The following is a 115,343-nucleotide window of genomic DNA, read 5'->3' on the forward strand; positions in this document are numbered from 1 at the left end:
AACCCCAAACCCAGCCACCCGCATTGATCAAGGCTGCGATAACAAACAGAAAATCAAACAACGTTGGCAGTTGATTTTCGAGGGTCACAAACAGAAACGAAGCAGCCAGGAAGCAGGCGAGTGTAAATGAACCCACCCAGTTCCGGTGATACAATTCAACGGCGATCGCGATCGCGAGTAAAAACTGTCCAACCCAAGCGGCGATTCTATACCCTCGCCAATTGCTACTCAGCATTGCTTTTTCCTCATAAATGGGTCATGGGTAAAGAGAGTTTGCAGTATTGAGTTTTGAGTTAGAAGAAAGTTTTTTAATTCAAGACTTAAAACTTTTTCCCAATTAGTCATTACTAACAAACTATAAACGAAGCAATTAATTCAATTTCATATCATGCTTCTGGTTTCTGACGGGAAAGCGCCTGAATCTCAGCCCGCAATGCAACGATTTCTTCATGCAACGCGGCGATAGATTTAGCACCTGCTACTTCTGCTTGTTCGTCTTCCGCATCGCGTCCGACAAAGAAGGTGGCGAGGGTTGCCGTTACATAGCCAAACACTGCAAAAGCATATAACGATAGGATCAAGCAGAGTACCCGACCTTCTGGAGTCTGAGGCCAGTATTCCGATCCCATCGTTGTCATAATCATTGCTGTCCACCACAGTGCAGCACCGTAGTCATTCAGTCCGCGCCCATCAGGGGTATTGCTTTCAAAAGCATACATCCCTGCGGCTCCCACCAGCGTTACCACCAGCGTCAGCGCGATGATGTAGCCAAAACCACGACGACTCATGCTGGCTCGGAGCGATCGCATACCGCGATTCAGAGAACTGATGACACGTACCAGTCGCAGTCCCCGGCTGGCTCTCAGTAAGCGAAACACGCGGGTAATTCGGAAGACGCGCAACGCTGGCAACAGCAAGGAGAGGGCTGTGAGCCAGTTTTGCTTGAGATAGATAAATTTGTAAGGAGCCAGAACCAATCGTAAGGCGAAGTCTAGGATAAAAACGATCCAGATAAAGTTGCTGATGATTTCCAGCAGGGGATTTAAGCCCCAAATTAGTTCGACGACCAACAACGCCAGCCACCCAAAGCCGAGCAATAGCATGGGTGTTTCTAGCCAGTCTTCCAACTGTTGCAGAACCTCGCCTTGTTCTTTTTTGAGTTCCCGTTTTTCAGTTGGACTCAGATTGCTCATAAGATTTTTAATGACTCCTACAGCAGTTTTGAAAGCGCTTGCCGTAAAGCTGAGCCAAGGGTACAGCGGTCAGACTGTGGGCAAATATCCAGGTGCATAGAAAACCCCAGCAGAGATTAGTAGAAAAGTAGTGAAATATTCCTCTAGCTAGAGAGCGAACTTCCATACTGTGCGAGATGGTACAAGGGACGCAGACTTAATATAGCCAGCCGCAATGCGCCAACTACTTGTACAGGTTCCCCGTGGGTGTGGGAAAACAGTTCTGGATATTGCCCAAGCTTGTGATGGAGCAAATCTTTCCCTGTTTGAAGCGACTGGAGCTGATGAATCGTTAGACGTGGTCATCGTTCACGTCTCGAATGGGAAGGTTGAGGAACTACTCGAAAAGTTGCAAGCGGTACCAAAATTGCAGGTCACGCTGCTTCCGCGTGGAGTCATCGCCTTGCAGCCACCGCCTTTTAAAGCAGCGCAGCAGGTGACAGATGTGCAGGCACGCAGTCCCATCGAAATTTTCCTCTCAGGGCTGCAAAGCGTTGGCTCGTGGAAAGGGTTTCTGGGATATGCCGCGGCGGCGGGTGTGGTGGTCTGGATCGGCTTGTTCACCAATACTAGCTATCTTCTCGTCGCTGCCATGCTGATTGCACCGTTTGCAGGGCCAGCGATGAATACAGCGATCGCTACGGCACGCGGCGATGGAGAACTTCTCGGACGGAGCATTTTACGATACTTTTCAGCCCTGGCGGTAACAATCCTAGTCACTGGGGCACTCACCTTGATTCTGCGACAGGAAGTGGTGACATCCTCCATGAACACAACCAGTACGGTTTCGGCAGTAGCCGTGCTGCTGCCACTGGTCGCAGGTGCGGCAGGCGCTCTGAATCTTGTCCAATCGGAAAGAAGTAGCCTCGTCTCTGGGGCGGCGGTGGGAATGCTGGTTGCGGCTTCGCTGGCACCGCCTGCCGGAATGGTGGGGATGGCAAGCGCAATGGGTCGCTGGGATATGGCTGTAAACGGCGTCTTTGTGCTGTTGCTACAACTGGTTGGGATTAATCTATCCGCCTCCCTGATGTTCCGCGCCTATGGTCTGTCTGCTCAAGGTGCCCGCTATAACCGTGGCAAGCGCTGGATATTTCCGTCTGCCTTTACAGCCACTGCCGTAGCGCTTTTTGGCTTGCTGACTTGGCAGTTTTCCAGCTCTCCGGAGCTTCAGCGCGGCAGCCGCGAACAGCGTGCCGTTGCCCAAATCCAGAAGGTGGTGAATGATAGCGGTTTGGCGAAACTGGTGGAAGCCAATGTTCGGTTCACCCCCTCGAATATCAAAGGTCAGAATACGTTGTTGGGTACCATTTATGTTCAGCGTCAGGCGGGTGTTACTGAGTCTTCGGAAGAGATTCGCTCTCGCATGACTCGCGCAATTCAAAGGCAATTACTTGGCAAAGGGTTTAACGTCACACCTTTAATTGATGTCAGCGTTCTGGAAGCGCCGCAATCGGAAAGTTAAGTTATTTTCAAGCTAAATTTCAAGCTAAATATGAGCAGCGTCATTTAAAACTCCTTTAGCGCTTTCACCGCTGCCAAATATCGCTCCTCAATATCCTTTCGGTCTAATTCCTCCGATACTTCCTCACAGCTACTGCGCTCGATCATTTGGGCATGACGTAGCAGCGCCGCCCGGTCTTTCTGGTTGCGGGTGTGGGTGGCGATGAGAGCGATCGCTTTGAGTAATCGAATTTTCACTGCTACATCCGATTTGCTGTATTGTCGAATCTGGTTAAAGGCGGCGTCAATTAACTCTGCAAACGTCACCGGATTCGCGATCGCTCGCAGGTTGTTGTCTTTGTCGTAGCGGTAGGGCGAGGGAAAATCTCTCTCCGCCAGACGGCAAAGTGCAGCGGTCATCTGGTTAATACACTGGATCGCCGTAAACGGATCGTTGATGCCAGGAGAAAGGGCGCGAGCGGCAATTTCAACTAACTGATCGATGGGAAATTCTACATCCTGTTGTTCGGTGCGTTGTTCGCCAAAAATAAATGCTTGGTTGAACTGCTGGGTGAGTTTTTTATTCACCCGTTCCCCAGGCCAAATCATCACCAGTTCGCTTCCTTCCACAATAAACTTGCCGGGGCGATATTTCAGACGCAGGAGGAGGTTTTTTGAGGTGGCGATCTTCATTAACAGCTCGTCATCAATTGCCTGAAGATAACCGCTCTCTTTCGCCAAGATAGGAGTCGCTTCCTCCTCAAACCCGGCGGGGATTCCCGCCACCGACCGCTGCTCTGGTGCTGATTTACCCTGCCCGATCTTCTGCGGAAATAAGCGATCGATGACATTGTCCAACTCTCTGCCAACCTCTCTGATGATATGGGATGCCTGCATTGAGGTTGAGACATGATGGATAAAGTAGATCAGGACGCCAATACTGGCGATCGCTAGCACCATGCCCATCGTGACGGAGATTTGCGGTACGAACACATCGTAATCTTCTCCTCGCACGGTTCGCAGTACCAGCAAGCAATAGATGAACGTACCGATAAACGTGCCCAAGACGACTTGATTGCTCGTATCCTGCATGAAGTTACGCATCAGTCGCGGGCCGAATTGGGAGGAAGCGAGGGTGAGGGCAACAATTGTAATCGAGAAGGCAGTACCCGCAACGGTAATCATCGAACTAGCAACGGCTGAAAGCAGCGTTCTCACCCCATCTGGCCCGCCGGTGTAGATCCAGCCCAACGACTCTATCGGATCAGATTTGGCTGCTCGATCGAGGCTTAACATTCCGAATGCCAAGGCGATCGCGCTGAGCGCCATCAGCGTTGGTACGAACCAGTAGCTGGAGTGGAGCGAGTCCCAAAGTTTGCCCAGCTTGATGTTTTTCATCAGTTATTTTTCATTAATTATCGTCGGCAGTGTGAGGGCGATCGGGGTTCTCGTCTCTATGGCTGCCATTTCCATCTCTTTGGGCACGCATTTCTGCTAGCTTCCGGAGGGAACCGCCGATACTGCGGGGTTTTGGCACTTCTTGTTTCCCAGCGGGCCATCCTTCACGCTGACGAGCGCGATCGCCATCTGTCTCTTCGGTTTGGTCGTGGAACAGGATTTGCTGAGTCGGGAAGGGCATATCAATGCCGTTAGCCGTGAGCTTATTCTTAATGGCAGCGAGAACTTGATCCTGCTTATCGAGAATATCTGCACGTCGCGGCGGCTGTACCCACCAACGGGCGCGGATATTCACCGTACTGTCAGCTAGATCCACTACAAGGGCGTCGGGAGCTGGATCTTCCAAAACACCATCGACGCTAGCGATCGCTTCTAGAATCAGTTGTTTCGCCTGGTCAATGTCGTCGCCGTAACCAACACCCACGTCGTACTGAAGGCGGCGATTCTCGAAAGCAGTGTTCACCGTTACCGAGTTTGTAAACAGCTCAGAATTCGGAATCACGATGCGACGACCATCATAGGTTCTAATGGTCGTGGCTCGCGTCTGGATGTTTTCAACCGTTCCCTCGAAGTCTTTAAATACGATTTGGTCATCGATCTGGAATGGCTCGGTCAACAGAATTAAAATACCAGCCAGAAAATTCTGGAGAATATCGCGGAACGCGAAACCAATTGCGACCCCACTAATCCCTAGCAGTTGAATTAAATCTCCGGCTTGAAATGTCGGGATAACGATGGATAATGCTACAAATAGACCAATTAAAATAATAATTCCCTGCGACAAACGACCTAACACCAGACCCAGATTCCGAGCTTGTCGATGCCTTCTGGTAAGCCGTCTGACCGTCGCCTTAATCGCTCTTGCTGCAAAAAAAAATAGTGTGAAGACGATTAGTGCTAATACAATATTGGGCAGCATGACAATCAGGCCATCGATCATTGCCTGAATTTTCCCCCATGCTGTTGATACCGATGTTTGAAAATTCATTCCTATTTTCCGCTTACAAAATGTTGTTGATTTTAATTAAAAATTCATAATTTTGACTCTGTCTATGGTCAGTATCTAGATAACACAGCTTCTATTATAAAAATAAATATATTCATAATTTATTTCTAAAGTTATAGCAATTCTCTATTGGATGTAGTACGGTTTAACCTCACCCCTGCCGCACCCCGTTCACAGGGAGGGGTTCAATATTCCTCAATATTCCCCCCTCTCCGTTCACGGAGAGGGGCTGGGGGTGAGGTTCCGAGTCTATACTGCACTCAAGTGAGAACTGCTATAGTTGATTTAGCGCTAAACCATGAATAATGATTTAACTTTTGAATAATTATCTAAATAGAGACAGATAAACTATAAAAAAATTATTTATATCTAGGAAAATATCGATAAAATACTGTTAACAAGTTCCTATAGTGCTAGATTGTAGCGCGATCGCACAAAGGAAGCCGATAAACATCTAATAGCCGCCCCCGCCAACACCCCCGTGAGTTATCGGGCATCTGCGACCGGCACCTGCCAAATTTTGATAGTACTGTCACCACTGCCAGTAGCAATCGTCTGCCCATCCGGGCTAATCACAATACATTTAACCCAGCTAGAATGCCCGGTAAGCGTGCGAATTTCTTCACCCGTTGAAAGATTCCAAATTTTAATTGTTTTGTCCGCACTGCCACTGACTAAAGTTTGTCCATCTGAGCTAATCGCAACCGAATTCACATAGTTAGAATGCCGGGTGAGGGTGTGAATTTGTTTCCCAGTGTTTAAATCCCAAATCTTAATCGTTTTGTCAGCACTAGCACTGGCTAAAATCTGCCCATCCGGGCTAATCGCAACGGAATTAACAGGTTGAGAATGACCCTGAAGTGTGCGGATTGCTTTGCCAGTAGAAATATCCCAGATTTTAATTGTTTTATCGGCACTAGCACTGGCTAAAGTCTGCCCATCTGGGCTAATTGCAACGGAATTAACAGGTTGGGAATGACCCTGAAGCGTGTGGATTGCTTTACCCGTAGAAATATCCCAAATTTTAATTGTTTTATCGGCGCTGCCACTGGCTAGAGTCTGCCAATCAAAGCTAATCGCAACAGAATTAATAGGGTTAGAATGTCCCTTTAATCTACGGATTTCTTGACCAGTGGAGACATTTAAAACTTTAATTGTTTTATCGGCGCTGCCACTTATTAATGTATTTCCATCTGGGCTAATCGCTAGAGAATTTATGTAGCTATCATGCCCTTTTATGATGCGATTCTCTTTGGCTGTAGACTTGTTCCAAATTCTAATTGTTTTATCGGCACTGCTACTGGCTAAAATTTGTCCATCCGGGCTAATCGCCAGAGAATTTACCTGGCTTTCATGCCCATGAAGCGTTTTAACTCCCGAAAGATTTTCATAAGCGATAACTTTGGGCGCGTCTTGGTAAGATAGTTGCCAAATTCCATATCCTCCTAATCCGACCAAGCAAGCAACGGCTCCCCCCACCAACCATTTATTTTTATTTTTCTTACTAACAATGATCGTTGGGGCTAATGAAGGCTGCCAAGGTGGAAGTATCCCAACAATTGCCCCGATACCAATCAGACTAAAATTAGGAGAAGGTTTATGTCTAGATAAAGACTGTGAAATTTTAGCGAGTTCATCTAAAATTTCTTGAGTATTTTTGTGCCGCGCTCCTGCGGTAGGAGCCATCAGTTTATCAATAAAATCTGCCAGTAAGGGTGAAATACCCGGTGCATGATTGCGCCAATTAAATTTATCCGTTAAAGGTTCATAAATTGCGCGATCTGTTGCTAGTTTGCCAGTCAGCAGATAAACAAAAGTTCTGCCCAAGGCATAGAAATCTGACTGGGGTACAGCATGACCTTTTTCTTGCTCTGGAGGTGTATAGCCAGCAGAACTAATCCTCGTGACACTGCCTGCGCCGCCGACTTCCGCAAGGTAAGTATAGGTCATCTCTCTGGCGGTGCCAAAGTCAATTAATACCAGATGCCCTGTAGAGCGCATCATGATATTTGCGGGTTTAATATCACGATGGAAATAGTTTTTTTGGTGGACAAGATGTAAAATCTCAGCGAGCTGTTTTAACCAGTCAAGAGCTAGCCGCTGATCGAGAGGGCGATCGCCCTGTTGTTGCATCCACTCTTTTAAGTTGGGACCATCAATTTTCTCCATGATGATGCCATACACTGGCTCTCGGCTGTTTCTGGGATAAAACTGGAAGTATCCATCAGGCTCAACTTTGGGGATGCCGGGATGATTCAGCTGGCTTAATACAATGGCTTCTTGCTGAAATAGCTCGACGACTCTGGCATTCGTGTTGTGATCTTTTTTGAGGATCTTCAGGATTTTGGGGGTTGCGCCCTCGTAGGCTTCATAAATATTGCCGAAGCCACTGTTGTCACTCAGTAGGCGCATGACCTGATAGCGCCCTTGTACCAGCAACTCTGAGCCACAATTGCGGCAAATACGGTTGTTGGCGTTGGCTGGATCGTTAGGTTTGGGGCAGCAGGGATTGATGCAGTAGCTCATAGATAGCTACAGAATTGTCATATCCCTAATATATGTTGAGAATTTTCAATCATCCACCCATTGCTGGAGGATGCAAGCCCAATAGTTGTTATCTATTAAGGCTTTTAGCTGACGACAAAAAAAGAAGGGCTGGTTTTTCTATCCTAAAAATTTAGTTTGAATTTATAGCATTTTCCGTTTGATATGCACCTCTTTGAAAAAATATCCTTGGCGAAGAGAACTTAAGAGGGATGCAAAGGAAGTCGGCTCTTGTCGCTCTCAAGGTATTTAAAAGCCTCAAAATATCATATTGAATGTCAAAGAGGAGTAATTAGTGCAATCCTAGTTCATGAATGAATAAGGATTGCTATCAACTAAACAAACTCGTTGATGCATAGCGGCTGAAATTACGTCTCGTTTAAGTTTACCTGGAACGAGGGAAGCGATCGCAAGCAAGACGCTGTAATGACTAGAGAAGAAAGTCAAGCTGACATTTAAAAAAATATTTCATTGAGGCTTAACCCTACTCTATTACCCAGCCAACTTAAAGGGAATTGAAGCGATTGAAAAAGTATTGCCAGGTGTCCCTCAAGTGGTACTTTTTTATCGGGATATCTGCCCTAGATTCAGAGTGCCGTTGCAAAAGGCAACTAACGCGCTCAATTGGCGTTAGATGTCTATATCCATTCGCTTCTCAGGCACATTGGGGCGATGCTGACCTCACTCGGCAGTTTTGGGTTTAAAACTCGACTCGAAAAAAATGAGCGATCGCCGATAGATGAAGACATTGCTAGCGACGAGTCAGCCATGCGCGTCTTAGTTGTGCAGGCGCAAGAAGATTGGGCGATCGCTTACTACAAGTGCGGGCTAGAACCTGTCAAAAACAACCCTTGAAATACGCCAGTAGAGAAATTCAACAACTAAGTCAGGCAATTTAAATTGATAAAAATAACTTATCTCTACCTGTAAGAGCAGTAACGCCGCCTATTCCCATTAAAATCAAAGCAACTATAGCGTTCAATTGCCTGGAAGATACAAAGCCTCTGGGTTAAGCGTGGCATTGAGCCAATTGGGATTATCGCCGCACAACACCGTAGGCGTTGGCGATGCCGAAAACGATAGCGCCTTGCTGAACCTGTGCGAGTGTGGCGTCGCCGTCGTCAACGCCCTGCCCATGCTCAAAGAGATTGCCGATTTTGTCACGAAGGGCGATCGCGGTGCTGGGGTAATTGAATTGATTGACCATCTGGTGGCTTCTGATTTATCCGCACTTCAAGCCTAGCGGCAATGACACAACATTCTGCTAGATAGCTCAGAAGCGGTCAACGTTTGTCTACCTGTCGTAGTCGATGGAGTCATTCCGCCTACCTTCTAGCTGCGGGGGCAGAAACTCAGAACGCCGTCTGTGAGATAAGGTTGGCGGGGGGGGTTGGATGGGGTGAATCACTTGTACTGTCCGGGGAGGACGCTGCTGTTGCGACAGCAAAGCAAAGGCTGCTGCCAGCACAACCCCACTAATGACAGTGAGAACCATGCCTCCTACTGCCCAGAGGATGCCTGTCAGCATGGGATTTAACGGCTGTTGCTCTTGAACAGGAGGCAAGGCTTGGGTTGGGTTGACCGGCGGAGGATAGACATTTGCTTTTGCCTGCGTAGTCAGAGCCTCAATCACCATTTGCTGATTCCGCAGCTGGGCTTTCACCTGCTCGGTTTCACTTTGTTGCTGTTCGAGCCGATCTTTTAGCCTTTGAGTTTCGCTCTGCTGCTGTAAGCAATAGGGAGTCGTATCCGGCGAGACACCAGCCGCAGTTGGAGGCGGAGGCGGCAGCTGCTGCATCGTGCCATAGGGTTGTCCTGGCTGCGGTGGCGAGGGTAGGTAAGTCGGCAGGTTAGCTTGACTGGGATTCCCGCCAGTTCTAAGCAAGACGAAAGCTGCAATTCCGGCGAAGGCAGCCCCGGCCAGAAATGCTGTACTCTTTTCACTCATCGCTCTTGCTTTTCAACGGTAACTGAACCACAAATAGTCGCAACTGATGCACTCCGAGAATCATAACTTAACACCCTACTCAAATCGGGTTAACTTAGCAACTAAATTAGCAACTGAAGTAGATGGGATAGGGAGGCGTTTGTTACGACCTCGTATATGCTCTTACATTCAAAACCACATCATGTCAGTTGTCCAGCTAAAAAAAAATTGTAGAGATTTAAGAAGCGACAAATTGACATCCGTACTTGATAGCGGTTCTCACTGTGGCGTGCAATACACTTGGAACTTCGCCCTCAACCCCTCACTATTCACCCAGCGGGGATATTGAACCCCTTTCTGCGGACGGGATATTAATCCGTATTGCATCCAAACCAGAATCGCTAGATTTGCCACACCGCAGGGATGAGATGCCTTCGTGTTTCCCTTGGGGTTGGGGAAGGCGTTGGGGAAAGTTAACTATAAGCAAAATTAATCGGTAGCTCTATGATAAAGCCGGTTTGACCCGATCCACTCTCAACCCAGATTTCGCCTCCTAAATGCTCTGTCAGTTTCTTCACCAGTGCCAGTCCCAAGCCAGTTCCGCCTTGCTTCCAGGGATCGGCATTGGGAACTCGGTAAAATTTATCAAAAATCCGGGTTAGCTCGCTCTGAGGAATTTCAGCCCCAGAATTTTTGACACTCAATTGAAGAGTTCCCGATTTCGCTTCGGCGGTAAGGACAATTTTTTCTCCTGGGGGAGTGTATTTACAAGCATTGTTGAGCAACTCTGCGAGGATGCGTTCCAAACTAGATGAATCGGAAACTAAACGAGGTAATTGAGAGGGGATGTCAACCTGCAAGATTTGTTGGCGGTTTTGGGCACGCTCTTGAAAAGGTTTTACAATTTGGGGCAACCAGAGATGAAGTTCGATGACGTCTAAATCCAAGGGTCGCGTCCCGGCCTCTAGGCGTTGTAAATCAAGCAAATCGTTGATTAAATCGGTTTCCCGTTTGCATTCCTTCTGCAATATCTGCAAGTAGAGACTGACTTTGCTGACCTCTGTAGGGGGTTTTGCTATTTTGGCATCCAAGACACCCTCGCGCTTGAGGGTGATTTCCAACATCTGAGCCGCCATTTTCATGTTGGATACAGGCGAACGTAATTCGTGGGAAACGGTGCTGAGGAATTCATCTTTGAGCCGATTGAGTTTTTCGAGTTCCTCCACTTGTGCCAGGGATGCTTGATAAAATCTGGCTTGACGGATTGCGATCGCGCATTGATTCGCTACTTGCTGCACTAGCCGGATCTCTAGTTTTTTGAAGGTATAGTCTGGGCGATGGAATAACCACAAATCCCCCAGCACTCCTTGATCGTCCAATATCGGGCAAGCCAACATCGCCACCTTACTCCGGACAAAGTCGGGACTGATTGAACAAGATTGGAAACATTTACCTTGTCGTAGAGGAGCGTAAATTTCCGGGAAGTCTGCCATTTGCATCACCTGTCCCTGCGAGGAAGGCATTGAGGTGGCGTACTCGTAGCAAATTGTGGCAGTTTCTTGCTCCAGGTTGTAGAGCGAAGCATGACAGCTGCCCATATTAAATGAAAGCGCTAACTCTCGAACGGCTACCTGTAAAATCTGGCTTTCGTCGAGACTATCGCGGACTTTGTCGGTGATGCGTTTTAGCACGGCTTCAAAGCCAAGCGCTTTTTGCAGTTGGGTTGTGCGTTGTTGCACTTGGCGTTCTAGATTGGCGTTCAGCTGCTGCACCTGCTTAAACAGGGTGGATTGCCCAATCGCGATCGCCAGTTGAGCCGCGAAGGCACAAACCAGGTCTACCTCTGAGTCTTGCCAGTAGCGAGGACGACCTTCCATCGATAGTGTTAAGATTCCCCAGAGGTTTCCTTGAAAGTGTATCGGTACCAACAACCAAGCACCCGGATAAGCCTCTGCTAGAGGCTTATTCCCCTCATCCTCGATAGTCTGAGTATCGTGAATGGAAACCACTTGTAACTGCTTGAGTTGCCTTCCCAACAAATTGTCTACATCTGGAAATTCCATACCCAGCCTGCTCGACAAACTGGAACCTTGATAGTAAAGTGCCACATTCAGCCAAACCTGCCGCTGCGGAAGATATTGCAGGATGGAAACGTGGTCGATGTGCAAAAGCTGACCAATTTCCGTTGTGGCTGTGGCAAAAATTACTTCTAATTCTAGAGAGCTACGAATTGCAGAAATAGACCGATTCAGTGCTTGCTCGCGCTGAGCTTGCTGTTGCATTTGGTTGTAGAGTTCGGCTTGCTGAATTGCGATCGCTACCTGGGTTGCCAATGAACAAAGCAAATCAATTTCCAACTGTTGCCACTGTCGGGGTTGCGAACAATCATGAGCAATTAGCAGTCCCCACAATTCCTCTCCTTGGAGAATCGGGACGATCAAGCTGGCTCTAACTTGAAGCCGATGTAGTAAATCGATGTGACATTGACTCAACTCGGCTGTATAAATATCTTCTATAGTTTTAGTGCGACCCTGTTGGTACTGGACATAGACTTGTTCAAAGCAAGGATCGTGGATTGTTGTTCCCAGGATCGGAGTCCAACCGTTGGCGACAGACTCCACTACCACGACTCCACTCCAGTCCGGCTGAAAGCGGAAAACGATCACTCGATCGGAGGCGAGAAATTGCCGGACTTCAGACACCGTCGTGTTGAGAATCTCTTCTAAATTTAAAGACTGACGGATGCGTTCTAGCATCGCCCTCAGCAGTTGTTCCCGCTCGGTTTGCTGTCTCAGTGACTCTTCAGCGGCTTTGCGATCGCTAATGTCGCGCACAATGACTAAAACTTCATCTTCCCCACTGACAACAAGCCGCGCCTCGTAATCGTGCAAATTGCCATTTTTGGGAAGCTGATACTCGAAGATTTGGATTTCGTTCGTAGAAAGTGCTTGCTCCACATGGTATTTGGCTTTCTCAGCGACTTCTGTGGGCAAAACCTCGTCTAACTTTTTACCTAAGAATTCCTGAGCAGGTAAGAACGTATCAAAGTCTCTAGCCGTTTTGACGTCCAAATAAGTGCTATCTTTGCTAATTCGGAAGATTAAATCTGGAATGGCACTTAAAAGAGCGCGATTTTTTGCTTCGCTTTTGCTTAGTGCCTCTTCTGCCTGTTTGCGCTCGGTAATGTCAGTCTGAATCCCCACAAAACCGATTAGATTCCCTTGTGGACTCCCGATTGGGGAAAGATAGAGTTCGTTCCAGAAAAGGGTGCCATCTTTGCGATAGTTGCGTAAGGTGACATGGCATTCTCTAGCTTCCCTAATCGCCATTCGTAGCTCGTCGAGTGCTGGCTGAGCAGTGTCAGCGCCCTGCAAGAAGCGGCAGTTGTACCCTATGATTTCCTCAGCAGAATAGCCTGTTAAACGCTCAAAACTTGGATTGATATAAATAATTGGATTATCTGGTTGATTGGAGTCGGTAAGGACAATGCCATTGCAGCAATCACGGAGAACCTGCTCCAGTAAATGTAGACGTTCCTGTGCTTGTTTGCGCTCAGTTATGTCATCGCAAACCAGGAGGACAACTCTATCCGTATTCGTTCTTTGTACAATGCTAGCGGTAACATTTACCCAGAAAATGCTGCCGTCTTTGCAACAGGCGCGCAATTCCCAACTAGTAACCAAAGCGTTTGACTCGATCCCTGAACTCAACTCAAATGCTTCTTGAATTGCTTGTTGCAAAAACTGAGCAAACTCAGCTTTTAACTTTTCTCGCTCGTCAGGAGCAAAAGTGCTGAAAATTGTTTTTCCAACCAACTCTTGGACGCTATAACCAAGACGAGCCGCTCCAAACTGATTAACCCCAACAACGACTCCTTCTAAATCCAAAGTAAAGTGAATACAGGGAGTCTTGTTGTACAGTGTTCGGTATGCTTCTAGTTCAGCTCTCGTGTTCCGCAGTTCTTCCTCAAGTTGGGGACGTTCTACATCTGCACCTGCAATAGTTTGTTGTAACTCTCCAGAAGCACCTTCACCTTGTAAATAGTCATGCCCAATTGGCTGGTGATTTGCGTCCATTTTGTAATCTCTTACCCCTTTTTTTTCATAGAGATAGAGGGACTAAATTTTTTATCTTTGTTTATCAAAAAACTAATTTAATGGACTAAATAGCAGGTTGTTTGATGGGTTTGAATGCCTCAGTTATGGCTATGTAATGTTAAATGCTATACCAACTCAATCGTTCGTTTTCTAAAAAGGCTATGTCTATCATAGATATTTGAGCCAGCAATTATAATAACTCATTGCAGCTCGATAAAAAACATTACCTCCTGAGAAAACCTAAGTAATGGCTCTTTTACGTTAGAATTTCCTAACTGATTTTAAAATTGGTTTTTGTTTATACTAAACAATATTTACTTTTTATCTCATAAAGAAATATATATTTATGTTTAATTTATTATAGTTGTAGAGCGGTCATAAAAGTAGCGAACCACGCTTTTCTCTACACTTTAACCATTATTTGCGAGAGAAGTGCTAGAAAATAGCCATTAACAATAGACTAGGAACTGGAAATCAACCAAACTCTGCTAACCGTGAATGACTAATATGAGCGCACAAACAGAAGAACCAATTACCTACGAAGGCGGCTGTCACTGTGGCGCAGTCCGCTTTCGGGTAATCGTTGACGAACATAAGGCAGATGACTGCAACTGTTCCATCTGTAGGAAGAAGGGATTTTTACATCTAATTGTGCCGTCCGAACGTTTTACCTTGCTAAGCGGTGCAGACTTATTGACAACCTACACCTTCAACACGGGTGTTGCTAAGCACACCTTCTGCCGTATTTGTGGGATTCACCCTTTTTATCGTCCCCGTTCCCATCCCGAATCTATTGATGTCAACGTGCGTTGTCTGGATGAGGATGTGGTGTCTCGCTTTCGCATTGTGCCTTTTGATGGGGTTAATTGGGAACAAAACGTACACCTAATTCGCTCTGAAGCATCGGACACGGATTAATAAATCCTCTCACCCAGCTTATCTATCATTGTAGGTTGGTTTGAGGTCATGTAGACGGAGTCTTCAAGAGAGAGTGACCCAACAAAAACTAAGGGAGGTGTTGGGTTTCGTCTTTGTGCGAAACCCAACCGGAAAGTCTGAAGTGAGTGCGAATCAATTTAAGTAGCTGGAACCTGCGAAAATTAACATTTTGCCCGATTGACTACCATTTATCGCAGTCCTCTCCAAACTATTGGGGAGAAAGCCAGCTTGGCGCTGAAATCAAGAGAATTGAGGAGCGTGAATCTTATCTGCCTGCATGAGGACAAAATAGGTAGGATTATTTTTATAAAATACGCTTATAGCTCCAAGGAAATTATTTTTAATTGTTAATTTTGTTTCAATATTGGCTGAATTATTAAATTGAAACTGTAAAAAGCTTAGCCGTCAACAAAGCCAGAAGAGAGTATAGATTAACGTCTAATAAAAAATCCGAATTCAGGAGCAGACAAAAATTCTCATTATTCCTAGCAATGCGACCGATTTTAGCTTAAAAATCCTTCTTTTAGAGGAAAAACTAGAAGCAATGAGTCTATTTTTCTACTGTCTACTACCAACTTTGCCGTCTCTCCCCTCGCACGCTCAATTGCTAAAGAATCTGCCAACACCGAAACTAGCGATGAATGTACCTCAAGCGAAAGAACACGCAAAATAACCACTTAAGAAAGTTACCACCAAGACTTAAGTATGGTAAAGAAGGACTAGAGTGACAAAAGACTAAAGGAAAATAACCGATCGATCGAAACGGCAGAGCGATACTCACAGTCAGTTACGAACACTAGAATGCAAATAGGGACAGGAGGCATTTATTTCTAAAAGCCATGCAGGCTTGAAGTGGCAAAAGCAGGCTGTTATCGGACAGCAGGGCTAGGGTAACGCAAGCAAATGTTTACGCGGTAAGTATTCCCATACGTCGTAGCGATCGCTTGTTAAGATCGGTAAGTTTTAACCATTCCAACCTTTTAATTAAGCTTTTTACTTTCTAACCTGACAACGTTCCTGTGATAGATCGGCTTTCAAAGGGGAATTTCCATACAGTGCGATCGCACCTAAGACGCACTGCTGCCTTAATCTTGGGACAACCAGCACTTGTGGTCAGTGTGGTGGTCTCCCTCTTAGTGCTGGGAGTCCGGCAACAAGGTCTGCTGGAGCCGCTGGAACTGAGTGCTTATGACCAGATGATGCGGTTACGACCAGCCGAAGAGCCAGATCCCCGGATCTTGGTAGTCGCTGTCACCGAAGCAGACATCCAAACTTACAAGCAATACCCTCTGTCTGACGAACGAATGCATCAGATGCTAGCAAAATTGCTGGCAAACGAACCGCGTGTCATTGGGTTAGATATCTTTCGCGATTTGCCCGTACAGCCTGGTCATGCGGAATTTGCGGCTCTGATGCAAAAGGAGAGCCGCATCGTTCCCGTGTGTAGAGTTAAAGACTCGGAAAGTCCCGGTAATGCTGCACCACCAAGCGTTTCAGAGAGTCGGGTTGGCTTCAGCGACGTTAAGGTTGATCGTGATGGCGTTCTGCGGCGGGCTTTGTTATTTGTTTCTCCCTCTCCCTCTGAACACGAACCCTGTCCTAACCCCAACTCCTTGGGGTTCCAGCTCGTACAACGTTACTTAGAAAAAGAAGGAATCGTTGCTCCAGAAACCGCAGATTATCTCAGTTGGAAAAACACGGTCTTCAAACCTCTAGAGGCTAATGATGGCGGATATCAAGGCATAGATGCGCGGGGATACCAAATTCTCCTCAATTACCGCTCTGCCAACCGCCCTTTCAACCAGGTAAAGATGAGTCAAGTCCTGAACGGTCAGTTTGACCCTAGCTGGGTAAAAGACCGCATCGTTCTCATCGGGGTTACTGCTTCCAGCATTGATGACGCTTTCTATACTCCCTACAGCGGCTCACAGAAGGGAAATCGGAAAATGCCTGGGGTTGTCACTCATTCCCATCTGGTAAGTCAACTGCTCAGTGCTGTCCTGGATGGGCGTCGTTTATTTTGGTTCTGGTCGGATTGGGGAGAAGCTTTGTGGGTCTTGGGTTGGTCTGTAACTGGCGGCGTTATGGCTTTGCGACTGCGGCATCCAGGGCATTTGTTACTGGGACAGGGAGCCGCGCTGGGTGTCCTGTTTGGGACGTGTTGGGTGTTATTTACCCAAGCGGGATGGGTGCCAGTGGTTCCCTCTGCGATCGCGTTGGTGGGAACGGCTGCTGGTGTCGTGGCTTATAGCGCTCACCAAGCCGAACAAAATCAGAAAAAAATCGCGCTTCTGGTTCAGGAACAGCAATTCAACCTGGCACAGATGCAAGCACTTCTCCAACAGAAGAATCAGGAACCACAGACTGAGGAAGAAGCAGAGGTAGCAACTGCGATCGCCCCTGCTCCACTATCAGGTCTGCCCAATCGCGATGATTATGATGATGATGATGAGACTCAGCCGTGGCAGCCTAGCCTAGATGTGATTACAGAACCTGAGCGACTGGAGCGCCAGCGATTATTAGATTCCTCTCCCGTAAAGTACGGCGACTCCCTGCGACCGTCTCTATTGATGGGACGCTACAAGATTCTTCGACCTCTGGCTTCGGGCGGGTTTGGTCATACGTATTTAGCCGAAGATACCATGCGACCGGGTAAGCCCCAGTGTGCGGTTAAGCATTTAATGCCTGCGCTTCGGGATGAAAAATTCTTGAAATTGGCAAAACGGCTATTTTTTACAGAAGCCGCCATTCTGGAGAGCTTGGGGCACCATTCTCAGATTCCGCAGTTACTCGCCTATTTTGAAGAAAACGAAGAATTCTATTTAATTGAAGAATTTATTAAAGGTCATCCGCTCACCGATGAACTATTGATAGATAAGCGCCTACCGGAAGCGCAAGTGGTGGAAATCCTGTGCGGGGTTCTGGAAATTCTGGTATTTATCCATGAAAACCAAGTCATCCACCGGGATATTAAGCCGAGTAATATTATTCGCCGAGAAAAAGACGGTCGCTTAGTTTTAATTGACTTTGGTGCCGTGAAACAGATTCAGCCCCAAGAAGAAAGCGAACAGGAAAACCGCACCATTGCTATCGGCACCCGTGGTTATACTCCGGCTGAGCAATACGACGGACACCCTAGGTTCAGCAGTGATATCTACGCCTTGGGCATGATTGGGGTGGAGGCAGTGACGGGGATACCGCCTAGTAAGCTGGAAACTGACCGGAACACCGGCAACATTAATTGGCGCGAATTTGCCTCAGTGCGAGACGAATTTGCCGAGATTTTGGATAAGATGGTGCACTTCCACTTTGTGACTCGTTACCAGTCAGCTACAGAGGTGCTACAGGAGTTGAAACGGCTTCCTAGCGCTCCCGCGTAAACATCATCCGGTAGTCAGGCGGTAGTCAGGATGTGGGTGCTACAGGTGAGGGGGGATTGACATCGTTTGAAAAATGTTTTAGACGAAGATTTGCCTAAAAAATGCGATCGCTTCAGAAAAATTGAACCCATGCCGTTTGGCAAAATTCTGAATTCACTCATCTTCAATGGATTCGGAATTTTCGGTTCGGATGAAGCGAAAAGTGGCACAATGAAAGGCGGTGAATAATAAGATGGGTAACAATTCTGTGAGTCCGACAGCCTCAGCGTCCCCTACGGCACGCCGTGTCGTTTTTCCTTTCACTGCTATCGTGGGTCAGGAAGAGATGAAACTGGCCTTGCTGCTGAATGTGATTGACCCCTACATTGGCGGCGTGATGATTATGGGCGATCGCGGAACGGGCAAATCCACCACGATCCGGGCTTTGGCTGACCTGTTGCCAGAAATCGAAGTCGTTGCCGATGACCCGTTTAATAGTCATCCAAGAGACCCCGATTTGATGAGCGACAGCGTGCGCGATCGCTTGGCGAAACAGGAAGAAATTCCCGTCGCCCACAAAAAAGTGACGATGGTTGACCTGCCGCTCGGTGCGACAGAAGACCGCGTCTGCGGCACTATTGACATTGAAAAAGCTTTATCCCAAGGAGTCAGAGCTTTTGAACCCGGACTCCTCGCGAAAGCCAACCGGGGCATTCTCTATGTGGATGAAGTCAACCTACTTGACGACCACCTAGTCGATGTGCTGCTCGACTCAGCGGCAAGCGGCTGGAACACCGTCGAACGGGAAGGAATTTCCATCCGTCACCCGGCGAGATTTGTTCTAGTCGGTTCCGGCAACCCGGAAGAAGGCGAACTGCGACCTCAACTGCTCGACCGCTTTGGAATGCACGCAGAAATTCGCACGGTGAAGGAACCAGCGCTGCGAGTGGAAATTGTAGAGCAACGGGCTGAGTTTGACCAAAATCCCCCGAAGTTTCTGGAAAAATATCTTCCGCAGCAACAAGCATTGCAACAAAAGCTCGTCAGCGCTCAAGAACGCCTGTCCTCGGTGACGATGGACTATGACTTGCGGGTGAAAATCTCCGAAGTTTGTTCGGAGTTGGATGTAGACGGCTTACGGGGCGATATGGTTACGAACCGAGCCGCTCGCGCGATCGCTGCCCTAGAAGGACGCACTGAAGTCACCGTAGACGATATCCACCGCGTCATCACCCTGTGTCTGCGTCACCGGCTCCGCAAAGACCCCTTGGAGTCCATTGATTCCGGCTACAAGGTGGAAAAAGTGTTTGGTCGCGTCTTTGGACTGGAAGCGTCCTCAGCAGAAACCAACACAGCTACAGCGAATGGAGTTCGTCAGGGTGTTCGGTAATCAGGACTGAGAGTGTGTTGAGTGTTGAGTGATTAGAGAGTTTTTCGATTCAACGCCCATAAATTAAAATTAAAAGTTTTAATTTATGAGCGTTGAATTTTGAGTTATAAAAGAGTTCTTTAATTCAAAACTCAAAACTCAAAACTTTTTACCAATCCCCAATCTTTCTATGGCAGAGCCACTCATCGAACTAAAGGGAATTTCTAAATCCTTTGGCAACAATGTCATCTTAGATGGGGTCGATCTGACAATTTATCGGGACGATGCGCTGGCAATTATTGGCCCCTCCGGGACTGGTAAATCGACGATTTTGCGGATTATTGCGGGACTTCTGGCTCCTGATTCTGGTGAAGTTTATATCCTGGGAAAGCGACGTCGCGGCTTAATTGAAGATGCCGAAGATCCCCTTGGAATTGGGATGGTGTTCCAACAAGCGGCTTTATTCGATTCGCTGACGGTGGAAGAAAATGTCGGCTTTCTGCTGTTTCAGCGTTCTAAACTGTCGCGTCGGCGGATACGAGAATTGGTGGAGGAAAAGCTAGAGATGGTTGGGTTGCCAGGGGTTAGCGATCGCTACCCCTCGCAATTATCGGGTGGAATGCGAAAGCGGGTGAGTTTCGCCCGTGCGATTATGTCCAATCCAGACCATCCCCAAGACAACCCAGAAGTTTTACTCTATGATGAGCCTACTGCTGGTCTTGACCCCATTGCTTCCACAGTGATTGAAGATTTAGTTCGTCAGTTGCAGCAAATACCAGACAGTTGTAGCAGTTATGTCATGGTGACGCACCAAGAAAGCACCATTCGCCGCACTGCTGACCGAGTGATATTTCTCTATCAGGGACAGGTACAGTGGGAAGGTGCCGTCAGCGAGATTGATACCACCCAAAATCCTATCGTTCAACAATTTTTTAGTGGAAGTGTAACCGGCCCAATTCACGTCATCGGCTAAAATCAATTAAAAATTAAAAATTAAAAAAGGCAGAATTTTTAATGTAAGCATTTTTAATTCTTAATTGTTAATGGTATGAGGAGAACAGATGCGATCGCGAACGGTTCGAGAAGGCTCCGTCGGTTTGTTAATCCTGCTGTCCCTTTTCTTGTTTGGGGGTCTGATTTTGTGGATACGCGGGATGAACCCCGGTAGCCGTAGCTACACAGTCGTGGCAGAATTTGTCAATGCTGGCGGGATGCAAGCTGGCGCACCCGTCCGCTATCGCGGCGTCAATGTTGGGAAAATTACTGCCATCAACCCAGGCTCGAATGGCGTCGATGTGGTGATGGAAATTGCACCGGCTGACTTACTGATTCCGCGTGATGTCGTCGTTGAAGCCAATCAATCCGGTCTGCTCAGCGAAACTTCGATTGACATTACTCCCCTGAAGCCCTTCCAGCCAGACGCGAAGGTCGCCAATCCGCTCGATCCGCAATGCCAGTCTAGCCTGATTGTTTGTGACGAGGATCGTGTGCAAGGTCAAATTGGGGTCAGTTTTGATGAACTGCTTCGCAGCACCACCCGCATCGCCAATCTCTACAGCGACCCCGCATTCTTTGCCAACCTCAACTCAGTTGCTAAAAATACCAGCGTCGCCGCCGTTGGGGTATCTCAACTTACCCGCGAACTCACGGGTTTGAGTCGCTCAGTGCAACAAGAAATTAAAAACTTCTCAGTCGCAGCCAATTCAGTGACGAGTGCTGCCAATCAAACCAGCAATCAAGTTGCTTTGGCAGCCAATCAGATTTCTAAGACCGCGAATCAATATAGCGGGACTGCCACCCAGGTAAATCGGCTCGTCGATAATATGAATAGTCTGGTCGTAGGCAACCGCTCGACTCTCGTCAGTACCTTGAACAACTTTAGCCAAGCCAGCGAACAGCTGCGCCTGAGTGCAAGTAACCTAACAGGGCAAGTCAACCAGTTTGGAGGTGGACAACTACGGCGTAACTTAGAACTCGTGTCTGCAAATGCGGCGCAGGCGTCCATCAATGCAGCGCAAGCATCTGCTAACTTTCGCGATCTTTCCACCGCTCTTAACAGTCCAACGAATTTGGTTGTATTGCAACAAACTTTAGACTCAGCGCGGATGACGTTTGAAAATGCTCAGAAAATTACATCTGACCTGGATGATTTGACAGGGGATGAAGCTTTCCGTAACAATTTGCGAAATTTGGTGAATGGACTCAGCAATTTGGTGTCTTCGACAGAAGACCTACAGCAGCAAGTTCAAGTGGCTGAGGTTCTAGAACCCGGAGTGCCAGCAGTCAATCCGGGAACCGGGATCGGAACGCAGCAGAATAATTCTTTGCTCCCTCTTGCATCGCCTTCTTTGACACCCATCGCCCAAAAGAAGCAGTTAAAGTCTGTACAGCGCGAACCAATCGGAAAGGCGTTACCTTCCGCTTACTGGGAGGAAGAATCTATTCAGCCACTAGCTGACTCTGAAAATAAGAATTAGCAAGCCTCAGTTCCATGCTCTTTGCTAGAAGAAGAGAAGCTTTCAATGATTCCCCCGTCCTTACAAGGCAATGCATCACCTACACCTGTTGGAATTATGTAGGGGTGAAGCATTCGCGCAAAAACATTTGGGTTTTAAAGATACTGTATCCAAACGAGATTTGCTCTAGCACGCTAATTCCAATCTTCTTCATCTTGCCGCTTGCTGCGACTTTTATAGACAATACTTGTGGCATGAATCTGACGAGTTTTTTCAAAGAGTGCATCTTCTGTCAAGTTCCACTGGCGGAGAATCATATCCAGGTCTTGTTGAATCTCCCTCGCCCCTGGAAAGCCACGATAGCGAATGCGTAGACGGGCGAGTTCCGCCAGATTGAAATCATTCATTTCCCCGGTTAAGAGACTGTTAACGAGTTGGCGATCGCGTCCTTGGAGAGGATGCTGTTGATCTTTGTTTCCTGTCTCTGCCATATAATCTCTAATTTTTAATTTTTAAGTGTTTGAATTTCCACTTCGTCTCCCACCTGTAAAATATTACCGGCTTCCGATTCAGGGATGCGCGTGTTTACCGAGAGTCGGTAAAAGTGATTGAATCGAGATGAGTCTACCCAACTGGGCAAAGTTTCTTTCCGCGCTTGCACAAATAATTTTTGAAAATTAGGGTAAACCTTGCCCATTAGAGAGTCTCGTGTCGGCACCACACAACGCTGACAGGGATTGACCCCATTTATCTGCACATCTCGCACCAGAAACGGCACCACATCCTCTTCCGCCCCAAACAGCCGATCTTCCCAAAATGCCGGGACGCCTCCAATTTCCAGATTTGCCCGCAGGCGTCGCCGCAATTCATCCCCCGTCAGGGTAGGAAACCAGGAGGCGACTGTCTCCAGCGTGGCGGTACTGATGACTGTTGGCCCGGAGGCATTGGTATCATCTGGAAAGCCAGAGACTAAGTTCTGGCAGAGTTTTACGGGAAAGTCGAAATAGTTGCTCAACCAAGCTTCTAATTCAGTCCGTTCCCGATCGATGTGAAAAATGTGGGTTTGTTCTGTTCCTTGGACTTCTAAGCAAACACGAGTAATCTTCTCAGTATCCGTATCAATGTCAAAAGAAGTCCGCAGTAAGTGAACTTTCGGATTGCGCTTGGCATTCACGAATCGACCTTGAGCGTCACAAATAGAAAACTCTCGGTCATACTGTAATGCACCACTTTTAAGGATGGTTGCTTTGGTAACGGAAACACCATCTAGAGATTTGATTGGATAAACCAGAATGCGGGCAAGGTAAGACACGGTAATCAATTAGAAATTAAAAATGCTTGTATTAAAAATAGACAACTCTTTTTCAATAGAATTTTTGCTTTCATTAGACATTCCGAAAGCTTACCCTATCTTTCGGGAAACGGGAAGCCGCTTCGCTTCTACATCTGAGTTCATCTGTGTTTGAAAATTAAAAGTTCGGTATTTTTGTAAGAAGCCTATTGTTCATTTTTAATCTTTCTTGAAATTAGGCAATACTCTAATCAAACGCCCGCTACATACAAAAACGGTAGAGAAACTATTGCTTCTCTACCGTATAACACTAAAAATTAAAAATGAATCATGACAAATTCATTTTTAATTTTTAATCTTTAACTTTCAGCCGCTTGGGGAAGCAATTCTCGCTTCTGACCTTGCAGCACTTTCACTTCCTTCGTGGTTTCATCGACATCCACAATTGCCGTGTCTCCATCTGAGACGCGACCGCTGAGGATTTCTTCAGCCAAGCTATCTTCTAACAGGCGCATGATGGCGCGACGCAGCGGACGGGCACCATAGCTGGGGTTGTATCCTTCTTCCACCAGACGATCCTTGAAGCGTTCCGTGACTTCTAAGATAATTCCCTGTTCGCTCAACCGTCCGATCACCTCTTTGAGCATGATGTCGGCGATTTCCTTCACCTCGTCCTTCGTCAATTGGCGGAAGACGATGATCTCGTCGAGACGGTTCAAGAACTCTGGGCGGAAGTATTGCTTCAGTTCTTCGTTCACCAGCGACCGAATGCGGGTGTATTGTGCCTCTGCTTCGTTCTCTTGGGTATCGAAGAAGCCAAGCCCTGTTCCACCTTTCTCAATCACCTTAGAACCGATGTTGGAGGTAAGAATCAACAGCGTGTTCTTGAAGTCTACCGTGCGTCCCTTGGCATCGGTCAGGCGACCGTCTTCCAAGATTTGCAGCAGCATATTGAATACATCCGGGTGGGCTTTTTCGATTTCGTCGAATAGCACCACGGTGTAAGGACGACGACGCACTGCTTCGGTGAGCTGACCGCCTTCGTTGTAACCGACATACCCTGGAGGCGAACCAATCAGTTTGGAAACCGTGTGGCGCTCCATGTATTCGGACATATCTAAGCGAATCATCGCTTCTTCCGAACCGAAGAAGTATGTAGCCAAAGACTTTGCGAGTTCCGTCTTACCTACACCCGTTGGCCCTGAGAAGACAAAGCTGGCAATTGGTCGGTTGGGGTTCTTTAAGCCGACCCGTGCCCGACGAATGGCTCTGGAAACTGCTTTGACGGCTTCTTCTTGACCGATCAGCCGATTATGCAGCGTGTCTTCCATGTGCAGCAGCTTCTCGGATTCGGATTCGGTGAGCTTGTTCACCGGCACTCCAGTCCAAGAGGCGACAATGTGGGCAATGTCTTCCTCGGTAACGACGGGGGAAACATCATCGCGTTTGTCGGATTCGGTCTTTTTGCTTTGAGCGATCGCGCGAATTTCGGCTTTGATTTCCATTTCGCGATCGCGCAGTTCTCCTGCCCGGTCGAAGTCTTGACTCCGGACTGCATCATCCTTATCCTTGAGAACCTGACGCAGTTCTTTATCCAATTCCTTCGCTGCGGGGGGCAACTGAGAGTTGAGCAGGCGCACGCGGCTTCCGGCTTCATCAATCAGGTCAATCGCTTTATCCGGCAAGTAGCGGTCGGAAATATAACGATCTGAAAGCTTGGCAGCAGCTTCTACGGCTGTATCGGAGATTTTCAGTTTGTGGTGTTGCTCGTAGCGTTCGCGCAACCCGTACAAAATCTCAATGGTTTCGGCAACCGTCGGCTCACCGACCATCACCGGCTGGAATCTACGCTCTAGGGCGGCATCCCGTTCGATGTGCTTGCGGTACTCATCTAGCGTGGTTGCGCCGATGCACTGCAATTCCCCTCTCGCCAAGGCGGGTTTCAGGATGTTTGCCGCGTCGATGGCACCTTCTGCGGCACCTGCACCAATCAGGGTGTGAACTTCGTCGATTACTAGGATGACATTCCCCGCTGAGCGGATTTCATCCATAATTTTTTTCAAGCGCTCTTCAAATTCACCCCGGTATTTGGTGCCCGCTACCAGCAAGCCAATATCTAGTGTGACTACGCGCTTTTCTTCCAGGATGTCGGGTACATCGTTGTTTGCGATGCGACTCGCCAACCCTTCCGCGATCGCGGTCTTACCAACTCCGGGTTCCCCAATCAGCACTGGGTTGTTCTTCGTGCGGCGTCCCAGGATTTGAATGACCCGTTCGATTTCTTTCGCCCGACCGACTACTGGATCGAGTTTGCCTTCTGATGCCATCTGGGTCAGGTTAGAGCCAAACTCATCTAATGTCGGGGTCTTGGTGCGCCCGCTACTTTGCCCCGCAGAGACTTCTGCCGTCTCTCCCAGCATTCTAATCACTTGCGTCCGCACTTTTGTGAGGTCAACCCCTAGGTTTTCCAACACTCTGGCGGCAACCCCTTCTCCTTCCCGGATCAGACCCAGTAGCAGGTGTTCCGTCCCAATATAGTTATGCCCTAGTTGGCGAGCTTCTTCTAGAGATAACTCCAGGACGCGCTTGGCTCTGGGGGTGAACGGAATTTCTACCGCCACAAAGCCAGAACCGCGACCGATTATTTTTTCCACCTCAATCCGAGCATCCTTGAGGTTGACGCCCATAGATTTCAGGACTTTGGCGGCGACGCCGGTTCCTTCTCCAATTAGACCCAGGAGGATCTGCTCCGTACCGACGAAGTTGTGTCCCAGGCGACGAGCTTCTTCCTGGGCCAGCATGATTACCTTAATGGCTTTTTCTGTGAAGCGTTCAAACATGGCGGATTTAGTTTTCCCCTGCTGCGTGCCTGTAATGGTGATTCTAGCATAGGGTTTTTATCCGGCTGTCACATTGAAGATAGATGAAATCTATCCCGCAAGATTTTTCTGACTTTGTTAGTAGACCCTAGCGATCGCTAGTCTCTCGCTACTATCTAAAGTTAGAAAATTGACGGGGCAAAAAAGTGAGTAAATTGACACATTGGCAAAAAACGCCAGTTGAACCACCATGTCCCCTACAACCTTATAACCGAACCTTATAACCGTCAACCTTCTATTCTTGAACTTCATCGGCTTCCAAGAACTGCCGATGAGAGTAACGGAAGCGATCGCGAATTGAGGAATGCCAGTCGTTTAAGGTTTGCGGAAATTCGGGTGCTTGAAGACCACTACGCCACAAAATCAAAGCATCTTCGCCGGTGTCTTTGTAATAGCGCCGACGCCTACCTACTTCCTGAAACCCAAATTTCTCGTAGAGAGATTGGGCAGGTCGATTCGATGCTCTCACCTCTAGCGTTGCCCACTCTAACCGGCGCTTCCAGGCTTTTTTGAGCAAGGCATAAAGCAGTGCCTGCCCCAAGCCCTGACCCCGATAGTTGGGATGCACTCCCAAAATCGTAATGTGTGCCTCTTCTAAGATTGCCCAGAGACATCCGATGCCCACGAGCGATCGCTCTAGAGGCGGATCTCCTTCCGGACTCAATGCAGTCGGGGCGGCGTTTTCCCCCACGTACTGAGTGGATTGACCGATTACCTCTGGTTCCTTGCCGCTAAATTCTTCTATAACTAGCAAGTCACTATTGGGACTTTCTAACTCTCGCTTGTAACCGTCTAGAGTCCAGAGTTGACCAAAACACAGTTGGTCTAGTTCCACTACCGCCAAGAGCTGCTCTGCTGTCAGCGGCTGAAGTTGCAAAAAAGTCACAGTTTTCAATTGTAGACTGAAAAACAAGACGCATTCACGCCTGTTAAGCATCCAAGGACAACTATTAGATCATGTTATCGACTCAACCAGTCGGGGTTCAAAATTCTGGACGGCAATATTTACCGCTTACGCCTACAACCCGTACAGACGCAAATCATCACGTCAGTGTAGATCGCTCACCCAATCAGGAACTTTTGCCCCTGACGTCTGGGGTTAACAGCCGCGACTGCCTGGAAATTGGTGGTTGTGACGTCACGAAACTCGTGCAGCAATTTGGTTCGCCCCTTTATATTTTGGACGAAGAAACGCTGCGGACAGCTTGTCGTCAATATCGGGATGGTTTAAGCCGCTATTATGGCGGTGAATCTCAGGTACTGTATGCTTCTAAAGCCTGGAGTTGTCTAGCCGTTTGCGCGATCGCTGCGAGTGAAGGCTTGGGGATCGATGTCGTCTCTGGCGGCGAACTCTACACGGCGCTGCAAGCTGGCGTCAGTCCCGACAAAATTTATTTTCACGGCAATAACAAATCCCGTGAAGAACTGACTCTAGCGGTTGAAACCGGCTGCACGGTTGTAGTGGACAACTGGTTAGAGCTACGCACCCTCGCGGCTTTGGAATCGGGACAAGCGCCTAAGGAATCAGAGGTTAACCCCTCTAATCATCCAAAATCCAAAATCCGGATCATGCTGCGGTTCACCCCTGGCATTGAATGTCACACTCACGAATACATCCGCACCGGACACCTCGATAGCAAATTTGGCTTCGATCCTAACCAATTAGAGGAAGTCTTTGCTTTTATCAGCCAGCAGTCAACTTTAGATTGTATCGGGTTGCACGCCCATATCGGTTCCCAAATCTTTGAGCGCCAACCCCATCACGATCTCGCAGGGGTTTTGGTGGAGTGGTTTAAAAAAGCAGCCACCAATGGATTGCCCGTCAAAGAGTTAAATGTCGGGGGTGGCTTAGGAATTCGTTACACCGAATCAGACGATCCTCCCAGTATTGACGAGTGGGTAAAAACTGTCAGCGATGCCATTACCGCAGCCTGCCAATCCCAACAAATCCCCTTACCTAAATTATTGTGCGAACCAGGGCGATCGCTCATTGGGACTGCCTGCGTCACCGCCTACACCGTAGGCTCATCAAAGGTCGTTCCCGACATCCGCACCTACCTATCCGTTGATGGCGGAATGTCTGACAATCCCCGTCCCATCACCTACCAATCCCTGTATCGAGCCGTTGTTGCCAACCGGATGTCGGCACCCTTGACAGAAACTGTCACCCTTGCCGGTAAACACTGCGAATCTGGAGACATTCTGATCAAAGAAGCATCGCTACCGAAAACTGAGCCGGGAGATATTCTCGTCGTCATGGGCACAGGTGCCTACAATTACAGCATGGCTTCTAATTACAATCGCCTGTCTCGTCCAGCAGCGGTTTTAGTAGGTCGAGGAGAAGCTAATCTGATTTTGCAGAGGGAAACCTACCAGGATGTAATTCGGCAGGATCGTCTCCCTGAGCGATTAGTAGTTAGTTAGATTGGGAATTTTTTGCACCAATGCGGTCAACTAAAATCCCTGCCGCTTAGTCTCTTCTTAATCAAAGGAGGGAGGCTTTTCTCCCCTTTCGTCAAGGAGAGGGCAGGGGAATACATATACATAGCCCTCATGCTCTTTAACATGAGGGCTATGTAGGGGCGCACAGCTCACGCAAACGCTCTTACCATGTGTGTTGAACGCAATGGAAAACCGCTATATACACTATATAGTCGATTGATGCAAGATGTCAGTCATCGGAAAATCCTACGACTCACTACCTAATTCGCTAGTACCCAAGGGGGCGCTTCAGCTAAAATCGAGCTTTAAGGGAAAAAGAAAGTAAAAAATAGAAACAGTAATTAGCTATTAACTGTTTAGCTGGGACGTAACCACAGGTACACTAGATTTAGACTCTAAACTGTTAATTCAAGCCAATAGCTAACTGCTCTCCTTGCTTTTTACATTCTTGCCTTCTGCCTTTAAACTCGCCCGTATCCAGCAAACTTCAGCAAATCTGATAAGGTTCAATGAATTTGGGTCCCGGTCAAGACCCTCCCGGAACTTCGACCTTGTTGCTTCAAAGCATTGATATTGTTTTAGTTCTCATCCTCACGTATCTGGTGCTACTCTTTATCGGGGAGCGTCGCACATTGTGGATGGTACGGGGTTTGATTGTCTTAATGCTAGCCTCAGCCGTGAGTAATCGCCTGGGGCTGGTACTGTTGAGTTTTGTCCTGGAAAAGTTGGTAGTTGGCTCGGCTGTGGCGATGGCTGTCATTTTCCAGTCAGAATTTCGTCGGTTTCTGGAACAATTGGGCAGGGGAGAACTGATGCAGTTGCTGCAACCCTCCCGACGAGCGATTCCCAAGGCAGATAGTGTTATTGATGAAATTGTGGATGCGGTCAAAGAATTGTCCCAAAACCGCACGGGTGCTTTGATCGTACTGGAAACGACCGGGCCAATTGATGAGCGGGATTTTTCCGTTCAAGGCGTCAAATTAAATGCTGAGGTTTCTAAGGAAATCCTACAAACTATCTTTCAAACATCTACGCTCCTGCACGACGGCGCAATATTCATTAGTGGCTCCCGCATTGTTGCCGCTGGGGTGATTTTGCCCCTTTCTGAGCGGACGGCATCGCGACAGCTGGGGACGCGGCACCGGGCAGCAATGGGAATTACGGAGCGGGTCGAAAATTGCCTATGTATCGTTGTATCTGAAGAAACCGGCTCTATTTCTTTAGCGGAGAGGGGGGGACTGAATCGCCCCCTAACCAGCAGTAAACTGAAAGAACTCTTAGAGACGCGATTCTCCACGTCAAGCGAAGAGAGGGCCGTCGCCCCCGGTCTACGCAGTTTGGGACGTCAGATTAGCGATCGGGGAAAGGCACTGGTTTCGCGTTTGCTTCGTCTTCCACCACCGGGTTCTCGTGACAAGAAATGACTTCAAAATCAACTGTCTTACAAAATTTGCCTGCTGACCTCGATCGAGACCGCCTGCCCAAACATGTGGCAGTAATCATGGATGGAAATGGTCGATGGGCCAAACGCCAAGGGCTACCTCGAATTATGGGCCATCGGCGGGGGGTCTATGCGCTGAAGGATTTACTTCGCTGCTGTAAGGATTGGGGAATTCCAGCGCTGACTGCTTATGCGTTTTCTACGGAAAATTGGAAACGACCGCTGGAAGAGGTTGATTTTTTAATGACCTTGTTTGAGGGGGTTTTGCGGCAGGAACTTCGGGAAATGGTGCAGGAGAATGTGCGAATCAACTTTATGGGAAATTTAGCTGATTTACCGCGAAGTCTCCAGGCAGAAATTGAGCGGTCAATGGCTGAAACTCAGCACAATGCCAGCATTCAGTTTACTGTGGCAACTAATTATGGGGGACGCCAGGAAATTCTGCAAGCTTGTCGAGCGATCGCGACTCAGGTGCAGGAAGGGGTTTTACAGCCTAATGAAATTGATGAAGCTTTGTTTTCACGCCACCTCTATACTGCTAAAGTTGGCGATCCCGACCTGCTGATTCGCACCAGCGGGGAAATGCGCCTCTCGAACTTCCTGCTGTGGCAATTAGCTTATGCGGAACTCTATATCACAGAGACGCTGTGGCCTGATTTTGACCGGGCGGAGTTTCACCGGGCTTTGTGTGCCTATCAACAGCGCGATCGCCGTTTCGGCAAAGTATGAAGATTGGCAAAGTATAAGTAAATTTGTAGAGACGCGAGCTATCGCGTCTCTATTTTGACTGATTTCTGGAATTTAAGATTCAAAACTCAAAACTCAAAACTCTTTCTAAGGGCCTGCAAAGACGGCGTCTTCTACATCTTGGCGAGTCAGAGAATATTTGAAGGAGCGCAGGATATCTCGTCCGCCTTCACCCGCTTCTAGATAGCGCACGGTTAGCTCCTCCACATCTAGAGACAGCTCTGCTTTCCAAAAAGGTCTAGCAATGTGCCAACAGTGCAGCTGAGTTCGGTCTTGTTGACATCCCATCTTTTTGAGCCACTGTTCAATATCAGGTAAGGGATGGTTATAGAGGGGCGTATCAGCAGTGGGAAGAGTCATAAGTCGTTTTAAGTTGGCTAGGGGCGGATTTTCCCAAATTATCTGTCATCCGGCAAGTAGATTGAATCAACTCGCTTGTTTTGAGGGATGAGTGGGGCAAGGCGCGATCCAGATGCCACGGGTTTAGATAGATGATGAGAATGAATAGGAAGATGAGGCGACGCCTGCTGCTCGACTGGTTGCAGGGTTTCTAGCCCGGAAACCTGGAAAGCGGCTTCTCCTCGCGTTAAGCCAATGGCGATCGCTAACAATAGGCAACCCACAAAGGTTAAACCCATAATGAATAGGACAAAAATCTCTCCAGGAGAGAGGGGGCGATCGGTTGGATCTAAATAGGCTGAGGAAGAATATGCCTTTTTGGGTTGGGACGGAGAATTCAAGTTGGGCGGTGCTTGAATTACGCTAATGCGGGAATAGCCAATTTTTAGGTCATAAGCCAGTCGCCGTTGTGGATTGCTGAGAGTGGAATAGGCTTCGTTTAGCTGCTGGAACTTAGCCGTTGCTATGTTAGCAGGCAATTCTGTGGTATCAGGATGGTAGGATTTGCTTAATTCTCGATATGCCCGCCGGATTTCGATTGGCGATGCCGAAGGATGCAGCCCTAGCAAAGCGTAATGACTGGTCGCTAAGGTTGTTTGATACGGCATCCTGCGACCTTGACTATTCAGATTTTCCCTGTTTTGAGTCACCGCAGCTTCACTCTGCTTGGTTAAGAGTGGTTTTCAATTATTCTAAGCGATCGCATAAAATGCCCCTCATTGTCTCGTCGCATCGAATGCTTGCCGTTGCGGGGTATACAAGGAGATGGGGAAAGGATGCGATCGCATTTCTTCAATATCACCATATTATCTATACCCTAACTATCGGTCATAGCAAGTATTCCCATACACCCCAAATCTTGCTTGAATTGTCTACTTAACAGACAAGATGTTAAGTCATCACAGGACATCAAGCAAAATTTTTCCTAATTCTCCTAATTCTGTTGATGGCTTGTTTAGGATCATCAGAATGAATCCAACCTACAAAACTGCCATAAATTATCTTATTTTGATCGGTCAATAAATATACGATCAACTCCTACTGAGTTTTTCCAGGTTCTAACAACTGTTTTATCCCTAAACCTAAAAATAGTCTAGATTTATTAAAATCTATCTTCAAGTAGAAGCGACCGCTCTTTTTTGATAAACTACTCCACAAATTGCTGCTAACAGCAACCACCCCAAGGTATTTACCCGTAAATCAAATATGCTTACATCTACTATGTTAAATAATGTACAGGCACCAAAAGCAACTAAATAACTAAATATAATCAATCTATTTTGTGGAGATGAGGTTAATCGCGTCTTTGCCAAGAGTAAAACACCTTGAACCATCACCCAGCCAACTAAACCACAGAAGAAAATGGTTGCGGGGACGCCAGTTTCAGCCGTTAGCATTAACAGCAAACTGTGGGGATGCCCCAGCCAAACTTTCATCTGTGCCTCGTAGAGTGGCGTAAAATTCCTTAAACCCCAGCCAGTCCAGGGACGTTGCTGAGTCATCGACCAAGCAAACTGCCATTGGGTTGTTCTTAACAGCGCTACGGGTCGATCTGGATACATTTGGTCGGTGAGTCGTCCCCAAAAGTAATAGGGGACAATTGTGCGGAGCCATTCGCGCACGGGTGAAGGGCCAAAAGCTGCCCATAAGATGCTAGTAGCGATCGCCCCTACTCCTGCGATTAGCCACCGCCAACCTTGATAGAAGGCAAAGGCAAGACAGCTAAGAACGACAATCGCCCAAGCATTGCGGGAATTCGTCAAAATCAGTGCAACTGCATTTCCAATTACCGCTACACTTAGAAACCCGATTCGCCAGGTAATCGGAAGGGGAAAAATATATTTCCTTTTAGCGTTTGCTTCCTCCCTTTTTTCTAGGGTGGCGGCGCGTAAGCGGCGAGGTTGGGGCGATCGCTTTTTACTTTCTTCAATCCACAATCCCAGCGCCAGAATAAACACAATTTGCAGATAAGCTGCCAAAATATTGGCGTACATAAACACTGAAGCCATCCGCCCGATGGGATTGCCTTTGGGTTGCAATGCCCAGCCTACGAGCCCTTCCAATAGCGGTGGGCTAGCCCAACCCAAGAATATCTGTCCGAAGCCGAAAATCACCACGGGTACAGAAGGCACCACCAACATCCAGGCTAACCGTCGCAGTTGTGCTGGTGTCTGAATGAGTTCGCTATAGGCAGCAAAAAAAATGAAAAAGGGGAGGAAATTAAACAATCCCAGCAAGGCTTCTAAAGGAAAAGGGGCAAAGCTAGCTGAAATAATTACCCAGGCGCAAAAGATAGCGAATCCGCGATTGAGAGGGCGTCGGATAATCGTGGAATATTTTTTTCTCCAGGTGCCGACTAATCCGATAAATATTCCGACAGCACCCAAAATAGGAATTAAGGGAAAAAACAGAAACCCCAGTTGAGCATAGTGCCAAGATGCTTGCAAGCTGGGGTCAGAATGCCGACTTAAAAATGGGAAATTAAAAATTAAAAACGGGGATTTCTTCATTTTTAATTTTTAATTTTTAACTTTTGACTTTTAACTCCTAAGCAGGTTCCCAGCATTCGGCACGAGTTAGGCGAATTTGCGCTAAGGCAACGATGATAGGGATAATCCGACCGTAATTAGTCGCGATCGCTCTCCAGCCCAAATCGGCAAAAAACCACGCCCACATCGCGGGTCCCACCAATGCAAATACACTGCGGATGGCACCATAACGGGCGGCACTCATTGCCATCCCCCGCTTAGCGGTTTGTAGCACCATATAATTTTGGAACTGTGCAGCAGCCGCAGCACTGCCTTGGATAACCGTTTCTTTGGCAACTTGATAGCTAGCAAAATGAATCGCAAACTGACGGGCAAGTTGTTGTAGCAGCAGCGGCTGGACAATGGAACTGACGGCAAGGGCACTACCGCCCTTAACCAATAAAGCCATTGGGTCGTGCTGCAACTGCACTGGGAGGGGTTCAGAGAGTTGAGACTTCGCGAGCGATCGCTGTACTCTGGCAGTTAACGCTTTCTGTTCGTGTCGTGGCATTTGTTTCCACGCCCGACCCATCAGATTGAGAAATACTTCTGCTTCTAAATCAGTCGTTGAAAGTTTTGCAGAATAGGGAATTTTCAGATATCGACAAACTTGGATCAAAATTTGTCGATAAGTGACTTCACCCGTGCGTCCTCGCAAAACTGTCACTCCATCCGCCGCTAAAAAGCGAAATCTCTGCTCGATCGCATCCAACCAATCTTCGTGATCTTGGCTTTGAATGTCGATCGGGTCAGGTGTCTGAACGTAATCTAAGGGGTTAAATTTGCGGCGAAATAGAATATCTGTCAGTTGCTGTAACTCTTCTTCTGTGGCTAATTCCAGCGCGGCTCTCAGCTCGTCCAACTTCAATTCCTCCCAGACCCCAGATTCGGTGCTGTCCCTTATTCTACTTCTATATACTTGAAGACTGAGGGTTATCCGTAGTGTTTGATGTCGCCGTAATTGGTGCGGGTATCGCGGGACTGACCGTTGCTCAACAGTTGCACCAAGCTGGATATAAAGTGGTCGTCGTTGACAAATCTCGTGGCGTTGGGGGAAGGGTGGCAACGCGCCGATTGCAGGGCACTTGTGCCGATCATGGCTTGCGTTATTTAGAACCCCAAGGGCAGTTAACTGAGAAGTTTATTGATGTTTTGCGGGTGAAGCAAAGCGATTTTGAAGGAAAGCCGGGGATTGTTCAAGCCTGGACGAATCCTGTTTGCCGGGAACCAGCAAAGCCGAATTTATCCTCGATCCGTCCCCGTTATGTGGCACCAATGGGGATGAATGCGATCGCTAAATTCCTCGCCACAGGTTTAGAAATGCGTCTGAATCAACGGGTTCAAGAAATTACCCCAACTGATGAGAAAACTTGGCATTTCACTTTTGAGCCGAAAGCCGACCCATTAATTGCTAAAGCTGTTGTCGTGGCAATTCCAGCGCCTCAAGCTTTGATGCTACTGGAACCCTTAGCCAAAACCATACCAACTCAATTTCTAGATAGTTTACGCGCTGTGGAGTTTGACCCCTGTCTCAGTGTAATGGCGGGTTATCCAGCTTCTCGACAGCAAGATTTAAGTAATGCAGAGACGGTAAATTTCCCGTTACACCTAGATGTTACACAGGACTCTGACTTAGCGTGGATTGGTTTAGACAGCAGCAAACGCCCCAATCCCCAGATACCAGTCTTTGTTTTGCACAGCACTGCTGAATTTGCCAAACATTACCTAGACGCCGAAGATTTAAACCCAGTTGCACGCCAGATGTTATCCCGTGCTGCACAGTTACTTGTTCCGTGGCTAGATTCTCCCGAATGGTTTCAAATCCATCGCTGGCGCTATGCTTTTCCCAGTCGTCCTTTGCATCAAGATTGCCTGAATGCTGGGACACCGTTGCCCCTAATTTGTTGTGGCGATTGGTGCGGGGGAAGCTTGGTAGAAGGGGCGATGAATTCTGGATTAGCCGCCGCCGTCAAGATTAATCAACAGATGGAAATGCGAAGCTTGCCGGGGGAAAGTTTTTTAGAAACCCTCCAGCAAATATCTGGTAGGAGCGATCGCTAAGGAGTTAATTTAAACCGATGGAAGATTTTATCCAAGTAGTTGATTACGATAGCAATTGGCCTATCCAATTTGAGCAGGAAAAACTCCAGATTCTCCACGCCCTCGGTAATGCCGTCTTGGACATCCACCATATTGGCAGTACCTCAGTGCCAGGATTAGCAGCTAAACCAATTATTGATATTCTCGTAGGCTTAGAGGAGTTACCACCTAGCGTCACTCAGATTACATCTCTCGAAACACTCGGCTATCTCTACCAAGGTGAGTTGGGTGTTCCAGGACGGCACTTTTTTCGTAAAGGGATGCCCCGCACTCACCATCTCCATCTGGTGAAACGAGGGAATCAGGTTTGGGAAAACCAGCTAATCTTCCGCGATTTTCTCAGGGCGCACCCAGAGAAGGCGAAGCAATATGATGCTTTGAAGCGCGAGTTAGCGGTACAATTCCGGCTAGATCGAGAGGGCTACGTCCAGGCAAAGGCTCCTTTGATTGAGCAGCTACTCTCAAATGCTAGGGCATGGCGGCAAATTATCTAAGATAAGCAGCGATCGCTACCCGGAGAAAGTTTTTTAGCAGCGATTTCTTAGCATTGCCCGATTTAACGTTACATAGCCAAATACAACTCTGTTGCGGCAAAAGAGCAAATTGCCCAAAGTTGCGATCGCTGCTTGTCTGCCATTAGCTGCTAGTGATTTTCAAGGCGAGAGCGTTCATCAAACACCAGTATTTACAAACCGTTTCATAACATTTGGGGGATGGAAATTGCCATCAACCCTAGACCCTGTATGAATAAATTTGATTCTTGGCAGCCTTAGATGGTGTGACCTCTGTCTCCCCCAATGTAAAGAAAACTTTACATTCTGTAATGTTTTGTTATATGTTTTAAGACAGGAGACAAAGATTCGTAACCCAGAAATTTCTGGATTAATAGTTTTAACGAATCTAAATAATGCATCCATGACTTCATCCACGACTTATACGATTGAGTCCGCACAGGGCATTTTCCCTGGAACTCAGATTGCTAATGCGGTTCCAGCTACCACGGAAGCTTTCGATAAGCTCAGCGTTGACGATCAACTGGCATTACTCTGGTTTGCCTACACCGAAATGGGTGTTTCAATTACTCGCGCCGCCACAGGAGCCGCCCGCATGATACTAGCGGAAGGTTTACTAGCCCAAATTAAGCAGATGCCAGCTGCCGCCCAAACGAAAGTGATGGAGGATCTTGCTAACCGTGCTGACACTCCCATCAGCCGTTCCTATTCTTCTTTCAGCGTCAATACCAAGTTGGGTTTTTGGTATGAGTTAGGAGAGTTGATGGCACAGGGTATTGTCGCTCCCATCCCAACGGGATATCAAATGACCCCGGAAGCCGCAGCAGTGCTGGAAACCATCAAGAAACTCGATCCGGGTCAGCAAATCACAGTTTTGCGGAATACCGTCATCAACATGGGATTTGATCCGGCTCTCAACGATTACGCAAAACCCGAAGATCCCTATATAGCACCCACCGCCCTAGCTTCCCGTCCGAAGATCAGTATTGATGGCATCAGTGAGCCTACAGTGCTGAACTATATTCAAAACATGAACGCATTTGACTTTGAGGCGGCTGTGTCTCTATTTGCGGAAAAGGGAGCATTGCAACCGCCCTTCCAGAAGCCAATTGTCGGTCGTGCAGCGATTTCTGCATATATGCGCGAAGAATGTCAGGGACTCAAGATGATGCCACAGAAAGGCGTCTCTGAGCGCATAGAAGATGGCTATACCCAGCATAAAGTCACAGGGAAAGTAGAAACTCCTTGGTTCGGTGCCAGCGTTGGCATGAACATTGCGTGGCGGTTCTTACTAGATCCTCAAGGCAAAATTTTCTTCGTGGCGGTTGACTTATTGGCGTCCCCGAAAGAACTCCTAAACCTAACTCGTCAGTAGGACGTTAGGTACAGTTGCTGAGATAAGATAAGGCACAAATAATCGCCTTAGCAACAAGAAATGTAGGGTGCTGATCCTAGCACCCTACATTTTTGCTTGAGTCTGCAAGACATCAATTTTTCACCAAACCACTCATAACGCCCAAATAATTCTCAAAAAGTATTGTAAAAGTTTTACGGCTCTTCCAGTAGTTGCGAAACTAATTTTATGGCTTCTGCGGGGGTAGAGATTTTACCTTCAGCGCGTGCGATTCCAATCGCGGTGAGAAATTTACCAACTTGTGGCCCAGATGGGAGATTGAAAGTTTGGATCAAATCCTTGCCGCTGACAAGGGGCGCGGGATGAGCAACTGGGTCGTCAGGAGTAAGATAGCGGTTGATGAGGGGTGTCAATTCTGCGACAGATATCCCAGTGGCTACAGCCAGAACGACGATGGCGGGAAAAACCTGTCCTGCCTCCCGAAAGAATAAATACTGCTCTCCTAAAGACATCTGAGATGGTTGCAGCTGCGGCAATAATTTGAGTGCAGTGGTAATGGCGCGAATTTCAGCGCGGCTGTATTTTAAATTCAATAATTGAGTTTCAGCAGCTTCCGGCACGGGTGATAACAATATCGCCAGCTTCGCAATGCCCAACCAAGAAGTTTTTAAGGTATCGCCTACCAAGCTAGATAAAAAGATTGCTAACTCATGCCATGTTTCTCCCAGCAATACCGCTGAACGTTCAACTGCTGGCAAGATTGTAGAGACATTTTCGGAACCTCTCCCCCAAACCCCCTCCCCGTCAACGGGGAGGGGGCTAAGAGGTGGAGTTATTAACCTCGCGATTGTTCCCTCCGTTTGCAGGGGAAGGTTCGGGAACGGTTGGGGGCTTGAGGCACTGGGAAACCAAGTTTGAAGTAAACCATCCTCAACGGCAGTAATTATCCAAGGAGTGCCTTCAGAAGTGTTAAGGAGATAGGCAAACTCTGCTTGCACTCGTTCTGCCGATACTTGCCCCAGTAAAGGTGCAAGTTGTCGAATTGCTGCTTGGGTATCCGTCTCAAGGGTAAAACTGAGTTGGGCGGCTTGGCGGTACGCTCTTAATAGCCGTAAAGGGTCATCTTGCAGATTTTTGGGGGAAACCATCCGAATGATGCCCTGTTGCAAATCTGCATAGCCATTCAGGGGGTCGATGAGTTCGCCAGTGTAGGGATTGTATGCGATCGCATTCATTGTATAGTCGCGCCGCTGCAAATCGATTTCTAAATTTGACCCTTCGGCTTGTGCAATATCAACGGTTGCTTGCTCAAATACGACTCTGGCAATCTGTCTCTGGGCATCTAACAACACAAACCCCGCTTTGTAGCGACTGGCAATCTTCCGCGCTGTTTTTACCGCATCCGCCAGTAAGACAAAATCTAGATCCCGGTACTCGCGGCGGCGTCCCAGCAAAGCATCTCGCACAGCACCCCCCACCATATAAGCGGGTTCCGGGAGCAATTCCAGGCTAAAAGGCCAAGTTTTTGGCGATAGGGTAGAGGTGTCTGTGTTTAAGTGCATCTGTATACTTACCCCATTTAGATAATTTTCCGAGTCCACGCACAGGAACAAGCGTTTGTGTGTCTGTGAATTTATTCGCCTCAAAGACACATTGCAATAAAAATCAACCCAATAGGTAATTAATAGACGTGTTGACTGAGCTAGATTAACAGAAAAGCCTCTGGAGGCTGTCCTATGTGTATTTGTGTTAACTGCCAATACGTAGACCGCTGCACCACCTATCATGCGGTAGAAATGCAGCATCAGGTGCCTCATCTAACTGAAGACCCCGATTTTGAAGCCACTGAACCCACCATCAATGTCAATATCCGCACCGAGGGGGAAATGATTGAGATGGAATGGGATGTTGTGGGTTGTCTCAGCTTTAAGCGGGAAACCGGCAAATGGGCGCGGTTGCGTCCCGGCGAGTTAGTGCCAACCTGAAAATATCTAAGTCAGATTGCGCTAAGCTACGCTGTTTTACAAACTTTAACGCGACGGCTACTGAGGCAAGCAGTAGCCGTTTTGTTGCATTTAGGCAATTCAGGCGACTGCATAGAGTCGAACTTACTCAGAAAAATCGTTGACTTGTCAATAATTGCTCAGATACAGACGACCCGCGTAACAATTGGCTAAGAAGCTGAGCTGTTTTAGAGTTATTGCAGTAATTAATAAACTAATGCTTTTTTATCTTCTTGCAGCAATGATCCCTTAGCAAGTAGGCAAAAATGAAGAGAACTGGTGAGAAACGGGTAGAGATGGTAGTAGGGATTAGATAAGCGATCGCTCTAAACCACATTTCTTAATAATTAGCATATTAATCTGAATTAATTTATGAAATATTAGCCATGATAATTAGGAATCTTTAATAGTTCTTATGCCTTTTTAGTTTTGCGAAGATACATATCATCTTACCTATCTCCCCACCCTCACTCACCACTACACTCAAAAAAGGGGAGGTAATAAGAAGTCCAGTTTGTGAGTAAAGCGACTGGCTCTAACAGAATTTATCTGGCTCAACATCAATCAAGAAAAACAAGCCGTAGTTATGAATTTAAGTCCTTATCTCCCAAAAATAACACCGTTTTACGCCCGAACCAAAGCCGCTTTTGGACTAAGTATTTTAATCGCCGCCGGATATTTAGGTAATTATTTCCGTTGGTCATTATTTTTCGATATAGATTTCCTATTTGGCAGCATTGCCGTTTGGATTATAGTATTTTTGTACGGTACAGGTTGGGGTACTTTTGCAGGCTTCATTTCTGGCATTTGTACCTATTTTATTTGGCATCATCCCTACACGGTAATTACCTTTACCGCTGAAGCATTCTTTGTTAGTTTATTGTTTCATCGTCTACGTCAGAATATCGTGCTGCTAGACGGAATTTTCTGGCTGTTCATCGGGATGCCTCTCATTTGGCTATTTTATGCCATTATCTTGCACGTAGATACTACACAAGCGTTGATTATCTTGTTAAAGCAGCCTGTAAACGGGATTTTCAATGCTTTAATTGCTAGCTTGATACTGACTCATTTACCGATTCATAAATGGCTAGGTCGTCCTCAAGCAGTTAGCACGCTTTCTTTGCAACAAACTGTTTTTAATTTGTTAGTAGCTTTTGTCTTCTTTCCTACTCTAATTCTTATGGTTTTAGACAGCCGCCGCGTAATTGATAACATCAAGACAACAGCTAATGCAGAACTCAAGGCGGCTTCTATAGATTTAGTTGTTGAAATGCGTTCTTGGCATCAGCAACATCTAAAGGCAGTTCAAGAATTTGCTCAGATTGCTGCTGATGAGCCTACCAAATTGGATGCATTGCAGTCAAGTATAGAATTTGCTAGACGGACATTTCCAGATTTCCATGAGATTTATGTAGTCAATGCCGAAGGTAAAGCAATTACATCTTCACCACGACAGAATGAAGCGGGAGAGTCCACTATTGGATTGAATCTTGCTGTTAAACCCTACTTTAAGGAAATAAATAATACTCTGCAACCTACTCTATCGGATGTAGTGAACGGACAAAAGGTAATTCTCAGCGTACCCGTGCTAAGAGATAATCGCTTCCGTGGTTTAGTCATTGCAGAACTCGATTTGAACGGTATTGACGAACTCCTAAAATCAAATGTTGACGAGCGGGGACTGCAAATTACTCTCGTCGATCGCAGAAAATCTGTAATTGCTAGTACTCTGTCTGAGCGAGTAGCAATGCAAACATTTGATCGTCGTAAGGATGGCGAAATTCGTCCAATTGCGCCGATGACTTATCAGTGGCTACCGATAAGTGGCAGTCGGCTTGTCATGGTGCGTTGGAACAATTCGTTCTTTGTGCAAGAGACTCCGATTGATAGCCAACTTCCTTGGACTCTCATTGCAGAATTGTCTGCGACACCAGACGTCCGCCATATAGAGCGCGTTCATACCAATAGTTTAGCGATTTTGATGCTAATTTCAGCGATCGCGCTCATCTTTGCAACCCTTCTAAGCCGCAGCTTAGTTAGCCCCCTCTCAAAACTAGCGCAAGTAACGACAAATCTGCCTCATAAACTTTCAGAGCAAGAATTGATCGATTGGCCTAATAGTTCGGTGACAGAACTGGACGCTCTAGTTCGCAACTTCAAGTCAATGGCTGCGACCCTTAATCAAAAGTTTTGGGAAATCAAAAGCACCAATGAAATGCTCGAAGAACGGGTGCAAGAACGTACTCAAAAATTATTAATCATTAATACAGAGCTTGAAGCTGAAATTGCCGAACGACAGCGAACAGAGGAAAAATTAAAAGCTTATACCTTCAAATTGGAACAAAGCAACCGGGAATTGCAAGACTTTGCCTTCGTCGCTTCCCACGACTTGCAGGAACCATTGCGGAAAATTCAAGCCTTTGGCGATCGCCTCAAACTCAAATACGGAGAATCCCTAACTAATGAGGGGAAGGACTACCTGGAGCGGATGCAAAAAGCGGCGCAACGGATGCAAACTCTTATTAATGACCTCCTAGCCTTCTCGCGGGTGACAAGCAAAGCTCAGCCTTTTACTCGTGTCAATATCACCAACGTGCTACAAGAGGTCTTGTCTGATTTGGAGGTGCATATCCAGAAGGTAGGCGCACAAGTAGAAATTGGCGAACTGCTAACGATTGATGCTGATCCGTCGCAGATGCGGCAATTATTACAGAATTTGATTAGCAATGCGCTGAAGTTTCGGCGTCAGGAAGAAGCACCCGTCGTCAAGATTTGGAGTCAATTACTAGAGAAGGACGAGCAGCTTTGGACACAAGACTTATCAGCTCGTCCCATGTGTCAAATTATGGTCGAAGATAATGGCATTGGTTTTGACGAAAAGTATCTGGATCGGATCTTCACAGTTTTCCAACGCCTACACGGTCGTAACGAGTATGAAGGAACGGGAGTTGGTTTAGCGATCTGCCGTAAAATAGTCGAGCGTCATGGTGGTACTATCACAGCAAAAAGCATATTAGGGGAGGGGGCGACATTCATTGTCACGCTACCTGTTAAGCAATCTAGGTGATAGATTTTGGAATTTTAAATTTTAGATTTTTGCTGATCAATCTCAGAAAGCAAGCCTTTTTTCGCGACTGCAAATTATGCGAAAGTACTGGAATTTGGTGTGAGTAAAACGCTGTGAATAAAGCTGGAAAATTAATTACCATCTTGATGGCTGACGATGATGAAGACGATCGGCTGCTAGCAAAGGATGCATTAGAAGAATGCCGACTCGCTAACGATCTACACTTTGTTGTAGATGGTGAGGATCTGATGGATTATCTTTACCATCGGGGTAAGTATACTCAGTTAATAAAATCGCCCCGTCCAGGTTTAATTCTGCTGGATCTGAATATGCCTAAAAAGGATGGGCGGGAGGCTCTCCAGGAGATTAAAGCCGATCCCGAACTGCGACCTATTCCAGTCGTCGTGCTGACTACATCAAAGGCTGAGGAAGACATCTATCGTTCTTACGGTTTAGGCGCAAACTCGTACATTGCTAAGCCAGTCACATTTGAATCTCTAGTTTCTGTGATGAAAGCTTTGGGAAAATACTGGTTTGAGATTGTTGAATTGCCACTAAAGGAAAATGAAGCGGAAAACTCAACACTATAAAATATAGTTTTGCAGAATTCCTAGTTAGGTTTCGCCTTGGCAAAACCTAACATTAAGCAATACTAAATTTCAGTCATCTACTCAGCGCACATAAGATTATTGAGGTTTTGCAAAGATTGAGGCAAAATAATTAAAATCGGTGGTAAGCTGCTGTGTTGTAACAATTAATTCTTTTGCTGACTCTTGAGTTAAGGGTTTAGCGAAAAAATATCCTTGCCCATATTCGCATTCCATTTCTCTCAGTTGGGAGAGTTGCTCGGCTGTTTCCACCCCTTCTGCTGTCACATTTAACTCTAAAGTATGAGCCAGGGTCACGATAGCACGGACAATTTCTAAACTGTCGTCTTTCGCCCCAATTCTACTAATAAAAGAACGATCAATCTTTAACTGATCGATGGGAAACCGATGCAGATAGCTTAAGGATGAATAGCCAGTGCCGAAGTCATCAATATGCAGATGCACGCCTAAAGCTTTTAGTTGGAAAAGCATTTTGATTGCCGATTCTGCGTTTTCCATAACTGCACTTTCAGTAATTTCTAACTTCAAGCTTCGCGCATCCAGGCGAGTCTCCCGCAAAATTTGAGCGATTTGCTTGACTAAATCTGGTTGTAAAAACTGTTTGCTCGAAAGATTAACACTGATTGTTAATAGTAATTCTGGATAAAATTGCTGCCAATCATACATTTGGTAACATGCATTGTAGAGTACCCACAGCCCAATGGGAACAATTAAACCTGTTTCTTCGGCAATGGGAATAAATTCCGCTGGAGAGATTAAACCGCGCTCCGGATGCTGCCAGCGTACAAGCGCCTCGAACCCGTCAAGCCTGCCAGTTGTCAATGACACAATGGGTTGATAGTGAAGCTGAAATTCATCCCGCTCGATCGCACGCCGCAAGTCGTTTTCCAGTTGCAAGAGTGCCACCGCGCGGGTATGCATGGTGGTATCAAAGACTTCGTGACGCGCTCTCCCCATTGATTTGGCACGATACATTGCGGTGTCAGCATCGCGCAGGAGATTTTCCGGACAGTCATATCCAATTGCTGGGGCGCTTTGCGAACCACCCCCGATGGCAATGCCGATGCTTGCTGTCGTGAATACCTCTTGCTCGTTAAGGCTGAAAGGATGCATAAGTTCTAAGTGGATGCGCTCGGCAATGTCAGTGGCGTTATTGATATTTTTGACATCGTCGAGCAGGATGGTGAACTCATCTCCACCTAACCGTGCAACTGTATCTCCACCCCGCAGGCAAGCTTTCAACCGCTGCGCGATCGCTACCAGCAATTGATCGCCAATCATGTGTCCCAAGCTGTCATTAATCACCTTGAAGCGATCAATATCTAGAAAAAGGACGGCGAAGAAATAGTCACTGGTTCGTTTTGACCGTTCAATTGCCTGTCCCAACCGATCCCTAAACAAGGCTCGGTTTGGTAAGCCTGTCAACACGTCATGAAAAGCATCATGGAGGAGTTGTTTCTCAACTTGCTTGCGCTCGGTGATGTCAGTTTGAGAGCCAGCCATGCGAGAGGCTTTCCCATTCGTGTCTCGTACAGCCATCCCCCGGATTAGCATCCAACGGTATGTTCCGTCTTTGTGTAGTATGCGATGTTCGTTCTCAAAATGGGGGGTCAGCCCTTCCAGATGTAAAGAAATCTGCCCTTTCAACTGCTCGATATCCTCAGGATGCACTCGCTCAAACCAGGCATCAGGCGTATTGCTAATTTCGCTCTCCTCGCAGCCCAGCATGGATTTCCAGCGAGGAGAAAAATAAATTTCGTTTGTTTTTAAATTCCAGTCCCAAAGTCCGTCGTTAGCACCAGAAACGGCGAGTTCATAACGTTCTTGACTCTCACGCAAAGCCTCCTGGGTTTGGGCGGCCTTGGTAGCTGCCCCTACGCGCTCGGTAATATCTTGGAAGGTAACGACTGCACCCACCAACTGACCATTTTCTCGAATGGGGGTGCTGATGTATTCAACGGGAAAGCTCGTACCGTCTTTTCGCCAAAAGACTTCTTCTTCTATTTGTTGAACTGTGCCATCCTTAAAGGCTGCATAAATTGGACACGCTTCTCGCGGATAAGGAGCGCCATCGGCTTTTGAATGGTGGCAAATAAAATGCAAGGGTTTGCCAATGAGTTCTTCAACTTCCCATCCCAGCATTCTCGCAGCAGCTGGATTAACAAAGGTGGCGTTTCCATGAATATCCAAACCATAAATTCCTTCACCCGCTGAGTTGAGAATTAGTTCGTTTTGGTGGCGCAGTCGTTCAATTGCCTCTTCGGTTTGCTTGCGAACCGTGATGTCGTTCTGCAACCCGATGAAGTTGATGAGTTTCCCTTCGTTATCAAAAACTGGGTTGATGGTGAGTTCATTCCAGAACGGTGTCCCATCTTTGCAGTAGTTCAGGACTACACACATAATCGGTTGCTTTGATGCGATCGCTTCTCGCATCACTTTCACAACAGTGAAATCGGTATCTTTCCCTTGTAGAAAGCGGCAATTAGAACCCATCACTTCCGCCGCCGAGTAGCCGGTGATGGCAGTAAAAGCAGGATTAACAAAGATAATTGGATTGTCAGGTAAAGTTGGATCGGTGATTGTAACTCCAGTTGTCAGGTTAGCGATCGCCGCCGCTAGCTGGCTGTTTTCGCGCATAGCTGACCGCAAGGCTTCTTCTGCCTGCTTGCGTTTGGTAATATCGGCAGCCAAACCATCGATTCGGATGACATTCCCATTCGCGTCACGCCCTAGATGAGCGCGATTGCGAATCCAACGCTCTTGCCCGTCCGGTCGGAAAATACGATACTCTTCGTCTGCTGCACCGACTTGGAGTAACGCTTGCGTCATCGCTTCTATTCGTTCTCGATCCTCTGGGTGAATCACCTCCAGCCAGAGGTTCGGGCGCTCGAAAAACTGGGAGACTGGACGACCATAAATTTCCGCCGCCGCCGGACTGATGTAAATCGGCTCCCTAGTGATGGCTGAAACCGACCATACGCTGTCATCGAGCGAGCCAAGAATATTCTCTAGCCGCGATTCACTCTCCCGCAGCGCCTCTAACGTTTTGACTCGCTCGATCGAGTAGCGGATCGCCCGCTCTAATAGCGGCGCGTCCATCTTCCCCTTAACTAAGTAATCGGCAGCTCCCGCTTTCATTGCTGCAAAGTCTACTTCCCGATCTCCTTGCCCGGTCAGCAAGATGATCGGCGCTTTACAATTAGTTGAAATGGCTTCTTGTAACAATTCCAAGCCGTTGTGTGCGCCAAGACGATAGTCCACTAAATAGACATCATGTTGATGCATCTGAATCTTTTCTAAAGCAGCATCATAACTATCTACCCATTCGAGATCAAACTTTTCTCGCTCAATTTCTGAGAGGAGATCGCGCGTCAGAATATAGTCATCCTCGTCATCCTCAATTAAAAGCACTTTTATTGAGTCTTTAGACATAAAATAATATTAGAAACAAAATACCTCTATCTTAGAGTTCCTCTCCTCAAGGGTAAAGCTAGAGAAGTCCTCACTCAGCCACAGTTGCAAATTCACTCACAACTGGTTTTTGGTTTGAGTCCTGACGAGCATTACTTTTTAACAGTCTTAATAAGAATAAAATTAAAATTTGGCATCTGTCCGTCGGTATACCTGCTGAAAATGTTTTTTTAAGGCGAAGCAGCAAATCGAAAAAGACGTAAACTCGCCTGTTTAATCCTTATTTCCTCAAGAAAGATATTGGGCTGCCTATTTGCCGATGAAGAGGAGTGCGATCGCCCTTGAGTGCTAGGGGCAAAATCCTCGCCCGTAGCCGTCTCGATAACAATCTCAAGATTTCCCGCCCTGATTGACACCCTGAGCGGATCGAGCCACTATGATAGAAGTATGAATCTATGTAAAGACCCAGATAAATGTCTTTAGAGTTTGTATCTGTAGAAAATATCAAAGAAATTGCCCACCACTACGGTTACTGGGCAGTTTTTTTGGGGATTTTGCTGGAAAATCTTGGCATTCCCATCCCTGGTGAAACAATCACGCTCGCCGGGGGTTTCTTGGCGGGAAGTAAGGAACTGAGTTACTGGTTCGTGCTAGGGAGTGCGATCGCTGGTGCAGTTGTCGGTGGTACTTGCGGTTACTGGATTGGCAGAAAAGGCGGCTGGCCCCTGCTGGTGAAAGTTGGGGGATTTTTCCGCATCCGCGAAGAAAAACTCTTACAACTCAAGCAACAAGTGAGCGAGAACGCCGGAAAAACAGTGTTTCTCGGTCGTTTCCTGGCTGTGCTGCGAATTGTCGCCAGTCCTCTCGCTGGAATTGCCCAAATGCCCTTCCTCAAGTTTATGGCTTATAACATAGCTGGGGCGACTGCTTGGGCATCGGTAATGGTCACGTTGTCCTTTTTCGCAGGGCGACTGGTACCCCTGGAACAATTAGTTGTGTGGGTCGCTCAATTTGGTTTAATTGCGTTATTCCTGTTGATTGCCTGGATTGCCGTTCCTCTGTGGCTAGAGTCCCGCGAAGCCAAGCGTTCAATCGAGGGAGATTAGAAAAAGTTTTGAGTGATGAGCGATTAAGTTTTGAATGAAAAGAATGTGTTTTCTCACTCAAAACTCAAAACTCAAAACTCAAAACTTTCAAACTAACCTCTCGCTTTTTGCGACCAAACGCGAGTCGGTAATCCCCAAACGTAGATAAATCCTTCAGCAGCTTTATGGTCAAACTGGTCTTCAGCTCCATAAGTTGCTAACGTCGGGCTGTAAAGGGACTTCTCAGATTTACGCCCCACAGTCATCGAGTTGCCCTTAAAAAGTTTAACTCGCACCGTTCCCGATACCCGCTCCTGTGTTTGTTGAATGAAGGCATCCAGGGCGGCTTTGAGCGGACTATACCAAAGACCGTTATAAACTAGCTGAGTATAAGTTTCTTCGATACCGCGCTTGTAGTGGGTCACATCTGCGGTTAAGGTGAGACTTTCTAAGTCGCGGTGGGCATGAATTAAAACCATTAAAGCCGGGGCTTCATAGATTTCCCGCGATTTGATACCCACTAGGCGGTTTTCGATCATATCGATCCGCCCGACACCGTGATTTCCGGCAATTTCGTTGAGTTTCGTAATTAGCGCCACAGGCGGCAAAGCTTCACCGTTGAGGGAGATCGGGATGCCTTTTTCAAAGCCAATTTCAACGTATTCTGGCTCATTGGGCGTGTCAGCGATCGCTTTGGTCATCGCATAGATTTCTTCTAGCGGTTCCGTCCAAGGATCTTCTAGGGGTCCCGCCTCAATGCTGCGACCAAATAAATTGCGATCGATACTGTAGGGAGATTTCTTTTTCACGGGCGAAGGAATCCCATAACGCTCACCATAAGCGATGGTTTCCTCTCGGCTCATCCCCCATTCCCGCGCTGGTGCCAACACCTTCAAATCTGGGTTCAGCGCCGCAATCGATACATCAAACCGAACTTGGTCATTGCCCTTCCCCGTGCATCCGTGCGCCACCGCATCCGCACCGTATTTTTCAGCCGCTTCGACTAAAAGTTTGGCAATCAGCGGACGTGCCAAAGCAGTCTGGAGGGGATAGCGATTTTCATAAAGAGCGTTCGCTTGAATCGCTGGAAACGCATAATCTTTGACAAAACTTTCTGTAGCATCGGCAACCAGCGATTCGCTAGCACCCGATTTTAGCGCTTTTTCCCGGACTGGCTCTAGTTCGTCTCCCTGTCCCAAATCCGCCGCCAGGGTAATTACCTCTTCAACTCCCCATTCCTCCTTCAGGTATGGGATGCAGACGGAGGTATCGACTCCCCCTGAATATGCCAGCACAACTTTGGTAGCACGACCCATTGATCTCTCACTTCCGCAAAACAACGAGTTCTTATTATGCAACTAATCTATGCCAAGTCTTGTCAGGAATAGCACAGATTAATCTTCAGCCATAGCCATCCAGGGCACCAGGGGATAGATGAAAATGCTTTCTGTTCATTGGCTTACAGTTCTTTGAGAGATACTAAAAGTGTTGTCATCCGGGGGAAATCGTGTTTTTTAGCGTTGTCATTCCAACTTATAACCGCAAGCCGATTCTAGAAAGATGCCTTAGAGCAATGGAACACCAGCAGTTGAGTGCTGGTAGCGTCGTCAGCGGCTATGAAGTGGTGCTGGTGGATGATGGTTCGACGGATGGCACGTTGGAGTGGTTATCCCAACACGCCGCAGAGTTTCCTCACGTGCGATCGCTCTTGCAAGATCATCAAGGGCCAGCCGCCGCCCGTAATCTAGGTGTAGAACAGGCTCAGGGTGACACCATTATCTTTATTGATAGCGATTTAGTCGTTACCGAGCATTTTCTCCAAGCACACGCCGACGCCTTAGTTGAAGGAGAAAAGAATCTCGGAAGCGATCGCCTCTTCACCTACGGTTGGGTGATCAATACGAATAACTTCGAGAATCCCACCTCGGAACCCTACAAAATCACGGATTTTTCCGCTGCTTACTTTGCCACGGGGAATGTAGCGATCGCTCGTAAATGGCTCGAAAAAGCTGGATTATTTGACACCCGCTTTCAACTTTACGGCTGGGAAGATTTAGAACTCGGCATCAGGCTCAAACAATTGGGTTTAAAACTGATTAAATGTCCAGCCGCAGTCGGCTATCACTGGCACCCCCCCTTTGCCTTAGAACAAATTCCCCCCATGATCGATCGAGAAATCCAACGGGGACGGATGGGCGTTTTATTCTATCAAAAGCACCCTACCTGGGATGTCAAAATGATGATTCAAATGACCCTCCTTCACCGCATCCTCTGGGGTCTTCTTTCCATCGGTGGCAGACTCAACGAGCGCACAATGGCACCCTTTTTGCAATGGCTGATTAATCAAGGTAAACCTCAATTAGCCTTAGAAATTGCTCGAATTTTCCTTAATTGGTACAACGTTCAAGGTGTTTATGCAGCCTACGCCGAAGCGAGGCAAAAAGCCTAATTTACATGATTGCACTGCTAAGGATGCGAGCGATTTATTTTGCGCGATCGCTAATCTTTTAATATTTTCCTTGCCAAATGTCTAGAAATCGGCTACCGCAACTGTGCTAGCCTATTTTTCAATGTTTTTCCTGCAAATTTTCCCATCAAAGCCCTTATAACTCTGATAAACTGGAAGAGTTGTCTAAATTCGTACATTCCGCACATTCAGGGTTTCGGGTGTTTCCGCTGGAAATACGCCTGGATGGAGGATTAACCCGAAAGGAAAATAAATATGTCAGTTGTTTCTTTGGCTCAGATGATGGAGTCGGGTGTTCACTTTGGGCACCAGACCCGCCGGTGGAACCCAAAAATGGCTCCATACATCTATACGTCCCGCAATGGCGTCCACATCATCGACTTGGTTCAGACTGCCCAGCTGATGGAAGATGCCTACACCTATATGCGAACCGCCGCAGAACAGGGCAAGAAGGTTCTCTTCATCGGTACCAAGCGTCAAGCCGCAGGAATTGTGGCTCAAGAAGCCGCTCGTTGTGGTTCTTACTACATCAACCAACGTTGGTTGGGGGGAATGCTCACCAACTGGACGACAATTAAAACACGGGTAGAGCGCCTAAAAGATTTGGAACGCCGGGAAGAAACCGGAGTCCTCGACTTACTGCCCAAGAAAGAAGCTTCGATGCTGCGCCGGGAAATGACCAAATTGCAGAAATACCTCGGCGGGATTAAGCAAATGCGGAAAGTTCCCGACATCGTCGTGATCGTGGATCAGCGCCGGGAATATAATGCAGTTCAAGAATGCCAAAAACTGGGGATTCCTATCGTCGCGCTGCTGGATACAAACTGCGACCCGGATGTAGTGGATATTCCCGTTCCAGCCAATGACGATGCTATCCGCTCCATTAAGCTAATAGTGGGTAAGTTGGCAGACGCTATCTATGAAGGTCGTCACGGTCAGCTAGACGCAGAAGCAGAAGAGGATTACGAAGATTACGAAGGCGCTGAAGACGATATCGAATACGAGGAAATCGACTCGGTTCCTGATGAAGAGGAAGAAGAAACCGAGGGATAATTCAGCGTTAGAAACATCAATTCTTAGTTAGGAACTGAGGAAATGGCGGAAATATCTGCAAAACTCGTGAACGAGCTGCGCCAAAAAACTGGTGTCGGCATGATGGACTGCAAAAAAGCGCTAAAAGAAACCGATGGCGATATGGACAAAGCCATTGAATGGCTGCGTCAAAAGGGAATGGTTAGCGCTGGGAAAAAAGGCGATCGCCAAGCCTCAGAAGGACTGGTTGGCAGCTACATCCATACCGGAGGTCGAGTCGGCGTCCTGGTGGAAGTGAACTGCGAGACAGACTTTGTCGCCCGCAACGAAGCCTTCCAAACTCTGGTGCGGAACATAGCTATGCAGATTGCAGCTTGCCCCAACGTTGAATACGTGAAGGTTGGCGACATTCCCGCTCAAATCGTTGAGAAGGAAAAAGAAATCGAAATGGGCCGGGATGACCTAGGCAACAAGCCGCAGAACATCAAAGAAAAGATTGTTCAGGGTCGAATTGACAAACGCCTGCAAGAGTTGAGCTTGGTCGATCAGCCCTACATTCGTGACCAAAGTATCACGGTGGAAGAGTTGATCAAGCAAAATATTGCGACGCTAGGTGAAAACATCCAAGTCCGTCGCTTCGTCCGATTTATTCTCGGTGAAGGACTGGAAAAGAAAGAAAGCAATTTTGCTGAGGAAGTTGCAGCTCAAATGGGCGGCAATTAATCAGCAAGTTTTCTGGCTGAATCCCTAGGAAGGACAGGTTTCCATGATGGAAACCTGTCTTTTTTTATCTTTATTTTCAAGAGATTTTCAGCGCTTGTAGGCACGATATCCCCATTCTATATATCTCAACAAATTAACACCTTGGAAACCCTTTATAAAGACAGAAACACTAAAAGCAGAAAAACTTTTTGTTTGGGTGGAATTCTTAACATCCTCCTTAGGAGTGTTGCCTCGATCCTTGTGCTAGACTTTTGAGCGCGAGCAGATTAAGGGGACACTGCGAAACACCGTTGAGGAGTGCAAACTCACTAGAAAAGTAACGAAATTTTTTAGCCCCTAAATAGACAAGAATTGTATCTTGGAGTTCAGGATCGAGCTGACTATTTGCCAGTAATACAGCGCTACGAAAGGGACATTTAGCTGGTGCGGGAAATCCTTTTAGGGTATTCAATCCTATAGATAATCTACTTCTGATAGTTCCAGAAAAAAGGAAGGATCGTAATGGAAATCAATTTACAAGTGCCAGGGATTAATATAACTAGCTTGAAAGAAGCACCCATTCATAATGCTAGTAAAGTTCAGCCTCACGGAATAATTTTCGTTCTCGCAGAACCTGAGTTAACAATATTACAAGTTAGCAGCAATATATCCACAGTTTTCGGAATCTCCCCCGAAAATATGCTGCAAAAGAAATTAGAAGAAGTTCTCGACCCGTTCCAAGTAGACAGAATTAAAGCAGGACTATTAGAAGAAAATCTTGATTTTATCAACCCTATCAAGATTTGGGCTAGAAGAAAAGGTGATGAGTATTTAGTCTTTGATGGCATTTTCCACCGGAATGCAGATGGATTTTTAATTTTGGAATTAGAACCTGCGATTTCCCAAGAAAACATCCCCTTCTTAAGCTTTTATCATCTAGCCAGAGCCTCTATCAACCAGTTAGAAAAAACATCAACTCTGGGTGACTTTTGTCAAATCATTGTGAAAGAGGTGCGAAAAGTCACCGGATTTGACAGGGTGATGCTATATAAGTTTGATGACGATGGGCATGGATCTGTCCTCGCTGAAGAAAAACTAGAAAGTATGGAGCCTTACTTAGGTCTCCACTTCCCAGAATCAGATATTCCTAAACCAGCTAGAAAGTTATTTACCTCGAATTGGATCAGGTTAATCCCGGATGCCACTTCTCAATCTGCTGAACTTTTTCCGATTCTTAATCCAGTTAATCAGCGTCCGCTTGATTTAACGAACTCTATTCTCAGAAGCGCGTCTCCTTGTCATATCCAGTACTTGCACAATATGGGTGTGGGTGCTTCTCTGACAATTTCTTTGATGAAAGAGCAAAAACTTTGGGGACTGATTGCTTGCCATCATCAGTCCCCCAAGTATGTTTCTTATGAGCTGCGAAAAGCTTGCGAATTCTTGGGGCGCGTCATCTTTTCAGAAATCTCAACCAGAGAAGAAACTGAAGATTACGGCTATCGCATGAAGCTGGCATATATCCAATCAGCCTTGGTTGAATATATGTCTCAAGAAGAAAACTTTATTGATGGTTTAGTTAAACACCAACCGAATCTGCTGGAGCTTGCTAACGCTAAAGGTGCTGCCGTGTGCTTTGGCGGGGATTGCACGATGGTTGGTGAGACTCCCACAGAAGAAGAACTCAACTTTTTAGTCCAATGGCTAAAGAATAACGTCGAGGAAGAAGTCTTCTATAGCGATTCCTTACCTCAGATTTATCCAGATGCAGAAAGTTTCAAAAACGTTGCCAGTGGCTTATTAGCGATTCCGATTTCTAAGAATAACTATGTTTTGTGGTTTCGACCGGAAGTAATTCAAACCGTGAATTGGGGTGGCGACCCAAATAAGGCGTTTGAAGTAAACCAGTCAGAGGGAAATATTCGTCTGTGTCCTCGCAAATCATTTGATCTGTGGAAAGAAACGGTTCGCTTAACGTCTTTACCCTGGAAACAGGTAGAAATTAAAGCTGCACTTGAACTCAGAAAGGCAATTATTAACATTGTGCTGCGCCAAGCTGATGAACTTGCCCAATTAGCTCAAGATTTAGAACGTTCCAATGCTGAGCTGAAAAAGTTTGCTTACGTCGCCTCCCATGACTTGCAAGAGCCACTCAATCAGGTAGCGAACTACGTACAACTTTTGGAGATGCGCTATCTAGAGCAACTCGACGAAGACGCGAAGGAATTCATTGGCTTCACTGTTGAGGGAGTCAGCTTAATGCAGACGCTAATTGATGACGTGCTGGCATACTCTAAGGTGGATATGCAGGCTATCGAGTTTGAAATGACAGGGGTGGACACGGCTTTAGACCGTGCCTTGGCTAATTTGCGAGGACGCATCTCGGAAACGGGAGCTGCGATCGCTCACGATCCCTTGCCGACGGTTATGGCAGATAGCACCCAGTTGATGCAACTGTTCCAGAACCTGATTGGCAATGCTATCAAGTTCCGCAGCGAGCAACCGCCAGAAATCCATGTAGGAGCTTCTCGACTAGAGGATGCGTGGCTATTCTCAGTACGGGATAACGGGATTGGCATCGATCCGCAGTTTAGCGATCGCATTTTTGTTATCTTTCAGCGTCTGCATACGCGGGATGAGTATCAAGGTACAGGAATGGGTTTAGCAATTTGCAAAAAGATTGTTGAGTGTCACCGAGGGCGCATCTGGGTCGAGTCCCAATTAGGTCAGGGTGCAACATTCTACTTTACGATTCCAGTAGGGGGACGCGATCGTGAGCGTAGAAACGGAAGAAAACCACAAAACAATCTTTTTAGTCGAGGACAATAAAGCCGATATCCGCTTAATCCAAGAAGCCTTAAAAAATAGCTCGCTTCCACACCAAGTCGTGACAGTCAGAGATGGTGTGGATGCGATGGCTTTCTTGCGCCAAGAGGGCGAGTATGCTGATGCACCTCGCCCTGACCTGATTCTGCTGGATTTGAACTTGCCGAAGAAGGATGGTCGAGAAGTCTTGGCGGAAATTAAAGCCGACCCCAAGCTGAAACGCATCCCAGTAGTAGTGCTGACAACTTCTAAAAATGAAGATGATATTTTCCACAGCTATGACTTGCACGTAAATTGCTACATCACCAAATCCCGCAACCTCAGCCAGCTCTTTAAAATTGTTAAAGGAATTGAAGAGTTTTGGCTGGAAACTGTTACCCTGCCATCGGAATGATGACAAGAAATTTTCGTATCTTGTTAAAATGCAAGCAGTTGCCGAGCGGGAACAGGAGGGGAGGGGAGATCCCAGAAAATTATGCCTGGAAGCTCAATAAAAATCTTGTTGATTGAGGATAACTTGGCAGAAGCCAGATTCCTGCAAGAGCTTCTGAAACAAGCCAAGTTCAAACAGTTTAGTCTGGTGCATGTCAAACGATTGAGGGAAGCGCTCAATCGACTCAATGAAGATTGCTTTGATGTAATTTTGTTGGATCTGACCCTACCTGACAGTGAAGGTTTGTGTTCTCTAGCTCCCCTAAACAGCCACGCTTCTGGCTTACCGATTGTTGTGCTGACAAATACGAATGACGATGAATTAGCGATAGAAGCAGTCCGACAGGGGGCACAAGATTATCTGGTTAAGCGCCAAGTTAATGTAGAGGTGCTAGTGCGCTCTTTGTGCTATGCAATTGAGCGAAAGCAGGTTTCGGAAACATTACGAACAGTTAATGAGGCGTTAGAAATCCGAGTTCAGGAACGAACGGCTGAGCTAGTGAAAGCCAAAGAAATCAATCAGTCTAAATCTGAATTTGTTTCTATGCTTTCTCACGATTTCCGCAATCCTCTGAATAGGATTCTCCTTTCTGCTGGATTGCTCCAAGACTACGATCAAAAACTGAGCGATGAGAAAAAACATACTCATCTCAAACTGATTCGTTCAGCAATTAAAAATCTGGCTCAGCTATTAGATGAAATTACGTTTATCGGGAAAGCTGATTCAGGGCAACTTCAGTGCCAACTGATTCCCCTTGATTTGAAATCATTCTGTCACAAATTGGTCGAAGAGTTGCAACTCTTTACACTTGACAAATATCAACTTATTTTCACTTGTCAAGAGGACTTGGGAGAGGCGTTATGGGATGAAACCCTACTGCGGCATATTTTAGATAATTTACTCGCTAACGCGATTAAGTATTCACCGGAAGGCGGCACAGTGCGTTTTGAACTAAGAAGCCACGAGAAAACAGTCATCTTTCAGATTCAAGATCAAGGAATTGGCATTCCCAAAGAAGATCAACCTCGGCTGTTTCATCCTTTCAATCGTGCTAGAAACGTCGGCACAATTCCTGGCACTGGGTTGGGATTAGCGATGGTCAAAAAGTGTGTGGAGGCACATGGGGGCGAGATTTCAATGATGAGTGAAGTCGGAGTCGGCACGAGTTTTACGGTGACGCTGCCGTTGATTGGAGAAGCAGCGTTATCAGAATAGAGGCGGCTAAATCGGTGAATTTCAGCGAACCGACAGGGAGGGAAATGGAGAATCGGTAGCTTTTTTGCCACGCCCTGACACTACTGCCTATCTATCGGATACCGTTTCACGAATAAATTATCACAAAGGCGATCGCTTTAAAGCTCTTTAGGTAAGCATTTCAAAGGTTATAGGGGAGTAGGGTATCGGCGGCAAGGAGAGGGGCGATTAGAGGCTCTTTGATACCAGGGAAGTGGTTTAGGGTCAATCTCAAAGTTAGTTCTACATCGCGTTATTATGAGTCGTTAGTCAATAGGGATTCGTCTGTTGCTTCTGACCGATAGACGAATAACCGAATGACCGAATGACGAGGAATCGGTATTCTAAAGTAGGGAAGTACATCTGTACGCCCGTACCGTCCCGATTGACAGATGTAAGCAGCAATGGCGAGAAGAGTAGAGGAAATTGAGCGGGATATGGCAGCGCTGGAAGAAGCAATCAAAGCGATCGCTATAGAATTCCACGATACCTACAACGATTATCTGACTGCCTTAGGACAAGCCATGCGGCAGCAGTTGATCGTGGCGAGTTATTATCTTTGCACCCAAGTCTATCCGGAAGCGTTTCTGAGTCTGTCTCTTAGAGAACGACAACAATTGCAACAGAACCTTCAGCAACAGGCAAGGCTTGCTCAACCCCAACTGCGAAACCTTGAAAGAAGCCGTCCTGCTGAAACATCGCGCGGGGGACTATCCCAAGAACCCTCTCCAGAAGAGGATTTCCCTACCCCGACTGATGACTTAGCCATCGAGATGCTAGCACCACAAGACACTCTCGACACCCCAAGTCTCAATAGCGATCGCGATCGCTCAACCAGTCGCTTTACCTTTTCTAACGTCCCGACAAACAACCCAGAGGATTTGGCTCGATGGCAGGAAGCGGTGGAAAACGCCATGAGCGAAACCTTGCTCGCTCTTTCTTGCCAAAGCAATCGTCTACTACAGGAAGTGGGGATATTACCGAAAAACTTTCCGGAAGCTGTTCTGGAAGCTGCTGTTAGAGCGGAGCCATCTGGTGAGCCTGTGGTGGGACGCCCCAATCTTTTAAAATTTGTGGTTCAAATAGAAAATGAGCCGGTAGAAACGTCAAATCTCCCGACTTTACAAAACTCTCCTTTAATACCGATTATCGCCATCCATCTGCGGTTATCTGAGATTGAATTTGCTGATTCAACGGTAATGGCAGGACGCAACCAGATTCGGACCCTCAGCGCACGGCTTAGCACCCTGCGCCGAGAATTTCAGAAGAAGCAACGAGAGCGCACTGTGGCTGCGGCAGAAGCGGCTTGGCGTGCCTGTTGGTTTGAAGAATAATGGGAATCGTCGTGAGGATTGACAATATCCGGGTGAGGACGGCTATTGGCGGGTAATCAGCCATTCGCTACTAGCAATTAACAAAAAGGGGAGAGAAGATGCAAATAGAATCACCGGATTGGCTGCGATTGCAGAAAGCCCTTTCAGTCGAGGCAGAACGGGGCTTTACGGACTTAATGGGGAAACAATATCGCTTCAGTGAATTCTTAAGCCTAGAGTTCGGAAAAACCCCATCTTTTTTGCCGCTGATAGAGCGACATCGGTGGCAAGAGATGGCGTCTCAGTTTGCCCGTTACCCGAACCTCACCCTCTCCCAGCGACAACACTTGGTCTTGGAAACGCGCCGATTTCTCCATCAGATGCAACAAGTCATGGAGAGGCAAGCGCGATCGCGATCGCATCAGCGAAATGAAGACAATCAGCAGCAAGTAGAGACAATTAAATCGCCCCCATCCCCCGATACTCAAGCCCCGCGCACCACGCCCCTCGTCCAGTCCAACGCAGCGATTTCTCTTGACCAACCGCTGACCAGTTTGCCAGATGTGGGAGTTAGAAAAGGCGGGTATTTAGCCAAGCTGGATCTGCATACGGTGCGGGATATCCTCTTTTATTACCCCCGCGACCACATTGACTATGCGCGTCAGGTGAATATCTCTGAGCTGGAATCGGGTGAAACGGTGACACTGATAGGAACGGTGAAGCGCTGTACTTGTTTTAGTAGCCCAAAAAACAAGAAATTAACCATAATGCAGGTGGTGCTGAAAGATCGCACGGGTCAAATCAGCCTCAGCCGCTTTTTTGCCGGTTCTCGCTACAGCAATCGCGGCTGGCAAGAAGGGATAAAAAATCGATATCCCCAAGGCGCAGTCGTGGCGGCTTCTGGCTTGGTGAAAAAAAGTCAATATGGTCTGACTTTGGACGATCCACAACTGGAAGTTTTGGCAAACCCTGGAGACCCGATTGACTCCCACACCATTGGTCGAGTGGTGCCGGTGTATCCCCTAACAGAGGGCGTAGCGGCAGATATGGTGAGACAGGCGGTCATTGCTGCTCTCCCCGCCGCCGCCCAGCTCAAAGATCCTTTACCCACGGTTTTACGGGATGGGTATGGATTGATGAAGTTGTCGGATGCGATCGCCAACATCCATTTTCCTGCCGACAGTGCCGCCAAGGAAGCCGCCCGTCGCCGTTTAGTCTTCGATGAGTTTTTCTACCTTCAGTTGGGTTTCCTCCTCCGTCGCCAAGCCCAACGCCAAAAGCAGTCCAGCGCTATCTTGGCTCCCAGAGGGAAGCTGATTGAACAATTCCACCAAGTTTTGCCTTTTCGATTAACAGGTGCCCAACAGCGGGTACTGAACGACATCCTCAACGATTTGCAGTCATCCACCCCGATGAATCGGTTGGTGCAAGGCGATGTCGGTTCTGGGAAAACGGTCGTGGCAGTCATTGCAATCCTCGCCGCGATTCAATCCGGCTACCAAGCGGCGCTAATGGCTCCCACTGAAGTTTTGGCAGAACAGCACTATCGCAAGTTAGTCAGTTGGTTCAATCTTCTGTACTTGCCTGTAGAACTGCTGACAGGTTCCACCAAAACTGCCAAACGCCGCCAAATTCATGCCCATCTAGAAACCGGCGAACTGCCTCTATTAGTAGGGACTCATGCCCTGATTCAAGAGAAAGTTAATTTTCATAAGTTGGGGTTAGTCGTGATTGACGAACAACACCGCTTTGGAGTGGAACAACGGGCGTTGTTGCAGCAAAAAGGCGAACAACCCCATGTATTAACCATGACCGCCACGCCAATTCCCCGCACCTTGGCGCTGACAGTTCATGGGGATTTGGATGTGAGCCAGATTGATGAGATGCCACCGGGTCGGCAAGCAATTCATACGACCGTACTCACGGGCAAAGAACGCACCAATGCCTACGATTTGATCTGCCGCGAAGTTGCTCAAGGGCGTCAAGCTTATATCGTCTTGCCCCTGATTGAAGAATCGGAAAAGTTGGATGTGCGTTCGGCAGTGGAGGAGCATCAGCGCCTCTCAGAAAGTGTTTTTCCTCAGTTCCAAGTCGGATTACTGCACGGTCGCATGACTTCAGCGGAAAAAGATGAGGCAATTACCCGGTTCCGCGATAACCAGACTCAAATCATTGTTTCCACCACGGTGATTGAAGTGGGCGTGGATGTGCCGAATGCAACGGTGATGATGATTGAGAATGCCGAACGCTTTGGCTTATCGCAGTTACACCAGTTGCGGGGGCGCGTTGGTCGCGGTGCTGCTCAATCTTTCTGCCTTCTAATGAGCAGTACCAAAACCGCAGATGCTCGTTACCGGCTCAATGTATTAGAACAATCCCAAGACGGCTTTTTTATTGCCGAGATGGATATGCGGCTACGCGGTCCCGGTCAAGTGCTGGGAACTCGGCAGTCTGGGGTGCCAGATTTTGCCTTGGCGAGTTTGGTGGAAGATCAGGAAGTTTTGAATATCGCGCGGGATGCCGCCGAGAGAGTGATGGCACAAGATGCCAACTTAGAGCGATCGCCCTTATTAAAAGCTGAGTTAGATTATCGTTACCAGCGCTTAATGGGTGGAGCAATCTTAACATGATTGACAGCGATCGCTGAATCAAATAACTGCTTCCTTTGTGTAGAAGGGTTGTTGGCTGTGAATGCCTGTGATAAACTTAAAAACCTAAGGGCGATTAGCACAGTGGTAGCGCACTTCCTTCACACGGAAGGGGTCACTGGTTCAAATCCAGTATCGCCCATTTAACAAATGTACAGTGCCTAATTATTTGTCATCAGTGACAGATTGTTATCACTGAGACGGATTATATGTCATCAAGACAAATCAATATCATTGTTGCAAGGACTATCTATCTAGATAGTGCGATCTACAATTCTGACTGCTATCCCATCCCAAATAGCGAAAGGGTTTTCAGGCTTGAGTCGATTTTTCTCTACCTAAAAAAGTTGTCAAAGCAGCATCGGAACAAGCTAAGCTAGCCAACCTAGCCCCTACCACTACCACACTCATCACCGATTTGAAGTTGCGGCAAGTCTATGCGTCTCTTGTTGAAAAACTGTGAGCCGAGGCTTGGGAAAGCGAGAGTGTTTTAATATCCTAGCAGCAGCGATCCGAACATATTAAGTAGTCGTGCGTCTACAGATAGGTTGCGAAAAAGCGTACCTTAATAATTAACTTATCCGGTATTGGGGTAACTTCTCACCATGAAATACGGGCGTGAAACGCTGGCAGTTTGCCAGCGAATTTTGATTGAATTATTACGACGGCGACGCAGCCTGATTTTCTGGTGTATTTTTCCAGTCTCCGTTTTGCTGATTAATGGGGTTATTCTGGCAGAAAATGCCAAGCTGTCTATGGCTGAGGCTTTTGAAAAGGCTGCTCCCTCAACACTGGTGGGTGCTGCACTATTTTTTAGTTGCTTGGGTGGTAGTGTAGCAACTGTGGTTGCAGAGCGAGAACAGCAAACCCTCAAACGTCTTTTTATCTCACCACTCAGCGGAACGTCTTATTTCTTAGGAATTTTCCTAGCTCATAGCTGCATTGGTGTCGGTCAAGCCATTTTAGTTTACACGATTGCTGCTTTTTGGAATGCTCAGTTTCAGGGTTCGATTGTGCTAGGAATACTGATTATTTTTCTGAGTATTATTTCCTATGTTGGTGTTGGGTTTATTCTCGGTACGCAGTTTGCTCGTCGCACGGAGGATGTCAATGCTTTAGTAGCAGCATTTGGGGTGCCTTTATTAATTTTAGGAGGGGCCTTTTTACCAACCTCGCTGTTTTCAAAAACGCTGCTAGAACTTGCTAAGTTTAATCCAATTTATCACATGAATGAGGCACTAATCGGTGTGTCTGCTGACGGCAGTGGATTGGAAGAAATTGCATCTCACTTTTGGTTTTTATGCGTATTTGCAATTTTAATGGTTTTAGGGGGATGGCTATCCTACCAGCGGATGTTGAGTGTTGAAAGGAGACTGTGATTGTTTAAAAAGGGGGATGTATATATTTTCTAACGTAAATTTATGCTAGGTTTTACGCAAAAGCCAGCAAAGTTTAATTTTATTCTTAGCGTATTTGACGAGTTTTTTGCTACATTCCGTGTTTAAAGAATATCGTTCAGCTTGTAATCAATTAGGGAATATTGTGCTACGAATTGAGAAGCTAAATAAATCTTACGGAACACGAGCTGTTTTACAGGAATTAACGCTGCATATTCCCCCTGGAGAAATTTACGGTTTACTGGGACCCAATGGAGCGGGAAAAACCACAACGATTAATATAATTTGTAATTTATTACGGGCGGATAGTGGAGAAATTAAGATTAATAACCAACCTGTCTCAAACGCAACAAAAAATCTGATAGGGGTTGCACCGCAAGAAAATTTACTTTACAAAACCCTAAGTTGTGAGGAAAATCTACATTTCTTTGCTCGAATTTATGGCTTAACAAATCAGCAGCGGCGTCAACAGGTAGAAGCAAGTTTAGCGGCTGTTAATTTATTAGATAGAGCAAAAAGTCCGGTGGAAACGTTGAGTGGCGGAATGCAGCGGCGGTTAAATATTGCGGTTGCTTTGGTACATCAGCCTAAGCTGATCGTTCTGGATGAACCCACGACTGGATTGGATATTGAAGCGCGTTACGAAATTTGGGAGTTAATTCGGAATCTGAAAAATCAGGGGATTACAATTCTGCTCACGACTCATTTATTAGATGAAGCCGAACGCCTTTGTCAAAAAATCGGGATTCTTAAAGGGGGTAGTATTTTGGCGGAGGGAAGTCTAACAGAGCTGCGAAAATTAGTGCCAGCAGTGGAAGTTGTGGTGGTGGAGACGCCGGAGGAGGAGCAAGCGATCGCTCGCGCGGAAAAATATAATTTCACTCCTCGGCGTTATGGGAATGATTTAGCTTTTTGGCTACCAGAACATCTAGAACTAAAAGAAATTATCTCCTGTTTTGATGGAATTCCTCTCGATTCGATTGCTCGGCAACCTGTACGGTTAGAGCATATTTATGTTGAAGTGACGCAGGGTTAAGAATTGCGCGATCGCAATATTTCTGTGTAGCAGACCAGCCAAAAATAAAGTGCAATATTAATTTCGCTGAACAACTTTGGGACACCCTCTAGCAAGGCGGGAACTGCATCGCCGCTTAACTTTAGCGAGTCCACGGCGATCGCGCTAAATAATAAACCGATACCACTTAGTAGCAGAATGTATGGTGTTGATTGTATTTTCCGCCTGAAAGCTAATCCGTATCCCAAGGTCGCTATCGCATATACGACGATGGTTATTAACTTGGGAATTCCTGCTCTTAAAAGAATAATGTGAATCCGAAAAATTTCATTAATGAGAAACCCTCCAGTTATGATTGCCGAATACAGAATAAATGAATTTCGCGTTTGTTGTCGTTGAATCGTTCTCAGCAATCCAAAACTAAAAGTGCAAACAATGGGCGGTACCGCACATAATAATTGGAACGTATGAGTTAACAAACCCGCATTCGGATCGGCTGGGGCAAGCGGCGGCTCGAATAGTATTCCTGCTGGAGAACCCAAGAATTGGGTATAGACAATTAAAGCAATAACTGCTAGGAAAGAGAAACTATTGACCCAAAAAGCAGAGCGGTAACTTGCCATAATTTAACCAGAAACGCTATCTCTTCAATAGAGATACACGCTTCGCGCCAGCAGTTACGAATTATTACCGTAAGAAAAATAACGTGATGGTTCTCCACAAGCAATTTTCTATTTTTAAATCTGCTAATTAAATAAGAGAAAATAGGAGAAAGCCACCGCGATCGCTACTGTTGGCTCATCCCGATACAGCACTTTCACGGCTGACTCCCTAAAATTCTGATGCGAAAAATTCTCTGCGTTCCGATCACCAATTCCACATGATGGGGCTATCGTCTAGACGATCGGTGACAATCCGCCCAATTGCATCAATTTCCTGCAATTCATCAGTCGATAGTTTAATATCACCCGCCTTAGCGTTGTCTACGACTTGTTGGGTATTTCTCGCACCCGCGATCGCATTCGTTTGTGGTTGGGCAATTAACCACGCCAATGCCAGTTGAGCAAGGCTACACTGATGGCGTTCGGCAATCGGACGCAGTTTATCCAAAGCTTGCTGGGCGCGTTCGTAGTTCTCCCCTTGAAAAAGCTTATTTTTCGCACGATTATCCGCTGGATCGAATTGATGATCGGAACCGAATTTTCCAGTTAATAATCCTTGAGCGAGAGACGAATAAGCCAGAATTGAAATCTTGTTTTCAACGCAGTAAGGCATGGCATCCTTCTCCACCCAGCGCCAAAATAGGGAATACGGTGGTTGCAAACTATCAATGCGTCCATACTGGGCGGCTTCTTCCAATTGGGCGCGGGAGAAATTAGAAACACCAATTGCCCGAATTTTACCTTGTTCCTTCAAATGGTTGAGGGCACTCATGGTTTCTTCAATGGGGACTATTTCGCTCTTGAACACCCCAGAAGGCCAGTGAATTTGGTATAGGTCGATATAGTCGGTTTTCAGGTTTTTGAGAGAGCGATCGCACGCTTCAATCACTTGGTCGTACTTGAGATGATTGGCAAAAACCTTGGTTGCATAAACCGCTTGGTCGCGCACATCTGATAGCGCTTGGGCGACAATCTGCTCAGAATGCCCCTCGCCGTAGACTTCAGCGGTGTCAACTGTAGTGATACCGGCATCAAATGCCACCCGGATTGCTTTTATCGTGTCGGCGTCTTCAATTCCCACCCACATCCTTTTGCCAGCTTGCCATGTACCCATGACAATCGGAGAGATTTGAATGTCAGAAGTGCCTAAGTGTCGTTTTTCCATGCGTCAATCCTGGTTTATCGGCTTCTGTCTTCATATTAGGCAACACTTGGGGGAAGGGGATGCGATCGCTTGCTTCGTTTTCAACATCAAATCAGCATCAAAGTAACAATGTTAACTGACCTGTCGTGTGGTCGCTGTTAGCCTGGAATTAGAATATCCGAGACTTATGCAATCCACGACGACCACCAAAACCACGCCTCACGCCCTCAAAGAATGGGCGGTTGCTGTCGATGCCTTAGAACAAGGCAAAACGATTATGCTGCTACGCAAAGGCGGCATCCGCGAGGAAAACAACCGCTTCACCGTTGCCGAAGCAGAAGTTTTGCTCTACCCAACTTATGAACATCAACAGCCCGATTTGCTAAAAGCGGAATATTCCAATCTGGTGCAACCCGTCGCCTCCGGTTGGCATCCAGAAACCATCCGAATCGGTGCTTGGGCTGAAATTACTGATATTTTGCCTGTGAGTGAAGAATCAGCGGTGAGAGGGCTGCTACCGTACCATATTTGGAACGAGCAATTTGTCAGCGATCGCCTCAAATGGAAGCCGCGTCAGCCGATTTATGTGCTGCTACTACGCACTTACAAACTGACTCAAGCGCAGATTATCGCTTACCGCCCGGAATATGGAGGTTGCAAGTCGTGGATCGATCTTGCAAGCGCGATCGCAATTGAGGATGCAAAACCTGTTTTAGATGATGCAGAATATGCCCAGCAAATCACAACAATTCGGCAAATAGCTAATTGGTGAGAGGTATTCCATTATCCGCTATGTCAAATCTGGCTAATTCGCCGTAATTCTCCGGAACCCCACCCCGCCATCTCCTGCGGCTCCGGCTCCCCTCCTCGCAAGCGGGGTGGGGTTCTTTTATTATGGAAACCGGACAGATTACCCATTACCAGACATCGGGTGTGTCAGCGGTAACTCTAAAGTAAACGTTATCTCTTCAGAAGCACTCCTGACTCGAAGAATGCCGCCTAAATGTTGGGTGAGTTTCTGCACCAGCGCTAATCCTAAACCAGTTCCGCCCTGCTTCCAGCGATCGGCACGGGGAATGCGGTAGAACTTGTCAAAAATGCGGGGTAGCTCATCAGGCGGAATCTCGACCCCAGAGTTGCTCACCTTGATTTGCATCATTGCCGAAGCGGCACGGACTGTTACTGTAATGCGTTCTCCTGGTGGGGTATACTTGCACGCATTATTGAGCAACTCTGTCAAAATTCGCTCCACACTGGCTAATTCCGAGACTAGGGTGGGCAAGTTTGAGGGAATATCAACCTGTAAGATTTGTTCGCGTTCCTGTATGCGGGAGCGAAAGGATTCAATAATATTCGGCAACCACTCTGGTAGATCGATTGCCGTGGCAAGAAAGCTGGGATAAGACGCAGCTGCTAGCCGTTGCAAGTCTAGAAGGTCATTGATTAGCTCAGTTTCTCGGTTGCACTCTGTTTGCAATATTTGTAGATAGCGCTGAGAGCGATCGCCTGTCGGAGAAACCTTGAGCATTTGGATCGCCATTTTCATATTGGCGATAGGAGTCCGCAATTCGTGGGAAACCGTACTGAGGAAGTCATCTTTGAGTTGATTGAGTTTCTCCAGTTCCTGCACTTGGGTAAGGGATGTTTGATAAAGTCGGGCTTGACGAATTGCGATCGCGCATTGATTGGCTACCTGTTTGACCAGCCGAATCTCCAGATTGTTAAAGGTATAATCTGGGTGATGGAATAACCACAAATCCCCCAGGACTCCTTGATCGTCGAACATCGGACAAGCTAACATCGATGCCTGACCGTGGATAGAGTTGCCAGAGAAGGAACACAATTGAAAATGCTTCCCTTGCCGGAGGGGTCGATAAATTTCCGGAAAAGAAGCCATTTGCAAGACGCGACCCTTCGAGGAAGGCATTGAGGCGGCGTATTCGTAGCAAATCGTGGCAGTTTCTTGTTCCAAGTTGTAGAGCGAAGCATGGCAGCTGCTCATGTTGAAAGAGAGTGCTAACTCCCTAACCGCTGCTTGCAAAATTTGGCTTTCGTCCAGACTATCGCGGACTTTGTCTGTGATGCGCTTCAGCACCGCATCAAAGCCGAGCGCTTTTTGCAATTGGGTAGTACGTTTTTGCACTTGGCGTTCCAGATTGGAGTTCATCTGTTGCACCTGCTTAAACAGTGCCGCTTGCTCAAGGGCGATCGCTAACTGATTCGCTAATGAAGTGAGTAAGTCAATTTCTAATTGCTGCCACTGTCGGGGTTGCGAACACTCATGGACACAAAGCAACCCCCACAGAATAGGCGTAGGGGAAGTGGTGCAAAACACCGCATTTGCTCCCGTATTTTCCGCGACGGTGAAGATTTCGTCCCTGCCTCTTTGCAAAATCGGGACTATCAAAGTCGCTCTGACTTGAATCTCAGCCAGTAGGTCAAAATGATATTTATCTAAATGTGCGGTATGAATATCTTCTATCGCGGTGATTTCCCCTTGTTGGTGGCGCTGGACATAAATGTCTCCTAGTGGTTTTGAGATGGTGCTTCCCTGGAGAGACTTACACCCAGAACCGACCGATTCCATCATCACGACTCCACTCCAGTCTGGCTGGAAACGGTAAACGATTACCCGGTCGGTCAGGAGCAATTCTCGGACTTCAGTGACGGTTGTATTGAGAATCTCGTCTAAGTCTAAAGATTGGCGAATGCGTTGAGCGATCGCTGCTACCAATCGCTGTCGTTCAGTCTGCTGCGTTAAAGCGAATTGTGCGAGCTTCTGTTTGGTGATATCCAGAGTAGTGCCAATCATCCGCACCGCTGTGCCTGTTTCGTTGCACAGCAACTGGCTTTTTGTCATCATCCAACGAATGCTGCCATCAGGCCAGACAATGCGAAATTCCTGTTCGTAGCCCTGATTTTCTTCCAAGGCACGAATTGCTGCTTGCTGTACGGATTCGCGGTCTTCCAGATGAATGTATCCAAGGAAGGCGTCATAGGTTTTCTCAAAGCTACCTGGAGTCAAACCAAATAGCTTTTCATTGTTGTCAGTCCAGGTCACTTGATTCGTGAGGATGTTCCAGTCCCAAATGCCCATTTGTGCAGCTTCCAGAGCTAGTCTCAATCGCTCCTCACTTTGTTGCAGTGCCTCTTCTGCTTGCTTGCGTTTCGTGATATCGAATCGAATTGCTAAATATTGGAACGGTTTTCCTTGGTCATTTAGAAACGGCACAATCGTAGTATCGACCCAGTAACAAGTGCCATCCTTCGCTCTATTTTTAATTTCCCCTTGCCAAATTTTTCCGTCAGAAATCGTTGCCCAAAGATTTTGAAAGAATTCTTTTGAATGGAATCCAGAATTGATCAAACGATGACTTTGTCCAATCAATTCTTCTCTGGCATATTTAGAGATTTGACAAAACTTATCATTAACATAGTTAATCGTTCCCTTCTCGTCAGTTGCTACTGCGATCGCCGCTTTATCTAAAGCAAACTTGATGTCTGATAATTCCTTCAAAGATTTTTCTAATGCCTGTTCAGCTTGCTTACGTTCGTCAATATTTTCAATAACCGAAATGAAATACTTCGGCTCACCCGTTGGTTCCCGTACCAGCGATACAGTCAAATTAATCCAAACTTGAGAGCCATCTTTGCGGATGGAGCGCTTCTCGATGGAATAGGTCTGAATCTCTGACGCCAACATTTGGCGGACGTGTTCAAGATCCGCATTCAAATCGTCGGGGTGAGTAATATCCTGAAAAGTGCGCTCTCGGAGTTCCTCTGGCGTGTAACCCACAATATCGCAGAGTTTTTGATTAACCAGTAACCACTGCCCGTCGATGCTGACGTGAGCGATGCCAACAGCAGCTTGGTTAAATGTTGCCTGGAAGAACCTGTCGCTTTCTGTGCGTGCCTCTTGCACTTGCCTACGGTTGTTGATATCGGTGAATATACCGATTGCACCCTGAAATTGACCATTTTCGGCAAAGAGGGGACTGGTTCTAGCGAATACCCACAACTCTCGATCGTTTTTGCAACGCCAACGCCACTCATGCTTTTGTTGGGTTCCTTGCTGCATCCGCTGGTAATACGAGTGTGCTTCAGCAAGGTCTTCCTCAAAGAGGAAATCAAATGCAGAACGACCCAGAATTTCCTCACTTGAATAGCCGAGCATTTCGGCGGTTTGCTGGTTAACGTATGTCGTTTTTCCCTCAGCATCGATTATCCAAATGCCTTCACCCGTCGCCTCCAGCATTCGCCGATACATCTGTTCGTTTTGGCGCAGCAGTGCCTCAGTTTGTTGGCGCTGATTGATTTCATGTTGCAATTGTTCGTTAGCTTGCGCCAGTTCCGCAGTCCGGTTTCTTACCCGCTTTTCTAACTCTTCATCAGCTTCGTGCAACTTCGCCTCTGTTTGCTGACACCGGGTTAATGCAGCTTGCAACGCTTCTTTGGCTTTGAGAAGCTTTAGAGTTTGTGCTTTAAGCCGCATATCAAACTCTCTAGACATTCTGCGTTTTAATCTGCTCATCATAACTAGCCGCGTTGCAAAGTACAGTGCTACGATTAGCTTCTTCTATCTTCTTCAGTTACGAATGCGATCGCTCATAAGTTTTCTGGACTGTAGAAGACCTTTAAGAAGCTACGCTCACCATTTTCCCGCTTCTTCCATCTTCAAGGCAGGGGATGCCGCGTATACCGACATAGGTTGCGCGATCGCAATCTCCTTTTGCCTAAAAGACATTTGCCTACTTTGATATGCTATAACTTTCTCCTTGAACAAGGACTTACTACCGACAGACCAGCATCAGTCGGGCATTTTGTCCGATTCCCCAGGCATGGTTTTGTGCCTAGATTTCTTAGAGCCTATATAGATCCTATAGAGTTTCAGAAGGGTTACACGTTCCCGTTTTTGCGAATTTGGCAATCATCTACGCGGTTTTTTCATAACTTCATATCAATTTTATGTTTCATATTTTACTGAATACATCTTGCTTGTTATATATTTACACCGATTAAGTGCATTGCCGCATTTGCTGATGCGAGAGCTAAATGAAAGGGAATTCACCCGATAGGCTGAGACTCAACTGTGCTACCAAGACAATGTTTCCCCAAAAAAAGCGACTGGCAACGACCTTTGAGCAAAAGTAATTATAGCCATAGGTCAAAGACCTTGGGGGAGTGGCGTGAAGAATTTGTCTCAATCGGTTCGGCGTCAAAGCGATCGCATTGATGTTGAGTTAAGAATGAATGCTACTAGACAACTTATTCCACAATTGGCGCTATATACAACTAGGCTAAGTTACCAGTTTCTATTAGCTATTTTGCATAAATTGTCAAGAAAAAAGTGATAAGTTTTATAACTACATTGCGCGAGCTTGAGTGGAGCAAAAATTTTGTGAGTTCTTTAGAGGTATGTTATTGTAAACGATTAATAAATCCAACTTTACTTGGAGCAGCAGTTCATCCTAAGAGATTTTCCGGTCAAATCAAGTCGAGCGACTTTGAGCCGTCTCAGCAACTCTTAGTTGAGCTGTATAGACAGCTATTGTTAAAGGATGTTAAAGGAAGCTTTCTCCAAGCATTTACCCCAAGAAAATCTGCTCAAGGGTTCACCCCTTTTTTTGAGAAAGGAGTTTTCTGATGCCTAAACAAATGTCCTGGTTGCCTAAGTCTGCGACGGATGATGAGAAGATTTTGTATTTGCAAAATCAACCCAATGAACCTTGGCGACCTTACACAGCCTTTCCGCAATACGCTGTACCCGACTACCGCGAACCAGGAATTTCTAGGGGTTGGGCAACTTACCAAAAGTTAATCCGGACAGGCTGGACTTTGGTTCCTAGTGAGAAGGCGCAGGAATTTTCTATTATAAATTCAGAGCAAAGCTGATAAAAAATACCCAGCAAGCAAAGAAAATTAACAATATCAAGTGTAGAAATGCCTGCTACCCATAAGTCTCTGGAGACCGTTTTTGCTAATGCAGCGTTGATTGATATCTAAAACATTTCTTAGCTCCCAATCCTAGATAAATTGAGAACTAAGAAAAAGTTGCACAGAGCGTTAATTTCTGAATTGTTTTAATTGTTTGCGGAGTAGGGCGATTTCGGTACTGTTACCGCTTTCTTCGCCCATTTTAAATAATTGAAATTTCTTTTGAGCCAACTCGGCTGCGGTTTGAATGAAAGCGCGTTGTTGTTTGGGTGCTACGCGCAACCGCGCGAGGGTGTTGGAACGCCTGTTACAGAGTGCTTCGTAGTCAGCAGATGAAATTACAGTTGGAACTTCGTCGCTAAGGTATGTTTTAAGCATTTTGCGATCGCGATCGGCAGCGACAAACCCTAAAACAATCATTAAAGCTGCCAGGAACCCGTAATTCCACAAAGCGATCGCTAGGGTCTCACCACCGCTGGCTTTTGCTAAAATCAGTGCGCCATTGTGGATTAAATGGGCACTCATCGCCGCAATCAACCCGCCAGAGATTAGCAGTATTTTCGTAAACAGGTTATGGCGATGGCGTGCCAAACCAAAACCGATGCCGGTGAGGGCTGTCCAAAAGCCGTGCATGAAGCCCAAGACAATGACACGTAGCAGCAGCAGCTGTCCCCATTCTTCCCACGTCTTTGTACCCTGCAAGTAGAGGATATTTTCTACATAGGCAAATCCGAAACCCGCCATCGCCCCATAGACGATCCCATCTACCCAGCCATCAAATTCTCTGCGATACCACAGGTAAATAATTGCTACAGCAGCGCCTTTGAGGATTTCTTCGGTGACGGGTGCATTGACAGCCGTGGTGATGAATTGACCCCCAAGACTTTCTGCACCAAATATCAGTTGGATGGGTACGTTTAGAATTAATTGCACAATGATGCCACCCACCACTGCTGGCAGCGCCCCCCACAAAAATGCCGCAATCAGGTAGCGTGTCGGTTCTTTCTCAAACCGATCGATGCTAATCACGATGCGGATGTAAATAAATGTAGGAATTGCTATTAGAATGGCTGTGATTAAGAATCTATCCATAGAGAGAGCTTTAATTTATTCGTTTATAACTTATTCCTCAGTCACTTGTCTGGTACTGTTACCCAAAAGTAATCAGCGATCGCTTTATCAGTTTGTGCAGGCTCTTCTACCGTAGGATTGAGTAAAATCGAGCGTTGGACTATTTTATTGCCCAAGCGTCGAGCAACACGGCTGGGAATTCCATAGCCGTAGACTATATGAGCTTGTCCAGCCAGCACGACGACTTGATAATCTGGATGGGTTTTTAGAAACTGCGCGATCGCATCTGCCATTGTTTCATCCCACAGCACTTGGGCAGTGAAAAATCGCTCAAAGTTGGCGCTGGAACCATGACCGGCGACTTGATGTTGTTGAAAAGCCTGTTGTACCATTTGGCGATATTCAGGATTATCGGTACGGATTTCGGCATCTGGTGGAATATAGCGCCGTTCCGCTGCTGTCAGGCTTCCTAATCCTTGTCGGGCAACTTTGCGGGTGACTTCGCTGGGAGTATTTAAGGCTAAGACAGGCAGTTTCTTTTCCTTAGCAAAACCCAAAATTGGGGCGTAATATTCCCAAGAAAAACCCCAGCGTTTTTTATATTCGCTTTGTTCGATTAGCTGAGTTTCTGTTATCTTCCCCGCCAGATAGCGATCGAGTACGCCTTGATAGGGACGCTGGAACATCTCCATTGCAATGGCAATTTTCCGATTTCGCCGATAGAGTTCCTGAATTATGTCCAGTTGAGCTTGGTGATCTTCAGGGCTATCGTGGGTTTCCCCTAAATAAATGACGTTTACCTTTGCAAGTTGTTGCAAAACTTCGGGTGCAGTATAGCTTTGCTGCGTTTGAGGGCTGGAGATTGTTTGGGAATAAGCAGGCAAGGCACAGAGGAGGAAAATAAACAGCGACCAAGTGCAGAATTGGGTAAATGAGTATTTTTTCATAAAGAGATTGTGGCAGGAGAGCATTCTTATCAGCTTACTTATTTCCAGCTACATGAAAAACCCGTTTTCTTGGGGAAAACGGGTTTCTTGACGTTCAGTTGTTGCAACGATTGAGTTAAACCCCTTCAACTTCCGCCACCATCAACAGCGTCTTCAGTACAGAATCCGGGTTTAAACTGATCGAATCAATCCCCAGTTCTACCAAGAATCGAGCAAATTCCGGGTAGTCGCTGGGCGCTTGACCGCAGATACCGATTTTGCGATTCGTTTTCTTAGCGGCAGCGATCGCCATCTTCACCATCCGCTTCACTGCTTCGTTACGTTCGTCAAAAATATGCGCCACTAACGCAGAATCCCGATCTAAACCTAACGTTAGCTGCGTTAAGTCGTTAGAACCGATGGAGAAACCATCAAAAACTTCGGCAAATTCTTCAGCCATAATTACGTTACTGGGCAACTCGCACATCACGTAAACTTGCAAACCGTTTTTACCTTGTTCCAAGCCATGCTTCGCCATCTCTGCTAACACCTTGCGCCCTTCTTCGGGAGTGCGGCAGAAAGGAATCATCGGGATAACATTTGTTAAACCCATTTCATCTCGCACCCGCTTCAAGGCTTGGCACTCTAAAGCAAAAGCATCGCGATAGTTTTCATCATAGTAACGAGACGCCCCTCGCCAGCTAAGCATTGGGTTTTCTTCTTTGGGTTCAAATTGCCTGCCTCCCAAAAGATTGGCGTATTCATTACTCTTGAAATCGCTCATTCGCACTACTACCGGATTGGGATAGAAAGCAGCGGCAATTCTGGCGGCTCCTTGAGCTAACTTATCCACAAAATATTGAGGTTTGTGTTCATAAGCTACCGTCATTTCCGCAATTTTTTCTTTAGCTTCTACATCCTCCAATTTGTCGTAAGAAATCAAAGCTAAAGGATGGGCTTTGATGTGATTAGCAATGATGAATTCCAGCCTAGCTAATCCTACCCCATCATTAGGAATCGCTGAGAGGCTAAATGCTTCTTCAGGATTGCCTACATTCATCATAATTTTAGTGCGAGTGCGGGGTAGGTTCTCCAGCGGAATTTCTTGAACTTCGTAGGGTAATAATCCGGAATAAACCCGTCCTTCTTCTCCCTCAGAACAAGAAACCGTAATTTCTTGACCTGTTTTTAAAATATCTGTACCATTTCCGCAACCCACAATGGCTGGAATTCCCATTTCTCTGGCAATAATTGCCGCGTGACAGGTACGCCCCCCTTTATTCGTAATAATCGCGCTAGCTTTTTTCATGATTGGTTCCCAATCAGGGTCAGTTTTATCAGTGACTAAAACTTCCCCGGCTTGGAACAAATCAATTTTGTTCGCATCGAGAATTACTCTGGCTTTGCCCTGCCCGATTGCCTCTCCAACGCTACGCCCTGTTAGTAAAGGTACCGCCTGCTGCCCTCCTACTAGATGATAGCTACGCAGAACTGTTTTACTCTTTTGCGATTGCACTGTTTCTGGGCGAGCTTGGACGATGAAAAGCTCATTAGTAACGCCATCTTTTGCCCACTCAATATCCATCGGCATATCTTTGCCGTGGACATCGCTGTAATGATTTTCAATCAAGCAAGCCCACTCGGCGAGTTGCAAAATTTCGTCATCGTTAAGGGCGAATTTCCGTTGATCGCTTAAGGGCACTCGCTCATTCTTAGTGATTTTACAGCCCCCCTGATCGCACACTAATTTGAATTCTTTGCTGCCCAGTCGTTTGTCAATAATTGGGCGGAATCCATCTTTTAAGGTGGGCTTGAAAACCAGATATTCATCGGGGTTGACTGCCCCTTGAACTACATTTTCCCCTAATCCGTAAGCGGCTGTAATTAAGGCGGCATTTTTAAAGCCGGTTTCGGTATCAATCGAGAACATGACACCAGAGGAGGCTAAATCCGAACGTACCATTTTTTGCACCCCGACGGAAAGCGCAACATCAAAATGGTCGAAGTTCTTGATGTGGCGGTAAGAAATCGCACGGTCGGTAAATAGGGAGGCAAAGCATCGATGACAAGCTGCCAAAACTCCTGGAGCGGTTTGAACGTTTAGGAAGGTTTCTTGTTGACCGGCAAAACTAGCATCGGGCAAATCTTCAGCAGTGGCAGAGGAGCGAACAGCTACATCCATGTCAGAGCCATAAAGCTTGCACATCTGTTGGTAAGCTGCGGTAATTGCTGTCCGTAGTTCCTCAGGGAAAGGCGTATGCATTAACAATGCTCGTGCCTTTTTCCCCCGTTCCCGCAGGTTGTCGAGGTCTTCAACATCCAAGTCAGAAAAGAGCGATCGCAGCTTGTCTTCTAATCCCGCTGATTGAATGAAATAGCGGTAGGCATACGCCGTTGTGGCAAACCCGTTGGGAACATTGACTCCCTGGCGGGTTAACTGCTGAATCATTTCCCCTAAGGAAGCATTTTTTCCGCCTACCAAAGGGACATCGATAATTCCAACTTCATCGAACCAGAGAATTAGCGATCGCTCTTTGGATAAGTGCAATGACCTTTCTGCCGCTGCTGTAACCATAGCTTTTTCTCCTTTTGTAGCTTTAGTCTAGCGATGGCGAGGCTGAGAATGGGTAAATTAGATCACTTCTTCATTAATTTTGTAATTTCTTTGGGATCACTGCGAAATCAGCCGGTTTTGGTTATAATTTCCAGAGATTAAAGCTGCCAATTAGCAAAAATGTCCTCGATAACAGGTCGGAATAAAGCTTAAAGAATTCAGGATAAATACTGAGGGATCGAGGATAAAGGTAAACAGAGTTTATAACTTTCGCCTTTCCTGCTCAAACTTTTTTACCCTTTAATTAATTAATTCCGATTTCCAGCCAAGTCCTTGTAGGCTGAGAATTGTTCTCTTGATTCCTTACCGAGGTACAAAGCAAAACGATAAAAGCCTCCCTATCTTCTTGCACGCACAACAAAATAGCAGACCAAATGGAAAAAATTCCCCCATCTCTGTGAAGTTCGGGGGCAAAGGAGGAGCTGTTGTAGAGCAATCAAAAAGGGTAGGCGATCGCGTTTGCGATCGGAGATTGGGAATGTTACAAGCGAGCATGCCCTGTATTGCTGAGATACGCCCCCACGTTTCTAGCGTGGGGCTACATAAACGAAGTTTGCCGGGAGCAGACTAAGAATTTTAGCCTGCTCCCGGCAGATGTTGTCCTCGCAAGCCCCACCCTTCAGGGTGTAGGCACATACATTGGGATGCTCCCAGTTAGCAGTTCCCTATCACCCAAGTACCACGTTTCCAATCTCCAGGCACTTGTCTCAAACTTTATATCTCAACCGGGTTACTTTCTATTTGACGATGGCTTGATTGAACAGCGATCAAACCATTCCTGGTAAGTTGCCTGATGTTCTGCGTCTTCTAGAATGATTTCCACTCGGACTTTGGCACACCCATGCCCACGCTGATGCGCGATCGCATCTAAAATTCGACTTGCTGTTCTCGGTGAATCAAACTCACCTCTAACTGTTGGCTGAGTATCTAAACTTGTAGTTTTAGCGTCGATACTTGTAGATTTAGCGCCGATAGCTGCTTCAATCAGCTCAAGACCAGGAATTTCTCCTTGTCCTAAATCAATTTCTGCAAGCTGTTTGTGTTCGGGGCTGACTTGTTCAACAATTAGAATTTCGCGGCGGACTGGCACCTCTACCATGCGCGTTTCGATTTCTTTGCGAACGATAACTTCACCGACTTTATGTTTGTTGCTGTCAATGACTAATCGTTCTTCTAACAACCGGAAGATTTCTTCCTCGACAACTTCTGACTCTGTACTAAAAGTATTAGAAGCATCCTCTGGCATACTATTTCGCTCCAGTTCTTCTGGGTGATTATTTAAGTCATCTGGCGTTGCCATGACAGAGGCAGTCGAGGCATCTGTTACTTCCCATTCAGCTTTTTTTGAGATTGGTGAAGTTTCTAAAGGCTCTACATCCGTTGTTTTTTCTAAGGGTACATATTCAGGCAAATACTGGGTTTCCGCTTTGCTAATGTCTACAAACAGAGTTTTTGTAGACGAGTCCACCTGCTGGATATGCTTGCTTCGGATGAGAAATAATGGGGCATTTTGATTTAGCCCTTCTTGAGATATCACTAAGTTTAGCTGACGGTCTGAATCGAGATTTACATCCTTCACCTTTCCTAACAGCAAGTTTTCCCGATCTCTGACTGCAAAAGATTTAAGTTTACTTTGCAATTTATTTAGCAAGACATTAATTCTGACATCGTTTCGCCTTGCTCCTTGCCCTTGTGCTAGCATTTGATGGTTCATTTTAAAAACTTCCTAAACGATCTTGAAGCAAAATTCGATTTTTCCTTCCATTTATGAACGGGTGTTTATGTTTATATAGATAACAAGCAAGTCCTCATCCCAGTTTGAAGTTTAGATTTTGGATTAGGCATGGGGAAAGGGGATCTTTACCAGGAGCATATTCGCTTTGTTAGTAACGAATTTTCGGTTGGGTTGTGTGACTAATCGTTACCCAACCGACAAAAGATAATGGTAATACAATCCCCTATCCGCCATTTCAAAATTTGCAGCCCTTTTCCTAAACTCAAAAGTTTCTAGCAAGACTTGACGAATAAACACCCGATAATGCTTAAGCGTTTTATTGAAAATTAGGTGGTTGTATAGTTGGCATCCATCCAACAGCGAGGTAGGCTTTCGCCAGAAGGAAAAATTAATTCTTTCTTCTCAAAAGAAGCTTTTTCCTGTTCCTCCTGCCCTGCTTGATCTCGCCCAGAAATTGCATCATTATTAGGGTTGAACAGCTCCTCAATATCGAGAACTTCTATCAAATCGCCGGTTTGTTTGTTTTTGAGAAACATGAAGACTTTCTAAATTAGGTTATCAAGTGCAAGTTAGTGGTAGGAAAACCCTACCTCTAAAGGTGCAGGCAGAGCTAATAATTCGCCCTGCCTGCATGGTTTTTACTCGCTTAAATCATCGGTGACTTAATCGCTCGTTGGAGGGCTTCTTAAATCCGATCAGAAGGTAAGTTAGTAGGGCGGTTAATAGTAGCTTGCCCATCCGTATTCACATCTAACTCTTCACGACGAATCGTTTCTTCTGCGTCCACTGTTTCGTGGTCTACAACTTTCTTAACTCTGACTTCCTCACGCACAAAAGCTTCTTTGTGAATGTCAGGAGTTTCTTCGTAGATTTCCACGCGGGCAACTTCCCCTTCGCGGAAATCAGCTTCGCCAGGAGTTACGGCTGTTCCAGCATCTGCTGGAGTAACTCGCTCAATCACCACTCGCTCTTTTTCAACTGGTACTGACACTCGTGCAGTTTCGGTTTCAATGTGCTTACCAACCGTAACTTCCCCGGTTTTAACGCGAGTTTTGTTAGCAATCAACCGCTCTTGGTACAGTCTGAGAGTTTGATGATCCCGATCGTTCAGTCCGTACAAATTCGGCTCTTGCTGATAGTTGTAGGTACTCCGATCGTAAGCGTCAATGTTAGGCGTAGCCGCTGCATAGGAGGTATCAACAACAGGTGCTGCATCAACGTTAGCAGAGGTAGCAGAGGCTCCAGTAGCGGGAGCGCGATAAACGCCTCTTACCCGTTCTTCATAGTCGTAATCAGTCGTGGTAGCTTCGTTGAACTCTGGTAAAGCTTCTGCTTGCTCTCTGGTCATGCCAATTGCGTAGACCCGATCCGTGTTGTAATCGATTCGCGAACGACCAATTGGTAGTAAAACTTTTTTGCCAAAAATCCAAAAGCCTAGGTCAACAACTAAATACCGAAAATGACCTTCTTCATCAACTAGAACATCGCTAACAGTTCCAATTTTATCGTCGGTACTACTTTCTGAATAGACCCCCATTCCATGAAGGTCATCTCCTTCAAAAGTCTCGCTGTAGTTTGGATCAAAGTCAGTGAGTTTTAAAAGAGGCATGATTTTGTTTCCTCAAAATTATTTCTATATTTGCGATTCTATTAATTTTATTAAGTGTTTCCATCTCCCTAGCGACTGAATTAACTCGCGTTAAGTAACTCCTGCAAAAATTAAATCAAAGGACTTCAATATTTAAACTTGAGTTATTGAAAATGTAACTTGGTGGTTGAGCTTGAGTTTTTTAGGCAGTAACTGATAGCTAGAAATATTAAGAAATATTAATTAAGCGGAAGTTAAGATAAACAAATGCGTATTCCTAAGGGCTGAAAAGTCAGTAAGAATTAAATCAGAAATAGCTAATAGTATCTAAGAAGTTCAAAAATTAATCTGCCTAACGGTAGAAAATGAGGATGTATAATCAGTCGTGGTTCAAGCAGGTGCAAAAGCACCGTGCGATCGCAGTCATTCGCGCACCGCAGATGGAGCTGGGTCGCCAAATGGCTCATGCGGTTGCGTCTGGGGGAATGCAGTTGATTGAAATTACTTGGAATAGCGACAACCCAGCAGAATTGATTGGTGATTTGCGATCGCAATTACCCGCGTGTACGATTGGCACGGGCACTGTATTAAATCGGGAACAGCTTAAAGACGCGATCGCTGCCGGTGCCCAATTCGTCTTTACTCCCCATGTTGACCCAATCTTAATTCAGATAGCTATGGATAGGGGCGTGCCGATGGTGCCGGGGGCGCTGTCTCCAACGGAAATTGTCACTGCGTGGCAAGCCGGTGCCAGTTGTGTCAAAGTCTTCCCCGTCCAAGCGGTAGGCGGTGCCAGCTACATCAAAAGTCTGCAAGGGCCATTAGGACATATTCCCTTAATTCCGACTGGGGGGGTCACGGTAGAAAATGCTAAAGCCTTTCTCGCGGCTGGAGCGATCGCGGTCGGACTTTCCGGCAGTTTATTTCCCCAAAACTGGGAAGCCAATGCCTCGTCCTCTGGATGGGAGGCGATCGCCAAACGCGCTCAAACTCTGATGCAATTGGTGAATGACCCGACAAGCTGAGTTACGATTGAGCTAATAAAAGACCGACATTAGTTGCTCCTAGCAGCTAATCAGAGCTTTTCGCTGAATTTTTCTAACCGATCCACCGAGTGAGATGATTTGCCATGAAAAGCATCATTTCTGCTACTTTGCTGCATCGCCCAGTTGCATTTTTTGCTGGGGCGGTGGTGGCGCTTACGGCTTTGGATGCTGCTTTCGCACCCGCGATCGCTCAAACAAAGCAGCCGATTGTGGCTGCAAAAATGCAGGAATTACAACAATCCGATCAACGCTGGATTCAGATTGACCTATCTAAGCAACGATTGGTTGCTTGGGAAGGTGGAAAACCCGTCTATGCAGTGGTTGTTTCTACCGGCAAACGTTCAACCCCCACTCGCACCGGCACGTTTGCGATTAAATCTAAGCATCGGTCTGCCAGGATGCGCGGGGCTGATTATGATGTTCCGAATGTTCCTTACACGATGTATTACCACGGTGGTTATGCCATCCACGGTGCTTATTGGCATCGCCGGTTTGGAACTCCCGTTAGCCACGGTTGCATCAATGTAGCCGTTAATCATTCTAAATGGCTATTTAACTGGGCTGCGGTGGGGACGCCCGTCGTTGTCCATAAGTAAGAAGGAAAGTAAATAAAAATAAATAGTTTTTTTGGCTCTAGAACCCTCTTTTATGGAAAAATCTGGAATAGATTCCCAAAATCTATCTAAAGATGGTTTTAGCTAACTATCAGATAGGGAAACCTAACCTTAGCTACTTTCCTAGACCCGAAAGTGAGGTGTGTCATTAAAAGCCAAATTTGCTTTGCTTGGTTACGTCGTTCTGGAACCTTCTGGGCAAGTATTGCCCTGATCTTTGCGACTTTGTTTTCTTGGTCAACGCCCGCTCTGTCAGCATCAAAGTCTGTCAGGGCAAGGGAGACAGCCGAACAGCCATCGACGAGAAGATCAGTGCGATCGCGCAGAGCCTTGAGGAAGCGCATCCGGGTTCGGAGAACAGCCGCCAGCAACAGAGTTCGTCGAGGCAGAAGAATTGCCAGCAACAAGGCTCGCGTTCGCAGAAGAGTCGCCAGCAACAGGGTTCGTCGTACAAGAGTCGCCAGTAACAGTCTTCGCGCTCGGCGATCGCAGCGACGCTGGATTGAGGTAAACCTTTCAAAGCAACGGTTAATTGCCTGGGAAGGGGGAAGACGGGTTTATTCTGTCCGAATTTCCAGTGGTAAGCGCTCCACCCCCACTCGCGTCGGGACTTTCAGGATTCAATCAAAGCACCGCACGGCTCGCATGCGAGGAAGAGACTACAACGTTCCCAATGTACCCTACACGATGTACTACTCCGGCGGCTATGCCATTCATGGAGCGTACTGGCATAACCGCTTTGGTACCCCAGTCAGCCACGGCTGTGTCAATGTGCCAGTCGCTCAAGCTCGCAAGTTGTACAGCTTCGCCTCACATGGCACAAAGGTGGTTGTCCGTCGTTAAGGGGTAACGGGTAATATCAAATGCGTCATCAAAGAACCCCCGCCCCCTATCCCCAGAGGGGACCCCGAGTCCCCCAACCCCTCCCCGCAAGCAGGGAGGGGAGCCGGAGCCGGAGTGGGAGCGGGAGCAAAAGGCGATCGCTCTGTTGGTGGGGTTCTTCTTAATTGCGGGTAATCAACTGGATTGGATAAGGACTGATGACCCAAACCTAGCTCAGCTCAACGACCGGCTGATTGTCTAATAAAGTTTGATTGGTCAGCAGGTCTTCAACGGTGATTCGCAGGAAGCGATCGCGATCGACGCGAAACAGAAGTTTAATGCGATCGCTTCCTGGATACCCTGGTGGTGTCAAATTGGCAATGGTACGGGCACCCTGACGGTCGTTGAGGGGTTGTACCGATGTCTGGTCGCTGCCTAGCCGACGAGTGATTAAGCGATCGCCATCGAAATACACTTCGGTTCCACCTGTTTCAGCACCTAACTCTCCGACAATTAATTCGATGCTGGGTTGGTTTTCCACCGAAGCACCTAGAACTAATTCCACAGGTTGGCTCATCGGGTAAGCTTGACCTGAATTAATCAGTTGATGCCAGTTGTGGCGATTATTCCGGCGATCCCAGTAGCGGATGCCGTAGCTGTGGTAGAGAAAATCTTGCAGTTCGACGCCTTGACTCAGTTGCAGGGCACCTTGGGCGATCGCTTCAAACGGGCGATCGCAACGAATTTTGCTGGAGTCAAAGTATTGCTGCACCCACGTCTGTACGGCGGGGATTTGTACAGTACCGCCCACTAATAAGACAGCATCAATATCGGACACCTCAATGCCTTGCCGACGCGCTTGCTGCAATACTTGAGTCATTGACTCATCTAAGCGAGCAAAAAATTCATGTTCTTTAAGGATGGCTTCAAAGCGATCGCGATTGAGTTCTAATTCGTAACTCTCAAAAGTTTCATCATTAAAATAAACCTCGTTCGCTTCGGTTTGCACAGATAACTGAATTTTTAACCGTTCTGCCAGTCGTGTTGTCAAAGGCGTCGGCTTCAATCCCTGAGTTTTGGCAAAATAATCAACAACCCAGTTGTCCAGATCCGAACCGCCTAAATTTTGTCCAGCTTTCGCTAATACCCTTGCAGTTTTTGCCTTCTGTCCGGACTTTTCAGCTAGCTGTTTTTTTCCCCATTTGAGAATAAAACCCAGTGGCTTCTGAGTTTCTGTCATATCCAGCCGCACCAGGGAAAGATCCAGCGTCCCGCCGCCAAAATCTACCACCAGCACCACACCCCCATCTTTCATTCCATAGCCCAAGGCAGCTGCTGTCGGTTCATCCAACATCCGCACTTGTTCTACCGGAAGAGATTGGCATACCTGTCCCAGCCACTTTCGGTAAGCTTCAAAGCTGTCTACTGGCACCGTTAATACCAGAGACTGTCCTACATCTGGGGTAACGGTATGGAGTTTCTCAATCAGCTGGTTGAGGAACCATTGTCCGACTTGCTCAAAAGTAACGAACTGCCCATCTAATTCTGGGAGGAATCCTTGAATATCAGCCCCAATTCCTCGTTTAAAGCTACGGAAAAAGCGGGCATCGCTAGTGAGGTCGAGACCGCGATCGCGTACAGCTTGCCCCACCACCACCGTCGAGAGTGCCGCATCCTCAACATAGAGCAAACTGGGAATTAGGGGGGGATTCTGCCCAGCGATGACCGATAACCCAGGTAGACTCACGGTTTCTGGTTGCTGGAGGGCTGGATTCCAGCGAGCGATAACCGTATTGCTAGTTCCAAAATCAATTGCGATCGCCATTCAGCTTCACACCGACAAACCGGCATCACGTCCTCAAGGATTTTATCAACGAATCTCCCTGTTTCCCTTCAAACTCAGTTTTCCTGCTTTTTTTGTCTGACTTAAAGGCTACTAAACCTCTATGCTGTCGAGGTTATAGCTTTTTTAGTAGTTTAATATACATTTTCTTGCCTTTTGTCGATTTCTCTGGTATTTTAACAACTCCCTCTTTGGACGCATGGCAAGTAAAAGAAACATTTTTTAACATAGAAGTGTCAAGGGGAATGTCAGGAGTTATCAAAAGTCCTCAAGCCCTTTAATCGCTAGATGACCATTCAGTATTTTTAGAAAAAGGGCTGAAAAGATGAATAACCAGCAACCAACAGAAGCTGCTAATTTCTTAGCAAACTTCAAAATTGGTCTATGGTTCTTCGGTATTTCCTTCTGGCTATTTGGGATTACCGATAGAAGTATTGCTTCATTATCAGATGGATATCTTTCTGTCATTGACATCGCGCAACTAGGCACGGCGACGTTTTTCTTTGTAAGTTGGTTGCTTTTAAAGCCAACCTCAAGGCAAAAGCAGGTTTAAGACAGGTGGCATTCGGAGGGTTTTTCCAGAGGGTATCGAGTGCCATTGGCACTTGATGAAGTAGACGATCCCAAATGCGATCGCTTCTATACAAGCTTCCAAGCACCATTAGGAGTGCTAAAGCCAAGCATAAATCAATAGAAAAATCTCAATCTTTTGAATTATTATGTCTAGCAATATTCTTCAAAACACTGACTTTAAACTCATAAACAATAATCAATACCTAGAGATTTCTCTATTTATCACCAACTTCAAGAATGGAATTTGGGTATTTGGAATTCCCTCTTGGCTATTCGGACTCACCGATAGAACGGTTGCTTCTTTTGCTGATGGCTATTTATCAGTAATAGAAGTTATCCACTTATTTACAGCTTCTTTTTTCTTCCTAAGTTGGCTGTATTTAAGACCCGATCAAAACTTAGCGGGCGATAGTTTAGGCACAATACAAAACTACCAAGCCGATGCAAATCCTTACCAAGATGAAGGATATTTATCTACAGTTCAAGCTAGAATGCTTGAATTGCAAGAGCAGCATCAGCATATGATAGGGCAGGAATATATTCTACCTTTCCCCTACGTATGCCAAATCTATCATTTATTAAATTTAAAACATCTGGAAAGTATTCACAACTTTAGCCTGAATAACTTAAGGGTTATTAATGTGAGTCATTTCCAGCCTACAGCCATCGGTGGAATGGTGAAATTCCAAACTGTTTTAGATTCTCCAATTAATCCTTTAAGAATTTGGAGACAACCAATCGTTGAAGTGGACTTAACATTGCATAGTCCCTATACGGTTGAACTCAGCATTCCCGTTTACAATGGCAAAAGGATCGTTGTAATTTTCAATGCCATTCCGCTCAGCGACACCGAACATAAGTTCCTCGTAGACATTTACAGCGATTTGGAGTGGCCCAGACCTTTATTGCAATTTATCTTGCATTTTGCCTCTTGTTTGACACTCTTTGAAGATTTGCCTTACCTACAGAAACTAGCTGAAAGAAATATACAGCGGTTGGTCAGCTTAAATAGGGTTTCAAATCATGAAACAATGTGGCTCTTTCAAAGATTTGTAGACCTCTACGGTTCGAGTATAGAATCCTCGGAAACCAAAGCAATTAAAGCGATTGATGCGTCGCAAGAAGCTACCCTTTTAAGCTAAGACAGCGGAATCTAACGGGTGCTGGGTTTCGTTCCCAGGGTTCAGGCTACGGAATTTCGGCTAAAGATAGGTGCTATTCAGGTTCAGTTGAATGGCACTGATTTCAGTCTTAAACTAAGGCTCTAAACTAAAGTTTGGGCTGAAAGCTCGTAACCCGTCAAAACGGGTTCAACGCTCACTCAGTCAGTTTAATTTAGCTTGACATTGCTTCTGGCTGTGGAATTTATCTCCAGGCTCATGGCGGCGGTTCTATTCAGATTCAGTTTCTTGCTTGTTGCACAAAGTATCCAGCAAACGGGATCTATCTGTCTGCAAGTCAAATAAATGTAACCCAAACTTCTCTGATAGTTCCTCAGACACCTTTATTCCCCTGACGCTGCTGCCGTGCGAGTCTAGCGGGGGTGAAAAAATTGCAATGCCCATTTGCTGTGGCACAACCACAATCAGTCCGCCCGATACTCCACTTTTAGCGGGAAGACCCACTTTATACGCCCACTCTCCGGCAAAGTCATACATCCCGCAAGTGTACATGACTGTCAAAATATCTCTGATATAACGGGAATCAACCGCACGCTCCTGGGTGATCGGGTTCATGCCGTTGTTCGCAAGAGTCGCTGCCATCACTGCCAAATCGCGGCAATTCACCATCAAAGAACACTGCTGAAAGTACAAATCCAGTGCCTCGTCAATTTTCGCGTCGATCATGCCAAAATTGAGCATCAGATGCGCCATTGCTCGGTTGCGATGCCCGGTCGTTCGCTCTGACATGAACACAGACATATCAATAAATAGGTTGTGTCCAACGTAACGCTGAAACATATCCAGCATCCGGTTTAAGCGCTCAGTTGGTCCCACTCCTTTAATTAAACTGGTGGTAGCGATCGCTCCCGCATTTACCATTGGGTTATACGGTCGCTTTGAGGATTCATCCAGCTTAATAATTGAGTTAAAAGCATCGCCGGTGGGTTCCACTCCTACCCTCTTTACAACATAATCGCGCCCATGATCTTCCAGCGCCATTCCATATACAAATGCTTTGGAAATCGACTGAAGGGTGAACAACTGTTCGCAATCGCCGATTTCATAAACTTGACCATCCACGGTGACAATGCATATCCCAAACCAATCCGGGTTTGCCTTGGCGAGTTCCGGGATATAGTTTGCCAATACACCTTCATGAATTGACTTGTACTTGAGGTGCAAGTCGTTGAGAAAGTCTTGCAGGATGGCACTTGCCATTGGTAATTGGTAATAAGGAATGGGTAATCGCTAATTGTTTCGGGTGACACTAGCGATTAGAAATTAACGTAAACTTGCCGCCGCCTGTTTGATGGGTTCAAGCAAATCTAACGGTACCTGAAGCATATTCAGCGTACTGCGATCTGGAGTTTTGGGATCGGGACTGGGGCCATGATAATCGCTGCCGCCTGTCATCAGTAAGCCATATTCAGCACACAACTTTTTGAGATTTTGAATTTCTTTGGCGCTGTGGTTGGGATGATAAACCTCAACGCCCATTAACCCAGCAGCAACCAATTCTTTCAGCACTTCCTTCACATCACCGCCTCGGAACAGGTAGGGATGCGCCCAGACAGGGACGGCACCACAAGAACGTAACATGGCAATCCCTTCAACAATCGAGAATTTCTCGTAATGCACATAAGCTGGTTTATCATCCCCCAGCAGACGATCGAAAGCTTCCCGCGATGACTGAAAATAACCGGCTTTCACGAGGGCAGTCGCAATATGAGGACGCCCTGGTGCCATGCCTTCGCCTAATTCAGGTAACTGAATCGGGTAGCCTAATTCTGCCAGTTTAGCGACCATTTGTTGCGATCGCCGTTTCCGTCCTTCTAGGCGAGCGCCCAAAGGTTCCCGCAGCTTCTGTTCATCCGGGTAAAAGCCCAAAATATGTAAGGAACAGTTATTGTGAACGGTGCTGAGTTCCAGTCCGGGGACAATTTCCAGGTTATGCAGTTTGGCAGCAGCAAACGCCTCATCCCAGCCATTCATCGTATCGTGATCGGTGATGGCAAGGGCGTGGACTCCGGCACTCATCGCCGCGTTAACGAGTTCGCTGGGTGTGAGGGTGCCGTCTGAGTAAGTGGTGTGGCAGTGTAGTTCTAGCATTCTTTAATTGTCGCTTGATTCACGCTCGGTAGGATTGTGGCGGACTAAACTCGACGAAAGATGTCTTGGCAAAACTCTAGCGCTGTTTTCAAGTCGCTGGTTTGCTGAGGATACGCAACTTCTGGACGAGTAATAACCACTAAGGGAATGCCTAACTCTGCGGCAACTTTGCGCTTGATATCTTCTCCCCCAGCCGTTCCTGATGCTTTCGTAACCACAAGGGAAATGTCCCACTGTCGCCAAAGTGCCGTTTCCAATTCAGTAGAGATAGGAGGGCGAATCGCAATCAGTTTATCGGGTGCAAACCCTGATTGTAAAGCTGCTTCCAGCGCTGTTACGGAAGGAAGAATTCGGGCAAATAAAGTAGACTTTTCTTGCCAAGGACGGAACCGGGACAAGCTTCGATAACCAATTGTCAGTAGCACCCGTTGCCCTTGTAGGTAGTCTCCAGATAAAAGCGTGTCGAAACTATCTAGCTCTATTACCAGCTGCTTCTGTAAGCTTGCATCAATAACCGGACGCTCGTAGCGGAGATAGGGAATCTGTTCCTTTTGGGCAGTTGCGATCGCTATCTTGGAAATCTCCGCCGCATAGGGATGAGACGCATCCAAAATCGCCACAATTCCCTGCTCTTTTAAAAACCAATCCAACTGCGCTGCATCCAGATAGCCCACCCAAACTTGCAAGGAGGGTATTGATGGATACAGCGTTCTAGCGGCTTCTGTAGTGACAGTAACAATGCAGGGTAGATGGAAACGAGCGATCGCTTTTGCTAACTCAGCACTCTCCTGAGTGCCCCCAATTAGCCACAGGCGTTGCTCAAAGGATGAAGAATTCATTGTTTCTGATTCATCCCTCACCCTTTATCCTTCCTCTATCCCTTGAGTGCTTTTCTAAAGTTCTGACGATAGGATTTATTGCCAATTATCAAAGCAGGCCATAAGAGAGCCAGAACGAGCCGACCTTGGCTGAAATTCGTTCGGCGAAACCCCTTCCAGAATCTCCATCCGCCGTATCCATAAGCCCCAAGAAATAATAAGCCTAATAACGTACCCATTCAAACAATCCTCATTAACCCATTAAAACTGACTGCATTTTTGTCGCCACCAGCAACTGTTAATCTTTCCAACACTGTTTGAGACATCCACCTTGGGCAGTTCCAGAAGATTAGAACATTCTGCTTCATCTCTCAAGTGTAAGCTAGACTACGCAATTGATTCCGGCTACACGGCAAAGTAGCATTGATTCAGTTCTAACCTATCCGAGGTTGAGTTGTAGCTGCACCCTCAAGATGTAACAAAAGCAATTTTCTGGATTGAGGAGCCAGCAGATACCAGCAATCAACGAGATAATTAGGGAGTCGCCGCTAAATTTAACATCTGCTTTAAAATGAAAGCCTCAAAGGATTTGCCCAGAGTCAAGGCTGCACTCTAATCTTATGAGGGATACCTTAAATTTCAAGGGTATAGGAGACTAAAAGACAAGACTTAGGTCAACTTAAATCATCAAGGTCACGCCCGTACCATAACAAAGAATCAGGAGGACTTATGCGAGCAGTGCTGATGGCTGGCGGTTCGGGAACGCGGCTGAGACCGCTGACGTGCGATCTTCCCAAACCGATGGTGCCGATTCTGAATCGACCGATTGCAGAACACATTATCAATCTGCTCAAGCGGCATCAGATTACAGAGGTTATTGCCACTCTGCACTATCTCCCTGATGTCATGCGAGACTACTTCCAGGACGGCAGCGACTTTGGAGTGCAGATCACCTATGCGATTGAAGAAGACCAGCCTTTAGGTACGGCTGGTTGCGTCAAGAACATTGCTGAGTTACTAGATGAAACCTTTTTAGTCATTAGCGGCGACAGCATTACTGATTTTGATTTAACACAGGCAATTGAATTTCACAAAAAACAGAAGTCAAAAGCAACCCTGATTTTAACCCAAGTTCCCAACCCGATTGAATTTGGCGTAGTAATTACAGATGAAAAACAGAGAATTCGTCGGTTTTTAGAAAAGCCTTCTTCTAGCGAAATTTTCTCCGATACTGTCAACACCGGCACCTACATTCTGGAACCAGAAGTCCTGCAATACCTCCCCAGCAATCAAGAATCTGACTTCTCGAAAGACTTATTCCCATTGCTATTGGAACAAGACGAGCCGATGTACGGCTACGTTGCCCAAGGATATTGGTGCGATGTAGGTCATTTAGATGCTTACCGAGAGTCTCAATATGATGGCTTACATCAAAAAGTTAAATTAGACTTTGCTTACGAGCAAGTGTCACCCGGACTGTGGATAGGTCAGAACACTCATATCGACCCCTCAGCCAAAATTGAAGCGCCTGCACTGATCGGGAATAACTGCCGGATTGGGGCACGAGTGCATATCGAACCAGGAACCTCAATTGGCGACAACGTGACGATTGGAGCTGACGCAAACTTGAAGCGTCCGATTGTCTGGAATGGAGCGATTATTGGCGAGGAAGCGCATCTGCGGGCTTGCGTAATTGGTCGTGGTACCAGAGTCGATAGGCGATCGCACGTTTTGGAAGGAGCCGTCGTGGGTTCGCTCTCTACCGTTGGGGAAGAAGCACAAGTTTCGCCCCAAGTACGTGTTTGGCCTAGCAAACAAATTGAATCGGGCGCGACATTAAACATTAACTTGATTTGGGGTCACACGGCTCATCGCAATTTGTTTGGGCAACGCGGTGTGAGTGGGTTAGCGAATATCGACATCACTCCAGAATTTGCTGTCAAACTGGGTGCAGCTTACGGTTCCACATTAAAGCCCGGTTCCCAGATCACCATCTCCCGCGACCAGCGGAATATTTCCCGCATGGTCAGTCGCGCTTTGATTGCTGGTTTGATGTCGGTGGGCATCCACGTCCAAAACCTGGAAGCAACTGCAATCCCAATTTCCCGCACGGTTATTCCCACTTACTCGGTGGCCGGGGGTATCCATGTGCGGGTGCATCCAGATCGACCCGACCACATTTTGATCGAATTTTTCGATCGTAAGGGCATCAATATCTCGAAATCCCAAGAGAAAAAAATTGAGGGAGCTTATTTTAAGGAAGACTTGCGGCGAGTCCAGATTCAAGAAACTGGAAATGTCGCCTACCCCAGCCAGGTGCTAGATGTTTACAGCACGGCGTTTGAGAACCATCTAAATACGGGGGCAATTCGTAATTCAGGCTCGAAGGTAGTCATTGACTACGTTTATGCAGTTTCAGGAGCCATCCTGCCGCAACTGTTGGCAAAATTTGGCTGCGATGCTGTGGTACTGAATGCTAGCTTGAATCAAACCGGACTGGCTGCGGCAGAACGAGAAGCGTTGCTTAATCAGCTGGGTCATGTGGTAGAAGCGCTAAAAGCAAATTTTGGCGTCCAGGTATCAGCAAACGGAGAACAGTTAATTTTGGTGGATGAATCGGGTACGCCGATTCGCGGTGAAATGTTGACAGCGCTGATGGTTAACATGATTCTCACCGCACATCCCAGAGGAACGGTGGTGGTGCCGGTGCATAGCAGCAGTGCGGTAGAACAGATTGCTCGTCGCCACGATGCTAAGGTGATTCGCACGAAGGCAAATCCCACGGCGTTGATGGAAGCGTCTCAAGCGAATCCAAATGTGGTACTGGGTGGCAGTGGGGAAATGGGCTTTATTTTTCCACAGCTGCATCCGGGGTTTGATGCCATGTTCTGCATTGCCAAGATGATGGAGATGCTGACGATGCAAGAGCGAAATCTGGCGGCAATCCGCGCCGATCTCCCCCGCGTTTACCACAAGAGTTACACGGTGCGCTGCCCCTGGACGGCAAAAGGAGCCTTGATGCGCCATTTAGTAGAAACCCACCCAGCCGAACATCTGGAATTAGTGGATGGAGTGAAGATTTGCAACTACCAGGATGATAGCTGGGTACTAGTGTTGCCGGATGCGGGTGAGCCGCTGGTGCATATCTTCGCCAATAGTAATGACCGGGATTGGGTTGATGAAACCTTACGGGAGTATCGCGGTCGGGTTCAATCGTTTGTTGACCAAGAGGAAGGTGTGGAGGAAGTTAAATTGCAATTGGTGTAGGGTGTTAGGTAATCGGTAATCGGTGAAGAGCGATCGCTCCTTCATCCTTGGTTATTCGCTGATGACGAATGGCTAATTGCGAATAACCAAGTTCCCCGTCACCATACCCATTTTTGGGTCTTCTTTGGTACATTTGTTCTATTATGAATGAGGCCGCTCGGTTCAGCGCGAGGATCTTGGAGTTATGAACAGCTGCATTTTAATGGCGGAGATTATCAGGGAACCGCAACTTCGTTACACGCCGGATACCCAAACGGCGGTTACGGAGATGATGGTACAGTTTCCTGGACTGCGGGCGGAAGACCCCCCGGCAACGGTGAAGGTCGTCGGCTGGGGCAATTTAGCGCAAGAAATTCAGGGAAGTTTCAAGAAGGGCGATCGCGTTATCCTTGAAGGTCGCCTGACGATGAACACCATTGACCGGCAAGAAGGTTTTAAAGAAAAACGCGCCGAGTTGACGGTTTCCCGGATTCACAAAGTGGCAATCGATACAGATTTTGACACTTCGGTAGCCGAATCGACTCCTCCCAGCAATGTCGTTCCAATGGGGTCGCGTCGTCCTACTTCCGCACCCGCTGATGACAGCGATGGGGGAATGTCTGGAGACTTCCCAACAGAGGAAACACCGCCCAGTCGCGTTCCCTCCCGAACGGGCAGCCGTTCCACCCCACCGCCTCAAGGAGATATCGACGACATCCCCTTTTAGCCGTTATGGGTCATGAGTCATTAGTCTTTGGCAACATATTCATGGCTAAGGGCTAATCACTCGTAACTAATCGCTATTTGTGAAGATAATCGCCCAAAAAATCAAAGGGATCTTCGTCATCCCAGCAAGGTTCAGGCCACAGCCAGATGAGGTTGTGGTTAATATCTGCTTCAATTTCCTCACTGTCATCTCGTTCAAATAGCACTGCCAGTGCTGTCACGTCTCGCTCTCGCAAAGGCATGAGCGATGCGCCTTGAGTGCCTAAGTCATAGCTTTTCTTGGTTGAAAGGCCATAGGATATCAGAGCGTTTTCCCCAGCCACATAGCGCGCGGAAGGCTCGCTCTCAAGCTTTGACCTACAGAGGGCGAGTTCTAGGGGGAAGGTGGTGCTGTCGTTGCTAGATGAAGGGATAAGCATGGGTGCATACCGTAACAGCGTGGCAGCAGCTATATAAGCGAAGCGATCGCGCAAAAACCTAGAGCAGTCTTTCAATTCTGCGTAGATTCTGCGTAGAAGTGCTTCGCCTTCGCCTTTCCCGGCGGCAGAACGTTTTGCTTTCCAGCCTTGTTTCGCTTGCCGTTCCGGTTGCCAGCGATCTTTCTGGTCCGTCGCAGTAAATGCACAACCCCTTACACCACAAAAGAGCTTAAGACCCCTTAATCAGGATAATTACTTTCTGGGTAGGAAGTTGTATTCTAACTTTCTGCTCTGCAACTGTCTATCTATCAATTTATGTAGGCACAAATTATCTAGGCACAAAGTAGTGCCACTTCTACAAGGCAAACTAAGCTTTACAAAAATTTACAACTAAGCCCTAATTATGAGGCGAACTCTGAGGAAGTGAAGTAATTTTGTTTAAGTAGCTCTGTTCACTCCTCCTCAAAAAATAGCCTGTGTTTCAACTTTTATACGTTCTGGTTCATGCAATCCAGCCAGTTTTAGTACCTCTATGCTTTTTGTGTGCGTGGATGTTGCTCCTTTTGATTGGCTGGAGTTTATTTAGTACGATCTCCGCGAGTTTTACCAAAGCGAAGCAAATGCACAGCGTACCCTGTACCAATTGCCGATATTTTACCGGCGATTACCGGCTCAAGTGTACCGTGCAACCCAGTATTGCCCAGACTGAAGAAGCGATTAACTGCTCTGACTATCGTCCAATTCCGGGTTTTTCGTTCCATTCTCAGGACACAATTTGACACTGCTCGGCGTAAACGCGCGAGATTCTTTCTTCAACCAGTCGATTTGCTCGTTGATGTCACCACCCGCGAGTAGAGATCGGTCTGTCCGAAAGCGTTAATTCCGGCGTGCCCCGCCGTATTTAAATCAATACCTGTTTGCCTTAAAGCTTTAGCCAAAATGTTTAGTGCGGCGTTGTGGTCGCGGTCTAATACAGTTCCACAGCCACATACATGAGTCCTGACTGATAGCGACTTTTTAACTGTCGCACCGCAGTTAGAACAATCTTGGGATGTATATTGAGGAGCAACAGCAACTACTGTTTTTCCGTACACCTTCCCTAAATACTGCAACCATTGGGCGAACTGTGACCAAGCTGCATCACTAATGCTTTTGGCAAGCTTGTGGTTTTTCACCATATTCTTCACCTGCAAGTCTTCGTAGGCTACGAAATCGCTAGATTTCACCACGCACAACGCCGTTTTTACGGCGAAGTCTTTACGCTGTCTACTGACTTTTAGGTGTTTTCTTCCTAGCCGATTAATGGCTTTCCGGCGGTTGGCTGATCCTTTCTTTTTCTTAAAAACTCTTCGTTGCAAGCGCTTCAGGGCTTTCTCGCTTTTTTGAAGATGGCAAGGGTTTGGAACAGTTTCTCCTGTGCTGTCGGTGTAGAAATGGGCTAATCCCACATCCAGCCCAACCGCTTTGCCCGTAGGAACGATTTCTTCTACTCGTTCTACATTGATGCAGAACTGGCTGTAGTAGCCGTCAGCGCGACGGATTACCCGCACTCGCTTAATCTCTTCGGAAGCGTAGAAATATAGGTCGCGAGAGCCGACTAACTTAAACGTTCCAGCTTTAAAGCCATCCGTGAAAGTCAAGTGTCTCTTATCGGAAGAAAGCTTCCACCCGCTAGTCTTGTACTCTACAGAGCGAGTACACTTCTTGAACTGCGGGAATCCTTTCTTCCCAGGCGAGTTCGCTTTGCAATTAGCAAAGAAACGTTGAATTGCAATCAGGGCGCGTTCAGCCGAGGCTTGACGCGCCATTGAGTTAAGCTTGCCTGCCCAATCAAACTCTTTAGCTAATACAGCACATTGTTTGTAGAGGTCAGAGAGCTTAATTCCTTGATTGTCCATCCAGTACCGGGTGCTTTGTTGCGGATAAACTGCGCGGTTCGGATCATGTCGTCAATGATCCGATACTGCTCATGTCTACCTTTTAACTTGAACTCTAATACAATCATGGGAATATCCTACTGTGTTTATAGCAACTTATTGCTATAAACACAGAAAAATCGCCCTAGAAGGACGGGGCTTTAAACCCGTAATTTTTGGGTAAGATTACTGCGGGTGTTTTTTTACTCTCTGAATCGAGAATGCTAATTCAAAAGCTCCATGACTGCGAAGAATTTATTGCCGGTGATGCCACTCAGTTGAGGGAGTTATTGCATCCAGATAAACAGCCGGTAGAATTGCGTTACAGCTTGGCTCACGCGATTCTGCCGGTGGGACAAACTTCGACGCCGCACTCGCTAACAACTTCCGAGGTTTACTACATCCTTAGCGGTGCTGGTGAGATGCACATTGATGATGAAACCCAGTTGGTAGAACCTGGAGATATGGTTTATATTCCGCCGAATGCCAAGCAATTTATTCACAGTTGCGGAACTGAACCGTTGGTGTTTATCTGCATTGTCGAGCCGGCGTGGCGTAAGGAAGACGAAACAATTTACGACGCTTGAGTACACAAACGCAGGCAAAATTTATAATTTGCCTGCTACAGACATTTTGTTGCAAGCGATCGCATTACTTTTGAATTGCTTCCTGGCTCGGAAATACCTGATTCATTCAATTTAAATCTTTAAAACAACAACAGCACTCCAACCAGACTCGCTAAGTGATTTCCTCTTATGGGCAATTCGACGTGGAGTTGCACTAACTTACAAAGTTTAGTTGCATCGCTCCCTAGTCACTAGCTTAGGAAATATCAGCCTTCTGGATGAGTGCTGCTGTTGTTGGATGAGACAGATGTTAGATGAAACAGCGTTTTTACCTCTCAAGTCGTATGTGAACCGCGCTGTAGAATCTGTCAGGGAAGCTGTTTAGCTTCATATTTTTACTTTAGCAGGCATCTCCAGAAGCACCAGTAAATGAAACCAAAATTCATGTTGTTGGAGAGAGCTACTATTCAGATTATGAAACAAAGTTAAGTGGGAATCGCGGGTATGAAGGATACGAGCGTCGCATCTACGAAACCCATACAAGTCCGTAGCGGAGAATCCTAGGGCGATAGGAACCTTCGGAACGTGGATTAAGTAGGGGCATGGCGCAGAAAAAGCCCCTACCAAAGAAATCGGAGGTTAATCAATCAACCGTTAACCGCTCATTACGAATCTTCAATCGAGGTTGGCTAAGTTCACCTTGGCTTCTGGAGCCTGGTAGATACCACCAGAAACTTGTAACTTCTGTAAAAACTCTTGCGTTAACTTAAGGAATGCTTTAGAGCCAGATGAATTGGGGTTGTTGAGACTCACCGGGGTAAAACTATCAACTGCCTTAGAGACATTTACATCCATTGGAATGCGGGTTTTGAAAATTTGAGCCGGGGTAAAATCTTCAGTAACTCGCTGCATCACTTGCTGGTAATATCTTCCACTCAGAATGTTCCCTGACATAATAAAGACAATTCCCATCAGGCGGAGATTGAGTAAGCCATCCAAATTATGACTTTCTTTGAGCTTATTAATCCGTCTTTCTAGCAGTTGAATTCCTACAACGGATAAAGGTTCTGGTCTAGCTGGCAGCAAGTAGAAATTACTAGCGACAATCCCACTACGAGTCAAAAGATTGTAGCCAGGAGCGCAGTCCAGAATAATGAAGTCGTAATCTTTAATTATCGGCTGTAAAATCCCTCTGACTAATTGCTTTTCAAACTCATTCCAAACTTGAATGAAATTACTATTGCCATCCCTTAGCGCTCTTTCATGGAGCATCTCAGACACTAAAAATTCATCGTAGAGATCGATATCCCCCGGCAATAAATCCAGCCCTTTAACTGTGCAAACGTAAGGCTGAATAATATCTTGGATTGAAAGATTGGTTGGAAGATCGGGTTTAACTGCTTTATAAACCAGCTGTCTCAACGTGCGTTTCTCTTTCCGGCTCTTTCCAAAGTCCTGTGGGGACATCAGGCTGAGCGTAGCACTGATTTGCGTGTCTAAATCGACGACTAGAACCCGTTTCCCATGATGTTTGGCTAAACAAGTCGCCAAGTTGACACTGAGAGTCGTCTTACCGACGCCGCCTTTCATGTTTACCGTTGCAATTACATATCCCATTTGTTAGCTCCTCTCAAGCCTACGCCCCGCTAAATACAAAGCGAATCGCAGTCACTCAATCCCTGGTCAACTGTTACAGCCTTAATAATAATCTTGGATTCGCCGTCGTAAGGCAATAGCGCGATATGAGAGTTGCGACGATTTGGGATCGCGGTGTTCCGTTCGTCACGGATATCGCCAATCAAAGCGGAATCTCTCCAGAATAGCGATGGCACGTGCGATCGCTTCTCTTACCCTACAGCGTTTGCCCAGAACTTGCGCTGAAATCAACTATCCCAGATTTCTGAAAATTATGTAAACTTTTATAAATAAAGCAAAAGAGCAATCAATATCTATGACAACTAATAGTGGATTTGGCAAAGTTCAAAAAAGCAAAAAAACTCCCAAAAACTCCGCCAAACGCGCCGAAGCCTCCAAGCAGTACGACAAGATGAAGGGGGACGGAGTACCAGAATTCAATATTTACATTCGCATCCAAGGTAAAAAAAACTGGTTTCCAGTCGGTTCCCTGGCGGTGAATCGCACCAGCAAAATTAATCAAGCCATCTTCGACACTCAGGAAGACTTACGCCAAGGAGCCTTCCGTCTGTTTCCCGTCCTCCGCAAGAACCAGAACAATTTGGAATACGGCTACCGCCTCAAGGGTTCTGAATATGCAGATGAGCCAATCCAAGTTGCCGTTCCTCCTCAGCCATCTGTCCCGAACGCGATTCAAGCAACGATCGATAAGCTGAAGAATAGCTTCTCTGGGCTATTGAAACGGGGTTAATTTGTTGTTTAGTGCAAGGATGCGATCGTTTCTTCGGATAGCAGCATACATACAGAGCGATCGCATCCAACTCACTTTTGCCACTGCCAGTTGAGCAGACGCTAAACTTTAAAAGGAACTTGACCCATGTCCTTAAGAAGCGGTCAATACCCTAATACGAAAAACCTCGCTCTGAGGACAATCAGATAGGTTTAAGGTTTCAATGAGTGCCGTGGAGAGGAAGAACACAATTGAACTTCAACCCTGAGCTTTGCCGAAATGAGAGTGAAGTAGAAAGTAAACTCATCGTTCAATATCTGCTGCCACAGCTAGGATATACTCCAGAAACTTGGCATCAAGAGATTGCCGTTGGCAGTATTCGATTAGACTTTTTGGCATTTGCAGCGCAAGTCATCCCATTTGTGTTGGATGACAACTCGCCATTAAGCGTTGTAATGGAAGCAAAGCATCCCGATCAAAACTTAAATAGACATACTGGCAGACTTAAGCGCTACTTAATGAGTTTGAATGTAGAATATGGATTGTTAACGAATGGCAAGGAACTTAGAATTTACAAAAAAAATCAGGATAATATTCAGCTAGTTTTCCACTGTTCTGGCAGAGAGATTAGCTCTAAAATAGACAATATAAAAACTATTATTGGTAGAAATAACTTAAACGAAAAAACTACTGAAGATCCAACCAATATCAAAATTAATCTTGAAAACGCTCAAAATGAATCTTTGGTAGAGGAAAAAACATTACAACCTGAATTAATTAATTCTCAACTCAGATCCACACCAATTATTCAACAAGAAAGGCAACATACTGTGAAAACAATTGCGGTTTACCACAACAAAGGCGGCGTAGGCAAAACAACAACCGTTGTTAACCTAGCCGCTGCTATCAGAAAGAAAGGCAAAAAAGTCCTGATTGTTGACTTAGATAGTCAAGCTAACACTACCTTTGCCGCAGGTTTAGCAAAATTTGATGATGAAGAACTAGATGAGCTAAAAGATTGCAATGTTCGTCATCTATTACAGTCAGAAGAGTTTTATCCTATAAACGAAGTTGCTAAGAAATCTCAGTATAGTAACCCGGAAATTGATGTGTTGCCTTCCCACATCAGTTTAATGTCATACGAAACCGAGCTAAATCAACAAGATTCTAGTAAAATAATGCTTTTGCAAAAACTAAAAGCAGTAGAAGATCAATATGATGTTGTAATTATTGATACGCCACCATCTTTAAACCTTTATGCCAGAATTGCCTTAATTACAGCTGACTATCTAATTATTCCTTCAGATCTAAAACCGTTTGCTAATCAAGGTTTAGTAAACGTCAAAGATTTTGTTAAAACAATTAATGGGTATAGGAAATTTCTCAATAAACCACCCATTGAAATCTTAGGTGTTCTTCCTTGTAAAATATCTACCAATTCCAGATTTGTGCAATATACCTTACCAAAACGCTTAGAAGTGATTCCCAAGCGCTACGATTTGAAAGTAATGGAAAACGTTATTTATGAAAGAGAGGAACTGGCAAAATGTACCGAAAGAATGCAGATTGTAGGTAACAGGGAAATACCAGATCCAATATCGGTGATTGATTTCAAGCCGGATTCTACCTCCGCTCAGGAATTCGATTTACTAGCCAGAGAAGTTTTGCGAGAAATAGGACTAACTGCATGAAATTATCTATTTCGCTTGTAGCAGTTAAAAAAATAAACTCTAATGTTCTCCGTTCAGAATTTTTAGAGGATGAGTTAAAGCGGACTGCTGAGTTAATTTTAAAAGCTGAAGGTATTATTAATCCCCCAGTTATTCGCAGAACCAGCTTGGAATCTTATGAGGTAGTTAACGGACACTTTGAATACTACGCCGCTGTTAAGGCTCGTGAGATAGATCCTCGTAAAGGAGAAATGATTGGAGCTTTCATTATTGAATCAGAAAATGAGGAAGTTCTCATGGATCAGGTTAAAGCCCTGAGAAATCGAGAATCTTTTAATAATGAATCCCAAGCTGCTGACACACAGGCTTTAAATACAGTTAAATCCTCAAATAAGGCAATACAGCTTGAAAGTTTATTGCCTGAAATTGAAAGTTTAATAGATAGAAAAATTCAAATGATTAGCAACAGGATCGGCGAACATATTGATGAATTTGTTCGGAAAATTGAACCAATCCTGAATCACCAAGGAAAAGTAGGAACTGCGGGAGATGATACACCTCCAACTAAAAAACCGGACTACGCTGGAATGCCAGTTCCGGAGCTAAAAGCGATCGCGGCAGAACGGAACATAGAGGGACGTTCAAAGATGAAAAAAGAGCAACTCATTGCAGCTCTTCAAAAAGCCGATGCCAGTCAAAAGTAAATAACCTCATTAATTCACTTAGCGCAACGCATTATAAACGTAGCGCCTTGCAGTTAACGGCTAATAGCGATCGCTCTAATTTACTTTTTCATCAATTAGCCGCTTCTCGAACTTGCTCGGCGTAATCTTTGGGACGGATTCGACGAAAAGTTTGAAGAGCGAATTGTCGCAAGCTGGTAGGCAAATAAGACAGCACAATCCCTAATTTTGCTTGCCGCGAACTTCCCAAAATTTGGCTAGATTCTTGCAGGAGTTGGCGTCCTTCTGAAGTTTCGCCATTTTCAATCAGCCTTAAACCCAGTGCCTTCCGGGTTCCGGCAAGTTTATTTAATCGGGCTTTTTCTAATTGTTCTTCCGGGAATTTGTAACTATTTAGACAGAAAGATTTTGCTTTCAAAAAGTGAATATTTTGTTTTAGGCTGGTTTGACCGCCATGCATTCGATATTCCATCAAAAATTCTGGTAGGAAGTATCCATTCTTGCCTGCGATCGCTAACCTCACCAGTAAATCAAAATCCTCACAACCATCTGCTTCCGGGCGCATATAATCAACTTCTTTCAAACACTCCATCCGAAAGAGCGTAGAACCAACCTGTAAGCTTTGTTTTTGGAAAGTTTCCGTAATTAAATCCGGAATCATTCCCTCGTTGAGTTTGTCCTTCCCCCACTTAGCAGAATTTTCTAAAGTAGCTGATTCATTTCTTTCCCCTCTGGCATCTATAATCCAGTGGTTTGTACAAACAAAATCTATGGTTGGATTAGCGTCTAAAACAGCTACCGTTTTTTCTAAAAATTCAGGCGTTAATGCATCATCATCGTCAAATTTAATAAAATAAGTTCCACCAGCGGCATCAAAACCAGAACGCATATTTCGGCTGCGCTTAATATTAACCGGATGCCGGATATAGCGAATTCTCGGATCGTTCCATTGACTCACTACTGCTGGGGTGTCATCAGTAGAACCATCGTCACAGATGATTAGTTCAAAATCTGTATAAGTTTGAGCCAGTACGCTATTTACTGCATAAGGCAACAAATTAGCTCGATTGTAGGTAGGGATGGAAATGCTAACTTTGGGCATAAGCTGAAGTTGTTACTGATTATTTTTACGCAGTAGAGACACGCTCTGGCAAGTCTAGTATGAGGCGAAAGTCTATAGTATCGATATTATCCCTCTCCGTAAAATCTAACCAAACGCTCAGTCTACGATGAAGATTTTAATGCTCTCTTCCACCTTTCCCTATCCGCCAACACGGGGGGGAACGCAAGTAAGGACGTTTAATTTACTCAAGTATCTCAAGTCTAGCCATGCAATTACTCTAATTACGCAGCGCAGTGGAGATGTTACGGACGAAGAAATAAAAGGACTACAAGAGTGGGTGGACGAGTTGGTGGTTTTTTCTCGTCCACGGGAAAATTCTCAAGGAGGCGTGCTGGGGAAACTGCGGCGCTTCAGTACGTTTTTGCAGGAGGGAACACCCCCCAGCGTGCTGTCTCTCTACTCGCCAGAGATTCAGAAATGGGTGGATGAAGCAGTCGCTGCTGGCAAGTTTGAGGCGATTACTTGCGAACATTGCGTGAATGAAATCTATGTGCGCCCTGAGTGGCGGCGCAAGGATGGGAAAACCCCGGCGCTGCGGACGTTGGTGAATATCCATAGTTCTGTCTACGGGACGTGTAAGAACCAGCTAGAAACGGGGACCTCTGAGAAGCCATTACGAGACAAGCTGAATTTGCCGCTGTTGCGCCGCTATGAGCAGCGCTACTGTTCTAAATTTTCGGCAATTGTGGTGACGACGGAGGAAGATAAGCAACAAATTCAGGAATTTAATCCCAACGCCCAAATTCAGGTGATTCCGAATGGGGTAGATTTTACTCAGTTTCCCATGCGTTCCGCCGATCCGGGGGGACACCGATTAATTTTTGTTGGGGCGATGGACAACACGCCGAATATAGATGCGGTGCGCTTTTTTAGTTTGGAGGTATTCCCGGAGGTTCAGAAGCGATATCCGGATGCGACGCTGGAATTGGTGGGCGCTCGTCCTGGAACGGAAGTTGTAGATTTAGGGAAGCGTCCTGGGATTACGGTTACGGGGCGCGTACCTTCAATGGCAGAGTATTTGCACAAGTCTTGCGTCTGCGTGGTGCCGATGCGGACAGGATTTGGGATCAAAAATAAAACGCTGGAGGCAATGGCAGCTGGAGTGCCCGTTGTGGGAAGCGATCGCGGTTTGGAAGGATTAGCAGTGGACGGGGAAAGCGTGCCGTTACGCGCGTTACGCGCTAATCGGGTGGAAGAGTATGTGAATGCGATCGCTAAGTTGTTTGAAGATGCGGATCTCAGAGAGCAGTTATCGAAAAATGCGCGATCGCTCATCGAAACAGAATACACCTGGGAAAGCGCCGGATCTCGTTACGAACAGGTACTGCTTTCACCTTAAACGCCTCGTTAACGGGGAAAGCAGGATTTCTCTCTCCCCTTACCGTCCTATATCCTCCGTTAGCGGGGAAGACAAGCCAGAAGAAAGGATTAAGTGTTTCCCCGTAAGCTGCTTTACGCCGCCTTAGCCCCAGGGTGTCCTCGCTTCGACAGAAGTTAAACTCTTGCGCTGGTACCACTCATCTCAACCTAGCAAGAAGCGGTCAGGAGGCGTCGTCCGCGTCTCTAAGCATCGTCAGGATTAAGCTTCATCATTTTCCAGGTGGTAAAAGTTCCAACTGGACTCCACAACACATAGGGAACTAGCAATAGAGACGCCCAACCGGAAATCGGCAAGACTGTTAGTGCCAGAATTAAACCTAAAACGGAACCAATTGCACCAATAATTGTGCCAACTTTGAGACTGCGTAACCTCAGCATCATAGGGTTGTAGGCGACAATTGCAATTTCTACTAAAAGATAGAACGCCATTAGTCCCCAATTTTTGGTGCGTTCCCAGACAATATAAGCCGACCAAGCACCGCAAATAAAAACGACTGTCCAGATGAGTGGAATTAATGGCTCAAACGTTAACCACCTCGGTCGTTGCAGGCGTTTGAACCACTTAACATCATTTGGCGTAATGATGTTACTCCCCATCGCTACTAAAAGAGTCACGCCCCCAATCACCATCCAAGATTTAATAACCATTCCCCTTCCCTTCGCTCCACCAGACCTGCTAGCCCTTTGTAGCGATTGTGTCAAGTGCAGGAGGAAGCTGTAATCACCCTCTAGTCTGAAACTAAGAAGCGATCGCGCTTAATTTATGTTCTGGGGAGTTGGAGAATGCGATCGCTCTTACTGGTGTTGTGGTTGGGGAATGGGATCGTGCATTTCCACTGAGAATAAAACTTCAAATTTTAATCTTGATGCCTTCAGCCCACTTTACAAGTTTTTCTCTATCCTTTGCCTCAAGATCAATATGAAGTCTAAAAATACTTTGAGAATTTTTCTTAGATATAACTTGGTTCTGTCTTCTTGTAACTAATGTTACAAATTCCCATTCCTGACTATCTTGTTCAAAATTCGCTAAAACTTCGTCCCCGACTTGCAAACCAGGATCGTAATCATACTCAGCAATCGTTACTGAGAAAAAGTCTGCCTCTACATTAAGATTTATCGGAGCTACAAGCGAAACTTTGCACTGAAACATATTTCCCTCTTTAATGTTAAAACTACTTTTTCTTAGCTTTATAGTGACCTCTAACGTAAGTTTCATCCTTACGTCTGTAGCCTTTATCTGTAGCCTTTAACGTAATCTTTATTCAACAGATTATCTATAGTATTCCATGTTACTTTAGTAGTACCCCAAGCAATCTTAGCACTCTGTTCTTCCTTTTTACGCTGTTCTTCACTTCTAGTCCATTCATCTATACGACGTTGTTCTTCTCGACGCTGATTTTCCTTTATACGCTGTTCTTGTTCTTCTTCTGTTTCTGGATAAATTTTACGGTATATAAAACAACCTACAAAAAACACACTGCAAATTATCCAATTCTTTGTAAATAAGCCAACAATTAAGAGTAATAGTAATAATATAGATGCAAATTTTCGTCCCAGATTTTTTACATTCATATAAAATTTTTCTAATTATTTTAATTCTCTATTTCTGTAAATTCAACTTTATAAATATAAGTGTAACTCTCAAGTGCAGTGGTGTCAGTAGTATTTTTTACTTAATTTCCTATCTTATTTTTCACCCAAGCTCGAAATGATTTCAGCAAGGCAATTTCTCCAATAGTTTTACTTTGTTCGATAAACTTGCTGATTTCAGTTACCGATATTAGGGGAAAGGCAATGCTTAATTTGCACTCAATATATTTCCCTTCTTTTAGCTGATAGAATTTTAAAACTCGTCCGTTATATCTCCAAAGTTCAGGGACACCCAGCGCTGAGTAAATATCAAACTTGTTAACAGAACTGCTGGTAATATCAATTTCAACTGCTAAATCTGGCGGCGGATCTGTTTCTAAATCGAGTTTTTGCTTACCTCGTACCGCTAGTTCGTTTTGGATATAGTAACAATTATCTGGTTCTATGCCTCGATTTGCTATTTGTCGTTTCAAAGTAGTAGAACCAGCGCTTTTAATTTCTATTTGTAATTCTTCAGCTAAGGCGAAGATTAAGCGGTCAAATTGTATTTTGGGGTTTTCATGTTCAAAAAGCGGGGTCATAAGTTCTAGAGTGCTTCCGTCATAAGCAAACCGCCAGCCTCTATCCTCACCTGTTTCTATCAGCAACGCTTCTAAAGTTTCCCAGCTAATGTTGGGTAGCACGGTTCTTTGTTCTGCTGGAATAGAGGTGGTAATCATACTTTGAATTACTCAATTTTCTAGCATTACACTTGAAGGGGCGGTTGAAACCGCAGCTACACAGAAAAAACCTGCTTACTCAGGTTTCAAAACTTTGAGTTTTGTAAGTCCGCACAGGCGGACTTAGTTTGTGTAGCCGCGAATTACATTCGCCAGGGCTTAAGTTGACTTAGCCGAAAATACTGCCAAAAAATTCGACAGCTTCTTTTAAAGATGCGATGAAAAGATCAATCTCTTCGCGGGTGTTGTAGAAATACAAACTTGCCCGTGCAGTAGATTGTACTTTTAGGTAACGGTGTAGAGGTTGAGTGCAGTGGTGTCCGGCGCGAATGGCGATGCCAGCTTGATCTAAAATAGTGGACAAGTCGTGAGGGTGGACATCTCCAGCGGTGAATGCAGCGAGTGCGGCTCTACCTTCTCCAGTGCTGGTGGGTTGTGGCCCATAAGTTTTGATTTCTGGGATTTGCTGCAACTGTTGGAAGAGATAAGCTGTTAATTCGGCTTCGTAGGTATGGATATTGTGCATACCAATGGCACTAAGATAATCTACCGCTGCACCAAGCGCGATCGCTTCTCCAATTGATGGCGTTCCGGCTTCAAACTTATGCGGCAAATCTGCATAAGTAGCATGGTCGAGAAATACATCAGCAATCATCTCGCCACCGCCTAAGAAGGGAGGCATGGAACGCAGTAGGTCTAGCTTACCGTAGAGGAAGCCAATCCCAGTCGGGGCGCACATTTTGTGACCGGAGGCGACTAGCCAATCGCAATCTACGGCTTGCACGTCTAACACCATGTGAGGTGCAGCTTGGCAAGCGTCAATTAACACTTTGGCACCGTATTTGTGAGCGATTTCGGTTATCGATTTAACCGGATTAATACATCCCAATGTGTTAGAGACGTAAACGGTGCTAACCAGTTTAGTTTTGTCTGAAATTAGAGATTTGAAGTGTTCTAAATCAAAAATTCCGTCTGGTGTTAGTTCTACAAATTTCAGGACCGCGCCTGTTTTTTGAGCCACGAACTGCCAGGGAATTAGATTGCTATGGTGTTCCATTACGGAGAGGATGATTTCATCCCCTCGCTGCAAATTGTTCATTCCCCAGCTATAGGCGACTAAGTTAATCGCTTCGCTGGCGTTGCGGCTGTAGATAATTTCTTGACGCGAAGCAGCATTTACAAAAGCAGCAACTTTATCCCTTGCGCCTTCATAAGCGTCTGTAGCTTTGGCGCTGAGGGTATGAACGCCCCGATGTACGTTGGAATTATACTGCTCGTAGTAATCCCGAATTGCATTTAGTACCGCCAGAGGTTTTTGGGATGTGGCAGCGTTGTCTAGATAAACTAGGGGTTTACCATTGACTTCTTGGTGCAGAATTGGAAAATCTGCACGGACTTTATCGGCTAGTGTTCTGTCTTTGGTAAGAGTCATTGGTAATTAGTAATGGGTAATTGATAATTGGTAACTGGTAACTGGTAATTGGTAACTGGTAAAAGTTATTTCTTCAAAATTCCATTACCCATTACCTCTTACCTATTCCACACTATTCGACTGTTCTACAAGCGACACATCGAGAGAGACTTGTTTGCAAAGAAGCGATGGGAATCTGGTTGATAATTTCTATAGCAAAAGCGTCAACTAACAAGTTGTTAGCACTCGCTTTGTCTAAACCGCGACTTTGCAAGTAAAAGACTTCATCATCATCCAACTGACTTACTGTTGCACCGTGAGTACATTTCACGTTATCGGCAATGATTTCCAGTTGGGGTTTAGTATCGACTCTTGCTTTGGGCGACAACAGCAAGTTCCGATTTAATTGTCCAGCATCCGTCAATTGTGCTGCTTTGGCAACAAAGACTTTACCGTTAAATACGGAATGCGCCTTATCAGCCACAATACACTTTTGTAATTGACGAGTTGTGCTGTGGGGATGGTTGAGAATAATCGCGCTGTGAGTATCGCCAATCTGTTCCCCAGAAATCATGGTTAAACCATTGAGGGTGGTTTCAGTTTGTTCGCCCAACTGATAAATTTCTAAGTTGTGGCGCGATATTTTGCCACCCAAACTCACTGCATTGCAAGTGTAGCGGCTGTTGCGGGATTGCGCGATCGCACTCTTGCCAATATGAAACGCTGCGCCACTATCTCGTTGAATCCGGTTGTGGCGAACTTCAGCATTGTCTTCTACCCAAATCTCTGTAACCGTATTGATTAAGTACGGATGAGTTTTATCCGCACACCAGTCGCCGACTGGCAGATAATCTTCTATCAGAGTTACTTGAGAGTTCGGTTCCGCGACGACCAAACAGCGTGGCTGAGAGAGGGTAGGGCGATCGCTAAAAGTAGACAGAAACAGCAAATGAATCGGTTTTTCTACTACCACATTCTTCGCTACCCACACTACAGCAGCATCAGTTAAGCCTGCCGTATTCAGGGCGGTGAATACCTCATCAAACCCCTTTTGCTGGGCGAAATAATTATCGATGCGGGTGCGATAAGTGATTGGCAGTTGGGCTAAATTTCCGGCAAATATCCCATCTGGCAAATTAGCAACAGATGACAGCGCGGGTGCATAAACACCGTTAACGAAAACTAGACGACTTTCGGCTGCTTCTGCTAAAGTTAACCCTTCAATTGCTGACTGGGGTACATCCGCAGATTTCGCAGCTTGGAAAGACAACTTCAAGAGAGGCGAGATGTCTGTGACACGCCACTCTTCATCGCGGGTAGTGGGAAACTTGAGATGAGGTAGCCAGGAAGCAGCGCGATCGCGTAATTCTTGCAACCAGCCAACCATCTCTGGATCGAGTACCTGTAATTCTTCACTGCGAGACAAGTTTAACAACTCAACTAGCTTGGCATCTCGATTAGCCGCAGCAGACTTTAACCCAACTTCTTCTGGATTGGGAATAGAAGTTACTTGAATTGTCATTTTGCACCCACCTCAGCTGCTTCTTCTTCCCTTACCCACTCATAACCGCGAGATTCCAATTCCAGCGCCAATTCTTTACCACCACTGGTAATAATTCGTCCGGCTTCCATGACGTGAACGAAATCTGGCACGATGTAATTCAGTAGTCGCTGATAGTGAGTAATCACTAGCATCGCATTTTCTGCATTTGCCAGCTGATTCACACCATCCGCCACAATCTTCAGCGCGTCAATATCTAGCCCTGAATCCGTTTCATCTAAAATGGCTAACTTTGGTTCTAGCAGTGCCATTTGCAGAATCTCGTTCCGCTTCTTCTCACCACCAGAAAAACCTTCATTCACGCTGCGGCTAAGGAAAGCAGGATTCATCTTTACCACATCCAGCTTTTCATGCACCAACTCATCAAAATCAAAAGCATCCAATTCCTCTAATCCCTCAGCCTTGCGACGGGAATTATAGGCAACTCTGAGGAAATCCACATTACTAACACCAGGAATTTCCAAAGGATATTGAAACGCCAAAAATATCCCAGCCCTAGCGCGTTCTTCTGCTTCCATTTCTAGAAGATTTTGACCTCGGAAAATTACCTCACCGCCCGTCACCTCATACGCCGGATGTCCAGCCAAAACCTTAGAAAAGGTGCTTTTTCCAGAACCATTTGGCCCCATAATGGCATGGATTTCTCCCGCCTTTACTTCTAGATTCAAACCCTTAAGAATCGGAGTTTCATCAACATTCGCCGTGAGATCCCGAACTGATAGGATCACCTCACTATTTTCAATAATCATGTTTCCTCTCTCTTCCTTTATGCCCTTAGCGTCTTCGCGGTTATTATTCTATGTCAGCCTAAAGCAGGCAATATCCGCCTTACCTTTTTGAGTAAATAAATTCAACCATAGATAAACACAGATAACACGGATAATTTATCGGCGTTTATCTGTGTTTATCTGTAGTTTCATTTATCCCACACTGCCTTCTAACTTCATGCTCAACAACCTATCAGCTTCAACAGCAAATTCCATCGGCAGCTGATTAAACACATCCTTACAGAAGCCGCTAATCATCATCGAAATAGCATCTTCTGCGGAAATGCCCCGCTGCGAGAAAAAGAACAGCTGTTCTTCCCCAATTTTTGAGGTAGAAGCTTCATGCTCCACTTTCCCGGTGTTATTCTGCACCTGGATATAAGGGAAAGTATTCGCTTGGGCATTATCGCCAATCAGCATCGAGTCGCACTGAGAATAATTTCTCGCACCCTTTGCTTTAGGGCCAATTTTCACCAAACCACGATAGCTATTTGCCGACTTACCCGCCGAAATTCCCTTGGAAATAATCGTGCTGCGAGTGTTTTTGCCGATATGCACCATCTTGGTTCCGGTGTCGGCTTGCTGCATATGATTCGTGAGCGCAACGGAGTAAAATTCACCCACGGAATTATCGCCAACTAACACGCAACTTGGGTACTTCCAGGTAATCGCGGAACCCGTTTCTACTTGCGTCCAAGAAATCTTAGAATTGACGCCCTGACACAGCCCGCGCTTGGTGACAAAGTTGTAAATACCGCCTTTGCCGTTTTCGTCTCCGGGGTACCAGTTTTGTACCGTGGAGTATTTAATTTCAGCGTTGTCCAGGGCAACGAGTTCCACCACAGCCGCGTGCAGCTGGTTGGTGTCAAACATCGGTGCTGTGCAGCCTTCCAGATATGACACAGAGCTGCCTTCTTCGGCAATAATTAGCGTGCGCTCGAACTGCCCCGTATCTCCGCTGTTGATGCGGAAGTAGGTGGAGAGTTCCATCGGGCATTTGGTGCCTTTGGGGATGTAGACGAAGGAACCATCGCTGAATACGGCTGAGTTGAGGGCGGCGAAGTAATTATCGGCTACTGGCACAACGCTGCCGAGGTACTTCTGCACCAGTTCTGGGTGTTCCCGCAAAGCTTCGGAGATGGAACAGAAGATCACGCCGTCTTTGGCTAACTTTTCTTTAAATGTTGTGGCAACTGAAACACTATCAAAGATGGCATCTACGGCAACGTTAGACAACCGCTTTTGCTCTGAAAGCGAAATCCCTAGCTTCTCGTAGGCTTCTAACAAAGTTGGATCGACTTCATCTAGGCTACCCAGCTTTTTGGGCTTTTGCTTCGGCGCGGAGTAGTAGATGATGTCCTGGTAGTCAATAGCCGGATACTTGACATGAGGCCAAGTTGGTTCGGTCATTTTCAACCATTGCCGATAGGCTTTGAGGCGAAACTCTAGCATGAACTCCGGTTCTTCTTTCTTGGCGGAGATCAGGCGAACAACGTCCTCACTGAGACCGCGAGGAATGCTATCTGTCTCAATGTCTGTGACAAAGCCGTACTTATAGGGCTGATTGACTAAGGTTTTGACGCTAGCAGTCATAGAAAAAAGTGTTCTCGCGTGTTTGTTTCGGACAAATCTCTCAGGATGGCAGGCTCAGGGCATGGGCGTCCAGAGTAGATCGCCCAGTCAAACTGCAATTACAATAGTAAAACAACAGGCTTGTTGCTTTACTTAATTCTATTTTAAAATACTTTAGCAACATAGATGTTGTCAAAGTCCAGTAGGAATTTTACCGCAAGACGATGGCGATTACTCAGCAGCCTTCCACCAAACAGGACATCTTGCAACATTTACTGAAAACAGGTCAAGCCACGGCTCAGGAGCTGGCTGACGCCTTTGAGGTAAGTCCGCAGGCGATTCGGCGTCATCTGAAGGATTTGGAGACAGAAGGGCTAATCGTCCATCAATCGGTGCCTGCGGCGATGGGACGCCCGCAGCACGTCTACGAGCTGAGTCAAGAAGGGCGCGATCGCTTCCCCAGTCGTTACGGAGAGTTTGCCGTTGATTTCCTAGACACCTTGACAGAAACGCTCGGTTATGAGCAAGCCAGTACCGTGTTGCGAAAGCACTGGGAACGCAAGGCGATGGAATATCGAGTGAGACTGGGTAAGGGAAATTTGCGCGATCGCGTTGCCAAATTAGTCGAACTCCGCAAAGCTGAAGGTTATATGGCAGAGTGGTATCCTCTGGAGGAAAACGATACTCAATTTATATTGGTAGAGCATAACTGTGCCATTTCCCACGTCGCCTCGTCTTTCCCCAGCGTTTGCGGACATGAATTAGAAATGTTTGCCGCTGCTCTGCAAGATTGTAAAGTAGAACGGACGCACTGGATTATTAACGGAGAACATCGCTGCGGCTATTTAATTAAGGAACAGTAACTAAAAATATTTATGACTCAACCACAGCAACCATCAGAACAATTTTTGACATACGAAGAAGCGGTGAAGGTAGATTCAGCACTGCTTCAAACTCATGAAAAATTTATAACAAGATTAACTATTTCATCCTTAAGGGTATTGAAACACATCGCGGAAGAGTACGGTGTTGTTATTGAAGATTTAACACCTGAGCAGATTATCACTTGGTTTGAAAAGGATTCAAAAATTAGGCGCGAACAGGGAAGCGATGCCGCATTTTTGAAGTGGTGAAACGCTAAAAGTAGCAGAGAATTTAACGTAATTATCTTTGCTGATTCAGATCGGGACTTTAGGAAATCGAAGAGATAATGCGCTTCTGGCTCATTTCACCTAAAATTAGCGTGGAAAATAGCGAGAGCAATTACCTTGAGTCTAAAGCTTTATTTCCTCCGTCACGGACAGACAGACCGCAGCCGAGATAATGTTTTCTGCGGTTCCATAGATCCAGATTTGACAGCAGATGGTCTAGAGATGGCAAAAGCTTTTGCTGCTGCTTATCATTCCCTACCCTGGAATGCTATTTTTTGTAGTCCGATGCGGCGTACCGTAGCAACTGCAAAACCGCTGTGTGAAGCTGTGGGGATGCAGATGGAATTGCGGGATGGTTTGAAAGAGATTAACTATGGCAAGTGGGAAGGAAAAACGATAGAAACAGTTGACCGCGAGTATCACGATGATTATATTCGCTGGACAGCCGATCCGGCTTGGTATCCGCCGACTGAAGGAGAATTAGCGGTAGCGATCGCTCATCGTTCGTTACAAGTGATTGAAGAAATCAAGCAGCGGTTTAGCAACGGCAATGTTTTGATTGTTGCACACAAAGCTACTATCCGGATTATGCTATGTAGCTTGCTGGGAATTGATGTGGGACGCTTTCGCTTTCGCCTGGGATGTCCGGTGGGTTCGGTCAGTATAGTAGAGTTTGGCGCTCATGGGCCATTACTTCATGCTTTAAGCGATCGCCTCCATTTGGATGAGCGGTTGCGTACCTTACCCGGTACATGATTTGTTTGTAAATTATCTAGTAATGTTCGTAATCGCGGCTATACAAACAAAGTCTTTTTATGCGTTTACGCACACGCTAAGCTAACGTAGACTTTAGCATCAAAACCTGCGTAGGCAAGTTTCGTCTGTGTAGCCGCGATTTCTCTTCGTCAAGGCATATTAATGTAAGATATTTTATCGATGATTCCTACTCTTTCTATAGTTCCCATTCAGCAACTTGCTTCAGGCGAGCGCCTCTCAATTCAAGTTTATAAATTTATCGGTGCTAACCCTGGGAAAAAAGCATATTTACAAGCCAACTTGCACGGGGCGGAAATTGTTGGCAATGCGGTCATTCACCAGCTAATCGAGTTTTTAATTACTCTCAATGATACCCAACTCAATGGTGAAATTTGGCTAGTTCCTGTCTGTAATCCCATCAGTACCAATCAGCGCACTCATTATTTTTCTACAGGTCGATACAATATATTTGATGGGAAAGACTGGAACCGCATCTTTTGGGACTATGAAAAGGAATGTGAAGATTTAGAAGAATTTGCAAAATCTCACATCAATTTTGAAACAGATGCTATAGAAATTGAATACTACAAAAGAATTAAAAATAGTTTCGATAAACTCTTAGAAAAAATCAAGTCTCCAAGCGGAGCGCCTTTTAACGAACGATATCGCTATCAGCTACAATCTTTATCTTTGGATGCTGATTATGTAATCGATATTCATAGCTCGTCTAATCAAGCGGTAGATTACTTATATGGCTTCCACCGTAGAGAAGAAAGTGCTAAATATTTTTTACTTGACCATGAAATTTTACTAAATGAATATGATGGAGATGCTTTTGATGAAGCTTTCCTAAAGCCTTGGTTAGCGTTGGAAAATCAGCTAGAAACTTTAGGGAAATCGATAGTCTTTGATAAAGAATCTTGGACGCTAGAACTGGGTTCGGGAATGCAAATGAATCCAGAATCAGTGGGGAAAGGAGTCCAAGGCATCAAGAATTACCTAGCCCAGAAAGGCATTTTATCGATTCCTGAATTTCCTTTGCCGCAAACAGCATTCCATAAAGTAACTTTTATTTCAAAAAGCAATCTAAAAAAATATTATGCGCCTAGCGGAGGGATGATCCAATCAAGAGTCAAACTAGGTGCTTCAATCGAGGCGGGGGAAAGACTTTATCAAATTATTAGCTTTAATAAAGAAGAATTACCAAAATTAATTGATGTTTGTGCGGAGACCGCTGGTTTAGTCTTTGATATTTCAACCAATCACGCAGTTAACGAAGGAGAGTATGTATTATCAGTGATGTAGGGGTTTTTAAAAACGCAAACATCATGGAAGATGGGACGACGACAAACGCAGCAATTAATAAAGGCGAGGGAAATATCCTAGACGAGTCAGCATTTTTTAGCATTCCGAAAGCACCGGAAGGATATAAGTCGGGCTTTATTGGGATTATCGGACGCCCCAACGTGGGTAAGTCTACATTGATGAACTATATGGTAGGGCAAAAAATTGCCATCACTTCGCCAGTGGCGCAGACGACGCGCAACCGACTGCGGGGTATCCTGACGACGCCAGAAGCACAGATGATCTTTGTCGATACTCCAGGAATTCACAAACCGCACCACCAGTTAGGGGAAGTGTTGGTGAAAAATGCCCAGATTGCCATTGAATCGGTGGATTTGGTGCTGTTTGTGGTGGATGGAGCCGTAGATTCTGGAGGAGGAGATCGCTATATTGTCGATATTCTTAGCCGCACCAAAACGCCTGTGATGTTGGGGATGAACAAAATCGACCTGCGAACCTCAGATTCCCCACAGATCGATGAGAGTTATACGCAGCTAGCTGAACCTTACAACTGGCCGATTGTGAAGTTCTCTGCCGTCACCGGAGAGGGAGTTGAGGCGTTGCAGCAATTACTCAGCGATCGCCTAGAACCAGGGCCATACTATTATCCTCCTGATTATGTTACCGACCAGCCGGAACGCTTCATCATGGGGGAACTGATTCGAGAACAAATTTTGCTGCTAACCCGCGAAGAAGTTCCCCACTCAGTCGCCGTTACGATTGACATGGTGGAGGAAGAACCAACGATTACTCGCCTTCTGGCGACTATCTACGTTGAACGCGACTCCCAAAAGGGGATTGTGATTGGCAAAGGCGGAACGATGCTCAAAGCGATTGGTAGCGCTGCCCGCGAACAAATCCAAAAGTTAATTGCGGGGAAAGTTTATCTGGAGTTATTTGTGAAAGTGCAGCCGAAATGGCGGCAGTCTCGACTACATTTAGCAGATTTGGGGTACAGGGTGGAACAGGAATAAACCGCGAAGACGCAAAAAGTGCGAAGGAAGAAAAAGAACGGTTTTTGTCTTCTCTTTCTTCCTTCGTGTCCTAAGCGCTAACGCGCAGGCTACGCCAACGCGTCGGAAGAAAAAGAACGGTTTTTGTCTTCTCTTTCTTCCTTCGTGTCCTAAGCGCTAACGCGCAGGCTACGCCAACGCGTCTTTGCGGTTAATATTCTTCGTGGTTAAGATTAAATCCCCAAACGCTGATAAATCTCCTCTAAATGCTGCAAATGATGCTGCGGAGCGAAACACGCCTCAACTTCTTCTGAAGAAAGATGCTGCGTCACCCGGCTATCTTTGGCAATCAAATCGTGGAAATTGCCATCGGTTTTATTCCACGCTTGATGAGCGCAAGACTGCACCGTTGCATAGGCATCCTCGCGGCTCATTCCTTTTTCTACCAGCGTCAGCATGACTCGCTGGCTGAAGACAACGCCGCCGTAACAATTCATATTCCGTTCCATGTTTTCGGGATAAACCAGCAGGTTTTTCACCAAATCGGTCATTTCCGCTAACATAAAGTGCGTTATGGTGCAAGAATCGGGTAGGATCATCCGCTCTACAGAACTGTGAGAGATGTCCCGTTCGTGCCAAAGGGCGACATTTTCTAAGGCGGCGACGGCGTGACCCCGCACCACCCGCGCCATCCCTGTCAATCGCTCCGAACGAATCGGATTGCGCTTGTGCGGCATCGCAGAGGAGCCTTTTTGTCCTTTAGAGAAGAATTCTTCGACTTCCAGAACATCTGTGCGTTGAAGGTTGCGAATTTCAACAGCAAACCGCTCAATTGAGGCAGCCAGTAGAGCCAAAGTTTGTACAAAATCGGCATGGCGATCGCGCGAAATTACTTGCGTCGATGCTGTATCCGGTTCAAGTCCCAGTTTTTGGCAAGCGATCGCTTCAACTCGCGGCTCAATATTGGCGTAGGTTCCTACTGCACCGGAAATCTTGCCAACGGCAATTTCTTTGCGAAGACGCTGAAGGCGATCGCGGTTTCTCAATACTTCTGCCAACCATCCCGCCAGCTTAAAGCCAAACGTAATCGGTTCCGCGTGAATGCCGTGCGATCGCCCAATCATCACCGTACTTTTATGCTGCTGCGCCTGCTGGCGAATTGCTGCAATCAAATCTTCCACACCTGCCAGCAACACATCCAAGCTGGCTACCAGTTGCAGTGCTAAAGCTGTATCCAGCACATCCGAACTGGTTAATCCCAGGTGAATATAGCGCCCCGCGTCGCCTACATATTCATTGACGTTTGTCAAGAACGCGATCATATCGTGGCGGACTTCAGCCTCAATTTCTAGCACCCGCTTCGGGTCAAAATTAGCCTTCGCCTTAATTTCCTCTACCGCCTGGGTTGGAATATAACCCAGTTCAGCTTGGGCTTCACAGACTGCAATTTCAACCTGGAGCCACGTCTTCAGTTTATAGGTGTCAGTCCACAGGTTGCCCATCTCAGGCAACGTATAACGCTCGATCACAGCAAGTGTCGCAGAATACAACCGTTTTATTGTACAACTGACGGTCAGATATGCCGCGACTCAAAAAATGCTTCTTGTCGAAAAATCCCTAATTTGATTTATTAAGGAGTTAAGGATGACTTGTAATTTTCTCAATTTGAATTCTTTATCTGTCTTTTTAGTCACCTCGGTAACAGTAACAGCAATTATCAGTACTGCACCTTTAGTAGCGATCGCCGATCCATCAGAAAATTACCAGACTCAGGGTAGCAATTCTAACAAGGCGATTTCGCACTACGCACGAGGGATTGCTCTTTATGACAAAGGAGATAAGCAAGAAGCCATTGAGGAGTTTAACCAGGCACTTCAGCTTAATCCTAATTATGTTGCAGCTTACTTATATCGAGGTAAGTCCCGCCAGGATTTAAAAGATTATCAGCAAGCAATTGAGGATTACAACCAAGTAATTCAGCGCAACCCTAATTATGTTTT

General features: G+C 46.3%; 95 protein-coding genes, 1 tRNA gene and 2 pseudogenes (2 of these 98 cut by a window edge). 51 read left to right on the forward strand and 47 right to left on the reverse strand.

All coding sequences use genetic code 11. The annotated features are described in order from the left end of the window. Positions 1–235, reverse strand: the start of a protein-coding gene (locus NDI33_RS13145; RefSeq protein WP_190429030.1) for a hypothetical protein. Its footprint begins 353 nt before the window's first position; 235 of the gene's 588 nt are visible here — the first part of the coding sequence; its start codon is at positions 233–235; its stop codon lies beyond the left edge, outside the window. A gap of 151 nt (positions 236–386) precedes the next feature. After that, complete coding sequence (locus NDI33_RS13150) at positions 387–1,193, reverse strand: ion transporter (protein WP_190675931.1); 807 nt, start codon at positions 1,191–1,193, stop codon at positions 387–389. A 214-nt stretch (positions 1,194–1,407) separates the two neighbouring features. Between NDI33_RS13150 and NDI33_RS13155 the strand changes: the two genes are divergently transcribed. Further along, positions 1,408–2,694 (forward strand): DUF389 domain-containing protein, encoded by a 1,287-nt coding sequence (locus NDI33_RS13155; protein WP_190675933.1) that lies wholly within the window; start codon positions 1,408–1,410, stop codon positions 2,692–2,694. 44 nt (positions 2,695–2,738) lie between these two features. On the opposite strand, the gene NDI33_RS13160 is transcribed toward NDI33_RS13155, so the two are convergent. From NDI33_RS13160 to NDI33_RS13170, 3 genes are all read right to left on the reverse strand, one after another. Further along, on the reverse strand, positions 2,739–4,070 hold the full coding sequence (locus tag NDI33_RS13160; RefSeq protein ID WP_190675935.1) for a DUF2254 domain-containing protein: 1,332 nt from the start codon (positions 4,068–4,070) through the stop codon (positions 2,739–2,741). 13 nt (positions 4,071–4,083) lie between these two features. After that, on the reverse strand, positions 4,084–5,118 hold the full coding sequence (locus NDI33_RS13165; RefSeq protein WP_190675937.1) for a mechanosensitive ion channel family protein: 1,035 nt from the start codon (positions 5,116–5,118) through the stop codon (positions 4,084–4,086). Positions 5,119–5,622: 504 nt separating this feature from the next. Then, complete coding sequence (locus NDI33_RS13170; protein ID WP_190675939.1) at positions 5,623–7,662, reverse strand: serine/threonine-protein kinase; 2,040 nt, start codon at positions 7,660–7,662, stop codon at positions 5,623–5,625. A 690-nt stretch (positions 7,663–8,352) separates the two neighbouring features. On the opposite strand from NDI33_RS13170, the gene NDI33_RS13175 reads away from it, so the two are divergent. Both NDI33_RS13175 and NDI33_RS13180 read left to right on the forward strand, forming a co-directional pair. Beyond that, complete coding sequence (locus tag NDI33_RS13175; RefSeq protein ID WP_190438852.1) at positions 8,353–8,535, forward strand: hypothetical protein; 183 nt, start codon at positions 8,353–8,355, stop codon at positions 8,533–8,535. A 127-nt stretch (positions 8,536–8,662) separates the two neighbouring features. Beyond that, positions 8,663–8,923 carry an HAD hydrolase family protein gene (locus NDI33_RS13180; protein ID WP_190675940.1) on the forward strand — a complete coding sequence of 87 codons (261 nt, stop codon included), beginning with the start codon at positions 8,663–8,665 and terminating at the stop codon, positions 8,921–8,923. Positions 8,924–8,974: 51 nt separating this feature from the next. On the opposite strand, the gene NDI33_RS13185 is transcribed toward NDI33_RS13180, so the two are convergent. Then, a complete protein-coding gene (locus NDI33_RS13185; RefSeq protein ID WP_190412034.1) occupies positions 8,975–9,628 on the reverse strand; it encodes a heterocyst differentiation related protein in 654 nt (217 codons plus the stop codon). Between the two features lie 452 nt (positions 9,629–10,080). Next, positions 10,081–13,683 carry a GAF domain-containing protein gene (locus tag NDI33_RS13190; RefSeq protein ID WP_190675942.1) on the reverse strand — a complete coding sequence of 1,201 codons (3,603 nt, stop codon included), beginning with the start codon at positions 13,681–13,683 and terminating at the stop codon, positions 10,081–10,083. A 528-nt stretch (positions 13,684–14,211) separates the two neighbouring features. Between NDI33_RS13190 and NDI33_RS13195 the strand changes: the two genes are divergently transcribed. From NDI33_RS13195 to NDI33_RS13220, 6 genes are all read left to right on the forward strand, one after another. Next, positions 14,212–14,622, forward strand: coding sequence for a GFA family protein (locus NDI33_RS13195; RefSeq protein ID WP_190412114.1), 411 nt, complete (start codon positions 14,212–14,214; stop codon positions 14,620–14,622). A 1,076-nt stretch (positions 14,623–15,698) separates the two neighbouring features. Beyond that, complete coding sequence (locus NDI33_RS13200) at positions 15,699–18,023, forward strand: CHASE2 domain-containing serine/threonine-protein kinase (protein ID WP_348245645.1); 2,325 nt, start codon at positions 15,699–15,701, stop codon at positions 18,021–18,023. A 66-nt stretch (positions 18,024–18,089) separates the two neighbouring features. Beyond that, positions 18,090–18,251, forward strand: coding sequence for a hypothetical protein (locus NDI33_RS13205; RefSeq protein ID WP_190675947.1), 162 nt, complete (start codon positions 18,090–18,092; stop codon positions 18,249–18,251). Positions 18,252–18,270: 19 nt separating this feature from the next. Next, complete coding sequence (bchI, locus tag NDI33_RS13210) at positions 18,271–19,392, forward strand: magnesium chelatase ATPase subunit I (RefSeq protein WP_190531894.1); 1,122 nt, start codon at positions 18,271–18,273, stop codon at positions 19,390–19,392. A 169-nt stretch (positions 19,393–19,561) separates the two neighbouring features. Further along, the gene (locus NDI33_RS13215) at positions 19,562–20,344 is read left to right on the forward strand and encodes an ABC transporter ATP-binding protein (RefSeq protein ID WP_190429226.1); all 783 of its coding nucleotides are present in this window, start codon (positions 19,562–19,564) and stop codon (positions 20,342–20,344) included. Between the two features lie 88 nt (positions 20,345–20,432). Further along, positions 20,433–21,848, forward strand: a complete 1,416-nt coding sequence (locus NDI33_RS13220; protein ID WP_190531850.1) for an MlaD family protein — start codon at positions 20,433–20,435, stop codon at positions 21,846–21,848. A 173-nt stretch (positions 21,849–22,021) separates the two neighbouring features. Here the strand turns inward: NDI33_RS13220 and NDI33_RS13225 are convergent, their stop codons facing one another. From NDI33_RS13225 to rimI, 4 genes are all read right to left on the reverse strand, one after another. Next, positions 22,022–22,318, reverse strand: a complete 297-nt coding sequence (locus NDI33_RS13225) for a DUF3288 family protein (protein WP_190412039.1) — start codon at positions 22,316–22,318, stop codon at positions 22,022–22,024. A gap of 14 nt (positions 22,319–22,332) precedes the next feature. Continuing rightward, the gene (locus tag NDI33_RS13230) at positions 22,333–23,139 is read right to left on the reverse strand and encodes an MOSC N-terminal beta barrel domain-containing protein (protein WP_190675949.1); all 807 of its coding nucleotides are present in this window, start codon (positions 23,137–23,139) and stop codon (positions 22,333–22,335) included. Positions 23,140–23,477: 338 nt separating this feature from the next. Next, entirely contained in the window at positions 23,478–25,958 is a 2,481-nt protein-coding gene (locus NDI33_RS13235; RefSeq protein ID WP_190438830.1) for an ATP-dependent Clp protease ATP-binding subunit, read from the reverse strand. 274 nt (positions 25,959–26,232) lie between these two features. Then, a complete protein-coding gene (gene rimI / locus NDI33_RS13240) occupies positions 26,233–26,883 on the reverse strand; it encodes a ribosomal protein S18-alanine N-acetyltransferase (RefSeq protein WP_347275905.1) in 651 nt (216 codons plus the stop codon). Between the two features lie 71 nt (positions 26,884–26,954). On the opposite strand from rimI, the gene lysA reads away from it, so the two are divergent. The 3 genes from lysA to NDI33_RS13255 all read left to right on the forward strand — a co-directional run bounded on the left by lysA (position 26,955) and on the right by NDI33_RS13255 (position 30,609). Further along, positions 26,955–28,421 (forward strand): diaminopimelate decarboxylase, encoded by a 1,467-nt coding sequence (gene lysA, locus NDI33_RS13245; protein ID WP_190438827.1) that lies wholly within the window; start codon positions 26,955–26,957, stop codon positions 28,419–28,421. A 527-nt stretch (positions 28,422–28,948) separates the two neighbouring features. Then, positions 28,949–29,863, forward strand: a complete 915-nt coding sequence (cdaA, locus tag NDI33_RS13250; protein ID WP_190412044.1) for a diadenylate cyclase CdaA — start codon at positions 28,949–28,951, stop codon at positions 29,861–29,863. Further along, positions 29,860–30,609: an isoprenyl transferase gene (locus NDI33_RS13255; RefSeq protein ID WP_190675953.1), complete on the forward strand. Its 750-nt coding sequence runs from the start codon at positions 29,860–29,862 to the stop codon at positions 30,607–30,609. Before cdaA ends, NDI33_RS13255 begins: the two co-directional genes overlap by 4 nt. 105 nt (positions 30,610–30,714) lie before the next feature. Here NDI33_RS13255 and NDI33_RS13260 read toward each other — a convergent pair whose 3' ends face one another. Together NDI33_RS13260 and NDI33_RS13265 are read right to left on the reverse strand one after the other, a co-directional pair. Next, entirely contained in the window at positions 30,715–30,987 is a 273-nt protein-coding gene (locus NDI33_RS13260; RefSeq protein ID WP_190412046.1) for a DUF3143 domain-containing protein, read from the reverse strand. Between the two features lie 38 nt (positions 30,988–31,025). After that, on the reverse strand, positions 31,026–31,634 hold the full coding sequence (locus tag NDI33_RS13265; protein ID WP_190675955.1) for a J domain-containing protein: 609 nt from the start codon (positions 31,632–31,634) through the stop codon (positions 31,026–31,028). A 101-nt stretch (positions 31,635–31,735) separates the two neighbouring features. On the opposite strand from NDI33_RS13265, the gene NDI33_RS13270 reads away from it, so the two are divergent. Next, complete coding sequence (locus NDI33_RS13270; RefSeq protein WP_348245646.1) at positions 31,736–31,906, forward strand: hypothetical protein; 171 nt, start codon at positions 31,736–31,738, stop codon at positions 31,904–31,906. 235 nt (positions 31,907–32,141) lie between these two features. Here the strand turns inward: NDI33_RS13270 and NDI33_RS13275 are convergent, their stop codons facing one another. Both NDI33_RS13275 and NDI33_RS13280 read right to left on the reverse strand, forming a co-directional pair. Continuing rightward, positions 32,142–33,536 carry an O-antigen ligase family protein gene (locus NDI33_RS13275; RefSeq protein ID WP_190675959.1) on the reverse strand — a complete coding sequence of 465 codons (1,395 nt, stop codon included), beginning with the start codon at positions 33,534–33,536 and terminating at the stop codon, positions 32,142–32,144. 37 nt (positions 33,537–33,573) lie between these two features. Next, the gene (locus NDI33_RS13280) at positions 33,574–34,416 is read right to left on the reverse strand and encodes a YaaW family protein (protein ID WP_190424968.1); all 843 of its coding nucleotides are present in this window, start codon (positions 34,414–34,416) and stop codon (positions 33,574–33,576) included. Positions 34,417–34,496: 80 nt separating this feature from the next. Here NDI33_RS13280 and NDI33_RS13285 point away from each other — a divergent pair, with 80 nt between their 5' ends. The 3 genes from NDI33_RS13285 to NDI33_RS13295 all read left to right on the forward strand — a co-directional run bounded on the left by NDI33_RS13285 (position 34,497) and on the right by NDI33_RS13295 (position 37,541). Next, positions 34,497–35,615: an FAD-dependent oxidoreductase gene (locus NDI33_RS13285; protein ID WP_190675961.1), complete on the forward strand. Its 1,119-nt coding sequence runs from the start codon at positions 34,497–34,499 to the stop codon at positions 35,613–35,615. 17 nt (positions 35,616–35,632) lie between these two features. Next, a complete protein-coding gene (locus NDI33_RS13290; protein ID WP_190438809.1) occupies positions 35,633–36,148 on the forward strand; it encodes a GrpB family protein in 516 nt (171 codons plus the stop codon). A gap of 421 nt (positions 36,149–36,569) precedes the next feature. Next, on the forward strand, positions 36,570–37,541 hold the full coding sequence (locus NDI33_RS13295) for an orange carotenoid protein N-terminal domain-containing protein (RefSeq protein WP_190438806.1): 972 nt from the start codon (positions 36,570–36,572) through the stop codon (positions 37,539–37,541). Positions 37,542–37,714: 173 nt separating this feature from the next. Here NDI33_RS13295 and NDI33_RS13300 read toward each other — a convergent pair whose 3' ends face one another. Then, positions 37,715–39,082, reverse strand: coding sequence for a CCA tRNA nucleotidyltransferase (locus tag NDI33_RS13300; RefSeq protein ID WP_199302447.1), 1,368 nt, complete (start codon positions 39,080–39,082; stop codon positions 37,715–37,717). A 174-nt stretch (positions 39,083–39,256) separates the two neighbouring features. Here NDI33_RS13300 and NDI33_RS13305 point away from each other — a divergent pair, with 174 nt between their 5' ends. From NDI33_RS13305 to NDI33_RS13315, 3 genes are all read left to right on the forward strand, one after another. Further along, the gene (locus tag NDI33_RS13305) at positions 39,257–39,505 is read left to right on the forward strand and encodes a Ycf34 family protein (protein ID WP_190438801.1); all 249 of its coding nucleotides are present in this window, start codon (positions 39,257–39,259) and stop codon (positions 39,503–39,505) included. Between the two features lie 604 nt (positions 39,506–40,109). Continuing rightward, a complete protein-coding gene (locus NDI33_RS13310) occupies positions 40,110–42,593 on the forward strand; it encodes an ATP-binding protein (RefSeq protein ID WP_242033142.1) in 2,484 nt (827 codons plus the stop codon). Positions 42,594–42,739: 146 nt separating this feature from the next. Next, positions 42,740–43,183: a response regulator gene (locus NDI33_RS13315; protein ID WP_190412119.1), complete on the forward strand. Its 444-nt coding sequence runs from the start codon at positions 42,740–42,742 to the stop codon at positions 43,181–43,183. A 96-nt stretch (positions 43,184–43,279) separates the two neighbouring features. On the opposite strand, the gene NDI33_RS13320 is transcribed toward NDI33_RS13315, so the two are convergent. Then, positions 43,280–46,633 carry an EAL domain-containing protein gene (locus tag NDI33_RS13320; RefSeq protein WP_190675963.1) on the reverse strand — a complete coding sequence of 1,118 codons (3,354 nt, stop codon included), beginning with the start codon at positions 46,631–46,633 and terminating at the stop codon, positions 43,280–43,282. A 452-nt stretch (positions 46,634–47,085) separates the two neighbouring features. On the opposite strand from NDI33_RS13320, the gene NDI33_RS13325 reads away from it, so the two are divergent. Further along, a complete protein-coding gene (locus tag NDI33_RS13325) occupies positions 47,086–47,718 on the forward strand; it encodes a DedA family protein (protein WP_190412055.1) in 633 nt (210 codons plus the stop codon). Positions 47,719–47,810: 92 nt separating this feature from the next. On the opposite strand, the gene NDI33_RS13330 is transcribed toward NDI33_RS13325, so the two are convergent. Then, a complete protein-coding gene (locus tag NDI33_RS13330) occupies positions 47,811–49,013 on the reverse strand; it encodes an argininosuccinate synthase (protein WP_190412056.1) in 1,203 nt (400 codons plus the stop codon). A gap of 191 nt (positions 49,014–49,204) precedes the next feature. Here NDI33_RS13330 and NDI33_RS13335 point away from each other — a divergent pair, with 191 nt between their 5' ends. The 11 genes from NDI33_RS13335 to NDI33_RS13385 all read left to right on the forward strand — a co-directional run bounded on the left by NDI33_RS13335 (position 49,205) and on the right by NDI33_RS13385 (position 62,784). Beyond that, the gene (locus NDI33_RS13335; protein WP_190675965.1) at positions 49,205–50,146 is read left to right on the forward strand and encodes a glycosyltransferase; all 942 of its coding nucleotides are present in this window, start codon (positions 49,205–49,207) and stop codon (positions 50,144–50,146) included. Positions 50,147–50,419: 273 nt separating this feature from the next. Next, entirely contained in the window at positions 50,420–51,217 is a 798-nt protein-coding gene (rpsB, locus tag NDI33_RS13340) for a 30S ribosomal protein S2 (protein ID WP_190412058.1), read from the forward strand. Between the two features lie 42 nt (positions 51,218–51,259). Next, the gene (tsf, locus tag NDI33_RS13345; protein ID WP_190412059.1) at positions 51,260–51,919 is read left to right on the forward strand and encodes a translation elongation factor Ts; all 660 of its coding nucleotides are present in this window, start codon (positions 51,260–51,262) and stop codon (positions 51,917–51,919) included. A 501-nt stretch (positions 51,920–52,420) separates the two neighbouring features. Further along, positions 52,421–54,727: an ATP-binding protein gene (locus NDI33_RS13350; protein ID WP_190430438.1), complete on the forward strand. Its 2,307-nt coding sequence runs from the start codon at positions 52,421–52,423 to the stop codon at positions 54,725–54,727. Beyond that, positions 54,672–55,118: a response regulator gene (locus tag NDI33_RS13355; protein ID WP_190412061.1), complete on the forward strand. Its 447-nt coding sequence runs from the start codon at positions 54,672–54,674 to the stop codon at positions 55,116–55,118. The genes NDI33_RS13350 and NDI33_RS13355 overlap by 56 nt, the downstream gene beginning before the upstream one ends. An 81-nt stretch (positions 55,119–55,199) precedes the next feature. Further along, positions 55,200–56,372, forward strand: a complete 1,173-nt coding sequence (locus NDI33_RS13360; RefSeq protein WP_190527664.1) for a hybrid sensor histidine kinase/response regulator — start codon at positions 55,200–55,202, stop codon at positions 56,370–56,372. Positions 56,373–56,794: 422 nt separating this feature from the next. After that, complete coding sequence (locus tag NDI33_RS13365) at positions 56,795–57,724, forward strand: hypothetical protein (protein WP_190412063.1); 930 nt, start codon at positions 56,795–56,797, stop codon at positions 57,722–57,724. A gap of 98 nt (positions 57,725–57,822) precedes the next feature. Beyond that, positions 57,823–60,333 carry an ATP-dependent DNA helicase RecG gene (gene recG, locus NDI33_RS13370; protein ID WP_190675967.1) on the forward strand — a complete coding sequence of 837 codons (2,511 nt, stop codon included), beginning with the start codon at positions 57,823–57,825 and terminating at the stop codon, positions 60,331–60,333. Positions 60,334–60,421: 88 nt separating this feature from the next. Beyond that, positions 60,422–60,493, forward strand: a tRNA-Val gene (locus tag NDI33_RS13375). A gap of 463 nt (positions 60,494–60,956) precedes the next feature. Beyond that, a complete protein-coding gene (locus NDI33_RS13380) occupies positions 60,957–61,730 on the forward strand; it encodes an ABC transporter permease (protein ID WP_190675969.1) in 774 nt (257 codons plus the stop codon). A gap of 163 nt (positions 61,731–61,893) precedes the next feature. After that, the gene (locus tag NDI33_RS13385) at positions 61,894–62,784 is read left to right on the forward strand and encodes an ATP-binding cassette domain-containing protein (protein WP_190527660.1); all 891 of its coding nucleotides are present in this window, start codon (positions 61,894–61,896) and stop codon (positions 62,782–62,784) included. Here the strand turns inward: NDI33_RS13385 and NDI33_RS13390 are convergent. Together NDI33_RS13390 and NDI33_RS13395 are read right to left on the reverse strand one after the other, a co-directional pair. Then, positions 62,781–63,386, reverse strand: a complete 606-nt coding sequence (locus tag NDI33_RS13390) for a hypothetical protein (RefSeq protein ID WP_190675971.1) — start codon at positions 63,384–63,386, stop codon at positions 62,781–62,783. The genes NDI33_RS13385 and NDI33_RS13390 overlap by 4 nt on opposite strands. Before the next feature lie 244 nt (positions 63,387–63,630). Continuing rightward, the gene (locus NDI33_RS13395) at positions 63,631–64,590 is read right to left on the reverse strand and encodes an aldo/keto reductase (protein ID WP_190675973.1); all 960 of its coding nucleotides are present in this window, start codon (positions 64,588–64,590) and stop codon (positions 63,631–63,633) included. Positions 64,591–64,756: 166 nt separating this feature from the next. On the opposite strand from NDI33_RS13395, the gene NDI33_RS13400 reads away from it, so the two are divergent. Further along, entirely contained in the window at positions 64,757–65,341 is a 585-nt protein-coding gene (locus NDI33_RS13400; protein WP_190675975.1) for a DUF1802 family protein, read from the forward strand. Between the two features lie 138 nt (positions 65,342–65,479). On the opposite strand, the gene NDI33_RS13405 is transcribed toward NDI33_RS13400, so the two are convergent. Beyond that, positions 65,480–69,079 carry a PAS domain S-box protein gene (locus NDI33_RS13405; protein ID WP_190675977.1) on the reverse strand — a complete coding sequence of 1,200 codons (3,600 nt, stop codon included), beginning with the start codon at positions 69,077–69,079 and terminating at the stop codon, positions 65,480–65,482. Between the two features lie 1,133 nt (positions 69,080–70,212). Here NDI33_RS13405 and NDI33_RS13410 point away from each other — a divergent pair. Then, on the forward strand, positions 70,213–70,461 hold the full coding sequence (locus NDI33_RS13410; RefSeq protein WP_190412071.1) for a hypothetical protein: 249 nt from the start codon (positions 70,213–70,215) through the stop codon (positions 70,459–70,461). 171 nt (positions 70,462–70,632) lie between these two features. Here NDI33_RS13410 and NDI33_RS13415 read toward each other — a convergent pair whose 3' ends face one another. The 6 genes from NDI33_RS13415 to NDI33_RS13440 all read right to left on the reverse strand — a co-directional run bounded on the left by NDI33_RS13415 (position 70,633) and on the right by NDI33_RS13440 (position 78,458). Further along, complete coding sequence (locus tag NDI33_RS13415) at positions 70,633–71,595, reverse strand: PrsW family intramembrane metalloprotease (protein WP_190675978.1); 963 nt, start codon at positions 71,593–71,595, stop codon at positions 70,633–70,635. A 41-nt stretch (positions 71,596–71,636) separates the two neighbouring features. Beyond that, positions 71,637–72,521, reverse strand: a complete 885-nt coding sequence (locus NDI33_RS13420) for a ChaN family lipoprotein (RefSeq protein WP_190675980.1) — start codon at positions 72,519–72,521, stop codon at positions 71,637–71,639. Positions 72,522–72,636: 115 nt separating this feature from the next. Beyond that, positions 72,637–75,075: a phosphoenolpyruvate synthase gene (ppsA, locus tag NDI33_RS13425; RefSeq protein WP_190675982.1), complete on the reverse strand. Its 2,439-nt coding sequence runs from the start codon at positions 75,073–75,075 to the stop codon at positions 72,637–72,639. Positions 75,076–75,844: 769 nt separating this feature from the next. Beyond that, positions 75,845–76,828 (reverse strand): DUF2382 domain-containing protein, encoded by a 984-nt coding sequence (locus NDI33_RS13430; protein WP_190675985.1) that lies wholly within the window; start codon positions 76,826–76,828, stop codon positions 75,845–75,847. A 347-nt stretch (positions 76,829–77,175) separates the two neighbouring features. Next, positions 77,176–77,385, reverse strand: coding sequence for an acetyltransferase (locus NDI33_RS13435; RefSeq protein ID WP_190412075.1), 210 nt, complete (start codon positions 77,383–77,385; stop codon positions 77,176–77,178). Between the two features lie 149 nt (positions 77,386–77,534). Next, a complete protein-coding gene (locus NDI33_RS13440; RefSeq protein ID WP_190675987.1) occupies positions 77,535–78,458 on the reverse strand; it encodes a DUF2382 domain-containing protein in 924 nt (307 codons plus the stop codon). A 350-nt stretch (positions 78,459–78,808) separates the two neighbouring features. On the opposite strand from NDI33_RS13440, the gene NDI33_RS13445 reads away from it, so the two are divergent. From NDI33_RS13445 to NDI33_RS13455, 3 genes and pseudogenes are all read left to right on the forward strand, one after another. Continuing rightward, the gene (locus NDI33_RS13445; RefSeq protein WP_190675989.1) at positions 78,809–79,462 is read left to right on the forward strand and encodes a bifunctional 4-hydroxy-2-oxoglutarate aldolase/2-dehydro-3-deoxy-phosphogluconate aldolase; all 654 of its coding nucleotides are present in this window, start codon (positions 78,809–78,811) and stop codon (positions 79,460–79,462) included. A gap of 104 nt (positions 79,463–79,566) precedes the next feature. Next, positions 79,567–80,079 carry a L,D-transpeptidase gene (locus tag NDI33_RS13450; protein ID WP_190412078.1) on the forward strand — a complete coding sequence of 171 codons (513 nt, stop codon included), beginning with the start codon at positions 79,567–79,569 and terminating at the stop codon, positions 80,077–80,079. 498 nt (positions 80,080–80,577) lie between these two features. Continuing rightward, positions 80,578–80,940: pseudogene (locus tag NDI33_RS13455) on the forward strand (L,D-transpeptidase); the annotation flags it as partial. 208 nt (positions 80,941–81,148) lie between these two features. Here NDI33_RS13455 and NDI33_RS13460 read toward each other — a convergent pair. Further along, positions 81,149–82,744, reverse strand: a complete 1,596-nt coding sequence (locus tag NDI33_RS13460; RefSeq protein ID WP_190675991.1) for an Hsp70 family protein — start codon at positions 82,742–82,744, stop codon at positions 81,149–81,151. Positions 82,745–83,087: 343 nt separating this feature from the next. On the opposite strand from NDI33_RS13460, the gene NDI33_RS13465 reads away from it, so the two are divergent. Further along, positions 83,088–83,315, forward strand: a complete 228-nt coding sequence (locus NDI33_RS13465; RefSeq protein ID WP_190412080.1) for a hypothetical protein — start codon at positions 83,088–83,090, stop codon at positions 83,313–83,315. Positions 83,316–83,481: 166 nt separating this feature from the next. Next, complete coding sequence (locus tag NDI33_RS13470) at positions 83,482–84,477, forward strand: hypothetical protein (protein ID WP_190675993.1); 996 nt, start codon at positions 83,482–83,484, stop codon at positions 84,475–84,477. Between the two features lie 249 nt (positions 84,478–84,726). On the opposite strand, the gene glsA is transcribed toward NDI33_RS13470, so the two are convergent. The 3 genes from glsA to NDI33_RS13485 form a co-directional block, all read right to left on the reverse strand. Then, positions 84,727–85,716, reverse strand: a complete 990-nt coding sequence (gene glsA, locus NDI33_RS13475) for a glutaminase A (protein ID WP_190675995.1) — start codon at positions 85,714–85,716, stop codon at positions 84,727–84,729. A gap of 63 nt (positions 85,717–85,779) precedes the next feature. Then, positions 85,780–86,607: a PHP domain-containing protein gene (locus NDI33_RS13480; RefSeq protein WP_190675997.1), complete on the reverse strand. Its 828-nt coding sequence runs from the start codon at positions 86,605–86,607 to the stop codon at positions 85,780–85,782. A gap of 44 nt (positions 86,608–86,651) precedes the next feature. Continuing rightward, positions 86,652–87,446 carry a cobalt-precorrin-6A reductase gene (locus NDI33_RS13485; protein ID WP_190676000.1) on the reverse strand — a complete coding sequence of 265 codons (795 nt, stop codon included), beginning with the start codon at positions 87,444–87,446 and terminating at the stop codon, positions 86,652–86,654. A gap of 708 nt (positions 87,447–88,154) precedes the next feature. Here NDI33_RS13485 and NDI33_RS13490 point away from each other — a divergent pair. Next, positions 88,155–90,692: a mannose-1-phosphate guanyltransferase gene (locus tag NDI33_RS13490; RefSeq protein ID WP_190412085.1), complete on the forward strand. Its 2,538-nt coding sequence runs from the start codon at positions 88,155–88,157 to the stop codon at positions 90,690–90,692. Positions 90,693–90,696: 4 nt separating this feature from the next. Here NDI33_RS13490 and NDI33_RS13495 read toward each other — a convergent pair whose 3' ends face one another. Continuing rightward, the gene (locus NDI33_RS13495; RefSeq protein ID WP_277877542.1) at positions 90,697–90,825 is read right to left on the reverse strand and encodes a hypothetical protein; all 129 of its coding nucleotides are present in this window, start codon (positions 90,823–90,825) and stop codon (positions 90,697–90,699) included. A 51-nt stretch (positions 90,826–90,876) separates the two neighbouring features. Here NDI33_RS13495 and NDI33_RS13500 point away from each other — a divergent pair, with 51 nt between their 5' ends. Beyond that, the gene (locus tag NDI33_RS13500; RefSeq protein ID WP_190412086.1) at positions 90,877–91,398 is read left to right on the forward strand and encodes a single-stranded DNA-binding protein; all 522 of its coding nucleotides are present in this window, start codon (positions 90,877–90,879) and stop codon (positions 91,396–91,398) included. A 73-nt stretch (positions 91,399–91,471) separates the two neighbouring features. On the opposite strand, the gene NDI33_RS13505 is transcribed toward NDI33_RS13500, so the two are convergent. The 3 genes and pseudogenes from NDI33_RS13505 to NDI33_RS13515 all read right to left on the reverse strand — a co-directional run bounded on the left by NDI33_RS13505 (position 91,472) and on the right by NDI33_RS13515 (position 93,821). Further along, a complete protein-coding gene (locus tag NDI33_RS13505) occupies positions 91,472–91,891 on the reverse strand; it encodes a hypothetical protein (protein ID WP_190676045.1) in 420 nt (139 codons plus the stop codon). Positions 91,892–92,394: 503 nt separating this feature from the next. Then, entirely contained in the window at positions 92,395–92,577 is a 183-nt protein-coding gene (locus NDI33_RS13510; RefSeq protein ID WP_190429428.1) for a hypothetical protein, read from the reverse strand. Between the two features lie 51 nt (positions 92,578–92,628). Next, positions 92,629–93,821: pseudogene (locus tag NDI33_RS13515) on the reverse strand (transposase). 132 nt (positions 93,822–93,953) lie between these two features. Between NDI33_RS13515 and NDI33_RS13520 the strand changes: the two are divergent. Next, the gene (locus tag NDI33_RS13520) at positions 93,954–94,319 is read left to right on the forward strand and encodes a cupin domain-containing protein (protein WP_190676002.1); all 366 of its coding nucleotides are present in this window, start codon (positions 93,954–93,956) and stop codon (positions 94,317–94,319) included. A 654-nt stretch (positions 94,320–94,973) separates the two neighbouring features. Here the strand turns inward: NDI33_RS13520 and NDI33_RS13525 are convergent. Next, positions 94,974–95,915 carry a ParA family protein gene (locus tag NDI33_RS13525; RefSeq protein ID WP_190412090.1) on the reverse strand — a complete coding sequence of 314 codons (942 nt, stop codon included), beginning with the start codon at positions 95,913–95,915 and terminating at the stop codon, positions 94,974–94,976. A gap of 29 nt (positions 95,916–95,944) precedes the next feature. Continuing rightward, on the reverse strand, positions 95,945–96,130 hold the full coding sequence (locus NDI33_RS13530) for a hypothetical protein (RefSeq protein WP_190412091.1): 186 nt from the start codon (positions 96,128–96,130) through the stop codon (positions 95,945–95,947). 119 nt (positions 96,131–96,249) lie between these two features. On the opposite strand from NDI33_RS13530, the gene NDI33_RS13535 reads away from it, so the two are divergent. The 3 genes from NDI33_RS13535 to NDI33_RS13545 all read left to right on the forward strand — a co-directional run bounded on the left by NDI33_RS13535 (position 96,250) and on the right by NDI33_RS13545 (position 99,037). Then, positions 96,250–96,684: an HHL1-like protein gene (locus NDI33_RS13535; protein ID WP_190412092.1), complete on the forward strand. Its 435-nt coding sequence runs from the start codon at positions 96,250–96,252 to the stop codon at positions 96,682–96,684. A 230-nt stretch (positions 96,685–96,914) separates the two neighbouring features. Further along, positions 96,915–98,354 (forward strand): AAA family ATPase, encoded by a 1,440-nt coding sequence (locus tag NDI33_RS13540; RefSeq protein WP_190676004.1) that lies wholly within the window; start codon positions 96,915–96,917, stop codon positions 98,352–98,354. Continuing rightward, the gene (locus NDI33_RS13545) at positions 98,351–99,037 is read left to right on the forward strand and encodes a Rho termination factor N-terminal domain-containing protein (RefSeq protein WP_199302449.1); all 687 of its coding nucleotides are present in this window, start codon (positions 98,351–98,353) and stop codon (positions 99,035–99,037) included. Before NDI33_RS13540 ends, NDI33_RS13545 begins: the two co-directional genes overlap by 4 nt. Before the next feature lie 91 nt (positions 99,038–99,128). On the opposite strand, the gene NDI33_RS13550 is transcribed toward NDI33_RS13545, so the two are convergent. Then, a complete protein-coding gene (locus tag NDI33_RS13550) occupies positions 99,129–100,118 on the reverse strand; it encodes a glycosyltransferase (RefSeq protein ID WP_190412095.1) in 990 nt (329 codons plus the stop codon). A 127-nt stretch (positions 100,119–100,245) separates the two neighbouring features. On the opposite strand from NDI33_RS13550, the gene NDI33_RS13555 reads away from it, so the two are divergent. Further along, positions 100,246–101,478: a glycosyltransferase family 4 protein gene (locus NDI33_RS13555; protein ID WP_190676006.1), complete on the forward strand. Its 1,233-nt coding sequence runs from the start codon at positions 100,246–100,248 to the stop codon at positions 101,476–101,478. 224 nt (positions 101,479–101,702) lie between these two features. Here the strand turns inward: NDI33_RS13555 and NDI33_RS13560 are convergent, their stop codons facing one another. The 8 genes from NDI33_RS13560 to sufB all read right to left on the reverse strand — a co-directional run bounded on the left by NDI33_RS13560 (position 101,703) and on the right by sufB (position 109,160). After that, positions 101,703–102,167 carry a TspO/MBR family protein gene (locus NDI33_RS13560; RefSeq protein ID WP_190676008.1) on the reverse strand — a complete coding sequence of 155 codons (465 nt, stop codon included), beginning with the start codon at positions 102,165–102,167 and terminating at the stop codon, positions 101,703–101,705. Between the two features lie 202 nt (positions 102,168–102,369). Further along, positions 102,370–102,735 (reverse strand): hypothetical protein, encoded by a 366-nt coding sequence (locus NDI33_RS13565; RefSeq protein WP_190676009.1) that lies wholly within the window; start codon positions 102,733–102,735, stop codon positions 102,370–102,372. Positions 102,736–102,752: 17 nt separating this feature from the next. Further along, positions 102,753–103,091 carry a hypothetical protein gene (locus tag NDI33_RS13570; protein ID WP_190676012.1) on the reverse strand — a complete coding sequence of 113 codons (339 nt, stop codon included), beginning with the start codon at positions 103,089–103,091 and terminating at the stop codon, positions 102,753–102,755. A 101-nt stretch (positions 103,092–103,192) separates the two neighbouring features. Beyond that, positions 103,193–103,828: a Uma2 family endonuclease gene (locus tag NDI33_RS13575; RefSeq protein ID WP_190676014.1), complete on the reverse strand. Its 636-nt coding sequence runs from the start codon at positions 103,826–103,828 to the stop codon at positions 103,193–103,195. 169 nt (positions 103,829–103,997) lie between these two features. Beyond that, positions 103,998–105,260 (reverse strand): SufS family cysteine desulfurase, encoded by a 1,263-nt coding sequence (locus tag NDI33_RS13580; RefSeq protein ID WP_190676015.1) that lies wholly within the window; start codon positions 105,258–105,260, stop codon positions 103,998–104,000. A 112-nt stretch (positions 105,261–105,372) separates the two neighbouring features. Then, positions 105,373–106,761, reverse strand: a complete 1,389-nt coding sequence (gene sufD, locus NDI33_RS13585) for a Fe-S cluster assembly protein SufD (RefSeq protein ID WP_190676017.1) — start codon at positions 106,759–106,761, stop codon at positions 105,373–105,375. Further along, complete coding sequence (sufC, locus tag NDI33_RS13590; RefSeq protein WP_190412100.1) at positions 106,758–107,549, reverse strand: Fe-S cluster assembly ATPase SufC; 792 nt, start codon at positions 107,547–107,549, stop codon at positions 106,758–106,760. Before sufC ends, sufD begins: the two co-directional genes overlap by 4 nt. Positions 107,550–107,720: 171 nt before the next feature. Continuing rightward, on the reverse strand, positions 107,721–109,160 hold the full coding sequence (gene sufB / locus NDI33_RS13595) for a Fe-S cluster assembly protein SufB (protein WP_190412101.1): 1,440 nt from the start codon (positions 109,158–109,160) through the stop codon (positions 107,721–107,723). A gap of 203 nt (positions 109,161–109,363) precedes the next feature. Here sufB and sufR point away from each other — a divergent pair, with 203 nt between their 5' ends. The 5 genes from sufR (at position 109,364) to era (ending at position 113,364) form a co-directional block, all read left to right on the forward strand. After that, a complete protein-coding gene (gene sufR / locus NDI33_RS13600; RefSeq protein ID WP_190440636.1) occupies positions 109,364–110,002 on the forward strand; it encodes an iron-sulfur cluster biosynthesis transcriptional regulator SufR in 639 nt (212 codons plus the stop codon). A 12-nt stretch (positions 110,003–110,014) separates the two neighbouring features. Then, complete coding sequence (locus NDI33_RS13605; RefSeq protein ID WP_190412103.1) at positions 110,015–110,272, forward strand: hypothetical protein; 258 nt, start codon at positions 110,015–110,017, stop codon at positions 110,270–110,272. Between the two features lie 135 nt (positions 110,273–110,407). Next, positions 110,408–111,046 carry a histidine phosphatase family protein gene (locus NDI33_RS13610; RefSeq protein ID WP_190676019.1) on the forward strand — a complete coding sequence of 213 codons (639 nt, stop codon included), beginning with the start codon at positions 110,408–110,410 and terminating at the stop codon, positions 111,044–111,046. 180 nt (positions 111,047–111,226) lie between these two features. Next, positions 111,227–112,351 carry a succinylglutamate desuccinylase/aspartoacylase family protein gene (locus NDI33_RS13615; protein WP_190676021.1) on the forward strand — a complete coding sequence of 375 codons (1,125 nt, stop codon included), beginning with the start codon at positions 111,227–111,229 and terminating at the stop codon, positions 112,349–112,351. Between the two features lie 23 nt (positions 112,352–112,374). Further along, a complete protein-coding gene (era, locus tag NDI33_RS13620; RefSeq protein WP_190676023.1) occupies positions 112,375–113,364 on the forward strand; it encodes a GTPase Era in 990 nt (329 codons plus the stop codon). Positions 113,365–113,576: 212 nt separating this feature from the next. Here era and purB read toward each other — a convergent pair whose 3' ends face one another. Then, on the reverse strand, positions 113,577–114,872 hold the full coding sequence (purB, locus tag NDI33_RS13625) for an adenylosuccinate lyase (RefSeq protein ID WP_190667794.1): 1,296 nt from the start codon (positions 114,870–114,872) through the stop codon (positions 113,577–113,579). Positions 114,873–114,987: 115 nt separating this feature from the next. On the opposite strand from purB, the gene NDI33_RS13630 reads away from it, so the two are divergent. Further along, positions 114,988–115,343: the 5' portion of a tetratricopeptide repeat protein gene (locus tag NDI33_RS13630; protein ID WP_190676025.1), read on the forward strand. 358 nt of this gene lie beyond the right edge of the window; 356 of the gene's 714 nt are visible here — the first part of the coding sequence; its start codon is at positions 114,988–114,990; its stop codon lies off the right edge, out of view.

Origin of the sequence: Trichocoleus sp. DQ-A1 (assembly GCF_039961955.1) — a bacterium.
GTDB lineage: Bacteria > Cyanobacteriota > Cyanobacteriia > Cyanobacteriales > FACHB-T130 > FACHB-T130.

Excerpts from the sequence above, each read along its gene's own strand:
- NDI33_RS13575 (WP_190676014.1), bottom strand. The coding sequence starts at position 103,828 with ATGATTACCACCTCTATTCCAGCAGAACAAAGAACCGTGCTACCCAAC.
- NDI33_RS13190 (WP_190675942.1), bottom strand. The coding sequence starts at position 13,683 with ATGGACGCAAATCACCAGCCAATTGGGCATGACTATTTACAAGGTGAA.
- NDI33_RS13555 (WP_190676006.1), top strand. The coding sequence starts at position 100,246 with ATGAAGATTTTAATGCTCTCTTCCACCTTTCCCTATCCGCCAACACGG.
- NDI33_RS13480 (WP_190675997.1), bottom strand. The coding sequence starts at position 86,607 with ATGCTAGAACTACACTGCCACACCACTTACTCAGACGGCACCCTCACA.
- sufD (WP_190676017.1), bottom strand. The coding sequence starts at position 106,761 with ATGACAATTCAAGTAACTTCTATTCCCAATCCAGAAGAAGTTGGGTTA.
- NDI33_RS13560 (WP_190676008.1), bottom strand. The coding sequence starts at position 102,167 with ATGGTTATTAAATCTTGGATGGTGATTGGGGGCGTGACTCTTTTAGTA.
- NDI33_RS13410 (WP_190412071.1), top strand. The coding sequence starts at position 70,213 with ATGCCTAAACAAATGTCCTGGTTGCCTAAGTCTGCGACGGATGATGAG.
- NDI33_RS13260 (WP_190412046.1), bottom strand. The coding sequence starts at position 30,987 with ATGACTCTTCCCACTGCTGATACGCCCCTCTATAACCATCCCTTACCT.
- NDI33_RS13390 (WP_190675971.1), bottom strand. The coding sequence starts at position 63,386 with ATGGCAAGTTACCGCTCTGCTTTTTGGGTCAATAGTTTCTCTTTCCTA.
- NDI33_RS13290 (WP_190438809.1), top strand. The coding sequence starts at position 35,633 with ATGGAAGATTTTATCCAAGTAGTTGATTACGATAGCAATTGGCCTATC.
- NDI33_RS13405 (WP_190675977.1), bottom strand. The coding sequence starts at position 69,079 with ATGTCTAGAGAGTTTGATATGCGGCTTAAAGCACAAACTCTAAAGCTT.
- glsA (WP_190675995.1), bottom strand. The coding sequence starts at position 85,716 with ATGGCAAGTGCCATCCTGCAAGACTTTCTCAACGACTTGCACCTCAAG.
- NDI33_RS13365 (WP_190412063.1), top strand. The coding sequence starts at position 56,795 with ATGGCGAGAAGAGTAGAGGAAATTGAGCGGGATATGGCAGCGCTGGAA.
- NDI33_RS13315 (WP_190412119.1), top strand. The coding sequence starts at position 42,740 with ATGGCTGACGATGATGAAGACGATCGGCTGCTAGCAAAGGATGCATTA.
- NDI33_RS13510 (WP_190429428.1), bottom strand. The coding sequence starts at position 92,577 with ATGGAACGAAAAACCCGGAATTGGACGATAGTCAGAGCAGTTAATCGC.
- NDI33_RS13300 (WP_199302447.1), bottom strand. The coding sequence starts at position 39,082 with ATGCACTTAAACACAGACACCTCTACCCTATCGCCAAAAACTTGGCCT.
- NDI33_RS13155 (WP_190675933.1), top strand. The coding sequence starts at position 1,408 with ATGCGCCAACTACTTGTACAGGTTCCCCGTGGGTGTGGGAAAACAGTT.
- NDI33_RS13215 (WP_190429226.1), top strand. The coding sequence starts at position 19,562 with ATGGCAGAGCCACTCATCGAACTAAAGGGAATTTCTAAATCCTTTGGC.
- NDI33_RS13605 (WP_190412103.1), top strand. The coding sequence starts at position 110,015 with ATGACTCAACCACAGCAACCATCAGAACAATTTTTGACATACGAAGAA.
- NDI33_RS13545 (WP_199302449.1), top strand. The coding sequence starts at position 98,351 with ATGAAATTATCTATTTCGCTTGTAGCAGTTAAAAAAATAAACTCTAAT.
- NDI33_RS13470 (WP_190675993.1), top strand. The coding sequence starts at position 83,482 with ATGTCTAGCAATATTCTTCAAAACACTGACTTTAAACTCATAAACAAT.
- NDI33_RS13485 (WP_190676000.1), bottom strand. The coding sequence starts at position 87,446 with ATGAATTCTTCATCCTTTGAGCAACGCCTGTGGCTAATTGGGGGCACT.
- NDI33_RS13395 (WP_190675973.1), bottom strand. The coding sequence starts at position 64,590 with ATGGAAAAACGACACTTAGGCACTTCTGACATTCAAATCTCTCCGATT.
- NDI33_RS13360 (WP_190527664.1), top strand. The coding sequence starts at position 55,200 with ATGCCTGGAAGCTCAATAAAAATCTTGTTGATTGAGGATAACTTGGCA.
- sufR (WP_190440636.1), top strand. The coding sequence starts at position 109,364 with ATGGCGATTACTCAGCAGCCTTCCACCAAACAGGACATCTTGCAACAT.
- NDI33_RS13220 (WP_190531850.1), top strand. The coding sequence starts at position 20,433 with ATGCGATCGCGAACGGTTCGAGAAGGCTCCGTCGGTTTGTTAATCCTG.
- NDI33_RS13350 (WP_190430438.1), top strand. The coding sequence starts at position 52,421 with ATGGAAATCAATTTACAAGTGCCAGGGATTAATATAACTAGCTTGAAA.
- NDI33_RS13325 (WP_190412055.1), top strand. The coding sequence starts at position 47,086 with ATGTCTTTAGAGTTTGTATCTGTAGAAAATATCAAAGAAATTGCCCAC.
- ppsA (WP_190675982.1), bottom strand. The coding sequence starts at position 75,075 with ATGGTTACAGCAGCGGCAGAAAGGTCATTGCACTTATCCAAAGAGCGA.
- sufB (WP_190412101.1), bottom strand. The coding sequence starts at position 109,160 with ATGACTGCTAGCGTCAAAACCTTAGTCAATCAGCCCTATAAGTACGGC.
- NDI33_RS13255 (WP_190675953.1), top strand. The coding sequence starts at position 29,860 with ATGACTTCAAAATCAACTGTCTTACAAAATTTGCCTGCTGACCTCGAT.
- NDI33_RS13310 (WP_242033142.1), top strand. The coding sequence starts at position 40,110 with ATGAATTTAAGTCCTTATCTCCCAAAAATAACACCGTTTTACGCCCGA.
- NDI33_RS13520 (WP_190676002.1), top strand. The coding sequence starts at position 93,954 with ATGCTAATTCAAAAGCTCCATGACTGCGAAGAATTTATTGCCGGTGAT.
- NDI33_RS13295 (WP_190438806.1), top strand. The coding sequence starts at position 36,570 with ATGACTTCATCCACGACTTATACGATTGAGTCCGCACAGGGCATTTTC.
- NDI33_RS13330 (WP_190412056.1), bottom strand. The coding sequence starts at position 49,013 with ATGGGTCGTGCTACCAAAGTTGTGCTGGCATATTCAGGGGGAGTCGAT.
- NDI33_RS13430 (WP_190675985.1), bottom strand. The coding sequence starts at position 76,828 with ATGAACCATCAAATGCTAGCACAAGGGCAAGGAGCAAGGCGAAACGAT.
- NDI33_RS13565 (WP_190676009.1), bottom strand. The coding sequence starts at position 102,735 with ATGAAACTTACGTTAGAGGTCACTATAAAGCTAAGAAAAAGTAGTTTT.
- tsf (WP_190412059.1), top strand. The coding sequence starts at position 51,260 with ATGGCGGAAATATCTGCAAAACTCGTGAACGAGCTGCGCCAAAAAACT.
- NDI33_RS13525 (WP_190412090.1), bottom strand. The coding sequence starts at position 95,915 with ATGGGATATGTAATTGCAACGGTAAACATGAAAGGCGGCGTCGGTAAG.
- NDI33_RS13160 (WP_190675935.1), bottom strand. The coding sequence starts at position 4,070 with ATGAAAAACATCAAGCTGGGCAAACTTTGGGACTCGCTCCACTCCAGC.
- NDI33_RS13415 (WP_190675978.1), bottom strand. The coding sequence starts at position 71,595 with ATGGATAGATTCTTAATCACAGCCATTCTAATAGCAATTCCTACATTT.
- NDI33_RS13570 (WP_190676012.1), bottom strand. The coding sequence starts at position 103,091 with ATGAATGTAAAAAATCTGGGACGAAAATTTGCATCTATATTATTACTA.
- NDI33_RS13500 (WP_190412086.1), top strand. The coding sequence starts at position 90,877 with ATGAACAGCTGCATTTTAATGGCGGAGATTATCAGGGAACCGCAACTT.
- NDI33_RS13400 (WP_190675975.1), top strand. The coding sequence starts at position 64,757 with ATGCAATCCACGACGACCACCAAAACCACGCCTCACGCCCTCAAAGAA.
- NDI33_RS13275 (WP_190675959.1), bottom strand. The coding sequence starts at position 33,536 with ATGAAGAAATCCCCGTTTTTAATTTTTAATTTCCCATTTTTAAGTCGG.
- NDI33_RS13445 (WP_190675989.1), top strand. The coding sequence starts at position 78,809 with ATGTATAATCAGTCGTGGTTCAAGCAGGTGCAAAAGCACCGTGCGATC.
- NDI33_RS13450 (WP_190412078.1), top strand. The coding sequence starts at position 79,567 with ATGAAAAGCATCATTTCTGCTACTTTGCTGCATCGCCCAGTTGCATTT.
- NDI33_RS13460 (WP_190675991.1), bottom strand. The coding sequence starts at position 82,744 with ATGGCGATCGCAATTGATTTTGGAACTAGCAATACGGTTATCGCTCGC.
- NDI33_RS13150 (WP_190675931.1), bottom strand. The coding sequence starts at position 1,193 with ATGAGCAATCTGAGTCCAACTGAAAAACGGGAACTCAAAAAAGAACAA.
- NDI33_RS13170 (WP_190675939.1), bottom strand. The coding sequence starts at position 7,662 with ATGAGCTACTGCATCAATCCCTGCTGCCCCAAACCTAACGATCCAGCC.
- NDI33_RS13440 (WP_190675987.1), bottom strand. The coding sequence starts at position 78,458 with ATGCCTCTTTTAAAACTCACTGACTTTGATCCAAACTACAGCGAGACT.
- lysA (WP_190438827.1), top strand. The coding sequence starts at position 26,955 with ATGTTATCGACTCAACCAGTCGGGGTTCAAAATTCTGGACGGCAATAT.
- NDI33_RS13270 (WP_348245646.1), top strand. The coding sequence starts at position 31,736 with ATGCCCCTCATTGTCTCGTCGCATCGAATGCTTGCCGTTGCGGGGTAT.
- NDI33_RS13185 (WP_190412034.1), bottom strand. The coding sequence starts at position 9,628 with ATGAGTGAAAAGAGTACAGCATTTCTGGCCGGGGCTGCCTTCGCCGGA.
- recG (WP_190675967.1), top strand. The coding sequence starts at position 57,823 with ATGCAAATAGAATCACCGGATTGGCTGCGATTGCAGAAAGCCCTTTCA.
- NDI33_RS13465 (WP_190412080.1), top strand. The coding sequence starts at position 83,088 with ATGAATAACCAGCAACCAACAGAAGCTGCTAATTTCTTAGCAAACTTC.
- NDI33_RS13195 (WP_190412114.1), top strand. The coding sequence starts at position 14,212 with ATGAGCGCACAAACAGAAGAACCAATTACCTACGAAGGCGGCTGTCAC.
- NDI33_RS13580 (WP_190676015.1), bottom strand. The coding sequence starts at position 105,260 with ATGACTCTTACCAAAGACAGAACACTAGCCGATAAAGTCCGTGCAGAT.
- rpsB (WP_190412058.1), top strand. The coding sequence starts at position 50,420 with ATGTCAGTTGTTTCTTTGGCTCAGATGATGGAGTCGGGTGTTCACTTT.
- NDI33_RS13550 (WP_190412095.1), bottom strand. The coding sequence starts at position 100,118 with ATGCCCAAAGTTAGCATTTCCATCCCTACCTACAATCGAGCTAATTTG.
- era (WP_190676023.1), top strand. The coding sequence starts at position 112,375 with ATGGAAGATGGGACGACGACAAACGCAGCAATTAATAAAGGCGAGGGA.
- sufC (WP_190412100.1), bottom strand. The coding sequence starts at position 107,549 with ATGATTATTGAAAATAGTGAGGTGATCCTATCAGTTCGGGATCTCACG.
- NDI33_RS13175 (WP_190438852.1), top strand. The coding sequence starts at position 8,353 with ATGCTGACCTCACTCGGCAGTTTTGGGTTTAAAACTCGACTCGAAAAA.
- NDI33_RS13420 (WP_190675980.1), bottom strand. The coding sequence starts at position 72,521 with ATGAAAAAATACTCATTTACCCAATTCTGCACTTGGTCGCTGTTTATT.
- NDI33_RS13235 (WP_190438830.1), bottom strand. The coding sequence starts at position 25,958 with ATGTTTGAACGCTTCACAGAAAAAGCCATTAAGGTAATCATGCTGGCC.
- NDI33_RS13320 (WP_190675963.1), bottom strand. The coding sequence starts at position 46,633 with ATGTCTAAAGACTCAATAAAAGTGCTTTTAATTGAGGATGACGAGGAT.
- NDI33_RS13535 (WP_190412092.1), top strand. The coding sequence starts at position 96,250 with ATGACAACTAATAGTGGATTTGGCAAAGTTCAAAAAAGCAAAAAAACT.
- NDI33_RS13490 (WP_190412085.1), top strand. The coding sequence starts at position 88,155 with ATGCGAGCAGTGCTGATGGCTGGCGGTTCGGGAACGCGGCTGAGACCG.
- NDI33_RS13615 (WP_190676021.1), top strand. The coding sequence starts at position 111,227 with ATGATTCCTACTCTTTCTATAGTTCCCATTCAGCAACTTGCTTCAGGC.
- NDI33_RS13165 (WP_190675937.1), bottom strand. The coding sequence starts at position 5,118 with ATGAATTTTCAAACATCGGTATCAACAGCATGGGGGAAAATTCAGGCA.
- cdaA (WP_190412044.1), top strand. The coding sequence starts at position 28,949 with ATGAATTTGGGTCCCGGTCAAGACCCTCCCGGAACTTCGACCTTGTTG.
- NDI33_RS13265 (WP_190675955.1), bottom strand. The coding sequence starts at position 31,634 with ATGCCGTATCAAACAACCTTAGCGACCAGTCATTACGCTTTGCTAGGG.
- NDI33_RS13305 (WP_190438801.1), top strand. The coding sequence starts at position 39,257 with ATGTGTATTTGTGTTAACTGCCAATACGTAGACCGCTGCACCACCTAT.
- NDI33_RS13495 (WP_277877542.1), bottom strand. The coding sequence starts at position 90,825 with ATGTACCAAAGAAGACCCAAAAATGGGTATGGTGACGGGGAACTTGGT.
- NDI33_RS13380 (WP_190675969.1), top strand. The coding sequence starts at position 60,957 with ATGAAATACGGGCGTGAAACGCTGGCAGTTTGCCAGCGAATTTTGATT.
- NDI33_RS13225 (WP_190412039.1), bottom strand. The coding sequence starts at position 22,318 with ATGGCAGAGACAGGAAACAAAGATCAACAGCATCCTCTCCAAGGACGC.
- NDI33_RS13435 (WP_190412075.1), bottom strand. The coding sequence starts at position 77,385 with ATGTTTCTCAAAAACAAACAAACCGGCGATTTGATAGAAGTTCTCGAT.